The 115,343-nt window shown below is 48.6% G+C and carries 114 protein-coding genes (2 of these 114 cut by a window edge); 40 read left to right on the top strand and 74 right to left on the bottom strand.

Translation table 11 applies throughout. The features are described from left to right. The 3 genes from ACFQZR_RS06775 to ACFQZR_RS06765 all read right to left on the bottom strand — a co-directional run. A protein-coding gene (locus ACFQZR_RS06775; RefSeq protein ID WP_379344183.1) for a carbohydrate ABC transporter permease crosses the window boundary here: on the bottom strand, positions 1 to 308 show its 5' portion. 556 nt of this gene lie to the left of the window's left edge; 308 of the gene's 864 nt are visible here — the first part of the coding sequence; it begins with the start codon at positions 306 to 308; its stop codon lies beyond the left edge, outside the window. A 161-nt stretch (positions 309 to 469) separates the two neighbouring features. Continuing rightward, positions 470 to 1,258, bottom strand: coding sequence for a VOC family protein (locus ACFQZR_RS06770; RefSeq protein ID WP_379344181.1), 789 nt, complete (start codon positions 1,256 to 1,258; stop codon positions 470 to 472). 227 nt (positions 1,259 to 1,485) lie between these two features. Beyond that, positions 1,486 to 2,115: an NAD(P)-dependent oxidoreductase gene (locus ACFQZR_RS06765; protein WP_379344179.1), complete on the bottom strand. Its 630-nt coding sequence runs from the start codon at positions 2,113 to 2,115 to the stop codon at positions 1,486 to 1,488. A gap of 263 nt (positions 2,116 to 2,378) precedes the next feature. Between ACFQZR_RS06765 and ACFQZR_RS06760 the strand changes: the two genes are divergently transcribed. Next, positions 2,379 to 2,792 (top strand): hypothetical protein, encoded by a 414-nt coding sequence (locus tag ACFQZR_RS06760; RefSeq protein WP_379344176.1) that lies wholly within the window; start codon positions 2,379 to 2,381, stop codon positions 2,790 to 2,792. Positions 2,793 to 2,856: 64 nt separating this feature from the next. Here the strand turns inward: ACFQZR_RS06760 and ACFQZR_RS06755 are convergent, their stop codons facing one another. The 7 genes from ACFQZR_RS06755 to ACFQZR_RS06725 form a co-directional block, all read right to left on the bottom strand. Further along, positions 2,857 to 3,357 (bottom strand): DinB family protein, encoded by a 501-nt coding sequence (locus ACFQZR_RS06755; protein ID WP_379344174.1) that lies wholly within the window; start codon positions 3,355 to 3,357, stop codon positions 2,857 to 2,859. Positions 3,358 to 4,053: 696 nt separating this feature from the next. Next, positions 4,054 to 5,001: a helix-turn-helix transcriptional regulator gene (locus tag ACFQZR_RS06750; RefSeq protein ID WP_379344172.1), complete on the bottom strand. Its 948-nt coding sequence runs from the start codon at positions 4,999 to 5,001 to the stop codon at positions 4,054 to 4,056. 90 nt (positions 5,002 to 5,091) lie between these two features. Next, on the bottom strand, positions 5,092 to 6,840 hold the full coding sequence (locus tag ACFQZR_RS06745) for a sensor histidine kinase (protein ID WP_379344170.1): 1,749 nt from the start codon (positions 6,838 to 6,840) through the stop codon (positions 5,092 to 5,094). Continuing rightward, a complete protein-coding gene (locus tag ACFQZR_RS06740; protein ID WP_379344168.1) occupies positions 6,837 to 7,523 on the bottom strand; it encodes a response regulator transcription factor in 687 nt (228 codons plus the stop codon). Before ACFQZR_RS06740 ends, ACFQZR_RS06745 begins: the two co-directional genes overlap by 4 nt. Positions 7,524 to 7,557: 34 nt before the next feature. Then, entirely contained in the window at positions 7,558 to 8,505 is a 948-nt protein-coding gene (locus tag ACFQZR_RS06735) for a 1,4-dihydroxy-2-naphthoate polyprenyltransferase (protein WP_379344166.1), read from the bottom strand. 26 nt (positions 8,506 to 8,531) lie between these two features. Next, positions 8,532 to 9,611 (bottom strand): nitric oxide synthase oxygenase, encoded by a 1,080-nt coding sequence (locus ACFQZR_RS06730; protein ID WP_379344163.1) that lies wholly within the window; start codon positions 9,609 to 9,611, stop codon positions 8,532 to 8,534. A gap of 94 nt (positions 9,612 to 9,705) precedes the next feature. Further along, positions 9,706 to 10,137 (bottom strand): EamA family transporter, encoded by a 432-nt coding sequence (locus ACFQZR_RS06725; protein ID WP_379344161.1) that lies wholly within the window; start codon positions 10,135 to 10,137, stop codon positions 9,706 to 9,708. A 111-nt stretch (positions 10,138 to 10,248) separates the two neighbouring features. Here ACFQZR_RS06725 and ACFQZR_RS06720 point away from each other — a divergent pair, with 111 nt between their 5' ends. The 3 genes from ACFQZR_RS06720 to ACFQZR_RS06710 all read left to right on the top strand — a co-directional run bounded on the left by ACFQZR_RS06720 (position 10,249) and on the right by ACFQZR_RS06710 (position 15,389). Further along, on the top strand, positions 10,249 to 10,380 hold the full coding sequence (locus ACFQZR_RS06720) for a DUF4023 domain-containing protein (RefSeq protein ID WP_314588908.1): 132 nt from the start codon (positions 10,249 to 10,251) through the stop codon (positions 10,378 to 10,380). 341 nt (positions 10,381 to 10,721) lie between these two features. Continuing rightward, complete coding sequence (locus ACFQZR_RS06715; protein ID WP_379344158.1) at positions 10,722 to 12,008, top strand: ammonium transporter; 1,287 nt, start codon at positions 10,722 to 10,724, stop codon at positions 12,006 to 12,008. A gap of 117 nt (positions 12,009 to 12,125) precedes the next feature. Further along, on the top strand, positions 12,126 to 15,389 hold the full coding sequence (locus tag ACFQZR_RS06710) for a DEAD/DEAH box helicase (protein ID WP_379344156.1): 3,264 nt from the start codon (positions 12,126 to 12,128) through the stop codon (positions 15,387 to 15,389). Between the two features lie 87 nt (positions 15,390 to 15,476). On the opposite strand, the gene ACFQZR_RS06705 is transcribed toward ACFQZR_RS06710, so the two are convergent. The 5 genes from ACFQZR_RS06705 to ACFQZR_RS06685 form a co-directional block, all read right to left on the bottom strand. Further along, positions 15,477 to 17,237, bottom strand: coding sequence for a sensor histidine kinase (locus tag ACFQZR_RS06705; protein WP_379344154.1), 1,761 nt, complete (start codon positions 17,235 to 17,237; stop codon positions 15,477 to 15,479). 14 nt (positions 17,238 to 17,251) lie between these two features. Then, entirely contained in the window at positions 17,252 to 18,835 is a 1,584-nt protein-coding gene (locus ACFQZR_RS06700) for a response regulator (RefSeq protein WP_379344152.1), read from the bottom strand. 207 nt (positions 18,836 to 19,042) lie between these two features. After that, a complete protein-coding gene (locus tag ACFQZR_RS06695) occupies positions 19,043 to 20,728 on the bottom strand; it encodes an extracellular solute-binding protein (protein ID WP_379344149.1) in 1,686 nt (561 codons plus the stop codon). A 74-nt stretch (positions 20,729 to 20,802) separates the two neighbouring features. Further along, the gene (locus tag ACFQZR_RS06690) at positions 20,803 to 21,699 is read right to left on the bottom strand and encodes a carbohydrate ABC transporter permease (protein WP_314588896.1); all 897 of its coding nucleotides are present in this window, start codon (positions 21,697 to 21,699) and stop codon (positions 20,803 to 20,805) included. A gap of 31 nt (positions 21,700 to 21,730) precedes the next feature. Beyond that, entirely contained in the window at positions 21,731 to 22,693 is a 963-nt protein-coding gene (locus ACFQZR_RS06685; protein ID WP_379344147.1) for an ABC transporter permease, read from the bottom strand. A 329-nt stretch (positions 22,694 to 23,022) separates the two neighbouring features. Here ACFQZR_RS06685 and ACFQZR_RS06680 point away from each other — a divergent pair, with 329 nt between their 5' ends. Together ACFQZR_RS06680 and ACFQZR_RS06675 are read left to right on the top strand one after the other, a co-directional pair. Next, the gene (locus ACFQZR_RS06680; protein WP_379344918.1) at positions 23,023 to 24,000 is read left to right on the top strand and encodes a ring-cleaving dioxygenase; all 978 of its coding nucleotides are present in this window, start codon (positions 23,023 to 23,025) and stop codon (positions 23,998 to 24,000) included. Positions 24,001 to 24,133: 133 nt separating this feature from the next. Beyond that, on the top strand, positions 24,134 to 24,916 hold the full coding sequence (locus tag ACFQZR_RS06675; protein WP_379344146.1) for a lipase family protein: 783 nt from the start codon (positions 24,134 to 24,136) through the stop codon (positions 24,914 to 24,916). On the opposite strand, the gene ACFQZR_RS06670 is transcribed toward ACFQZR_RS06675, so the two are convergent. Next, the gene (locus ACFQZR_RS06670) at positions 24,913 to 25,221 is read right to left on the bottom strand and encodes an MGMT family protein (RefSeq protein WP_379344145.1); all 309 of its coding nucleotides are present in this window, start codon (positions 25,219 to 25,221) and stop codon (positions 24,913 to 24,915) included. The genes ACFQZR_RS06675 and ACFQZR_RS06670 overlap by 4 nt on opposite strands. 125 nt (positions 25,222 to 25,346) lie before the next feature. On the opposite strand from ACFQZR_RS06670, the gene ACFQZR_RS06665 reads away from it, so the two are divergent. Then, positions 25,347 to 25,796 (top strand): hypothetical protein, encoded by a 450-nt coding sequence (locus ACFQZR_RS06665; RefSeq protein WP_379344143.1) that lies wholly within the window; start codon positions 25,347 to 25,349, stop codon positions 25,794 to 25,796. Positions 25,797 to 25,879: 83 nt separating this feature from the next. Here ACFQZR_RS06665 and ACFQZR_RS06660 read toward each other — a convergent pair whose 3' ends face one another. Beyond that, entirely contained in the window at positions 25,880 to 27,679 is a 1,800-nt protein-coding gene (locus tag ACFQZR_RS06660) for an SgrR family transcriptional regulator (protein WP_379344141.1), read from the bottom strand. Positions 27,680 to 27,804: 125 nt separating this feature from the next. Here ACFQZR_RS06660 and ACFQZR_RS06655 point away from each other — a divergent pair, with 125 nt between their 5' ends. From ACFQZR_RS06655 to ACFQZR_RS06640, 4 genes are read left to right on the top strand one after another with little or no spacing between them, the layout of a single operon-like run. After that, entirely contained in the window at positions 27,805 to 27,993 is a 189-nt protein-coding gene (locus ACFQZR_RS06655) for a hypothetical protein (RefSeq protein WP_379344139.1), read from the top strand. 41 nt (positions 27,994 to 28,034) lie between these two features. Further along, complete coding sequence (locus ACFQZR_RS06650) at positions 28,035 to 28,880, top strand: lipoate--protein ligase family protein (protein WP_379344137.1); 846 nt, start codon at positions 28,035 to 28,037, stop codon at positions 28,878 to 28,880. Between the two features lie 22 nt (positions 28,881 to 28,902). After that, positions 28,903 to 29,532 carry a pentapeptide repeat-containing protein gene (locus ACFQZR_RS06645; RefSeq protein ID WP_379344135.1) on the top strand — a complete coding sequence of 210 codons (630 nt, stop codon included), beginning with the start codon at positions 28,903 to 28,905 and terminating at the stop codon, positions 29,530 to 29,532. Between the two features lie 20 nt (positions 29,533 to 29,552). Next, positions 29,553 to 30,158 (top strand): pentapeptide repeat-containing protein, encoded by a 606-nt coding sequence (locus ACFQZR_RS06640; RefSeq protein ID WP_379344133.1) that lies wholly within the window; start codon positions 29,553 to 29,555, stop codon positions 30,156 to 30,158. A 161-nt stretch (positions 30,159 to 30,319) separates the two neighbouring features. Here the strand turns inward: ACFQZR_RS06640 and ACFQZR_RS06635 are convergent, their stop codons facing one another. The 6 genes from ACFQZR_RS06635 to ACFQZR_RS06610 all read right to left on the bottom strand — a co-directional run bounded on the left by ACFQZR_RS06635 (position 30,320) and on the right by ACFQZR_RS06610 (position 34,524). Then, a complete protein-coding gene (locus ACFQZR_RS06635; RefSeq protein WP_018754496.1) occupies positions 30,320 to 30,628 on the bottom strand; it encodes an antibiotic biosynthesis monooxygenase in 309 nt (102 codons plus the stop codon). Positions 30,629 to 30,730: 102 nt separating this feature from the next. Continuing rightward, complete coding sequence (locus ACFQZR_RS06630) at positions 30,731 to 31,243, bottom strand: hypothetical protein (protein WP_379344130.1); 513 nt, start codon at positions 31,241 to 31,243, stop codon at positions 30,731 to 30,733. 138 nt (positions 31,244 to 31,381) lie between these two features. Continuing rightward, positions 31,382 to 32,614, bottom strand: coding sequence for a CynX/NimT family MFS transporter (locus ACFQZR_RS06625; protein ID WP_379344128.1), 1,233 nt, complete (start codon positions 32,612 to 32,614; stop codon positions 31,382 to 31,384). Positions 32,615 to 32,646: 32 nt separating this feature from the next. After that, positions 32,647 to 33,309 (bottom strand): FadR/GntR family transcriptional regulator, encoded by a 663-nt coding sequence (locus ACFQZR_RS06620; protein ID WP_018754493.1) that lies wholly within the window; start codon positions 33,307 to 33,309, stop codon positions 32,647 to 32,649. A 138-nt stretch (positions 33,310 to 33,447) separates the two neighbouring features. Beyond that, positions 33,448 to 34,263, bottom strand: a complete 816-nt coding sequence (locus tag ACFQZR_RS06615; RefSeq protein WP_379344125.1) for a GNAT family N-acetyltransferase — start codon at positions 34,261 to 34,263, stop codon at positions 33,448 to 33,450. A 33-nt stretch (positions 34,264 to 34,296) separates the two neighbouring features. Continuing rightward, on the bottom strand, positions 34,297 to 34,524 hold the full coding sequence (locus ACFQZR_RS06610) for a hypothetical protein (RefSeq protein WP_379344123.1): 228 nt from the start codon (positions 34,522 to 34,524) through the stop codon (positions 34,297 to 34,299). 222 nt (positions 34,525 to 34,746) lie between these two features. Here ACFQZR_RS06610 and ACFQZR_RS06605 point away from each other — a divergent pair, with 222 nt between their 5' ends. Genes ACFQZR_RS06605 through ACFQZR_RS06595 form a run of 3 tightly spaced genes read left to right on the top strand, consistent with a single transcriptional unit; the run spans position 34,747 to position 38,032 of the window. Then, entirely contained in the window at positions 34,747 to 36,279 is a 1,533-nt protein-coding gene (locus ACFQZR_RS06605) for an MDR family MFS transporter (RefSeq protein ID WP_379344121.1), read from the top strand. A 24-nt stretch (positions 36,280 to 36,303) separates the two neighbouring features. Next, positions 36,304 to 37,263, top strand: coding sequence for a helix-turn-helix transcriptional regulator (locus ACFQZR_RS06600; protein ID WP_379344119.1), 960 nt, complete (start codon positions 36,304 to 36,306; stop codon positions 37,261 to 37,263). A gap of 19 nt (positions 37,264 to 37,282) precedes the next feature. Further along, positions 37,283 to 38,032, top strand: a complete 750-nt coding sequence (locus ACFQZR_RS06595; protein ID WP_379344117.1) for an SDR family NAD(P)-dependent oxidoreductase — start codon at positions 37,283 to 37,285, stop codon at positions 38,030 to 38,032. Between the two features lie 6 nt (positions 38,033 to 38,038). Here ACFQZR_RS06595 and ACFQZR_RS06590 read toward each other — a convergent pair whose 3' ends face one another. Next, positions 38,039 to 38,176 carry an AAC(3) family N-acetyltransferase gene (locus ACFQZR_RS06590; protein ID WP_379344916.1) on the bottom strand — a complete coding sequence of 46 codons (138 nt, stop codon included), beginning with the start codon at positions 38,174 to 38,176 and terminating at the stop codon, positions 38,039 to 38,041. Between the two features lie 235 nt (positions 38,177 to 38,411). On the opposite strand from ACFQZR_RS06590, the gene ACFQZR_RS06585 reads away from it, so the two are divergent. Genes ACFQZR_RS06585 through ACFQZR_RS06575 form a run of 3 tightly spaced genes read left to right on the top strand, consistent with a single transcriptional unit; the run spans position 38,412 to position 41,199 of the window. Further along, positions 38,412 to 39,227, top strand: a complete 816-nt coding sequence (locus ACFQZR_RS06585; protein WP_379344115.1) for a TrmB family transcriptional regulator — start codon at positions 38,412 to 38,414, stop codon at positions 39,225 to 39,227. A 33-nt stretch (positions 39,228 to 39,260) separates the two neighbouring features. Then, complete coding sequence (locus tag ACFQZR_RS06580; protein WP_379344113.1) at positions 39,261 to 40,157, top strand: sulfite exporter TauE/SafE family protein; 897 nt, start codon at positions 39,261 to 39,263, stop codon at positions 40,155 to 40,157. A gap of 49 nt (positions 40,158 to 40,206) precedes the next feature. After that, on the top strand, positions 40,207 to 41,199 hold the full coding sequence (locus ACFQZR_RS06575; RefSeq protein ID WP_379344111.1) for an ornithine cyclodeaminase family protein: 993 nt from the start codon (positions 40,207 to 40,209) through the stop codon (positions 41,197 to 41,199). A 115-nt stretch (positions 41,200 to 41,314) separates the two neighbouring features. Here ACFQZR_RS06575 and ACFQZR_RS06570 read toward each other — a convergent pair whose 3' ends face one another. The 7 genes from ACFQZR_RS06570 to ACFQZR_RS06540 form a co-directional block, all read right to left on the bottom strand. Beyond that, entirely contained in the window at positions 41,315 to 42,133 is an 819-nt protein-coding gene (locus ACFQZR_RS06570) for an AAC(3) family N-acetyltransferase (protein ID WP_379344109.1), read from the bottom strand. A 495-nt stretch (positions 42,134 to 42,628) separates the two neighbouring features. After that, a complete protein-coding gene (locus ACFQZR_RS06565; protein ID WP_379344107.1) occupies positions 42,629 to 43,660 on the bottom strand; it encodes a glycoside hydrolase family 18 protein in 1,032 nt (343 codons plus the stop codon). 4 nt (positions 43,661 to 43,664) lie between these two features. Further along, positions 43,665 to 44,699, bottom strand: a complete 1,035-nt coding sequence (locus tag ACFQZR_RS06560) for a carbohydrate-binding family 9-like protein (protein ID WP_379344105.1) — start codon at positions 44,697 to 44,699, stop codon at positions 43,665 to 43,667. 3 nt (positions 44,700 to 44,702) lie between these two features. Then, the gene (locus tag ACFQZR_RS06555) at positions 44,703 to 46,034 is read right to left on the bottom strand and encodes a glycoside hydrolase family 125 protein (protein ID WP_379344103.1); all 1,332 of its coding nucleotides are present in this window, start codon (positions 46,032 to 46,034) and stop codon (positions 44,703 to 44,705) included. A 28-nt stretch (positions 46,035 to 46,062) separates the two neighbouring features. Next, positions 46,063 to 46,941, bottom strand: coding sequence for a sugar phosphate isomerase/epimerase family protein (locus ACFQZR_RS06550; protein ID WP_379344101.1), 879 nt, complete (start codon positions 46,939 to 46,941; stop codon positions 46,063 to 46,065). Positions 46,942 to 46,980: 39 nt separating this feature from the next. After that, the gene (locus ACFQZR_RS06545) at positions 46,981 to 48,267 is read right to left on the bottom strand and encodes an alpha-L-fucosidase (RefSeq protein WP_379344099.1); all 1,287 of its coding nucleotides are present in this window, start codon (positions 48,265 to 48,267) and stop codon (positions 46,981 to 46,983) included. A 19-nt stretch (positions 48,268 to 48,286) separates the two neighbouring features. After that, positions 48,287 to 49,678: an alpha-L-fucosidase gene (locus ACFQZR_RS06540; protein ID WP_379344097.1), complete on the bottom strand. Its 1,392-nt coding sequence runs from the start codon at positions 49,676 to 49,678 to the stop codon at positions 48,287 to 48,289. A gap of 196 nt (positions 49,679 to 49,874) precedes the next feature. Here ACFQZR_RS06540 and ACFQZR_RS06535 point away from each other — a divergent pair, with 196 nt between their 5' ends. Beyond that, positions 49,875 to 52,151, top strand: coding sequence for a helix-turn-helix domain-containing protein (locus ACFQZR_RS06535; RefSeq protein WP_379344095.1), 2,277 nt, complete (start codon positions 49,875 to 49,877; stop codon positions 52,149 to 52,151). A 75-nt stretch (positions 52,152 to 52,226) separates the two neighbouring features. Here ACFQZR_RS06535 and ACFQZR_RS06530 read toward each other — a convergent pair whose 3' ends face one another. The 6 genes from ACFQZR_RS06530 to ACFQZR_RS06505 form a co-directional block, all read right to left on the bottom strand. Beyond that, entirely contained in the window at positions 52,227 to 53,828 is a 1,602-nt protein-coding gene (locus ACFQZR_RS06530) for an extracellular solute-binding protein (protein WP_379344093.1), read from the bottom strand. A 37-nt stretch (positions 53,829 to 53,865) separates the two neighbouring features. Beyond that, positions 53,866 to 54,774 carry a carbohydrate ABC transporter permease gene (locus tag ACFQZR_RS06525; protein WP_379344914.1) on the bottom strand — a complete coding sequence of 303 codons (909 nt, stop codon included), beginning with the start codon at positions 54,772 to 54,774 and terminating at the stop codon, positions 53,866 to 53,868. Between the two features lie 18 nt (positions 54,775 to 54,792). Then, complete coding sequence (locus ACFQZR_RS06520) at positions 54,793 to 55,755, bottom strand: ABC transporter permease (protein WP_379344091.1); 963 nt, start codon at positions 55,753 to 55,755, stop codon at positions 54,793 to 54,795. A 398-nt stretch (positions 55,756 to 56,153) separates the two neighbouring features. Next, positions 56,154 to 57,197, bottom strand: coding sequence for a YdcF family protein (locus ACFQZR_RS06515; RefSeq protein ID WP_379344089.1), 1,044 nt, complete (start codon positions 57,195 to 57,197; stop codon positions 56,154 to 56,156). 28 nt (positions 57,198 to 57,225) lie between these two features. Next, the gene (locus tag ACFQZR_RS06510; RefSeq protein ID WP_379344087.1) at positions 57,226 to 57,861 is read right to left on the bottom strand and encodes a TVP38/TMEM64 family protein; all 636 of its coding nucleotides are present in this window, start codon (positions 57,859 to 57,861) and stop codon (positions 57,226 to 57,228) included. Positions 57,862 to 57,932: 71 nt separating this feature from the next. Beyond that, a complete protein-coding gene (locus tag ACFQZR_RS06505; RefSeq protein ID WP_379344085.1) occupies positions 57,933 to 58,415 on the bottom strand; it encodes a MarR family winged helix-turn-helix transcriptional regulator in 483 nt (160 codons plus the stop codon). A 132-nt stretch (positions 58,416 to 58,547) separates the two neighbouring features. On the opposite strand from ACFQZR_RS06505, the gene ACFQZR_RS06500 reads away from it, so the two are divergent. From ACFQZR_RS06500 to ACFQZR_RS06485, 4 genes are all read left to right on the top strand, one after another. Next, entirely contained in the window at positions 58,548 to 58,991 is a 444-nt protein-coding gene (locus ACFQZR_RS06500; RefSeq protein ID WP_379344083.1) for an SgcJ/EcaC family oxidoreductase, read from the top strand. A gap of 91 nt (positions 58,992 to 59,082) precedes the next feature. Continuing rightward, entirely contained in the window at positions 59,083 to 59,766 is a 684-nt protein-coding gene (locus tag ACFQZR_RS06495; RefSeq protein ID WP_379344080.1) for a response regulator transcription factor, read from the top strand. After that, entirely contained in the window at positions 59,763 to 60,854 is a 1,092-nt protein-coding gene (locus ACFQZR_RS06490) for a sensor histidine kinase (RefSeq protein WP_379344078.1), read from the top strand. Before ACFQZR_RS06495 ends, ACFQZR_RS06490 begins: the two co-directional genes overlap by 4 nt. 20 nt (positions 60,855 to 60,874) lie before the next feature. Beyond that, positions 60,875 to 61,321: a DinB family protein gene (locus tag ACFQZR_RS06485; RefSeq protein ID WP_379344076.1), complete on the top strand. Its 447-nt coding sequence runs from the start codon at positions 60,875 to 60,877 to the stop codon at positions 61,319 to 61,321. Between the two features lie 70 nt (positions 61,322 to 61,391). On the opposite strand, the gene ACFQZR_RS06480 is transcribed toward ACFQZR_RS06485, so the two are convergent. From ACFQZR_RS06480 to ACFQZR_RS06465, 4 genes are all read right to left on the bottom strand, one after another. Next, positions 61,392 to 61,604, bottom strand: a complete 213-nt coding sequence (locus ACFQZR_RS06480; RefSeq protein ID WP_379344074.1) for a hypothetical protein — start codon at positions 61,602 to 61,604, stop codon at positions 61,392 to 61,394. Between the two features lie 5 nt (positions 61,605 to 61,609). Then, positions 61,610 to 62,317, bottom strand: a complete 708-nt coding sequence (locus tag ACFQZR_RS06475; protein WP_379344072.1) for an ABC transporter permease — start codon at positions 62,315 to 62,317, stop codon at positions 61,610 to 61,612. 96 nt (positions 62,318 to 62,413) lie between these two features. After that, positions 62,414 to 63,061, bottom strand: coding sequence for a TetR/AcrR family transcriptional regulator (locus ACFQZR_RS06470; RefSeq protein WP_379344070.1), 648 nt, complete (start codon positions 63,059 to 63,061; stop codon positions 62,414 to 62,416). A gap of 75 nt (positions 63,062 to 63,136) precedes the next feature. Then, positions 63,137 to 63,412, bottom strand: coding sequence for a zinc ribbon domain-containing protein (locus ACFQZR_RS06465; RefSeq protein WP_379344068.1), 276 nt, complete (start codon positions 63,410 to 63,412; stop codon positions 63,137 to 63,139). A 171-nt stretch (positions 63,413 to 63,583) separates the two neighbouring features. On the opposite strand from ACFQZR_RS06465, the gene ACFQZR_RS06460 reads away from it, so the two are divergent. Beyond that, a complete protein-coding gene (locus ACFQZR_RS06460; RefSeq protein ID WP_379344912.1) occupies positions 63,584 to 63,958 on the top strand; it encodes a VOC family protein in 375 nt (124 codons plus the stop codon). A gap of 287 nt (positions 63,959 to 64,245) precedes the next feature. On the opposite strand, the gene ACFQZR_RS06455 is transcribed toward ACFQZR_RS06460, so the two are convergent. Further along, positions 64,246 to 67,362, bottom strand: coding sequence for an MMPL family transporter (locus ACFQZR_RS06455; protein ID WP_379344066.1), 3,117 nt, complete (start codon positions 67,360 to 67,362; stop codon positions 64,246 to 64,248). Positions 67,363 to 67,427: 65 nt separating this feature from the next. Next, complete coding sequence (locus tag ACFQZR_RS06450) at positions 67,428 to 68,042, bottom strand: TetR/AcrR family transcriptional regulator (protein WP_379344064.1); 615 nt, start codon at positions 68,040 to 68,042, stop codon at positions 67,428 to 67,430. Between the two features lie 165 nt (positions 68,043 to 68,207). Between ACFQZR_RS06450 and ACFQZR_RS06445 the strand changes: the two genes are divergently transcribed. Together ACFQZR_RS06445 and ACFQZR_RS06440 are read left to right on the top strand one after the other, a co-directional pair. Further along, complete coding sequence (locus ACFQZR_RS06445) at positions 68,208 to 68,411, top strand: hypothetical protein (protein WP_379344062.1); 204 nt, start codon at positions 68,208 to 68,210, stop codon at positions 68,409 to 68,411. Positions 68,412 to 68,527: 116 nt separating this feature from the next. Next, positions 68,528 to 69,034 (top strand): vWA domain-containing protein, encoded by a 507-nt coding sequence (locus ACFQZR_RS06440; RefSeq protein WP_018754452.1) that lies wholly within the window; start codon positions 68,528 to 68,530, stop codon positions 69,032 to 69,034. Positions 69,035 to 69,180: 146 nt separating this feature from the next. On the opposite strand, the gene ACFQZR_RS06435 is transcribed toward ACFQZR_RS06440, so the two are convergent. Then, positions 69,181 to 69,600, bottom strand: coding sequence for a VOC family protein (locus tag ACFQZR_RS06435; RefSeq protein ID WP_379344059.1), 420 nt, complete (start codon positions 69,598 to 69,600; stop codon positions 69,181 to 69,183). A 200-nt stretch (positions 69,601 to 69,800) separates the two neighbouring features. Between ACFQZR_RS06435 and ACFQZR_RS06430 the strand changes: the two genes are divergently transcribed. Continuing rightward, a complete protein-coding gene (locus ACFQZR_RS06430; RefSeq protein WP_379344057.1) occupies positions 69,801 to 70,295 on the top strand; it encodes a DinB family protein in 495 nt (164 codons plus the stop codon). Between the two features lie 88 nt (positions 70,296 to 70,383). On the opposite strand, the gene ACFQZR_RS06425 is transcribed toward ACFQZR_RS06430, so the two are convergent. After that, positions 70,384 to 71,643 (bottom strand): MFS transporter, encoded by a 1,260-nt coding sequence (locus ACFQZR_RS06425; RefSeq protein WP_379344055.1) that lies wholly within the window; start codon positions 71,641 to 71,643, stop codon positions 70,384 to 70,386. 249 nt (positions 71,644 to 71,892) lie between these two features. Between ACFQZR_RS06425 and ACFQZR_RS06420 the strand changes: the two genes are divergently transcribed. Further along, positions 71,893 to 72,648, top strand: coding sequence for a GTP cyclohydrolase II (locus tag ACFQZR_RS06420; protein WP_379344053.1), 756 nt, complete (start codon positions 71,893 to 71,895; stop codon positions 72,646 to 72,648). A gap of 157 nt (positions 72,649 to 72,805) precedes the next feature. Continuing rightward, positions 72,806 to 73,324 carry a zinc ribbon domain-containing protein gene (locus tag ACFQZR_RS06415; protein ID WP_379344051.1) on the top strand — a complete coding sequence of 173 codons (519 nt, stop codon included), beginning with the start codon at positions 72,806 to 72,808 and terminating at the stop codon, positions 73,322 to 73,324. A 214-nt stretch (positions 73,325 to 73,538) separates the two neighbouring features. On the opposite strand, the gene ACFQZR_RS06410 is transcribed toward ACFQZR_RS06415, so the two are convergent. Continuing rightward, positions 73,539 to 74,828 (bottom strand): NCS2 family permease, encoded by a 1,290-nt coding sequence (locus ACFQZR_RS06410; RefSeq protein ID WP_379344049.1) that lies wholly within the window; start codon positions 74,826 to 74,828, stop codon positions 73,539 to 73,541. Between the two features lie 128 nt (positions 74,829 to 74,956). Next, a complete protein-coding gene (locus ACFQZR_RS06405) occupies positions 74,957 to 75,094 on the bottom strand; it encodes a hypothetical protein (protein ID WP_379344046.1) in 138 nt (45 codons plus the stop codon). A gap of 36 nt (positions 75,095 to 75,130) precedes the next feature. Between ACFQZR_RS06405 and ACFQZR_RS06400 the strand changes: the two genes are divergently transcribed. Beyond that, positions 75,131 to 75,379: a hypothetical protein gene (locus ACFQZR_RS06400; protein ID WP_379344044.1), complete on the top strand. Its 249-nt coding sequence runs from the start codon at positions 75,131 to 75,133 to the stop codon at positions 75,377 to 75,379. 90 nt (positions 75,380 to 75,469) lie between these two features. Here ACFQZR_RS06400 and ACFQZR_RS06395 read toward each other — a convergent pair whose 3' ends face one another. Continuing rightward, the gene (locus ACFQZR_RS06395; RefSeq protein ID WP_379344042.1) at positions 75,470 to 77,257 is read right to left on the bottom strand and encodes an SgrR family transcriptional regulator; all 1,788 of its coding nucleotides are present in this window, start codon (positions 77,255 to 77,257) and stop codon (positions 75,470 to 75,472) included. 115 nt (positions 77,258 to 77,372) lie between these two features. Between ACFQZR_RS06395 and ACFQZR_RS06390 the strand changes: the two genes are divergently transcribed. Next, positions 77,373 to 78,620 (top strand): MFS transporter, encoded by a 1,248-nt coding sequence (locus ACFQZR_RS06390; protein WP_379344040.1) that lies wholly within the window; start codon positions 77,373 to 77,375, stop codon positions 78,618 to 78,620. A gap of 70 nt (positions 78,621 to 78,690) precedes the next feature. Here the strand turns inward: ACFQZR_RS06390 and ACFQZR_RS06385 are convergent, their stop codons facing one another. The 4 genes from ACFQZR_RS06385 to ACFQZR_RS06370 all read right to left on the bottom strand — a co-directional run bounded on the left by ACFQZR_RS06385 (position 78,691) and on the right by ACFQZR_RS06370 (position 82,672). After that, positions 78,691 to 79,701 carry a phosphotransferase gene (locus ACFQZR_RS06385; RefSeq protein ID WP_379344038.1) on the bottom strand — a complete coding sequence of 337 codons (1,011 nt, stop codon included), beginning with the start codon at positions 79,699 to 79,701 and terminating at the stop codon, positions 78,691 to 78,693. A 209-nt stretch (positions 79,702 to 79,910) separates the two neighbouring features. After that, positions 79,911 to 80,186, bottom strand: coding sequence for a hypothetical protein (locus ACFQZR_RS06380; protein ID WP_379344036.1), 276 nt, complete (start codon positions 80,184 to 80,186; stop codon positions 79,911 to 79,913). Between the two features lie 32 nt (positions 80,187 to 80,218). Beyond that, on the bottom strand, positions 80,219 to 81,286 hold the full coding sequence (locus ACFQZR_RS06375) for a branched-chain amino acid aminotransferase (protein WP_379344034.1): 1,068 nt from the start codon (positions 81,284 to 81,286) through the stop codon (positions 80,219 to 80,221). Between the two features lie 69 nt (positions 81,287 to 81,355). Then, entirely contained in the window at positions 81,356 to 82,672 is a 1,317-nt protein-coding gene (locus ACFQZR_RS06370; RefSeq protein ID WP_379344032.1) for a GHKL domain-containing protein, read from the bottom strand. A gap of 229 nt (positions 82,673 to 82,901) precedes the next feature. Here ACFQZR_RS06370 and ACFQZR_RS06365 point away from each other — a divergent pair, with 229 nt between their 5' ends. Together ACFQZR_RS06365 and dnaN are read left to right on the top strand one after the other, a co-directional pair. Then, positions 82,902 to 83,183 (top strand): ribbon-helix-helix protein, CopG family, encoded by a 282-nt coding sequence (locus tag ACFQZR_RS06365; RefSeq protein ID WP_379344908.1) that lies wholly within the window; start codon positions 82,902 to 82,904, stop codon positions 83,181 to 83,183. Further along, on the top strand, positions 83,173 to 84,318 hold the full coding sequence (dnaN, locus tag ACFQZR_RS06360; RefSeq protein ID WP_379344030.1) for a DNA polymerase III subunit beta: 1,146 nt from the start codon (positions 83,173 to 83,175) through the stop codon (positions 84,316 to 84,318). The genes ACFQZR_RS06365 and dnaN overlap by 11 nt, the downstream gene beginning before the upstream one ends. Positions 84,319 to 84,361: 43 nt before the next feature. Here the strand turns inward: dnaN and ACFQZR_RS06355 are convergent, their stop codons facing one another. The 13 genes from ACFQZR_RS06355 to ACFQZR_RS06295 all read right to left on the bottom strand — a co-directional run bounded on the left by ACFQZR_RS06355 (position 84,362) and on the right by ACFQZR_RS06295 (position 94,821). Then, positions 84,362 to 84,844, bottom strand: a complete 483-nt coding sequence (locus ACFQZR_RS06355; protein WP_379344028.1) for a GyrI-like domain-containing protein — start codon at positions 84,842 to 84,844, stop codon at positions 84,362 to 84,364. A 66-nt stretch (positions 84,845 to 84,910) separates the two neighbouring features. Next, positions 84,911 to 85,843 (bottom strand): helix-turn-helix transcriptional regulator, encoded by a 933-nt coding sequence (locus ACFQZR_RS06350; RefSeq protein WP_379344906.1) that lies wholly within the window; start codon positions 85,841 to 85,843, stop codon positions 84,911 to 84,913. A gap of 29 nt (positions 85,844 to 85,872) precedes the next feature. Beyond that, positions 85,873 to 87,309: an FAD-dependent oxidoreductase gene (locus tag ACFQZR_RS06345; RefSeq protein ID WP_379344026.1), complete on the bottom strand. Its 1,437-nt coding sequence runs from the start codon at positions 87,307 to 87,309 to the stop codon at positions 85,873 to 85,875. A gap of 165 nt (positions 87,310 to 87,474) precedes the next feature. Beyond that, complete coding sequence (locus ACFQZR_RS06340; RefSeq protein ID WP_018754431.1) at positions 87,475 to 88,056, bottom strand: LOG family protein; 582 nt, start codon at positions 88,054 to 88,056, stop codon at positions 87,475 to 87,477. A 6-nt stretch (positions 88,057 to 88,062) separates the two neighbouring features. Beyond that, a complete protein-coding gene (locus ACFQZR_RS06335; protein ID WP_379344023.1) occupies positions 88,063 to 88,392 on the bottom strand; it encodes a MazG nucleotide pyrophosphohydrolase domain-containing protein in 330 nt (109 codons plus the stop codon). Then, positions 88,389 to 89,516, bottom strand: coding sequence for a VanZ family protein (locus ACFQZR_RS06330; protein ID WP_379344021.1), 1,128 nt, complete (start codon positions 89,514 to 89,516; stop codon positions 88,389 to 88,391). The genes ACFQZR_RS06335 and ACFQZR_RS06330 overlap by 4 nt, the downstream gene beginning before the upstream one ends. A gap of 142 nt (positions 89,517 to 89,658) precedes the next feature. Further along, positions 89,659 to 90,477: a Cof-type HAD-IIB family hydrolase gene (locus ACFQZR_RS06325; protein WP_379344019.1), complete on the bottom strand. Its 819-nt coding sequence runs from the start codon at positions 90,475 to 90,477 to the stop codon at positions 89,659 to 89,661. Between the two features lie 108 nt (positions 90,478 to 90,585). Continuing rightward, positions 90,586 to 91,005 carry a DUF1284 domain-containing protein gene (locus tag ACFQZR_RS06320; protein ID WP_379344017.1) on the bottom strand — a complete coding sequence of 140 codons (420 nt, stop codon included), beginning with the start codon at positions 91,003 to 91,005 and terminating at the stop codon, positions 90,586 to 90,588. 208 nt (positions 91,006 to 91,213) lie between these two features. Continuing rightward, the gene (locus tag ACFQZR_RS06315; RefSeq protein ID WP_379344015.1) at positions 91,214 to 92,512 is read right to left on the bottom strand and encodes a glycosyltransferase family 2 protein; all 1,299 of its coding nucleotides are present in this window, start codon (positions 92,510 to 92,512) and stop codon (positions 91,214 to 91,216) included. Then, the gene (locus ACFQZR_RS06310; protein ID WP_379344013.1) at positions 92,502 to 92,657 is read right to left on the bottom strand and encodes a hypothetical protein; all 156 of its coding nucleotides are present in this window, start codon (positions 92,655 to 92,657) and stop codon (positions 92,502 to 92,504) included. Before ACFQZR_RS06310 ends, ACFQZR_RS06315 begins: the two co-directional genes overlap by 11 nt. A gap of 13 nt (positions 92,658 to 92,670) precedes the next feature. Next, positions 92,671 to 93,546: a diguanylate cyclase domain-containing protein gene (locus ACFQZR_RS06305; RefSeq protein ID WP_379344010.1), complete on the bottom strand. Its 876-nt coding sequence runs from the start codon at positions 93,544 to 93,546 to the stop codon at positions 92,671 to 92,673. A 283-nt stretch (positions 93,547 to 93,829) separates the two neighbouring features. After that, complete coding sequence (locus ACFQZR_RS06300; RefSeq protein ID WP_379344904.1) at positions 93,830 to 94,255, bottom strand: GGDEF domain-containing protein; 426 nt, start codon at positions 94,253 to 94,255, stop codon at positions 93,830 to 93,832. After that, the gene (locus ACFQZR_RS06295) at positions 94,240 to 94,821 is read right to left on the bottom strand and encodes a bacterial transcriptional activator domain-containing protein (protein ID WP_379344007.1); all 582 of its coding nucleotides are present in this window, start codon (positions 94,819 to 94,821) and stop codon (positions 94,240 to 94,242) included. The genes ACFQZR_RS06300 and ACFQZR_RS06295 overlap by 16 nt, the downstream gene beginning before the upstream one ends. 155 nt (positions 94,822 to 94,976) lie before the next feature. On the opposite strand from ACFQZR_RS06295, the gene ACFQZR_RS06290 reads away from it, so the two are divergent. The 4 genes from ACFQZR_RS06290 (at position 94,977) to ACFQZR_RS06275 (ending at position 102,298) form a co-directional block, all read left to right on the top strand. Further along, on the top strand, positions 94,977 to 96,044 hold the full coding sequence (locus ACFQZR_RS06290) for a glycoside hydrolase family 15 protein (protein ID WP_379344005.1): 1,068 nt from the start codon (positions 94,977 to 94,979) through the stop codon (positions 96,042 to 96,044). Positions 96,045 to 96,304: 260 nt separating this feature from the next. Then, positions 96,305 to 96,979, top strand: a complete 675-nt coding sequence (locus tag ACFQZR_RS06285; RefSeq protein WP_379344003.1) for a DUF4912 domain-containing protein — start codon at positions 96,305 to 96,307, stop codon at positions 96,977 to 96,979. After that, on the top strand, positions 96,973 to 99,849 hold the full coding sequence (locus tag ACFQZR_RS06280; protein ID WP_379344001.1) for a 1,4-alpha-glucan branching protein domain-containing protein: 2,877 nt from the start codon (positions 96,973 to 96,975) through the stop codon (positions 99,847 to 99,849). The genes ACFQZR_RS06285 and ACFQZR_RS06280 overlap by 7 nt, the downstream gene beginning before the upstream one ends. 1 nt (position 99,850) lies before the next feature. Then, complete coding sequence (locus tag ACFQZR_RS06275) at positions 99,851 to 102,298, top strand: sugar phosphate nucleotidyltransferase (RefSeq protein WP_379343999.1); 2,448 nt, start codon at positions 99,851 to 99,853, stop codon at positions 102,296 to 102,298. Positions 102,299 to 102,499: 201 nt separating this feature from the next. On the opposite strand, the gene rlmN is transcribed toward ACFQZR_RS06275, so the two are convergent. The 3 genes from rlmN to pdxR form a co-directional block, all read right to left on the bottom strand. Continuing rightward, a complete protein-coding gene (rlmN, locus tag ACFQZR_RS06270) occupies positions 102,500 to 103,582 on the bottom strand; it encodes a dual-specificity RNA methyltransferase RlmN (protein WP_379343997.1) in 1,083 nt (360 codons plus the stop codon). 34 nt (positions 103,583 to 103,616) lie between these two features. Beyond that, positions 103,617 to 104,096, bottom strand: a complete 480-nt coding sequence (greA, locus tag ACFQZR_RS06265) for a transcription elongation factor GreA (protein ID WP_379343995.1) — start codon at positions 104,094 to 104,096, stop codon at positions 103,617 to 103,619. A gap of 91 nt (positions 104,097 to 104,187) precedes the next feature. Further along, positions 104,188 to 105,624, bottom strand: a complete 1,437-nt coding sequence (gene pdxR, locus ACFQZR_RS06260; RefSeq protein ID WP_379343993.1) for a MocR-like pyridoxine biosynthesis transcription factor PdxR — start codon at positions 105,622 to 105,624, stop codon at positions 104,188 to 104,190. Positions 105,625 to 105,758: 134 nt separating this feature from the next. On the opposite strand from pdxR, the gene ACFQZR_RS06255 reads away from it, so the two are divergent. From ACFQZR_RS06255 to ACFQZR_RS06240, 4 genes are all read left to right on the top strand, one after another. Further along, positions 105,759 to 106,343: a GNAT family N-acetyltransferase gene (locus ACFQZR_RS06255; protein WP_379343991.1), complete on the top strand. Its 585-nt coding sequence runs from the start codon at positions 105,759 to 105,761 to the stop codon at positions 106,341 to 106,343. 253 nt (positions 106,344 to 106,596) lie between these two features. Continuing rightward, the gene (locus tag ACFQZR_RS06250) at positions 106,597 to 108,357 is read left to right on the top strand and encodes a methyl-accepting chemotaxis protein (RefSeq protein ID WP_379343989.1); all 1,761 of its coding nucleotides are present in this window, start codon (positions 106,597 to 106,599) and stop codon (positions 108,355 to 108,357) included. Between the two features lie 331 nt (positions 108,358 to 108,688). Next, positions 108,689 to 109,972: a histidine--tRNA ligase gene (locus ACFQZR_RS06245; protein WP_379343987.1), complete on the top strand. Its 1,284-nt coding sequence runs from the start codon at positions 108,689 to 108,691 to the stop codon at positions 109,970 to 109,972. An 80-nt stretch (positions 109,973 to 110,052) separates the two neighbouring features. Next, positions 110,053 to 110,529: an SRPBCC family protein gene (locus ACFQZR_RS06240; RefSeq protein ID WP_379343985.1), complete on the top strand. Its 477-nt coding sequence runs from the start codon at positions 110,053 to 110,055 to the stop codon at positions 110,527 to 110,529. 60 nt (positions 110,530 to 110,589) lie between these two features. On the opposite strand, the gene ACFQZR_RS06235 is transcribed toward ACFQZR_RS06240, so the two are convergent. The 6 genes from ACFQZR_RS06235 to ade all read right to left on the bottom strand — a co-directional run. Beyond that, positions 110,590 to 111,963 (bottom strand): erythromycin esterase family protein, encoded by a 1,374-nt coding sequence (locus ACFQZR_RS06235; RefSeq protein ID WP_379343983.1) that lies wholly within the window; start codon positions 111,961 to 111,963, stop codon positions 110,590 to 110,592. Between the two features lie 6 nt (positions 111,964 to 111,969). Further along, on the bottom strand, positions 111,970 to 112,602 hold the full coding sequence (locus ACFQZR_RS06230; RefSeq protein ID WP_379343981.1) for an ABC-2 transporter permease: 633 nt from the start codon (positions 112,600 to 112,602) through the stop codon (positions 111,970 to 111,972). Further along, positions 112,595 to 113,461 carry an ABC transporter ATP-binding protein gene (locus tag ACFQZR_RS06225; RefSeq protein ID WP_379343979.1) on the bottom strand — a complete coding sequence of 289 codons (867 nt, stop codon included), beginning with the start codon at positions 113,459 to 113,461 and terminating at the stop codon, positions 112,595 to 112,597. Before ACFQZR_RS06225 ends, ACFQZR_RS06230 begins: the two co-directional genes overlap by 8 nt. Then, positions 113,458 to 113,841, bottom strand: a complete 384-nt coding sequence (locus tag ACFQZR_RS06220) for a GntR family transcriptional regulator (RefSeq protein WP_018754407.1) — start codon at positions 113,839 to 113,841, stop codon at positions 113,458 to 113,460. Before ACFQZR_RS06220 ends, ACFQZR_RS06225 begins: the two co-directional genes overlap by 4 nt. Positions 113,842 to 113,989: 148 nt before the next feature. Further along, positions 113,990 to 114,964 carry an aldo/keto reductase gene (locus ACFQZR_RS06215; RefSeq protein ID WP_379343976.1) on the bottom strand — a complete coding sequence of 325 codons (975 nt, stop codon included), beginning with the start codon at positions 114,962 to 114,964 and terminating at the stop codon, positions 113,990 to 113,992. A gap of 27 nt (positions 114,965 to 114,991) precedes the next feature. Then, on the bottom strand, positions 114,992 to 115,343 hold the 3' end of the coding sequence (gene ade, locus ACFQZR_RS06210; RefSeq protein WP_379343974.1) for an adenine deaminase. Its footprint extends 1,442 nt past the window's final position; only the last 352 of its 1,794 coding nucleotides appear in the window; its start codon lies beyond the right edge, outside the window — the gene reads right to left on this strand; the stop codon is at positions 114,992 to 114,994.

Here is a 115,343-nt window from a genome sequence, read left to right as displayed (position 1 = left end):
GTTCGCAAGGCATTCCGTATGTACACCTTCTGATTCAGCCACATCGCAATGAGCAAGGATAATGCGACGATGAGCGGAACAGCGATGGCCGTGAACCAGATCGTATTCCCCGCTGCCTTGCGGAAAGAACTGCTCCCGAGCACCGCGCCATACTGTTCCAGCGAAAATCCGCCCGATGACGATTGAAAGGACGTTCCGATACTCTCCACGAATGGGATCAAATAAAAAATTGCAAAGCCCAGTAAACTCGGGACTAGAAAAAACAGCGCGATATAAATCTCTTGACGTGCTCGACGTGTATAACGCATAACTTCTCCTCCGATACGCCTTGAATTGAAGTGTGATTACTCCGTTGGTACAAGAGCTATCCTATCACCCGTATGTGTCACCTATGTGGCAACCCATGATTCACAGAAATTGTGCACAAAAAAAGACGTTTAAGATCCAGGCTAGGACCCTAAACGTCTCTTCATTCATTTCTATGCAAATGCAGGTGTTCCGGGATATCCATGGCGAGTGTCGAAGGAACGAAGCGGAAGATATAATTACATCTCTTGATGATAAGCTCCGATTCCGAACATTCGATGATTTCTTGATCGTCCAGTTGCTCCTTCATTTGTAGGAGACGACCGAAATCCTGTACGCCGAAGGTTACCGTCATTCGGGGTGGTAAAGCAACCATTTGAATTGGAATCCAGCGCCGCTGCGTCGATACGACGACCGCATGCGCCGTCCCGCCAATGACGAAATTGAACCAATCCGACTCATCCCTTACGCGCATCTGCAGCGTTTCTCGCATCCACTGCGTAAGTTCGCGCACATCATCCACAGGCATTCCAATCTCACGCATGTAGAGGATCTGCCAATTCCCGCTCGGCGCAATGGCCTTCTCTTGCACATAATGATGAGCAATGAACTCCAATAGATTCCCATCCCCATCGCGAAAATAGACATTGATCCCCGTCTCAAACGCCTTAACAGCTTCACCATCCGGCCAAGTCAGCAGCGTGATCCCCCTCGCGTGCAATTGATCCACGAGGACATCGAATTGCGAATAAGGAACCTCGAAGGCAAAATGTGCAGGCGATATCGGTTCATGGCTCTCTTCAAAGGTTAACGTCATGTCCGGTGTAGGTTGAAAGGTAATCGCATATTTCGATGAGGATTGGATCGGAAATCCTAACTGATAATGGTAGAACTGCTTCACGCCTTGTATGGATACCGTATTTAAGCTCAGTCCTGCGAAATGTGTAATCATGAGTATCACTTCCCTTGACGTTGATACCCTTATTTTACCAGTCCGGTATTCCTTGAACCTCCGTTAATGGATGGATGTTTACAGAAGCTTCTCTCAGGCTAAAGAAGGAGATGAGGTACAACTTTCGCAGGAGTGTTCCCATTATATTGAAAAAACAGAGGAAGACCGAAGATATCTTGCGATATCCTCGGCCTTCGGGGGTGTAATCTTTTCTATTGTAACCTATTTTAGGATTCCGACACAACGGTAAATCGCTCACCAATATGCTGCGGATGCTCGATCTCGTCGATCACTGCGATCGCATAATCTTCATAGCTGACATAACTCTCACCTTTGCTGTTCACGAGCAGATGATCTTGCCCTTTCACATAAGAACCTGTGCGTTGACCTAATGCGAACAATGCGGATGGACTAATGAATGTCCATTTCAGATCTGTCGTTTCTTTCAGAATATCCAGGTTCTTGCCTTGATTAGACGCTGTTGGGAAATAAATCGCTGGGAAGTCTGGCGTATCCATCACTTTCAAGGTTTTCGCCTCATCCACATACAAGCTGCCCGCGCCGCCAACAACGATAAGACGCGTATTCGAACCTTTCAATGCTGCGATCAACACATTACCGGCATCGACGTGCAAATGTTCTTGTCCCGGCGCCGCACCATATGCATTCACCACAACATCGAACACCTGAAGGTCGCTTGCCGATAAATCGAATACGTCTTTCTCGATGACTGCAGCATTTCCCGCTACCTTCGAGGCATCGCGCACGATCGCTGTTACTTCATGGCCCCGATCCAATGCTTCTTTCATAATCCGGCTTCCCGCTTTACCCGACGCACCTATAATTGCAATTTTCATATGAATAACCTCCTCATGGAATCTAAAATATTTTTATTTCTCAACCTGTAACTATTATAGTTACATCTAAGTATTTTGTCAACACCCCGTGATTTATGATACAATAATTGGAAATTACACCCACGTGAAAAGAGGGCGAATCTTTGGGATTACGACGTAAACACTATCTTTTATTATCCGTTGTGATAGGATTCATTATGCTTGTCACCGTGCTCTCAAGCAAAAGACCTTCTGAGACTCCCATAATCAAAGAAACATCTAATATGACACAATATGTCGAGCTTAAGGCAGCAGATCCTGCTGCAGACTATTTCCCTATCTCAGGTTGGGAGATTACAGAACTCGGCCCAACATCCAAATCAGAGACAAGTAACAAAAACCTTCAGGTTACTGCGATAATCGATCTTGGGGAAGGAAAAACAGCCCAAGCAACAGCCACAGTTCAAATGCAAGAGGTAATGTTCGGCGGATCGATGGGGAGAAAATTCATAAATGTTATTGATCATTCCGAGCAGCTCACTGCAACGACCGCACAGGGTGAGAAACTGATCACAAATTATGTTAAGGGCACCGTACAGATGAGTCAGCGATTGCAAATTTCGTATAATGGCTACTTGGAGAATACCGATTACGAGCGTCAATTTTTCCAGGGTACAGGGTTTATCCAAGCACTTTAAGAGACAGAACATAAAAAGCGCGCCTCCTTACCGTCGTAAGGGGACGCGCTTCTATTTATTCAACTTATACCGGTGCTTCTACGCCCATACTAACCCATTCTTCTTTGGATGGACCGTATACGCCAGGCACTTGTAGACCTGCTTGACGCATTAGGATCGTCAACTGACCCCGGTGATGAATTTCATGCTTCAAGTAAATGTTCAATGTCAGTCCATTTGGCCAAATTTGACCGTACATATTGTTCTTCTCCTGCAAATTGGCATCGGTCCATTGGGATTCCAATGCATGAAGCAATCCAGTCGACACGCTCCGATATGCATCTGCGATGGCAGAAGCCGATGTTGGCAGCTCACTGTTCGCAGCAGGCGCTTCAAACTTAAGACCCATAGAGAGCAGCATCCCCTCATCATTATGGACGAGGTGCCACGCCAGTTGACCTAATGACCGATACCCCGGAGCTACTTCCTGCTTCAAAGACGCATCCGTTAAGGCATCGAGTAACTTCTGTGTGGAAGCTGATTCGAGTCGATACTCCTCCATAAAACTTTGTAACGATTGATACATGCTTCATTACCTCCCATAATTTTCTTCAAGGAACTTCTTCTTGTCTCTACTATAAACCAAGAACACTGACAGATGGTTGTCAGTGTTCTCGGGGTCATCTCAAAATATTCGTGACGCAAGCTTTAATCCCTGCACGACATTTAGAACTCGGACAAATTTGCTTCTTCGCGCCTACTGGGGCTGCAGTTATTTCGACCTCATCGCCAGTCCGCTCATTTAACTGCTTTTTAGCAGTTATTTCGATCCCAGCGCACCTGTTCGGGATATTTAACTGCCTTTTTGCAGTTATTTCGATCTCATCACGCCAGCCCGGGCCATTTAACTTCTTTTTTGCAGTTATTTCGACCTCATCTCGCCAGCCCGGCCCATTTAACTGCTTTTTTGCAGTTATTGTGACCTCATCGCGTCAGCCCGGCCCATTTAACTGCTTTTTAGCAGTTATTTCGATCTCATCGCGTCAGCCCGAACCATTTAACTGCTTTTTTGCAGTTATTTCGATCTAATCACACCTGCTCGAACCATTTAACTGCTTATTTGCAGTTATTTCGACCTCATCGCGCCTGCTCGGCCCATTTAACTGCTTTTTTGCAGTTATTTCGATCTCAGCGCACCTGTTCGGGATATTTAACTACCTTTTAGCAGTTATTTCGGACCGACACGTCACAGCGAGCCCCAATCGATCAATCCATAGGGGCCTCACGGGGCATAGCGTCGCACGAGCACACCCGCCACCTCGCCTAACATCACCTTCACGTCATCTGGCTCAATCACCTCTGCATGGATTCCCCAGCTTAAGATCCATGCGCAAGCTTCTTCGATTTTCCCGACATGAAGTGTGACAAGCAATCCTTCAGGCGTGCTCTTCATTCGTGTCACATCCGGGCTGAGTCTCTCTGCAATCGTATGGTCCATATCGGCAGCGAAGCGCACTTCAACCGCAATCGAACGACCTTTCGTTGCCGGACGTTGATACTCCACATCAAGAGGTCGAGTAAATATTCTTGGTTCAAGCTGCAAATCATAGATGCGATCAATATGAAATTGGCGAATCCCTTGTCGCAGGTGACAATAGCCAACCACACTCCATGCGCCTGCTGCAAAGACCAAGCCATAAGGGTCGATCGATCGAACCGTCTCCAAGCTGCCGTCCGGGTAGGGTGTCTGGCGCTCATAGCGAAGCCGCACCGTCGTCTCCGTCACAATCGCTTGCCTTAGCAGCGTCATGACTCCAAGCGTCTCCTCCTGATGCAGCGGGTGAATGGAAGCCCGTAACAACCCCGCACGCTGGCGATCGGCCTTGCGCTTCACCGCACTAGGAAGAATACTCTCCACCTTACTCCTGACATGTCCGGCGGCTGCTTGGTAATCGCGCCCCAATTGTCCGGCAATCCAATCGATGCCGAGCAACAGCGTCAACGCTTCTTCAACTGTCATACTCACAGGCGGAAGTGTTTCTTGATTCGCAAGCGCATACCCTCGTCCCGGCGCCCCGTAAATTGGTACGCCTGCATGAATTAGCGCATCGACGTCCCGATAGATCGTTCTCGCGCTCGTCCTAAATGTGGCGGCCAAGTCTTTCGCCCGCTGCATGCCGCTCTTATGCAACACCTCAATCAAGGCCAACCGACGTTCTGCTTGATTCATCTGATTCCCTCCTAGGACCGCTGCAGCGCGTGCAGCCAAGCCGCTCACACCGAAGCACTCTATAACATCCTATGAGGGACTCTCTCGTCTCTATGCTTCCGATCGCGGCATGACGGGCAGCATGAACGTGACTTCGACGCCTCCTTCTACATTGCCAATCGAATACATACTGCCATGCATTTCGAGCAGATGCTTCACAATCGATAATCCAATCCCATTCCCGGTGTCGCCACGACTGCCGGATTCATCTGGTCGATAGAAGGCATCCCATATATACGGCAGATGTTCCTCAGCGATCGGGATTCCCGAATTAAAGATCGAGACCTGAACCCACGACGCTATCGAGACCCCATCGAGAGATCCAGGCAACTCACACCCCTCAACAGGGCCGGATACAAGGCGCACCGTAATCTGAATCCGATCTTCAGCATCCGTATAACGGATGGCATTCGTTAACACATTGGTTAGAATTTGCTGTAGACGCTGCGCATCTGAGCGGACAAGCACTTCAACTTCTGTACACAACCATTCCAGTTGAAGCATTCGATCATTCGCGATCTGCTCCAAGGTCCCTACCACGAACCGAATATGCTCCCGAAGCGGTACAGCTGACCACTGCAGACGGAATTTGCCACTCTCGAGCTGGGAGAGATCGAGCAGATCATTCACAAGCCTCGACATCCGTTCCGACTCGTGAATAATTACGGCAGCATATTTATCCCGCTTCACCCCTTGACCTACATTATCACGCAGCGCTTCCGCATAACCCTGTATCAGGCTAATCGGTGTCTTAAGCTCATGCGAGACATTCGCGACGAACCGTTTGCGCATCCGTTCAAGCTGTTTCTCTTTCTCAATATCCAGCTGTAGTTGGTCATTCGCTTCCTGGAGCTCCCCCATCGTGTCGTGCAATTCTGTAGCGAGATAATCGAAGGTCTGTGCAAGTTCGCCAATCTCGTCCTCACGCTTCATATCCGTACGTACGGAGAAATCCAATTTCGCAAGACGCTTCGCTGCATGGTTCAGCTTTACGAGCGGATTCGAGATCATCCGGCTGAACAAGAATGCGAATCCCAGAAGCATAATGACCGCTGCAATATAGAAATAACGATAGAACCCGCCGAGCAGCGCTGCCGCATCCGATACCGGCTCTAACGTAGACACCGTCACCAAGTAACGTTCTTGCCCTTTCTCCGGAGGCAACGGGGCCATCGCAGCCCATACACGCTCTTTATTCGAATCCACACCTATACCTTGATTGAACAGCTGTGCAGTAATCCCTTGATTCATCGGACGCAGCAGCATCTCTGCAAGCTTCTCCTGCAGCAAATCATTGAGACGCATTGCGTCCGGACTGTACCAAGAAACAGCGGCAACCGAACGCATAGGCACAGCCTTTTGAGGATTCTCCGTATCAATGGGCTCAGTAGGGGTCACAGGCACGGCAGGAGTTACCTTCTGCCAAGGATCCGCCATAATGAGTTGAACCTCTATTGGCTCGCCGATCTGCGCTTTTGTCACCGGAGTTGCTTTTAATTCTCGCGTTCCCAAATATACATCAACAAGCTTCCCCTGCTTATGAACAACCCCAGTAAGCGAGTAATGTGCGACATCAAAATCAGCTAACCTATTCATCCATTGCTCATTCTGCGGCTGGTCTTGAAGCTCTTCATACATGCTGCGGAAATCACTCTCTAGTTCCGAACTTCGCACTTTCAAAGAATACGGTTGAAAGAACACAAGCTGAAGAACCATGAACAACGTGACGAACGATAGAAATCCGATCGCCGTCGTCCAATATACTTTTGTCGTTAATCGACCCGAGCTCCATTTTTTCATGTTTGATATTTATACCCGCTTCCCCTCACGGTGACGATCCGCTCCGATTCCGCGCCAAGCTTGCGCCGCAGTCGCTTGATACTCGTATCGACCGCCCTTGCGTCACCGTAATAATCAAACCCCCATATCACATCAAGCAGACGATCCCGCGTCAACACTTGATTCGGATGCTTTGCCAGATAGACGAGGATCTCGAACTCTTTACTCGACAGTGCTACGACTTCACCACCAACTCGTAGCTCCATCGCCGCCTCATCCAGCACGAAATAATCATCTTCCCCCGCCCCTAGCGCCGAGTCTGCCGCTCTGAACCGCTGCAGCAGCACATTAATTTTGGCAGACAACACCTTCGGACTGAACGGCTTCGTCACATAATCATCGACACCGCATTCATACCCCGATATCTTGTCCTCATCCTCCGATTTGGCCGTTAGCATAATGACGATCGCCCTAGAGAACGTCCGCAGCTCTTCACACACCTCGAACCCATTCATCCCCGGCATCATCACATCCAGCACGACCAAATCCACAGCTTGTTCACGCAATATATTCAGGGCATCGCGGCCATTCTTCGCCTGCAGCACCGAATAACCTTCATCACTTAGATAATCCGCCACCAACTCGCGAATCAGCTGTTCGTCATCCACAATGAGAATAACAGGCGACTTGCCCACATCCCCCATAATTCCCCTCCTCATCTATCGTGCTTTTTTATAGCTACGCCATCCATATCGCAATGCCATACACGACAATCCTCGATGCATTCATGATCACGAAGTTCTTCACCGCGAGCACGAACGTGTCTTTCTTCGTCTGAAGCTTCTCGAACTGGTTCACATGGCGATTCACCGGTATCAATGTACCTAACAATAACAGCAAGAGGATCGGATGCACGCCGAGATAGAACAACACAAACACATCCAAATAAGCTGAGTAATAAATCCATCGGAACAATCGCAATGCATTTCTTTTCCCGATATAGACCGGTAAAGTATACCTTCGATTCTCAACATCATCTTCCATGTCGCATATATTGTTCGCCAGCATAATGTTCGCAATCGCGAGTACCGCCGGGATCGACACCCCGAACAGAAGGAGCACCTCAAGAATCTGAATATTCAGATGTGCGATGCCGTGATCAAATGCAAGCTCTACGAGTTCACTTCCAGGAACATGGATATAAGTAGATAAGAAGAGGATGACGAACCCCATGAACAAACCCGAGAACAGCTCCCCAAGAGGCATACGTGAGATCGGAATCGGGCCGAAGGAATAGAGAATCCCCACACAGAAGGATAATCCGCCTATGAAGAAAATAAGCCAACCCGTCTCCGCAACGAGTAGAATCCCCGCACCTACCGCCAAGATGAGCAGTACCGCGATGATCCCGACAACTGTTCGCTCCCGCATTCCGTATTTTACGATCGGATTATGCGTCTCATAGCCGTACCCTTCCGTCTTGATTGCTTTTTTATAATCATAATAGTTATTAATAGCCGTCGTTGCCATATCAAAGCTAAGCAGAGAAACAAGCATCAGCATGAAATGAATCCCATTGAATGCATGAAAACGATATAACGCATAGAACGTCCCCATCAGAAAAGGAATCATGCTGGCCACTTTCGTCTTGATTTCCACAAGCTGTAAGAATCGTCCTAATGTCATTGCTAAACCCCTTGCTGCTGTAGTAACTACTTGCGATGATAGAAGAAATTCGGCTTCACAACCGTATTGCGGTACGGTTTGTGGAAAATATGCGTCGTCGCTGGCGATACCGGCGGAATGAGCCACGTCCAATTCCCTGTCACTGGGCGTTCCGCCTTCGCTTCATTCGCTTCGAATCGCATAAATTGCTGCGCAGCTGTATGATGATCGACAATCGACACCCCTCGCTCGCGAAAAGAGTGAAGCACCGCAACATTAAGCTCCACGAGCGCCTTGTCTCGCCATAACGTTGATTCACTGCTCGTGTCGAGCCCCATAATCTCAGCGACCTTCGGAAGCATATTGTACCGTTCTGTATCCGCGAAATTACGCGCGCCAATCTCCGTTCCCATATAGAAGCCATTGAACGGCGCCGCTGGATAGGATATCCCGCCAATGTCGAGCAGCATGTCCGATACCGCCGGAACGGCGTACCATCGCAGTCCTAAGTCCGAGAATGCAGGCCACTCCGGATGTGTGATAGGCACTTCCAGCACAGCTGACTCCGGCAGCTCGAACCACTTGGGCTCCCGCGACCCAATTTTCACAACGAGGGGCAGGATATCGAAGGCCCCACCTTGGCCCCGCCATCCTAGACTTTCACAAAAGGCCGTAAAAGGAACCGAATGTGGATCGCCGACAATCCCCTCATCGGTGGTATATCCTGCATAGCGAATCAGCTGATGATTCAGAATACGGATCTCTTCCCTCGATTCCGCCGCAGGTCTAAACACCGTGATCGTCGGCCTGATTTTCCCTTCATTCGTCGCGAACAGCAAATGCTGAATCAACGCATCTGCGACCGCTTCCTCCGCGGTTACATGCCGGGCATCCAGCACCGTCAACGTATCCCAGAACAGGCGCCCGATACAGCGATTGCTGTTCCGCCATGCTAATTTGGCTCCATATATTAATTCTTCTTCGGTATGTTCATACGTCCCTCGCTCGGCGATCTCACGCTCAATCTGTAACCAGCGTGCCTTCGCTTCCTCTTCAGATTTCCCCCATTCGTAATAACAGGTTTGTATGAACTGCATTGCTTCTTCATGATTCACAAGACCACTCATGTCGTTAAATCTCCTATCCCATTGTCCGAATATATGAACCCTATTTACTTATTATATAGATATCCCCTTCAAGTTAAAAAAACGCAAAATGACCTCATGGCGCAAAGGCTGTGATTAATACACCGACAGCAATGAGACCTATGCCAATACCGCCCCATAGAGATAACTTCTCCCCTAGAAATAACAAGGCAAACGCAACGGCAAGCACCACGCTGAGCTTGTCGATTGGCGCTACCTTCGAGACATCCCCTTTTTGAATCGCAATGAAGTAGAACATCCATGAGAGCGCACCTGCCACACCACTTAGCACAATGAAGAGCATGGCCTTCTTATTCGCCAGAACGTCGCCGATCTGCGAGATCTTTCCTTGGAATAGAAGCACGCCTAAGAGGAACAACATCATAATGACTGCACGAATCGTCGTCGCAGTATTCGAATCGACCCCTTTCAATCCGATCTTCCCGAAGATGGATACGAGCGCAGCCATCACAGCCGAACCAAGGGCATACACTAACCAACTTCCCATTCGAACACATCCTTTAATTATGTATCTACTATAGCTTACCCGATCTCCCGATGATTTTCTCCAATAATGGTTACATTAACAAGGCAAACTATTGAACAAGGAGGAATTTCTGTGGACAGTACTCGTGATTTTGTAGAGAAAGTGCATGATACACAAGAGAAGGACCGCAAGAACAAGCAGCATAATGGCCAAGGCAGCCAAGAGAACAAATTGCCCGGCAAACAGCACAGCACCAACAAATAACATTGCGTCATGCCATATACGATCTAGGCCGCCATCCTATGGATGGCGGTTTTTCTATAGGTATTTGATCTCTATTCACCTTTTAATGTAATAAAACATAACATGTATTCATTAATATCGTTGAAATGAACCGTATTTTTACATTTATTGGATTATAACGCATTAAAATCAGGTTCGATTTGCACTAATGAGATAATACTTTATATTATGGTGTTAGTTATGTTGACATTTTAATTCATATTCAATAAGATACGAACATAATATCATTTATGCGGAGTGATTGTCCGTCTTTGGGAACAACGTGGGTTGACTACATTATTATAGGAGAGAGGTAATATGACATGGAATTAGGGATTAATGCAGTATGGACCATGTTGAGTGCAATTTTAGTGTTATTCATGCAGAGCGGATTTATTATGCTCGAAGCCGGCTCCACACGAATGAAGAATGCAGGTCACATTGCCGGGAAGACCATCTTCACCATCGGTATCGTCTCTATGGTATTCTGGGCCGTCGGATACGCCTTTGTCTTCGGCTCTCAAGGCAATCCTTTCATCGGATGGGGAGATTACTTCGGATTCAGCAGTATGTCTGTACCGGAGGGCAGTATTGTGGCTCCAACCGTGAACTTTATGTTCCAGCTTGCTTTTGCTACCATCTCGATGTCCGTTGCATTCGGCGGCTTCGCAGAACGCGCCAAGCTATCCGCTTATCTGATCTTCGCGATTGTCTTCTCATCCATCATCTATCCGGTCATTGCGCATTGGATCTGGGGCGGCGGCTGGCTCGCAAAGCATGGCGATCAAGACTTCGCTGGTTCGACCGTCGTGCATCTTACAGGCGCTGTCGCGGCGATGGCTGCGACTATGCTGCTCGGGCCTCGCCTTGGCAAATACAACAAGAACGGCAAACCGAACAATATTATGGGACATAACCAAGTGTTCACAACGCTTGGCGTGATGCTCCTCTGGGTAGGCTGGTTCGGTTTTAATGCAGGCAGTACGATTGCAGCAGGCGATGGAAGCTTCTTTGGATTCATTGCCATCAACACACAGCTCGGCGCTGCGGCAGGTGCTGTAGCTGCACTCTTAATCTCATGGATGGTTACGGGAAAAGCAGATATCTCCGTTATGCTGAACGGCGCACTCGCTGGTCTCGTCGCAATAACCGCTTCCTGTGCGTTCGTCGAATCTTGGGCCGCTATTGTGATCGGCTTGATCGCAGGGATGGTTGTCTTCCTTAGCATGCGTTTGTTCGAGCGTCTTCGGATGGATGATCCGATCTACGCGATGTCAGCGCACGGCATGGCCGGCGTATGGGGCACACTCGCTAATGGTTTCTTCGCTACACCGGAACTGGCTGCCAAGGTCGGCGTTGGTAAAGCCGGATTGTTCTATGGCGGCGGATTCGAGCAATTAGGGGTTCAAGCGCTCGGCGTCATCGTATGTGCAGCATTTACGTTCGTCGTATCTTATCTGGTCCTCTACTTGATGAAAGTAACCATCGGCATTCGCGTGACGGAAGAGGAAGAGACGATCGGTCTCGATCTTAGTGAACACGGCGCGTATGGTTACCCTGAACAAATGAAGGAACTGGCACACACCTCGAGCCAAGGACACTCCGCATAAACAACCTCGTTCGAATTGAAAATACCGACTGCAGCATGCAGTCGGTATTTTCTGTTATGATGGATCTAATTCTGTTCAAATACACCATCATTTCAGATAGAGAAAGGATTTAACGCGATGCAAGTACCGTTGACCCTGAAGCGAATTCGAGCATTATGCGGCGAGTCTGCTTATGAGCGGGGTGAAGCCTACAGCCTAGCTGGTAAAGTGCAGTTCGTTAACAAATATCCGCTAACCCCTTATTATTCGGCCACCGTCCAAAGCAACAGTGCGTATCAGGTGACGGTCGAGATCGAACCAAGCGGGGAAATTGATGCGGAGTGCAGCTGTCTTGCTTTCTACTCCTATGATCACTATTGCAAGCATGTCGCCGCGGTCCTAATTCAAATTCATGATATTCTTCACGGCATTGACTCCGCGCCGGCTGGAACACGGATGCCAAGGGGTTCTGAACCCGAAGCACGCGATCAACAATTCATGCAGAACATGCTGGGATTATTCCGCGACAAGCCAGTTCGATCAAGTGCGACAGGGACATTCCTTGATGGGAGGACACTACTGGAAGTCGAATTCCATTGCCGACTGATCCCTTATGGTGCTCGCAAGTTTATGTTCGGTATCGAGTTAAAAGTAGGCCCTCAACGACTCTATATGGTGCAGCGCATTCGTGAATTCCTCGAACATATCGAGCGTGGGGCATCTTACGAATTCACCAAGCATTTTACCTATGACCCTACCCAGTATCGATTCTCGAAAGAAGATGACGCGGTCCTCCATGAGCTGATTCGCATTCACAATCAAGATAAGCTATATCAAGAGCGTACGCTCATCTCTTCGACTCCAACCAGACCAACCAGCGATAGCAGAACGCTCTTGATCCCTCCTTTCTCGTGGGAGAGGCTGCAATCCCTCTTGCAATTGGCAACTTCCGTTAAGCTAGAGCATGAGGGTAGAACCTACGAAGGAATCAAGCTTTCGAATGAACCGGTTCCGCTCCGATTCTCTTTTGACGAAGGATCGGGTGAAGGCTGCGAACTCGACATTCAAGGATTCGACGAACTTACGGTTTTGGAAGATTACAATGTACTCTTGTATGATGGGAAGCTATTGAAGCTGCAGCCGCTTGAGGCCAGACGCATCGCCGAAATAAGGCACCTCATCGATACCGCTCGTCAGGAGCGGCTTCACATCCCACGCGCGCAAATCGAATCCTTCATGGAGGAAGTGGTTCCCGGCCTTCGGAAGCTCGGCACCGTTCATATCGCACAATCCATATCGGATCGAATCGTCAATACCCCGCTAAAGGCCAAGCTATTCCTTGACCGAGTGAACGATAAGCTGCTCGCAGGCCTCGAATTCCACTATGGAGAGATGATCTTCAATCCGTTGGAAGACCGAAGCCAGCAGCACGGGGACGACCGGATTCTGATCCGTGACGGCGAGAAGGAGCAGCGCATCTTAGCCCTGATGGAGCAGAGCGCCTTCGCCAAGACGGATGCAGGGTATTATATGGAGAATGAGGATTATGAGTATGAATTCCTTTACCGGATCGTGCCTGAGCTTGAGAAGCTCGTGCAGGTCTACGCAACTTCCGCAGTCAAGGTGAGACTCCACCTGCCGAGTGTGCCGCCGCGAATAACGGTAAATGCCGATGAACGGACCGACTGGCTGGAGTTCCAATTCGAACTGGACGGGATTTCCGATGCCGAGATACGCAAGGTCATCCAAGCGCTTGAAGATAAACGGAAATATTATAAAATGCCGAACGGGGCATTCATGCCGCTAGAGGGTGCAGCATTCCAGGAAATAATCTATCTTATCAATGAAGTCGGCATTCGGAAGAGCGAGATTACCGGGACACAGCTTCGCGTTCCAATCGTTCGCGGACTTCACCTGCTGGATACCACGCAGCATAGTTCATCCGTGAAGCTGGGCAAGTCCTTCCGCAAGCTGCTCGAGCACATGCGGAATCCGGACCATCTGGACTTCCCAGTACCGGAATCTCTTGCAACGGTACTGCGGGATTACCAGACTTACGGCTTTCAGTGGATGAAGACACTGGCCCACTACCGCTTCGGCGGTATACTAGCCGACGATATGGGACTTGGCAAGACGATTCAGAGCATCACCTTCCTCGTCTCCGTCTTACCCGAGATTCGAAGGGAGAAGCGGCAAGCGCTAATCATATGTCCCGCGTCACTCGTGTACAACTGGCAGAATGAGCTCAAACGGTTCGCCCCAGAGATCCGAGCCATCATTGCCGATGGCAGCAAATCGGAGCGCAGTGGCATCATTCGTGCCGACGATTCAGAGGTCGACGTGATCATCACCTCCTATCCGCTGCTGCGACGCGATGTCACGCTCTATACGAAGCGCTCATACCATACCCTCATCTTGGATGAGGCTCAGGCATTCAAGAATTATACGACGCAGACGGCGCAAGCCGTGCGAGAGCTGGATGCCCGCTATCGCTTCGCACTCACAGGTACGCCAATCGAGAATACGCTGGAAGAGTTATGGTCCATCTTTAGCGCCGTGTTTCCTGATCTGTTGCCAGGACTCAAAGCCTTCGGGGATCTATCTCGAGACACCATTGCGAAGCGCGTTCGCCCATTCTTGCTGCGACGGTTGAAATCCGATGTGTTGAAAGAGCTGCCTGCGAAGATTGAATCGACGCAAGCATCCGAACTGCTCCCGGAACAGAAGAAGCTGTACGCTTCTTTCTTGGCGGAACTGCAGCAAGAAACATTGAAGCATCTCGCTGAGAAGGACTTCTACAAGACCCGCATTCGGATTCTAGCCGGTCTAACGAGATTGCGCCAAATCTGCTGCCACCCTGCACTGTTCATGGAGGGCTACGAAGGGAGCTCTGCCAAATTCGAGCAGCTCTTCGAGATGATCGAAGAATGTAGGGGTACAGGCAGACGACTGCTCATCTTCTCCCAGTTCACTGAAATGCTCGGGATGATCGGACGAAAGCTGTCCCATCAAGAGATACCGTATTTCTATCTGGATGGCCAGACGCCAGCCGTGGAGCGCGTAGAGCTCTGCCGCCGATTTAATGACGGGGAGCGCGACCTCTTCCTCGCTTCACTGAAGGCAGGAGGTACCGGACTGAATTTGACGGGAGCCGACACCGTTATTCTCTATGACCTCTGGTGGAATCCTGCGGTGGAGCAACAGGCGGCCGACCGCGCGCATCGCATCGGGCAGCGTAAAGTCGTCCAAGTTATTCGCCTCGTTGCCCAAGGCACTGTCGAAGATAAAATGTACGAGCTGCAGCAGCGCAAGATGAACCTCATCGACGAAGTCATTCAACCGGGGCATGAAGGCTTGTCTGCGTTAACCGAGCAAGAGATTCGCGAGATTCTGATGATCTAATCCAGGCGGCACACTAAAAAAGGATGATGCGCAGTGTATTGAACACACTGCGCATCATCCTTTTTTATCATTCGTTGAGGAATCGAATTACGCCTTCCCTCGCTGCGCCGGGATTCGAATCTGCACCGATGTGCCGATCCCAACGCGGCTATAGATCGATACGCCGTAAGGCGATCCATATTGCAGCTTGATCCGCTGATCGACATTGCGAAGTCCGTATCCCGCGTTCATATGCCCTTCAGGACCAAAGAGCTGGTCGATGCGCTCTTGCTTCATCCCGATCCCATCGTCGATAACACGGAATAGAATATCTCCACCGTCCATTTGTCCGACAATCCGCAGATGGATGCGATCCCCGCACCATGCATGCTTCAGGACATTTTCGATGAATGGCTGCAGAATCAGCTTCATGGTCTCGTACGGCCAAATATCAGGATCGATATCGAACATGACCTCCATCCGGTCACCGTATTTGATTTTCTGAATCTCCAGATACGCGTTAGCTTGCTCAATCTCGGACGCCACAGGGATCATCGTCCGTCCTTCATTGAGGGTCAGACGGTAGAACTTCGCAAGCTCAAGTACGGTCTGCTGCACCTTCTCTGTCTCGCCGAACTTCGCCAGCCGGTTAATCGATGACAACGTATTATAGAGAAAATGCGGATTAATCTGTGACTGCAGCATCTCGAGCTCTGCTTCCTTCTTCTGAAGCTGCGTTAGATAGACCTTCTTGATCAGCCCATCAATATTCTCACCCATTTCGTTCAAGGCCGTTGCAATCTGTGAGAACTCATCTCGCCCTCGATAGGACATGCGTTTATGCAGATCTCCTTCGCGGAAGGCGTTCAACACCGATACGAATTTATGAATCCGTACGGAGAAGTACTTCGAGACGAATACGCCGAGGAACGTAAATACTAGCAGACAGACAAGGCATACCCCCATAATGAACATCCGAACTTTTTGAGCATCGCGTTGGATAATCGTCGTCGGAATCTGAGCTACCAGCTTCCATGATATACTACCTAGCGGCTCTTCAATCATCAGATAATGCGTTGCAGGATTCTCTGCTTCAAGCACCTGATTGGGCAAGGCCCCAGATTGATACATCACCCGTTCGTGCTCATCCCGAATCGAGAGTACGGTGCCCTCTCCGATTTTCTCAAAGTCGACGCTTCTAAAAATCTCCGGAATTTGAACGCTCAATCGCATGAAGCCGAACTCTTTGAGTCGTACGGGGTCCAAGCTGTCTACCATACGGCGCAATAGCGATATGCGGTTGAACTCGGCGTCACGTTCGATCTGTCGCCACTCCATTGTCTCCCCATACTTCTCTTCAGGGAACTCCTTGTACCAAGACTTCTCCGTAATCCGATTCAAATGATATAAATTATAAGTACGCCCGAGCAAATCGGGATTCTCTCGCTCATAGGAGCCGTGATAGACCTCCGGAAGCGAATCATTCCCGAGGAATACGGACATGGCGATATTCATCCCCGTCGCATTGACTGCAATATCGAACTTCGGCAGGACCAGCTTCGTTGTCCGTTCATAGCTCTCCCAGCCTTCCCGGAAGCTTCGTAGCTGCGTTGCCAAGGAATAATCGTAATAGAGCATCGAAGAGACACGCTTCACATCTTCGAGCTTGTATTCGATATTATCGCGAATCTGCAGCAATGTGCCTTGAATATTGTTCTCCGTCTGCGTGCGGATGGAATTCTGATACATCGAATTCGATACATATCCAATGACGATGACCGGAATCACGATGAACAACATATAGGTCAGCATGAGCTTGAAGCCGATCGGGAGGTACATCGATTTCTTCCTCTGTGTCTGTACTTGCATGCGACTATCCCCCGTTACCCTTCGCGTTTACGATATTCCATCGGTGTCATCCCGAACGTATCCTTGAATTGTCTACTGAAATAAGGCAGATACCGATAACCCACTTGATCCGCAATCTGATAGATTTTGAGCACCGGGTCCTTCAGCAGCTCGCGCGCCCGGTCCATCCGCATCTGAATGAGAACCTCACTGAAGGTCTTTCCGACCTCTTCCTTGAACAAATGTCCCAAGTAATTCGGGGAGAAGGAGAATTGATACGCAATATCTTTAAGCGTCAGATTTTCATGCAATTGGTCTCTCACCATTTTCAGAATCTCACGAATCAACTTACTGTTCTTCGAACTTGCCTTCTGATGCAGGATTTCGGAGATCTCGAACACTTTGCGTACGAACCAAGAGCGAATTTCCTGCGTCGTTTCGAATTGAAGGAGCACATCCAAGTTGTGCAGCTGCATGCCTAACATCTCGAACAAATCTTCGCCCAGCGTATGCAAATATTGATCCAGCTTCCAGACCATGTACATGGCGAGGTTGTGGACGGTAAACTTCGAGCGCAGCGCATTAACCGAGTAGAACAAATTATCGATTTCATCGTGAATACGAACCAACTCATAGTGCGACATTGCGTTGAACAAGGCATCCAATCGGAATTCCAAGATCCGGGCATCGTCCAGCGCAGGTGCACGACGAACATCGACATAGTCGATGCGTTGTCCCTTGCCGAAGAACATTTTCCCATCAATCGCCTCCAGCGCTTGCTGATAGGAAATATTCAATTGATCCAGACCATGAACGGCTTCGCCAACCCCGACGGTCATCGAACCCGAGAACAACGCCTTGGCGGTGCGATACATATCACTTAGGCATTCGTGTATCCCGCTATCCGGCATCAGAATCGCAAGGCGATATCTGGACAGCTTGCATCCATGCTCCATGCCATGGCGTTTGGCAACTTCGTTCATCTCATAGAGAAACGAGTTCAGCATTTCTTGCTGCGCCGCACCCACATGCTCAACCGGCATCCATGCCAGATCATCGAGCTCCAGCACAACAACATGCAGCGGCCACAGCAGCAGATTTAATCGATAGGAAACCGCGAGCTTCTGCAGCTTCTCCGATTGTCCCCAAGACAACTCCCCTTCGAACAGGCGAATCAGCAGATCATTCTTCGCCATCGGGATCATATCCTGATAGGTTTCCTCCGCATCACGGCGCTGCTTCTCTTCATCCAGCGCTTGCTTCACGCTAGTCAGTGAGGCAATCAACTCGTTATCATCCATCGGCTTCAATACGTAGCTGACTGCCTTTAGGGATAAAGCTTGCTTCACATAATGGAAGTCCTGGTAACCGCTTACGAATAAAATGCGCAAATCACTTTTATATCCGAGTGCACGACGTGCCAGCTCAAGTCCAGACATGTTCGGCATGTTAATATCGGTGACTAATATATCAATGGACTGCTTCTCCATGACTTCGCATGCAGAGAATCCGTTATTTACGGCCCCGACGACTTCCATCCCCAGCTCTGACCAAGGAATAAACTGTTTCATCCCTTCCAAATCAAGCATTTCATCGTCCGCTAGCAATACTTTGTACATGGATGCAGCCCCCTTTGATTGTCCATTCGATCATTAGAGTTCTATGTAAAATACTCTACCAAGTATACCATCTCTTAAAGTTAAAGCGCTTGAATTTAAATATAAGAACAGTTTATTTGTGAAACTTATACATTCTTATCTTTACAAAAAACGAGGGTATACTAATGTGATTAGTATACCCCTCGATTTAGCTCATTTCTGTCATGCTTATTTACTGCCGCTCATTTTCTTCAAGTTCTCTTGCCATTTGTTCGTCTCGAACTCTAGCAGTTTAGGGAACCCAGCTGTGTCGGCATCCGCTGCCGCTTTGTCTAGAATCGCAAGCACTTCTGCATCGCTCTTCGCGAACAATGCTTTCGCTCTGGACTCTATGAAAATATCATTAATCCGTTGCTGTGCGATACCTTCCTCACTCTCAGGCATTGGAGACAAGTTCACGAATTCTGTCGCATCGGATTGCGATTTCCATGTCACTGTGCTTTGCCAGTGTGTTGCCCAACTGCGTTTCTCAAGTGGTAATGTTGCTTCGTATTTCGCTTTTGTCTTATCTAGGAATACAGTGTTACCGTTCCACATCAAGTTCACCGTCTCACCTTGAAGCTTCGCAAGAGCATCTGCATCCGTCACATAAGCGTCTGTAAATTTCGGCGTAAAGCCATCTTCCTCTACACCCTGCCAGTACTTACCTTCGGGTCCCCACATTTGAACCGATTGTCCTGCCGGACCTGTATACCAATCCAAGAATGCGAAGATCGCTTCCGGATCTTTGGCCGCTTTCGTAATAACGGACACGTTCCATCCCAATTGTTTGTACGAACCAGGGAATACTTGATCCGCAGGTACGCCTTCGGCATGAACAGGAGGGATCATAATGTAACCGCCGTTAGGGTCTTTCTTCGCAAGGTCTGGTTGTGCCAGCTGTGCAATATCTGTCGGGCTGGATGTCGCATAGACAGCGACGCGGCCTGTCATCACTTTCTCTTTCTCTTGGTCTTTGGTCTGCGTCATCGCATCTTGCGTAATCAATTTCTCACGGAACAACTTGGATGCATAGACCATCGATTGACGGTACGGCTCATCCTTGAAGATCGAAGACAATTTGCCATCTACCGGAACGGCCATGAGACCTTTCGCGGAGTAGCCTTTGTTGTTCGCTTTGAACGCAGAGTACAGGATATCAAGCCCTTGACCGTCTTTTGCAAGACCTGTCTCGAATGGAATGACATCTGGATACTTCGCTTTCACTTGCTTCAAGTAGTTGTACAGATCCTCTGTTGTCTCGATCTTCGGTGAGCCAAGCTCGGTGTAGATCTTCTTATTCACAACATAACCTGCGTTGCCGTTTGGTTGGCTCGTATACCAGTTCGGGAACTGATACAATTTACCGTCCTCGGAACGCAGCATATTCATACCATTCTCCGCGAACCACGTTTTCAAATTCGGATATTTATCTAGATAATCATCGAACGGCACGAGCATATCAGCTTGACGCAGCTTCTCCACATCTGGACCGCGGTCCATCCAAATCACGTCTGGAAGTTCGTTCGTTGCAATCATTGTGTTCAATTTCTGAGCTGCGCTACCGCCGGATTGAATCGCTTTGATGTCGACTTTTTTATTCTCTTTAATCCATTTGGTTGCTTCATCTTGTCCCCACGTTGGCATCGTATACCAATCATAGTGACCGTAGAAGGTGAATTCGAGCGGCTCTTTGCCGAGCTCATACTTATCGCTTGCTGGTGTTACCTCTTCTGTCTTTGTACCCTCATTCGTCGTAGTACCTGACCCTTCCGCCTGTTTCTTCGTATCGGCGTTGCCGCCACACGCTGCCAGAAGAGATAAGACTAGGAAGGCAGATAACACACACATAATCATTTTTTTCTTGTTCTTCATCTGACTGTTTCCCCTTTCAAAATTGGTTTTATGTCCAAAGCAAATGCTTCAAACGTCTCACGAACATCCCCTTACTACTCTTTCAGGGATCCTACCAATACCCCTTTGACGAAGAACTTCTGTACGAAAGGGTACACCATAATAATCGGCAAAGTTGCCACCATCATCGTCGCCATCGAGAGCGATTTGCTCGTTACACTCTGCATCTTCGACATCTGGCTCTGCGCTGCTGCATCCAAGTTGGACATCTGCTCAGACATAATGTTCGAGTTCAGAATTTGCTTCAGCATCGTCTGAATCGGAAGTAGGTTCTCATTGGTTATGTAGATACTCGGTGTGAACCAGTCGTTCCAATGGTAGATCGCCGTGAACAACGATAATGTTGCGATAACCGGACCGGAGAGCGGCAGTACAATGCGGAAGAACGTCCCCCAGTTGCCGCAGCCGTCAATCTTCGCAGATTCCTCCAACCCTGCCGGAAGCCCATTGAAGAAGGTTCTGAAGATGATCATATTCCATACACTGATAAGTCCCGGGATAATGAATACCCAGAAAGAGTTCATCATACCAAGGCTGCGGATCAATAAGAAAGTAGGAATAAGACCACCGCTGAAGTACATGGTAATGATACAGAGAATCATATAAAACTTGCGGCCCATCAACTCTTTCTTCGATAGACCGAAGGCGAAAATACTCGTCATCAAGATAGATAACACCGTCCCGATAATGGTACGAAGCACCGAGACCCCGAAGCCGTTCAGGAGCCGCTTGTCTTTGAAAACGACTTCATAGTTCTCCAGCGAGAAGCTCCTTGGCCAGAACGTGACGCCACCCATTGCCGTGTCCATTCCTTTGTTAAGGGAGATGACCAGCGCATTCCAGAACGGATAAAACGTAACAAATGTAAGTATAATAAGAAACGCATATATAAAGATGTACATGATTCGATCCGATATTCCAAGTCTATTCATTCTTGACACACCTCCCATGATGTCTTCATTCTTACCACAAGCTATTGCCTGATCGACGCGCAAGATAGTTCGCGATGGTGAGCAACCCTACGCTAATGACTGCCTTGAACAAGCCGACAGCTGTGGCATACGAGTACCGTGAGTTCTGAATCCCGATCCGATACACGTACGTCTCGATGACATCGGATACTTCCCGCAAGACTGGATTGACACCGAGCAGCAAGATATCCTCGAAGCCTGCATTCAGCAGGTTCCCGATCGCTAGAATCATGAAGATAATCACGACAGGCATGATAGAAGGAAGCGTAATTAGATAAATTTGCTTAAATTTGCTGGCGCCATCCATCGACGCTGCTTCGTACATATGCGGATCAATACCCGCGATTGCCGCCATGTACACGATGGACCCGAACCCAATCTCTTTCCAGACGTTCGTCGTCACCAGGATGCTCCAGAACAGCTTCGGAATCGAGAGGAAATTAATCGGTTCATCGACCAGATTTAGATTCTCGAGCAGAATGTTCACACTGCCGTTATCCGTCGACAAGAGGGACATGACGATCCCAGCAACAATAACCCATGACATAAAGTGAGGCAGATACGTAATCGTCTGCACGACACGCTTGAACAGCATGTGTCTGACTTCATTGAGCATGAGCGCCAAGATGATCGGTGCCGGAAATCCAATACACAGCTTCAAGAGACTGATGACGAGCGTATTCCGCATGACGCTTACGAACTCCGGTGAGTTGAAGAACATTTCGAAATGCTTTAACCCTACCCATGGACTGGCGGCGAACCCTTTGAAGATGCTGTAGTCCTGAAATGCCATCAATACGCCGTACATCGGAATATAACTGAAAATAATGATGAGCAGGATCCCCGGTATGACCATCATTTGCAGATCAATCTGCTGCAAAAACCGGCGGAATGGACTGCGCTGCGATGTTCGGACCTCTACACCCGTGTCTAACTCTGGTTGAACTTGCGCCATGTCATGGCCTCCCTCGTCTGAATTCTTCTATGACAGTGCGTTCGATGATGTATCATGCGAACCACTTGACGGCTCTACCGCAGCAACTTCTGAAACAGCTAGCACATTGACGTCTGTCTGTCCTCGTATGCTGTATTTCCATTGTAAAGTTTAAGCGCTTACACTTATAGGTGCTCAATCAACGAAATGTGATACTTTTCCATGAAATTTATGTTTTGTTACGATTCAGTTGACAAGAACAGTAAACAGCGTTATATTGTCTTCAAGTAAAGATATTTGATATAAAGATAAATCACAAAAAAATTAAACATATATTGGAGGACGACATGATGAACGAATTAAAAGGAATACACCACGTAACAGCCATTACGAGCAGCGCAGAGAAGAACTATGATTTTTTCACCAATGTATTAGGGATGCGCCTTGTGAAGAAGACCGTTAACCAAGACGATATCCAGACGTATCATTTATTCTTCGCCGATGACAAAGGCAGCGCAGGAACCGATATGACCTTCTTCGATTTCCCGGGCATTCCAAAAGGGCAGCATGGGACAGATGAAATCTCCAAAACATCGTTCCGCGTGCCAAGCGATGCCGCGTTAGACTATTGGGTGCGTCGATTCGATCGCCTCGGTGTACAGCATACAGGCATCAAGCCGCTTTTCGGCAAGCAGACTCTATCGTTTGTCGACTTCGACGATCAACAGTACCAACTGATCTCCGATGAGCATAATGTCGGCGTGGAATCCGGTACACCTTGGCAGAAAGGCCCGATCCCGCTCGAATATGCCATTACCGGCTTAGGTCCCGTTTTCGTACGCGTCTCGGATGTGGAGTTTCTCAAGGAAGTCCTTACGAAAGTGCTGATGTTTAAGCAGATTGCACAAGAAGACTCACTCTACTTGTTCGAGGTTGGCGAGGGCGGCAATGGGGCGCAAGTGATTGTGGAGCATAACGTAATTCTACCGCGGGCGCAGCAAGGGTATGGTACCGTTCATCATGCAGCCTTCCGTGTCGAGGATCGTTCGGTATTGAAGGAGTGGATTGGTCGTCTGGACAGCTATAAATTCCCGAATTCCGGCTATGTTGACCGCTTCTTTTTCGAGTCATTGTATGCGAGAGTTGCACCGCAAATCTTATTCGAATTCGCTACAGATGGACCTGGTTTTATGGGGGATGAGCCGTATGAGACGCTGGGTGAGAAGCTGTCGCTCCCACCATTCCTCGAATCCAAACGTGAACAGATTGAGAAGATGGTTCGTCCGATTAATACGGTTCGGAGCACGATTGAATATGTGAAGGAATAATAGAGATCGCTAACGTATACGCCAAAGACCTTTCTAAGGTTTTTGGCGTTTTTGGATGAAGCACAAATCCATGGAAAAATAGGCACCTCACACGCCCACATCTAATATAGTGTAGGGAGAGGTGGGGATAACGATGAGTGCGAATGGGTTTCAGGTGCGAATGGCTATTTTTCTAGCGGCTGTCTGTGAACAGACCTACAACCAATATAATGACCCGAATGGCCAATTCGTCGTCCCCTACGGCTACCAAACCACGGCGGAAATCTCGGCCAAGTCCTTCCGCGGCGAATGGGAGCGCTTCGGCTTTGTGCTCGAATCCGAATCCGATCTCATTATCGCTTTTCGCGGAACCGTCTCGACTTCGGATTGGATCTCCGACGCTATCGCGGTGCAGACCCCTTTCAAATTCGTTAACAACGCCGGGCTTACGCACAAAGGATTCACAGATATCTACACTTCTGCGCGCACGCAAATTCTAGAGCTCTTGGGCAAGCTCCCTGCGGGCAAAACCGTGTACATTACCGGGCATAGCCTGGGAGGCGCACTCGCCACCTTCTGCGCGATCGATGTCGCCTCGAATACGCCGTTCACGACCCCTTGGGTCTATACGTTCGGATCGCCGCGCGTTGGGGACCCCGCTTTCTCCAAAGCTTTTATCCGCCTAGTGAAGAACAGCTACCGCGTCAACAATCTGGTCGATGCCGTCACCCATATCCCGCCGTTTATCTATAAACTCCCGAAGCGAAAAAAGACGATTTTCTATACGCATGTCCGCCATTCCGTGTCGATGCTGTTCCAGAACGGGTCACCGGGCAATAATCACATTATCGGCAGTTATTTTGAAGCCCTCACCAAAGAAGACCCGCTCTACGCGCGTCAGCTCTGCACGGACAATCCCGGCTTCTGTCCAGTTTAAGTCTCATCCCATTGGTATCGTTCAAGATCCACACAGCCTGCCGTGTCGAAATGCACACCTTCTCCTTCTAATAATGACTGCTGCACAGAACGGGAAATATCGTCTTGCAGCGCAATTTCTCCGCTCTTGTTCACAACGCGATGCCAAGGCAGATCATACTTCCCGCTTAAGGTATGCAGCACGCGCACGACTTGTCTTGCGGCTCGCGGACTCCCTGCTGCACTGGCGACTTGTCCATAGGTCATCACTTTGCCCTCAGGAATTGAGCGCAGGATGCCGATAACAGATATAGTAAAAGGTTGCATGTCTCTCCTCCTCGATGATTCGGGAATTGTATCGTGCAAAATGCGTGGAATCCTCCCCATTATATCCTTTTACTTATCTCTACAGGCATACTAGTAGTAATTCATGAAGCAATTGAGGTGAGGGAATGTCATTGAACGTAGATAATTGCAAACGTTGCGGGAATATTTTTCAGAAATATTTTTCAGAATTTTGCCCGGAATGTTATGCATTTATTCGATCCGAGCTTGAGCGAAGCAATACCTACCTAAAGGACAATCGGAACGTCAGCCTCCATGAGCTTAGTGAAGCCGTCGAAGTGCCGGTTAGCAAGCTGATTAAATATATTAATGAAGGCAAGCTGTTTTCGCTCGATCATCCGAACTTGAGATATAACTGCTACTTCTGCGAGCATCAAATCCACCGCGGATATCTATGCAAAGAATGTGCTCTACAATTCAAGCTGGAAGTCAAGCATCTATTCCTCGAGGACGGCTATGAATATGATGAACAGACGAACCAAGTCCGTAATGTCAGCAAACAGCCTGATTGGAACGGCAGAGATAAGTTCACGGTAGGCAAAATAAAAAAGCTGTAGATCAATACATACAGCAAGATAAAAGAGGCTACCCGCTGATGCGGATAGTCTCTTTGGGTTAGGATGCGGTTGTTCGCTGCTCCCTATGTCGAAGCGACCCAGACATCCTTAAAATTCACCCACCCTAGCGAATTTAATCCAACACCACGCACGCTTGGATGGGAATGGGTACCCATTTTATTATGCAATAAGAACAGAATAAAGCCATCATCCCGTGCACGCCGCTCTATAGCAGATAGACGAGCACGTCGCTCCGTCTCATCCGGCGTAGACAATACTTGCTCAATGCGTTCCCGTACCCAAGGATGGAATTCAGGCAGCATAAATTCTTTGATAGAGCCCCCGTCTTGCTCATACATCTCAAGAAGGCAGACTTCATCCTCCGCAAGCACGATACAGCTCAAGATGCCGTCAGCCATATGCATCACCTCCGGTTCACGTATGGACTGCCACGTGGCAATTTCAATACGCACCTCGATCCCGTATGCCGCGCAATGCTGCTGGATCCAATGCACTTCCTTCTCATGACCCTCATGCGTCATGAGTGTGATCGGCGTACCATCATATCCCGCCTCAGCCAACAATACCTGAGCATAATCAGGGTCGTACGGATCCCCCTCATGCGGTGTCTGCTCACTCGGGTAGAATCCGTAGGCAGGATACACCCAGTTATCTCCCAGCTCCTCGAGCATCCGCTGCCTATCGATAATGGCATTCATCGCGCGACGGAACGCAATGGACCGCTGCGGCCCTTGCTTGCGCATGTTCCATACCACTAGACTGCAACCGCGAGGCAGCAATTCCACCTTCGTCCATGCATCGTTGGGTTCCTGATGGAGCGAATCCTGACCGTAGAGCAGTTTCTGCCACTTGTTCGACTTCGTACGCGGAGCAGCTTCCTTCGGCACATAGGCCAACATCACGCCGTCCAAATGCGGACGGCCTTGGAAATAGCTCGTATGCGCTTCTAGGACAAATTGGTTCTCGCTCCATTCCTTCAACCGAAACGGCCCTGTCCCGATGGGTAAAGACCAGAATTCCTCTTCCGTCAACCCTCCGAAGTCGTGCGGTACAATGGACAAAGAAGCTGAGCAGAGGATACGCAGGAACAACCAATGCGGCCTAGTGAGATGAATCCGCACCACATAAGGCCCTATCGCTTCAGCTCGGTCTAGTGTACGCAGCATCCAGCTCTGGATTTTATTACGCTGCGACAGCCTCGTCATCGAGAAGACCACATCTTCGGCCGTTAACTCGCGCCCGTTGTGGAATAGAATCCCTTTGCGCAAATAAAACGTCCAAATACTTGCATCCTCATTATGTTCCCAAGCGTGTGCGATGGAGGGCATGTATTGCTTATATTCCTCGCTGTAATAGACGAGCTGGTCGAACAACTGACGAATCATATGACTATCGAAAGCGTAGACGAGTTCAGCCGGGTCGAGCGTCTGGATCTGATAATAGCTCGGTATTCGCAAAATGTCTGCTTGCGGCTTGCCCGCCCATGATTCCGTCTTATAGCCAAATTGGCTGTCGAGCCAATCGACGAATTTACTGAGCACTTGTGTCCCCTCACTATACGTATGCAGCATATCAAAAGCTTGTTTATATTCGCCCAGCTCCGCACGCTCTTGCGACAATTGCAGTAGTAGACTGTCTTTGTCTACTTGGAAGGTTAGCCGTGACAAGTTCCCGCGTCCTCTTCCCGCTTGCCAAGTAACCCAGCCCTCATCTTCAAGCCTTCGGATAATCAACTTCACATTGCGAACCGTGCAGTAGAGCACCTCGGCCAATTGCTCGAGCGAGACTTCCACGCCAGTGCCTTTCCCGATCGGCATCGCATATTTATCGTATAATACCGCGTATCTCTCTAAGGGCAGCATAGGTACCTCCTTTCCCCTATTTGGAAAATATGATGTTAAAAGAGGAAATATTTTGATAAAACTATACTCTTTTTCTCCCCTGTTGGCGAGAGCATAATGAACTCATGTAAAGGGGGAATTTGGAAATGACACTGTCAGATATATATGTCAAAGAACAGCTGGATGAATTTATGAGATCCGAATTAGCACAGAAGGATCGACGTGGAATTCTCAGACACCAAGCGAACTTGGCTTCCACAAGAAGATCTTGGTGGTTACGAATCGCACAATCGTTGCAGAATGTTGTACATTTGTTCCATAATAGAACTAACTAACCGAACGTATGATTCGATGTTCAAAAGGAGCTCCCTCTGCCATGACGATCAACCCGCTAGACGGACTACGCAACATGCTGCTGCTGGATCGAACGAATGACTTGAATGAACCGAACGTGCTGTATCCTTTCGCGCTGGATGAGATCTTATGCCGACAGACCGGACGCGGCGGCCCTGCCATCTGCCATCTGTGGCGCCATCCGAACGCCTTCGTGCTAGGTCTGCGAGACAGCCGATTGCCGCAGGTGGCGGATGCTTGGGCTTGGCTTGAAGATCAAGGCCGCTCGACTGCGGTACGCAATACGGGCGGTGCAGCCGTGCCGCTCGATCTAGGTGTCATCAATATTTCGCTGATTTTGCCAAAGACCGCAGCAACGGAACGCCACTTCCATAACGATTTCGAACAAATGTATGCTCTGATCCGTGAAGCTCTTCAAGCAACTGGTGCACTTGTAGAAAAAGGGGAAATCCAAGGTGCCTTCTGCCCAGGCGATTTCGACCTTAGTATCGATGGGCGTAAGTTCTGCGGCATTGCGCAGCGCCGACAGTCGCATGCTTACATCGTACAGGCATTCGTCATTGCGGAAGGAAGTGGACAAGCGCGTACACAGCTGACACGCGGATTCTACGATCGTGCCACGGTCGGCGGCGACTCTGCACAGCTGGATTTCCCACTCGTGGAAGCATCGAGTACAGCTAGTCTTCAAGAGCTGACCACCATTGGCGCAGATGCGTCACGCGTGTTCACCGATGCGGTGAAGCAAGTCATTCGCAGCCTTCAGACGACAGAAGGCATGCAGATGGCTTCTTCTACGTTATCCCTTCCTTCCCCGGATGTCGTGCATGCGATGGCAAAGACTCTGAGCGAACGTTACGGTATTCACTAAAGATCGGAGGTACGTAAGAAAGATGAAGATCGATGCACCGAAAATCCCAGCAGAACTCCCAGAACTACCCCCGATATTCACCTTGTGTTCGAAGGACGAATATCATCTTGGGGCACTATCCGACCTCACCATAGAAGAGCAGGATGCGAGCAAGGTTTCGTTCGAGAAAGTTCACTTCAAGAACGTTACGATCACAACGTCAACGCTGACCATGATGGAGATAACGGACGTAATTTTTGAATCCTGTGACCTCTCCAACATCAATCTGACCGATGCCTTCATTCATCGGACCTTGTTCATGAATTGCAAGCTGATGGGGACGGACTTCACCGGAACCCGCTTCCAGAATGTGAGATTCCAGCGCTGCATTGGCGATTACGCGAATTTCCGGCAAGCGAAGTTCAAGCAGGTTGTGTTCGAGGAGAGTTCCTTCAAGCAGGCTGACTACTGGCAATCCACCATGCTCAAAACTGCATTCGACGAATGCCACATCGATCAAGCCGTATTTTCCGGCACCAAGCTGGATAGGGTTGATCTAAGCAGCTGTGAATTCAGCAGTTTGGCCGTGGAAATTGAGGATTTGAGAGGATGTATCATCGCACCGAAGCATGCTTCCTCTTTTGCCGGACTCTTAGGACTTGTCATTAAATAAACAACATAAGGAGGGATTCCATGTATCAGTATGTCGACGAACATTTTCAAGAAGTCATCTTTAGCGGTCGGGATTTACGGTTCGGCGAACTGATTCGCTGCACATTCGAACGCTGTAAGTTCCAGGGCACCTCCTTGGAGGAATTCACCACGACCGGTTGCCGATTCATCGAATGCAACTTTCACGGCGCGCAGCTCAATGGTTCAATCCACACCGACACGGCTTTTGAGAACTGCAATTTCAATGAGGCGAACCTCTTCGTCGCCAAATTTACGAACTGCAAGCTGGTCGGGTCCGACTTCTCCAAGACCCAGATGGACGGAATCACGCTAGAGAAAGGCGACTGGTCCTATACCAATCTTCGATACACCCGACTCGCCAAGCAAGACTTGCGTGACATTCGATTTGTCGAGACGGACTTCTACGGCGCGAACTTGGAGAAAGCAAATCTTCGAGGCTGTGACCTGACCCGCGCACATCTGGCCAAAACCAATCTGCAGGGAACCGATCTTCGTGGCGCCGTAATGGATGGTGTTGATTTCAAGTCCATGGAGGTCAAGGGGGCGCGCATGGATTTTACCCAGGCTGCACAATTTCTACGTGCCTACGGCGCCAAGGTGGATTAAGGCGTTGCAGCGTCATACCTCCATCGACAAGCATAAACGACTTCGTCGTCCTTGTACGGACGGGAAGCGTTCAAGCGAGAAATATAAGAACAGTTTATTTGTGAAACTTATAAATTCTTATATTTTTAAAAAAAGGAGACCGCAATCGGTCCCCTCCTCTGTTATGCATTGTGACTAACAACCATCTGGTATTTATTCAGCGAAGCACCGAGCATGTATTCCTTACTATCCCCAGCACCGCGGTGAGATTCACGGAATGCCTCGCTGGATGTCCAGTTCTTGAACGCCTCTTCATTCTCCCACACGGTGCAGACCTTCAGTTCTTCTTCCCCTTCTTGTCCGGCACCGAGCCATGCTTCCATCCGTACAAAACCAGGCATCGCCTGTACACCTTTCGCTTGTGCGAATCGCTCTGCGATTTTACTGCCGAATCCTTCTTTGATCCGAATCGTATTCGTTACAACTAACATCTCTCTCGCCTCCGCAGTGAATGATTAGAGCTTATCGGCTGGCCCGATAGGTCCTTGAACCAGGATTTCCCTATCCATTCCATTATAACGAATGATCTAGCCTTAGAACAAATTGAAGAACCACTCGAACAAATCCCCGATAATCGGAATCAGACCGAACCCATGCGCACCAATCGCCACGATTCCAAAAGCCCATTCACCGATACTGACGACCCCCAGTGCTTTCTCGGCAATCGCAACCGCACCTAATGCCCATTCTCCGATCGCGACGGCGCCAACGGATATGCCGGAAGAAATCGCCACGGCGCCAGCCGCGAGCGAGCCACTCATTGCAACGGCTCCTAGTGCCAGCCAAATCCCGAGTGCAACAGCACCGAAGGACAGAATGCCAAAGCTAATTGCACCGCACGCGATTAGACCCACGGCAATGTCGCCAATCGCAATCAGGCCGATCGCAACCTTAGGACGCGGAGCAAATCCACTCCGGTGCTGATTCGCATTACTTCGGATACTAATCACTGGAAATTGCGGCGAAGGCCATTGGTAATCTATCTCTTGAAGGCCCCCGAACCGCCTCGTCACAAACGCCATCAAAGGATGCATCCATTGCATCATCTACTCATCCCACCTATTCTATCTCATAATCCGTCTTCAGTATTACTATTGTACAATCTTTTCTTAGGATTAGAATCAGACTGTAAAAGGAAAAAACCTCGGTCTAGAGACGGAGGTTTTTCATACCCTGTTATGATATCACGATGTCTTCTGCGGACGAACAGCTGTATCTGCCGTGCTGGATTGCGGCGCTGCCACAACATAGGCGTTCTGGCCCGCTCCGAAGCCAAGCACTGCGAATATCGCCACCATGACGAAAAGCGTGATATACGTGACTGTCCAGCTCTGGGTAAGATCATGGAGCAAGCCGAACAGCATCGGACCAATCGCAGCAATAAAATACCCTACGGACTGGGCCATGCCAGACATTTCTGCCGATTCCTGAACGGTACGTGTACGCAGTGCGAAGAACATGACCGCTAGGCTGAAGCCAGCTCCGCCGGCAATCCCGATCAGACTCGTACCTACGACACTGAGGATCAAGCCCCCCATAAGCAGTAATACGTATCCGATACCAAATCCCGCAGCTACGAGAAATGCAATAATCCGTTGGCTCTTCAATCGTGCTGCAATGATTGGCGTCAAGAAGGACGCCGGGAGACTCACGAGCTGCAGTAAGAACATCATCCAACCCGCAGATTCCGTACTCATCCCTTGGGCATGTAGAATTTCAGGGAGCCACGTAATATTCACGTAGAAGAAGAACGATTGGACCCCCATGAACAAGGTCACGTACCACGCAAGTCCTGAGCGCCACAGATTAATACGGGGGCCCTTGGCATGGTGGCTGCCTTGCTGCGGAACCTGCCGATGACGAAGCTGCGGCAACCAGGCGATCAACGCTATGACTGTAAGAACACCCCATATGGCTAGTGCTCCTCGCCATCCGAGGTTAGCGCCTTCCGCGAGCGGAATTGCAAGACCTGAAGCGATCGCTGCCCATAAATTCATAAAGGAAGAGTATATTCCCGTCATAAGCCCTACCTTTTTAGGAAAGTCTCGCTTAATCATCGTAGGGACGAGCACATTCCCGACAGCAATCGCAAGTCCCAATAAGGCCGTTCCGAGGAATAAGGAGAAAGCCGACGGCAAAGAACGAACGATAACGCCAATCATCAATACGAACAGACTGACGACTAATGTCAGTTCTATCCCTAACCGTCTTGCAATTGCTGGGACGAGTGGGGATAGAACGGCAAAGGCAATTAAGGTCAGCGTCGTGAGCAATCCGATAACCGTGCCGGATAGTCCCGTGTCCTCTCGAATCAATCCTACAACAGGACCGAGCCCTGTAATCGGTGCTCGCAGATTTGCAGCAACCAATAGAATACATACAAATAATAAGGTCAAATTTCTTGTGCGTGAACTCATATGAATACTCCTATCTCTGTATATCGAACGGTCTAAATGACACTTTCCGAAATTCGAAGTAAATGACGAAGGGTCGTAACAGCCGCTTCGGCATCCTGGTTAATAATGTGGTGAATCAACTGGGTGTGGACCTGTACATGCTGCTCTTCAATCTCCTCCTGTGTTGACTGATGAATCGTCGCCATCACAGCATCCGTCATATGTTCGTAGAGATCAATGAGAATGGTGTTATGCGTTGCAAGAACGATGGCTTTATGCAGTTCCATATCGACATCAATATAGTGCGACTTCCCTCTCGAATCCAAGTAATTCGCGAGACATTGCTTCAGATAGACGACGTCTTCCTCCGTCCGTCGTTCTGCTGCCAATCGTGCAGCTTCTTGTTCAAGGGCATACCGAACCTCAATAATTTCGATTAAATCGGCTTTCTTGAACCGTCGATTCAGCGCTGCACCTAGATCGCTCTTCGAGCATACATAGGTCCCATCTCCTTGCCGTGCCTCCAGCAATCCCGCGTGAATCAACGCTTTGACCGCTTCACGTACCGTATTGCGACTAACACCGAGCTGTTCTACCAGTTCCGGTTCGGCAGGAATTCGCTGCCCTACAGGCCACGCTCCAGATTGAATCAATTGATCCAACTGCGCTGCGATCTGTTCGGTTAATGTGACACGAGTGGCTTTCTGTAATTTCAATCGAATACCTCCAAACATAGGATGATTGGTTCTATGTTCAAAATTAACACAAATTTAAACCTTTGACAATGAAAAGAAACGCCCCCCGTCCATCATCGGATGGAAGAAAGGCGTTTAGCCAAGACAAGTTCACTCTTTCTATTCCCTTATAAAATCGATCTCCTGAATCCTCCCGCTCACTCGGAATCCAATATGCTGATAGACTCGGTTTGAATCCGGATTCGCCCCGTCCGCGTACAAAATCGGGGTACGTCCTTCCTCCAAAATAATGCGGCACACCTGTGCGACGAGCGCACTCGCATACCCTTTCTTTCGGTGCGCCAGTGGCGTGCAGACGGCATTAATTCGCGCATGCCGCGGTGTGCGACTCGCAATATTGGCCATAGAAACAGGTATACCGTCTACCATCCAGACATACAGATTGCCCGAACGAATGAGATGATCCGCTTCTTGCATGCGAGAAGCAAGTTCAACCGTCTCCCCGTAGGCATCGTAAGCGAACTCTACGAGAAAACGTGCAACATCCATTAAGTCCCGTACCGTTGCCTCTTGAATCGCTCCTGCTACTCCCTCAGGCAGGATGGGAACCTCGCATTGATACGCTTGCAGCTCCATCCGAGGCTGAAAAGTTATCGCATGCTTGGCAGCATATAGCCTTGCAAACAAATGGACGACATCCGGATCTCCCGCAAAGCCCGGAACCCGCTGTTCCCCTAATCGATCACATAGTTCCCGCAGTCGCTCTTCCCGATCCCGGCCTTGAACCTGCGCACTCATCCAGATCCATCCTCGATAGCCTGGCGTCTGTGCATACATGACTTGCCCATCCTGCGACTTGTAACAGATCGCATCTTCCCCGCTAACAATGGTATGTATCAAGGTATACTGCACTTCATCCTGGATAAAAGGAATCGATCGCAGCACCTCATCCTGTGGACCCCATGTTTCGTACATCTTCAATCGACCCCCGATATATGATGTGATCTCTTACAGAAACTCATTACCGCCTTGATCTCCACGATTGAGATCATCGCGTCTGGTGCGTCTCTTCTCCGCAATCTGCAAATCAAGCAATTCAATCCCCCGTTTGGCCAATCGAATGAGTAGAATGAGCAAATAGATCCCTAACCCAAGCAACCCCACATTAACAAGAAACATCAAGATGGGAATGATCCCGAAAATAACACCACCCGCAGCAGATCCACTCGTCATCATGCTATGACCTCCACCTTTCCTATTCTGGATTGCTTAACATTGTACTTGGAAAATTAGGATATGACTACCTAAAATGTGGAATTAGAGAAATAACTTGCGTAGATCCAGAAAGAATTAAAAAAATTTGTTCAGAAACCCTGACAGACAGATGTCAACAATAGTTGGGTATGATGGGTTCAAATACGGTTCACCCGTTACCATAACCGAAAGGATTGAAATTGTATGAATACGAAGCGCAACAAAGTAGGGGTTATTATAGCAGGGCTGCTGCTCGCGATCCTGATGGCCTCGATGGATAACACCATCGTCGCCACCGCCATGGGAACGATTGTCGGCGAGATGGGCGGACTCGACAAATTCGTCTGGGTCACAACCGCTTATATGGTCGCTGAGATGGCAGGCATGCCCATCTTCGGTAAGCTCTCCGATATGTATGGACGCAAACGATTCTTCATCTTCGGGATTATCGTCTTTATGATCGGTTCCGCCTTATGCGGAACCGCTGAATCGATCACACAGCTAAGTCTGTACCGTGCTGTTCAAGGGATTGGCGCAGGCGCGATGGTATCCATCGCATTCACGATCATGTTCGATATTGTTCCACCAGAGAATCGAGGCAAAATGACAGGCATGTTCGGCGCTCTATTCGGCTTATCGAGTGTCGTCGCTCCGATGCTGGGCGGATTTATTACGGATCACTTGCATTGGGAATGGATTTTCTACATTAATCTGCCGCTTGGTCTCGTTGCGTTCCTCTTGGTCTTGATCTTCTACAAAGAATCCACAGTACATGCCAAGCAAAGCATCGATTTTCTCGGGGCGTTACTCTTAATTGGGGCTGTCATCTGCCTCATGCTTGGGTTAGAGCTCGGCGGCAAAGAGTACGCATGGGGCTCCCCACAAATCCTTGGCTTATTCGCAGGGTTCGTTGTTTTTACCGTATTGCTTGTATTCGTCGAGAAAAGAGCTGTTGAACCCATCATCTCTTTTCGCATGTTCCAGAATCGTCTCTATACAACCAGCAATATGATCGCGATATTCAGCGGTGCTGCGTACATGTCTGCAGCCATGTTCATTCCCATATACATTCAAGGTGTACTTGGAGGAACAGCATCCAACTCCGGACTCGTGCTGCTCCCGATGATGATCGGTTCAGTCGTTACGGCGACCATTGGTGGATTCCTAATGGCCAAATTACCTTATCGGACCATCTTAATTCCGCCGCTCTTCATCCTCATTGCGGGGTTAGCTCTACTAACAGGACTGACGATGGATTCACCACGCGTTCTCATTACGACCTATATGGTTCTCGTCGGCCTTGGCGTCGGGACATCCTTCTCGGTACTAAGTAGTTCAGCCATCCACTCGTTCCCAGCCACACAACGCGGCGCAGCGAGTTCAACACTGAACTTCAACCGCTCACTTGGTATGACGCTTGGGATTACGATATTCGGTATCATCCAGAATCATCTGCTCACGAGCAAGCTGACCCAAACGTTTGCGAGCAAAGGAGCAACACAGATGCCTGCAGATTTTAACTACAATGACCCTTACGTCCTGCTAAATCCAGCACTCAGCAAGTCCATCGATGGGAATACGCTAAGCACCATCAAGTTGGGATTAACGGATTCAATCATCTCAACCTTCACGTGGAGCCTCGTTCCCGCCGTCCTTGCGCTGATCGCAGCCTTCTTCATGAGTAGAGAGAAGCTGGATCCATCCCCGGAGGAAGACGGATACGCGACTACACATTAATTCTGTACAAATGGAGGAAAAGACATGAAGCTCGAGCGACTGATGGCCATTACGATTCTGCTGCTCAATCGAAAACGGGTTCAAGCCCAAGAATTGGCTGATCGAATGGAGGTATCGCTGCGTACAATTTACCGCGATTTGGAATCGCTCAATCTCGCAGGAATCCCTATCATATCGTATACAGGCGCAGAAGGCGGTTATGAGATCATGGATAGCTTCCGCTTGGATCGGCAGATGCTGTCCTTGGATGAGCTCATTGCTCTGTCTACCGCGATCCGCGGTCTTCAATCAACACAGGCGGTTCACCATTCCCACATGGACCGCCTGCTCGATAAAGTCGGCGCACTGGTCTCGCAAGCGGAACAAGGGCGCCTAACTGAGCGGGACCAACTCATCGTCGATTTCACGCCTTGGCGGAAGAGTGAGGTGGAACGTGCCAAATACGAAGCATTGCAGCAGGCTATCCGTGAGACCAAACTGATTCAGTTCGGCTATACCGATGGTCAAGGAGAAGAAACGCAGCGTTGCGTTGAACCGATTGGTCTCGTGCTCAAGCGGTACACCTGGTATCTTCATGGCTATTGCCTGACCCGGGAGGATTACCGGACATTCCGGCTCTCTCGCATTCATCATCTTCAAATCCGTCCCGACACGTATGACCGAAGAGATGTAGCGCTTGCGAAGCTTAATGAACGGATGGATGCGCAGCTGCGGGCGGATCGCCATGAACAGACTTGTCACCTTGTCCTGGAATTCTCTGGTGACGCCAAGGTAGCGGCTGTGGATCATTTCGATGAGCAGGACATTGAACGCCTTCCCTCAGGATCACTGCTTGTGCGCACCACTGTTCCGCGTCAGAAATGGCTGATCGGCTTCTTGCTCCACTTCAAGACGGATGTCATTGTGCGCGAACCTGCTGATTTGGCTGTGGAAGTGAAGAAAGCCGCGCTCGAAATCGCGGCGATGTATTCATCATTCAAATGACGGAAGGAAGGGAATCAACATGATGCTTCAAGGGAAAGTAGCCATCGTAACCGGAGGTTCGCGAGGTATTGGACGCGCAGCATCCTTGCTGCTCGCTGAACGGGGGGCGAAGGTCGTCGTCAATTATGAATCAAACGTCGCGGCTGCTGAAGAAGTGGTAGCCGCAATTCGTACCGTCGGCGGGGAAGCCATTGCTATTCAAGCGGATGTTCGCGAGGCAGATCAAGTCTTGAAGCTTGTCGCCGCCGCGAAGCAATCCTTTGGCCGTATTGATATTCTGGTCAGCAACGCCAGTATGGCTTTTGAAGCCAAAGCGTTTGCCGAGCTATCCTGGGAGTCATTCGCTGCTAAATTCCATAGTGAATTACAGGCGGCATTCGTGACGACCCAAGCCGTCATTCCTTATATGATGGAGCAGAAGTTCGGACGGATCATTTATATATCCAGCACACTGGGCAAAGACCCCTCGCCCTGCATGATTTCACATGGAACGGCAAAAGGTGCTCTCGATACGTTCTCTACCTACATTGCCCAAGAATTCGGACCCTATGGCATCTCAGCTAATGTCGTTGCACCCGGCCTTGTAAACACAGAGGCTACGGCGTTTTTGTCAGCGCAAGAGAAGAACGTGATCAGCGGATTTACGCCGCTAGGGCGCGTAGCCGATCCGGAAGATGTCGCGAGCGTTATCGCATTCCTGGCCAGCGATGATGCTTGCTTCTTGACAGGGACCTATACCCCTGTGACCGGTGGATTGTCGATGGAATGATAGCAATTAAGCGTATAGATACCACGGGTAAATCCCCGGATCAAAGGCTGGCATATGAGCGTAGATCCCCTCTGTCCATGCCTTTGGCACAAGGGGATTCTCCCACGCCGCAGGTCCCGAGATTTGGCCGCTATGCGCAGGCATGATTAGCAGTAAATCCAACTTGCGTAGGTTACACGTTACCCCTACCTACGTAAGTGAACACAACATTCCTTTCTATTTTATGTCTAACTCGTGAATTTGTTTGTGAAAATATGTACAAAGTCGTCTGAATGCTATATAGTAGTTCTTGAGGGTAGCTACTATCAATTGCAAGTCATCAATAATCATGTGAATTAAATCACAAATACAGTTGTATTTTGAAAAGGAGGGGGCTCGCTTGGAGAGAGTCATTCAGTTGCTAAAATTGTTCCACTTCACGGAGTCTGAAACGAAGGTGTATATTGCCCTATTGAAAAATGGCGCGGGTACGGGATACGAGATTAGCAAATGGTCCTCCGTCCCCCGCTCCAAGGTGTACAACACGTTAGAAATACTTATGGAGAAGGGCTGCGCTGTCGTATCCAAGCAGACCAATCCGGTAAATTACAGTGCCGTTCCCATCGAGGAGTTGATCAACAACATCAGAACTAACGTCGAAGAGGATCTGGCCGAAGTTCAGAAAGAGCTGACAAGCTATAACCAGACGATGGATCTGGAGACATTATGGTACATACGCGGGTATAGCAATATTTTCAATAAATGCCGGCATTTGCTGGAGGAAGCGAAATCAGACGTTTACATCCAAGTGTGGAGAGAAGATTTACCTTATATTCTCGAAGAGCTGCAGGCTGTGGAGAAAAGACTTGCGCAGACTGTCATCATTCTGTACAGCACAGACCATGATTATGATGTACCGCTTCATTATTACTACAGACATGGATTTGAAGAGGCGAAGCTCGAAGAGAGCGGCGGCAGATGGATTAACCTTGTTATTGATTCCAAAGAAGTACTCTTTGGACACATTCAGAATGATAAGAATGCCGAAGTGATCTGGACTCAAAGTCTCCCGATGGTATTCCTGACCAAGGAAAACATTAGCCACGATGCTTACTGCCTCAAGCTAATTGATGCCCTCGATGAAGATGCGAGAAAGCAGTTCGGCAAGGAGTTACAAGGAATACGAAGTATATTCAAACCCCATGACAATATATAACTCTCATAACAATAAGAAAGAAGGCCGAACCTTATGTCAGTAACAGCTATCATAATAACGCTAATCGTCATCATTAATGTGATTTTTGCTTTTCGCTTCGTCTTTGACGTCATCAAGCATAAGGAAGAAATCCGGAAAGAGCCCGGAAACGGTTTTATGCTGGCAATCTCGTCGACTGTTATTTTCTTCTTCTCGACCTTTGGTGTCTCGGACTTTGCGATTTCGTCGATATTGTATCGAAAAACAAAGCTAGTAACGGACAAGAAGCTGCCAGGAACTTTAAATACGCAGTGCGTGATTCCCGTCGCTGTCATGGCGCTGGCCTTCATTTCAGTAATTAATGTAGATATACTCACATTGGCAGTGTGTATCATCGCTCAAATTATCGGGGCATATATTGGACCACGATTTGTCGTGAAATTATCGCCGACTGTGATCCGCAGATTTATCGGAGCTGGGCTGGTCATCGCTACCTTCTTCATCCTAGCAGGTAAATTCGGCCTCATCCCTTCGGGCGGAACAGCGACCGGCTTAACTGGTTCGAAGCTCGTTATCGCGGCGGTTTGTCTATTCATCTATGGAGCGCTTAACAATATTGGCATCGGCTCGTATGCTCTAACGATGGTAACCGTATACGCCTTGGGTCTGAATCCTGCTATTGCATTTCCAATCATGATGGGTGCGGCTACCTTCTCGGTGCCGATCGGCAGCATGCAGTTCATTAAATATGGTGAATACGGCCGCAAAATTACGCTGTTCACTTCGACCTTTGGTGTGATTGGGGTGCTGGTAGCTGTATACCTTGTCAAAGGCCTAGACGTATCGATGCTCCAATGGATCGTTGCCGCAATACTTCTTTATAGCGGCGCAAGCATGCTTATTGCCGAGTTCAGAAAAAAAGAGGAACATCTGCAGGAAGCGACGGCTTAAAAAGCGGCTTACTGTCAAATATCAAAATACTTACTACGAGGTGCTTACCATGCTGATGATATCCAAAGAACATACAAAACAGATATTTACGATGAAGGAAGCGATTGAAGCTGCCAAACTGGCGCTGAACATGTATTCTGCAGGTAGCTGCAATGTACCGCTCCGCGTTAATATTGATATGCCGAAACAGCAAGGACAGAGCCTCTTCATGCCGGCCTTCGTGGAACCGCTGGAGGCTGCAGGGATTAAAATCGTATCGGTGTTTCCTAACAATATTGAACTCGGTAAATCTTCGGTTCCGGCTCAAATGATTGTACTCGACGGTAAGACTGGCGAAGTCTGCGCCATCATAGACGGAACATATTTAACACAGCTGAGAACGGGCGCCGTGCAAGGTGCGGCAACCGACCTGCTCGCCCGTAAGGATGCAAAAACCGCGGTGCTCATTGGTACAGGCGGACAAGCCGGTACGCAATTGGAGGCCATGCTGAATGTACGAGAACTGGAGGAGGTTCGCGTATATGACGTAAATATCGACCGGGCACGCGCTTTTACAGATCAGATGCGGAATCAATTTGCAGACACTTTCCATACCCGGATCGTAGTTGCTGAGGATCTGAACGCAGCGCTTTCGAACGCAGACATTGTTACGGCAGTAACGACATCGCCGCGTCCGGTATTTGACGGCACATGCATAAAGGCAGGCGCTCACATTAACGGCGTTGGCGCCTATACACCACAAATGCAGGAGCTCCCTGAGGAAATTGTTAAGCGCGCGGATACGATCGTTTTCGATACGATTGAAGGGGTTTTGGCTGAGGCAGGAGATATAATCATCCCGTTGGAGAAAGGAATCATAAGCCGGCAGGATATCGCGGGTGAATTAGGACAAGTACTGCTTGGCCAGATAAAGGGCCGTGAACGCGAGGAAGACATCACGCTCTTCAAAACCGTAGGCACTGCAGTGCTAGATGTAGTAACCGCACAGATGATTTACCGTAAAGCGCTGGAGATGGGTGTAGGGATTGAAGTTACGATCTAATTGCACAATAGCGAGAATTTGATTACAGGGACAAACCCTTAACAACGAAGAGATCATGCAGACAAATCCCCTATGATGCTGGAGGGCAAAATCATAGGGGATTTCAATGTCAAATCTAACTCTCCGAGAATCGATGCTTCGAGAGCCACTCGAATGCGAACGCCACAGCCGGATTTGCCGACAACAGCTTGCAATCCGCGTTCGCAACCTTCCCATTCGCGACTTCACCGTCTGCAGCTTCATAATCCGCACCGAGCTGCGCAAAGTCATCCGAATCATAGTCATAATCTTCGAACCACTTCCATACGCGCTGTCCTTCCTCCATGATCGCTGCGCCCATCTCCTTCCTTGGCATGGCTGGATGCAGCGCCTCCGCCAAGTGAAGTGTCGTGCAGGAGTCGAAGCCGACACCGAGAAGAAGAATTTTAGCGTTATACGCCACGAGCTTACCGAGCGGTGAAGCCGTTCCGAACTGCGGCGTCAATGGATGATCCTCGGTGATTCCCTTAGCTAGCGGCCCTCGCGCCGAGAAAGAAACTTGCGGATGATTCGAGCGCAGTGTGCCCGGTATCGTCCGGAATAGTTCGGCAATGGCCCCCATCCCGAGAGTCGGCGTGATTCCTGGGTCAAAGGCTGGCATATGAGCGTAGATCTCCTCTATCCATCCCTTTGGCACAGGAGGATTCTCCCACGCCGCAGGATCCGAGATTTGACCGCTATGCGCAGGCATGATTAGCGTTCCTGACGGCCCGAGCACCTCCTGCAGCGCAAGAATAACGGCATGTGCGCCCCCACAAACCCAACCCATGCTGGACAATGAGGAATGAACCAGTAAGACATCTCCTTCCTGTACGCCGAGGCGAATCAAATCTTGTGATAATGATGCAACCGTCACGGGGGACGGTGTAGATTCAATAATTGATAATTCACTCATGATAATTCCTCCACATTGCAGGCCTACTCTCTTCTGCCAGCCTAAGCGGCATAAGGATAGGCGCAAACTATACTAACTATTCTACCTTAACCCAAGCATGTTCCATAGTGTATAAAACGGACGTGCCAATGAACTCCCACTTTGTCCTATGTTGGATTCTATACAGGATAGAAAGCCGGTATCGGCTATGTAGCCAACCTATGTTGGAATTTCGCAGCATAGATCGCCAGAATCGACGCATTAGGGCCCATTGCCCCTCAAAAAAGTGGATGGAATCCAACATAGCGCACGTAATTCGTCATTCCGAGCCAAAGTTAATGCAAATATCCATCATAACCCTACTGATGGGCCTCAGGGCTGGCAAAGGGGTGGACGGGAGCAAGCGTGTATCCACACACAAAAACCTTGCCACGTTCGCGTGAGGCAAGCTATTCAGCTCCCTATACGCGAACATGACAAGGTTATATCACTCACTAGCTACTTTTCCAATTCTACTTACTTCATACCCTCATGGATGGCATGCAGCAGACGATGCGTTTCATCGCAGCCGTACTCCCAGAACATCATGCCACCCAAGTTGTTGTTCTTCACATACTTGCACTTGTGCGCAATGGACTCCTCGTCTTCATAGGAGATGAATGTGTTGCCATTGAACAAGTACGGCGCACATGCTTCTTCATCCCAGTAACGCTTGAAGCCATTTTTGTCGATATATTCTGCAGCCAGCGCCGTGAAGTCCGGTCCATAACCGCCTGTCGTACCAGCCATTTGATGCAGACCGTTATTCCGAGCCGGAACCTGTTTCCATAGACGGGAATAGAACGCCGCGCCGACAACGATTTTCTCACGCGGAACGCCTGCCTTAATGAACATGTTCACCGAAGCTTCCGTACTGATCCGGAACAGATCGCCTGTTGGTGTATACAGATTTGTATGGTGGCCCGTCAATACTTGGAATCCACCGCGCATATCGTAAGTCATCAATTGCACGAAATCGAGGTACTGCTGCACCTGATCCATCTCCGTACCATCGATATAATACTGATCTGCTCCTGCGGCAATAGATAACAAGTAATGGCGTCCATCCTGCGCACCCTTGCGGTCAATTGCCTCACGCATTTCTTTCAATAATAGTGTAAAGTTCGTCTTATCTTCTGGGCTGGAATGAATCTCCGCCTCGCCGTAGCAAGGATATTCCCAGTCCAGGTCAATGCCGTCGAGCGGCAAATCCGTTAAGAGCTGAACCGCCGACTCCGCCATCTTTTGTCTGCCCGCTTCCGTCGAAGCGGCTTCCGAGAAGCCGCCCGCACTCCATCCGCCAACGGATAGAATAATGTTCAGCGATGGATGCTCCTGCTTAATCTTCCGCAGTACATCCGCATTTTTCAATTGTTCGATCGTAATGGCATCATTCCGCACATGTCCAAATGCGACATTCAAGTGCGTCAATTTATTCAAGTCTTCCTTCGTCATCTCCGGAAGCTTCGCATCCGCGGCGTAGCCTGCTACAATGTATTGCTGTTCCATACGTTTATTTTCCTCCATTCTCTCTCCAGAGCTTCCCATCTTCACGGATGTAGAACGTTGCGCTTCCATCCGATGAAGACGCAGAAATCTGGAACATTCGGCTTGTAAGCTCAATCGTCGGTTGAATACGCCATGCATCCTCACCCATGAGTAGCTTCACATCGGCTGTAAAGGCGCCATGGCTCTCGTAATAATTGCGCTCTCGGTAATACAATCTCCGCAGCTCCCACTTGATATGCTCATCCTGCGGAATCTCGAACGTTGCTGGGCCATCCTCATCCGTGAAGACGACATAACCCCACAGCTCCGGATAGTGCATATTGATAAGCCCCATCGGTGACCATACCCAGTTATCTTCCGGATAGGATTTGCCCGTCTCCGGGTTGATCACTTTACGATATTCGCCGTCCACAACCTCGGTACGCCATTCCACGCGAGAGAAGTTCACGCGCCAGAATTCACCCGTGAGCGGTCCGCGGCCTTCAGGCGCACATTCGCGCAAGCTCTTCCATGGAATTGCAACTTCAACGCTCCATCTCCGGTTCTCCGCAGCTGGATTGTTCAATTCGCCGTCAATGTATACCGCGGTCTTCAGTCCGTTAATATCCCAACCATTCACCGCCGGGCCACCATCGCGATATGGCTTGACGAGCAGGAGATCCCACACCGTATTCAGCGCGTTGATCTCGAATTCATAATATTGATGCGTATCGCCGTCTGGATCAATGAAGATCTCGAAGTCATTATCGTAGAAAATGACCGAATCCCGCTCCGTCAATGTCGCCCAAATCTGATCTTCTACCATATCCGCTGCAAAATAGAAATATTCATCATCCCACAGCATCTTCACGCGCGTCTGCTTCCACGGTCTTGGACGAAGATCGCCTTCGATATCGACAAAATCATCGGTCCAGTCCGCTGCCGCCCAGAACGGCTTGTCGACACGACCGTCCAAGACGAGCGGCCCCGCCGCACGTCTGCACATATAATGTTTCGGATCGTAGGTAATATTCGGCTCTGGTACTCCGCTATAATTCATTGGTTATTCCCTCCCATCCAGAAGGCCTTCTTGCATCGCCTGATACACGAGCTGCGAGAATAAGCTGTTCGACCATGCGAACCACTTGCGTGTGAAAATCGTCGGGTCATCCGAATGGAAACCTTCATGCATGTAGCCTGTATCTGCATCGGTCGCTTCAAGCATCGTGATCATCTCGAGCTTCTCTTCCTTCGTCGTTGCCGTAATACCCTGCATGGAGAGCGCCATATGCCAGATATAGCCGTCCGGTGTATGCGGGCTGCCGATCCCTTTGGCCGCTTTGCCTTCGAAGTAGAACGGGTTCTCTTTGGATAATGCAAATCTTCTTGTATTCTGGTAAATCGGATCATCTGCACCCACATACCCAAGGTAAGGGATCGACATCAAGCCAGGCGTACCCGCATCATCCATCAGGCAATGGTTGCCAAAGCCGTCTGTCTCATAGGCATAGATCGGTCCAAACTCTGGATGACGGTAGATACCGTACAACTGAATCCCGTGATCGATGTCCTTTTCCAGGTCTTTCAGTTCTTTCAAGAAGTCCATATCACGGAATACCCACTCCGCGAATTCTTGCATATGGCGAAGTGCAACAACCGCGAACATGTTGCCTGGAATGTTGTAGTGGAAATCGCACGCATCATCGCTGGAGCGGAAGCCCGACCATACCATGCCTGTATAGTTCACTGGCATGCCTAATCCGTTATTTCGCAAGGAATCCTCAGGAATGCCGTTATCCCGCGTGAAGCGGTAAGGAGACAATTCAAAATGGCGCTGCTCAGTCTTGAACAGGTCATAAATCTTACGCATCGCCGACTTGAAGCCTGCATCGAAGATGTCTGTCAGTTCCGTCTCTTTCCAGTACATATAAGCAAGACGCATGGAGAAGCAAAGGGAGTCGATCTCGAACTTGCGCTCCCACACCCAAGGAGACATTTCCGTGATGTCTGCCTTGTTCCAGTGCCAGTCATTTGCCGACTCATTGAACGCATTCGCATACGGATCGATGTGAATGTACTGGATGTGTCGCTTGATCAAACCGCTCAAGATGCGCTGCAAATCCGCATCTTCCTTCGCGAACGGCACATAGTGGATCACTTGCTCCACAGAGTCACGAAGCCATGAAGCAGGAATGTCACCCGTGATAATAAATGTCGTACCGTCATCCATCAATTTCGTTGTTGTCTCGAGTGTATTCGGGAAGCAGTTCTTGAATAATTGCAAGAGTTTCGGACGATGCGCAAGCTTCACTTCCGCTTCATCCAGCACGTTCTGGATCGATTTCGGCAGCGGCAGCTGCGGCATCGGAATTTTCGGTAATCGGAATTGTTCCATCTCTTTTTAACTCCTTTATTCAGCTTGCTTACAGGGTGCATTCATCCCACAAGCGGCGTAAATTGTCCATTGCAATACGGGAGGCTGATTTACATTCTTCCATCCCTTCAAATTCAATCGTAATATACCCGTCGTAGCCGGATTCCTTAATCAGCTTGACAATTTTACGGATCTCGATATCTCCATGTCCAACAATTGCTCCGCGCAAATAGTTCCCATGCGCCGTCAAGAACCAATCGCCATCACCCGGGTGCTGATCATACGGACGGAAATAAAAGTCCTTGAAATGCACAAGCGATGCGTAAGGCAGGTTCTTCTTGACGCCGATAATCGGATGCTCGTCAACGCACATGAAATTGCCAATATCCAGCGTCGTTTTGAAATTCGGACGGTCTACCGCGTGCAAGACACGCTGTACCCGGTCGCTGGCCTGTACACTGAAGCCGTGATTCTCAATCGTCGTCGTAATGCCGTACTGTGCTGCGTAATCAGCAATGAGCTGACTGCCCTTCACCATCAGATGCAGATTCTTCTCGAACCACGCAATGGTCATCTTCTCTTGCGGAATTGTAAATGCGGTCACATCATGACGCATATGCTTCATGCCAAGTCGGTGTACAAGATCGACGTGTTGCTTAACCCGGGCAATCTCCTCGTCGAACAGTGCATCCGTCTCTTGCACGAAGTTCGCCGGCATCGAATAGTTGGATAGATCAATGCCGACTTCCTTCGCTTTTTCCCGAACCGCATCCGCCAGCTCCGGGTTATCTACCAGCGTATAACCGTATGGAACAATCTCCATATGCTCGCCACCGTTATCCGCAATCCACTGGATCGCATCCAGAATTGTCATTTCCCCAGACTTTAACGCACTCAGCAAACTATAAGAACTTAATCCGATTTTCATGGCTCTTCCTCCTTAGGAATGGTAGACACGATCGATCAATTAATTGTGTGTTACAACCGCACCGGAACCGCCGTACATCTCTAATTCTTCATCGAATTCGAGCTTCAACACAGTCACCTGCTCATGGCAATCCTCTGCCGTCATCTTGATCCATGTCGTCCCTGGAATATTGAACCAAGGTACACCGCCGTGGATTTCATGCTCAAGCTCCTTGCCGGAGTGCAGCACTGTAATCTTACGGATCGGATTGCAAAGGCCTTTCAAGCAGATATTCTCCTTCGGATCATCGTAGACGAAGAGATAGAGCGACTTCTTATCCTTGGAAATCGTGCTACCGCCCAAATAGTAACGTGTCATAATGCCCTCATCCGTACCGAACACCGCTTCTTCGTGCGTACGAATCCAATCACCCAGGCCAAGTAGAATTGCTTCTTGGCGCGGATCAACGGTTCCATCTTCCATTGGCCCGATATCCAGGAGCATATTGCCGCCTAGTGTAATGCAATCGCAGAACATCCGAATGATCTGGTTCAGCGATTTGTAATTATCATCCGCATGCTGATAACCCCATGAGCTGTTAATGGTCGTACAGAACTCCCACGGACCTACAGGACGCGTAATCGGAATCCCTTGCTCAGGTGTCTTATAATCCCCATGCCCTTGGAGACGCGAGTTAATGATCAAATCCTTGTTGAAGGATTGCAGGTAGTCCTTGAACGCCGGCAAATTCCATTGTTCCGCACTGCGCTCCCAGTCGCCGTCGAACCAGAGCAGATCAACTTTACCGTAGTTCGTGAGCAATTCACGCAATTGGTTATTGTTGAACTCCAGGAACTTCTGCCATTTCTCCTCATCCTGAATGCCGTCAACCGGACCGGAATGTTTATTCACTTTGCTCAAATCCTCAGGCACTTCACCGCCTGCGAACACACTTGGGTAGTCCGGGTGAGACCAGTCAATCAAGGAATAGTACATGCCTAGGCGTATGCCTTTCTTCGTGATCGCTTCCGCATACTCCTTAATCAGGTCGCGCTTCGCAGGCGTCTTCTTCACCACGTTCAAGTCGCTGTACTGCGTGTCCCAGAGTGCAACACCATCATGGTGCTTCGTCGTTAACACCGCGTATTTCGCGCCTGACTTCTCGAACAGATCCGCCCACTTCTCCGCATCGAATTTCGACGCCGTGAACCCGTCTAGCTGCTTCATGTATTGTTCATGCGTAATACGCCCATTGTAGAATGACCATGATTCAGACACACCATCTACCGCATAAATCCCATAATGAATAAAAATTCCAAGCTTCGCATCCTCAAACCACTTCTGCATTTCTCCTAACCCCTCTCAACTATTGAATTCGGAATACATGTGCAATCGGTGCCTTATCTTGCTGCTCCGCCTTCGGCATACGAACGGAAATGCCCTTCTCGGTACGGCGGTATTCCAGATTGTCCGGCCCGCCGACAAGATCAACGCGTGCAATCGATTCGAGCTGAATCGGCAGGTGCAGCTCTTCTGCAACTTTCTCTTGCTCATCTTTGTATAGATAGAACGCATACATCGTGTCGCCCTTTTGCGTGAACTGGTAGCTGCCTACCGAATAAGGTGCGCACGTGCGTGTGCCGTAAATCGCTTCACCATGGACCTTGAGCCAATCTCCCATACCCTTGATGCGAGAGATCGCTGTCTTCGACAATCGACCATCCGGCTGTGGTGCCACGTTAAGCGCCAAGTTGCCGCCCTTCGCTACAATCTCCACGAGCAAATGAATCAACTGACGAACCGGCTTGTAGTTATCTTCATAACGGAAGGAGAACGCGCTTCCCATCGTTATGCAGCTCTCCCACGGCACATTCAGCGGACGTTCAGGAAGCGTCTGCTCCGGCGTAATCAAATTCTCGTATGGTCCGCCTACCGTGCGGTCAGCTGATAGTAACCAAGGCTGGATTTCACGCGCACGTTCGACCACTTCACCGAGACGGATATCTTGTCCGCTCCGTTCACAGACCCAACCGGCATCCAACCAGAGCATATCAATCCGGCCGTAACGCGTCATGAGTTCCATAATCTGTTCATGCGTAAATTGAACGAATGCTTCCCAGAGTTCCGGATAATCCTTCGGATCGTAGGAAGGACCGCGCGTCGTAAAATCGCTTCGCTCCATGCCTGGCGCCCAATACGTCGGCGTATTCCAATCCGCCTTCGAGAAGTATGCCGAAATGGCTAGCCCTTTCTCACGGAACGCATCAAACAAATGCTTACAGATATCCGCATATTTGTGCGTATTGAACGGACAGCTTGGATCGGTAATGCTGTAATCCGTCGTCTCTGTATCCCACATGCAGAAGCCATCATGGTGTTTCGTCGTAAAGTTCAAATATTTGAAGCCGTTGTCTGCAGCGAGTTCAGCCCAGAGCTCGGGTTGGAAGCGAATAGGGTTAAACGTCTTGTTCAGCGCAAAATACTGCTCCTTCAGCTCCTCGTCCGTCACATCCCAGTCAATCTCGTTACGGGACCATTCTTTGTCCTTGTCGATCAACGCCCAGGATTCAACGACACCTAGCTGCGAATAGGGACCCCAGTGCATCATGAGTCCGAGCTTCTGATCTTTGAACCATTCCAGACGCTCCAGCAGCAGTGGATCGGTAGGCTTCACCCACTCCTCTTCGCTGCTGTAGTTGTGAACTCCTTGCTCAACAATTTGTTCCTGTTCGTGATTTTCTACCTGCTGATCACTCATACGATACGAACCCTCCGTGTTGGCGATGACCTCGCCTCATTTTCTAATGAATATCAGAATTTATTCCCCACCCTATCTCAAAACCTAAAATTTTTGGTATCATAGAATAGAATGAAGATTGGTTCACCTTCCATCCCTGTACTTCGATGGCTACCAATCAGCTTCGTAGGACGCAACTAGAGGAGGCCACCAAGGCATGCAACGGAATTATTTTAAATCGAAGTTATTCTTGAAGTTTATTGGATCCTATCTACTTATTCTCCTCATTCCTCTACTTTTTGCAACCGTATTCATATATCGTAATGCCGTAAATAATCTTCAATCGGAGATTGAGCAATCACACCTCAACCAATTAACCCAGACGAAGACAGTTATCGACGGAAGGATCAAAGAGCTCAGCGAAATTGCTTCGCGAATTTCTTATGATCAGCGACTGACACCATTTCGTGTCCACGACCCTTATGACAGCTTGGAAGCGATATCGGCACTGAATAACTATAAAGCTACCAGTTCGATTGTCTCGGAAGTTTTCTTATATTATCATAACGATGATCGAATCTACTCTTCGCAAGGAATGTCCACGCTCGATGTGTTCGCAGATCGTTATGGCTTCACGAACTGGTCGCACAAGGATCTTATGGAAGAGCTGAATACAGCGAGATTCCCATTGATGCATCCCGCGGATACGGTAAACCGGAATACCTACTTGCAGGAGTCTATGCTAGCCTATTCCGTTCCGATTACACCGAATAGTACAAATCCGCATGGAAGCGTGCTCTACTTGATTCGTGAATCGGAGTTCGCCAGTCTGATTAGCTCCGTACTCGGCAATTATCAAGGATTGACTTACATTTATGACAACAATGGTCAAGTTCTAACACATTACGGAACGGGAGAGAAACTCTCCGACCAAGATACCAGAACACTATTCAAGCTGAAGCCTGGCATTCATGATCATAAGATTAACGGCCAGTCTCATTCGATCGTATCGGTCAAATCAGACAAAAATGGCTGGACTTACGTAACGCTCATGGCCAGCGACCAATTTTTCAGCAGCATTATCGATGTTCGCAGCTTCATTATCTTGTTATTCTTCATCACCCTGAGCATTGGCGCTGCGATGGCCTATGTCCTTGCGAGAAGACAATATCATCCAATCTCCGAACTCGTCAACCTGGCAAGTGCCAAATCAGGATCGGCTCGTTCGACGGATAATGAACTGGATCAAATTCGCAACACATTGCAGGATTTCAGCTCACGTGTTGACTTGCAAGAACCCTATGCACGCAACCATGTCTTATCCACGATCCTGAAATATGGAAGTGCGCGAAGCATAACCCCGGATATTCTGGAAGCCTTCGACCTTAGACTGGATCTGCCGAACCACTTCGTGATCGTATTCGCATGGGAAATGCCCGAAGATGAACTCAGCGAAATTCAAGATCGCCAAGCGATGATCGAACTGCTCACTCGCATTGAGTTCCCGCAGCTGCAAGCGCATGCTTATGGCGTAGAGCTGCCTCAATTGGATCAGATTGCGCTCATGGTCAGCTTCGACCACAATAACGCTCTTGGAAGTGAACAGCATGTCCGCTACATTGTCGAAGCGGTACGCAGCCATATGCTCGAGATGTTCGATGAGATTCCCGCGATTGGTGTAGGAACCTGCTACGCCAGTGCGGATCAACTGAACCAATCCTTTATCGAAGCATGCTCCGTCGTAGAACTTCATACGGGACAAGGTGCTGTAACGTACTTCGAGAAGTTGTCCGGGACGCCTGATCATACCTTCTTAATTCCAAATGCCGTCCTGCTGAAGCTCTCGCAGAGTCTGAAGCAGGGTAGCTATGATGTCGCAGAACAAATTATTAGTACAGCAATCCGTGATCTTCTTACATCAGAGCATTCAGCCCTGCTCACTCGCTGCATTTGCTATGATATTCTGAATACCATGCTGAAGACAGCGTCCGAACTTGGCATTCACAATGTCATGCAGGAGGTTGCCTCCAATATGATGTCGAATTCCTTGGATGATCTGGAGCGTCATTTCCATGTGCTCGCCGCGAAGATTTGTTCAGCCATCGAACAGCATCATCAGAAGGAAGAGCACTCGCTCATGGATCAGATTGTCGGTTATATTGATGAACATTATATGGACCATTCACTTAGTCTCGAATCGGTATCCTACGAATATACGATTTCTCCTTCACACTTGAGTCGTTCCTTCAAGGAGAAGGTAGGCATTAACTTCATCCAATATATCTGGCAGAAGCGGATGGAAGAAGTACAGCACCAATTAATAACAACCAATGATCCGTTAAAAGATATCATCATGCGTGTCGGATACCTCGACACACCGAACTTCATTCGCAAGTTCAAGAAGGAGACTGGCTATACGCCAGGTCAATACCGCAAGCTCTATGCCGATCCGACACAGGTGAATGACGAATTATCTCCCGATGAACTTTCATAGCAGATAGACCAACACCCGGTATGCCTTACAGCATAACCGGGATTTGTTGGTTTAAGGCTATATAGGGATTCGATCTTAGCGGTCGTGAGCGGCTTGATACAGCTCAACGATGCGGTCGCTGCCCATTTTCTTCAATTGTGCTACATATTTATCCCAGTTCGAGAGCGGTTCTTGACCTGTTACGAATTTCGCTTCCATCTGGATCACATAGGTGTTAAGATCCGACAATAATGCCGTTGCTTCCGATTGCTCCGCATCTGTCAAGTAGACGTTCGGGAACGGAGATCTAGCAATTGGAACAAGCTTCTCTTGGTTCTCTTTGTCGATCCAATCATCGAACGAGCTTCTTAGACCTTTGGTAACTTCGCTCATGTTAATACCTGGAGTCAAGATACCGTAGTTCGGCGTGATTGTACCTTTGTATTCTTCACGGTCGCCTCCGCCTGGTACTGGAAGCCATTCTTTTTCTTTCGCATCTTTGTTCTTGAATTTCCACAAGAGGTTCTCAGGACCTTGGTTGAACAATGTAGAACCTTCATAGCTATATAGGTAATCTACCCAACGCATTGTAGCTTCTGGATTCGGGTTGCTGCTCGTAATCGCGAATGTACCGCGGGCCGAGATACCTGGATGCTTACCGTATACTGGGGAACCAGGGATTTCACTGCTTACTGGCGTCATTAGCGGGTTATCTTCGCTAGGCTCGCCGCCAAGAGTGAAGTACGGGAAGTAATCACTGAACAATGCCACTTGGTTGTTCTTACCTTTTGCTTTCTTCTGTTCATCGGTTTGCGAGAACGTCTCATGATCTAATAGATTTTCTTTCCACAATTTATTCAAGAATGTGAGATAGCCTTTGTAGCCTTCTTCTTGCGGTGTGTAGTGTACTTTGCCGTCTTTATCTGCATAGTAGGCTTCACCGTAAATACCCCAGAATCCGAGGAAGTACATCCGTAGATCGTCAAGTTTTACCGAGGCAAGAGGCACTTCATCTGGCTTGCCGTTGCCGTTCGCATCTTCGTCTTTAACACGTTTCAAGTATGTGTACAGCTCATCTGTCGTCTTAGGCAATTCGGTCATGCCGAGTTTTTTCAAGAACTTGCCGTTATACCACATCGGTCCGCGATACCATACAGCAGACAAGTCGATATACGGAAGCGCATACATATGACCATCCGGTGTCGTGAAAGACTTGCGGATATCTGGATGCTCATCAAAAACCTTCTTCAAATTTGGCGCATAGCCGCCATCAATATAAGGATCGAGCGGGATGAGAACGCCTTGTGTTCCATACGTTACTTGTTCCGCAGGCTTCAAATCCGCCGCGAAGAAAACATCCGGTAAGTTACCACTCGCGAATACGAGGTTTTTCTTCGTCTCGTAGCTATCAACCGGCGCAAGCTGATACTCCATCTTAATGCCTGTCAATTTCTCCATCTCTTGCAAAACAGGCATCTTGTTCCAATCGGCCTGTCCAGCATCTTGCGACATCATCTTAAGTGTAAGCGGTTGGCTTACGATTGGAAACCCCTCTTTCTTCACATCTTTAGCCGCTTCAGTAGTGTTTCCACCCTCTGCTGCTTTCTCTCCTTCTTTGGAGGAACCGCATGCTGCTAACAAGGATGTTGCGAGTGTGAGGCATAGTAACACGGAAGATGCTTTACGAAGTTTCATCATGTTCATACTCTCCCCTTTTCATATATGGATCAATGAATCAGCCCTTAACGGAACCGATCATAACACCCTGAACAAAATAACGCTGTAAGAACGGATAAACCGCGATAATCGGTAAGGTAGCAACAATAATGACGGAATATTTCATCAATGCCGCAACCTCTGCCTTATTATTCAGTGCAGATGCCGTTGCCATATCCATCGCCCCGCCGCCTTGTGCCGCCATTTCTTGTAGTACGAGAATTTGACGTAATACGAGCTGAAGCGGATATTTGGCCGCGTCATTGAGATAAATCATCGCCGAGAAGTAACTGTTCCAGTGACCTACACCATAGAATAAAGCCATAACTGCGATAATCGGTGTCGATAATGGCAGAATAATTTTAACGAACATCCGCATATTCGTACATCCATCGATCTGAGCCGCTTCTTGCAGTTCCTTCGGAATCGAAGATTGGAAGAAGGTTCGCGATACGATAATATTCCAGATGGATGCTGCCGATGGGATGATAAGCGCCCACATCGAATTGATCATCCCTAGTTCTTTGATGAGCAAATAACTTGGTACCAAGCCACCGCCGAAGAACATTGTCACCATGAACATCCCCATGAAGAAGTTGCGTCCTACGAAGTCTTTGCGGCTGAGTGCATATGCAGCTGGCAAGGTGACCGCTAAGTTAACCAATGTCCCGATAGCCGTATACAGAATGGTATTCCCATAGCCTGTCCAAATCGCTGAATTCTCAAATACTCGCTTATATCCTTCAAAGGTTATGCCTTTCGGTAACAGCCACATCTCACCGGACCCGACATACTTCGGATCACTAATCGAGGCACTAAGCATATAGACGACAGGATAGAACACAATAAGAAACGCTAGGAATACATAAATATAGTTGCAAATTAGAAATACTTTGTCCCGTCTAGTTTCTTTAACACCGGAAACCATCAGTCTCACCCCTCTTTTCTACCACAAGCTGTTCTCACTGCTGCGACGTACGATTTGGTTGACGGTAATTAATAGAATAGCGTTAATTACGGAGTTGAACAAACCGACTGCTGTCGAGAAACTGTACTGCGCATCCACAAGACCTGATTTGTAGACGAATGTCGAAATGACATTGGACGCTTCCATATTGAGTGGATTTTGCAGCAATAGGATTTTCTCGAATCCTACCCCGAGCAGACTGCCGATATTCAGAATGAGTAGAATCGTTATCGTCGGCACAATGGTTGGAATGTTAATGTGACGAACACGTTGGAAGCGCGATGCGCCATCGATAATCGCTGCTTCATGCTGCGTTGGATCAACGCCTGAGAGCGCTGCCAAATAAATGATCGTTCCCCAACCTGCACTCTGCCAGACACCGGATAACACATACATCGTCTTAAACCATTTAGGATCGGTTAAGAATTGCGGTGCATCGAAGCCTAGCCATGTAATAACGTGTGTAATCAGCCCTGTCGAAGGCGACAAGAACGTAATGATCATCCCTGCCATAACGACGACGGAGATAAAGTGCGGCGCATACGTGACCGTCTGAGCCATCTTCTTGAAGAAGCCGTTCTTTATTTCATTGAATGCCAGTGCCAGGATGATCGGGATCGGGAAGCCGACCACAAGCTCATACAAGCTGATGCTAAGTGTGTTCCATAACAAGTCCCAGAAATAGTAGGAGTCAAAGAATCGAGTGAAGTGATCGAACCCGACCCACGGGCTTCCGAGAATCCCTTTTGTCGGAATAAAGTTTTTAAATGCGATCTGTATGCCGTACATCGGACCATAATGGAAGATCAGGAAATACAAAAACGCTGGTGCAATGAATACGTAAAGTTCCCAGTTCTGAGCAATGCGCTTCCACAATTTTTTGTCTTTCGACTTTAATGTTGGAAGTGTGTTACTCGTTAAGGCCCCATTGGTATTCTGCATGGTGTCACCCCTTCCTGATAAATGTAGTTGTCGTTAGCATCGTCATCCATGCTTGGAATCGAACCTTGCTAGCGCTTACATCAAACATACCGGGGATCAGAAAGACCGTAAATATGTCATTTTGGACGATACCTGCGAACGCTTACAGTATACGTTTTCATCATTTTCACAGGATCGTTTCCACATAGTGACAATATGTCGTTTTTGCTCAAAAACCGCGCCGTTACGCCATCCGCAATTTTGACCAATCGCAAAAACAGCGTAAAATCAGTCTTTTACGATGCACTGTGTAAGCGATAACAAGAATGACATGCAGCACTTAACCTTCGCCACAACAAAAAAAGACGAGCAGCGTGCTTTCGTCGCACGACTACTCATCCTCTTTGGTCATCCTTCGTCTAACCTTTACCAAAGTAATATTGGAGGCCTACGCCTATCATGGATAATCCCAATACAATCCCTACGACAATGCCATGGCGCTTGCGATTCATCACAACAACAGCTATATATTCACGAATCATCGCGTTCGGCCAATAATAGAGCGCAGTCTTCGCCCCAATCCCTTGGCTGGATAACCCCGCTTGGCGAGCATACATTCCGGCACGGAACAGATGGAAACTGTTCGTTGAGAAAATGCTGTTATAGCTGCTTCCTTTTAGATCGTCCATGATCTTCTTGGAGAACAACATATTCTCATACGTATTCCTGGATTGATTCTCCTGAACCGTATGCTCTATCGGTATTCCTTTGTCCACTGCGTAAGCTTGCATCGCTTCGGCTTCCGACAGATTCTCATCCGAGCCTTTGCCACCCGATAAAATGATGGTTGGCGGTGTTCTGACTGCTTCCTGCTTGCGATAAAATTCAATCGCTTTAAGAATGCGATTCGCGAGCAATGGCGGAACCTGATTACGAATCAAACCGCTCCCTAGAACGATAATAAAATCTTGATCCAATCTCGGTTTATTGAACTGATACAGGAAATAGGCCGATAGGAAACTGAATAAATTCACCAGGAAGTAGAGGAAAATGAACATAACCCCGGGATACAAGATTTGAATCTCCTTCGGTAGATAGCGGATCGGCTGGATGATCGTAAGAATGATAAACAGTAAAATACCAATGCCCAAGAGCAACGTGAGATAATTCGAAAACTTCCGGCCTTCTTTGCGAATCAGGATTCTTGCATTAATGAATAACACGATGACCAGAGCGTACACGCCAAAAGTCAGCATGATCACGATCAGGACGATCGGGATAATTGCGAGAATCTTGAGAAATGTCTGATCGGACGCAAAGGCTGCAATAATGCTCGCGACTCCCGTCGAGCAGATGAAAATATTAAACAAAAAACCATTCACCGTTCTCCTCGGATCTCTTAGATAGAACCACAGGAACAGAACGAATGAAAGAACTGGAACAAACCACAAGTAAAAACCCATGCTGCGTTAGAACACCTCTTCTATACAATCATTTCATCGAATCCAACGACACCGTTGTCGTATCGATCGCTTCATCTGCACGCGCGAATCGCTTCTCAATCCGCTTGCTTACCCATAAGGATGCCACAATGAAGAGAACGACATACAACAGCTCTATCGGACGCTCCATAAATCTCTTCAGATCATAACCAATATAAGAGACCATGAAGACCATAATTGCTTTACCCATGCCGCAAGCCAAGAGGAACGAGCGAAACGGCATGCGTGCCGCCGCGGCGGCAACGGTGACGGCGACGAACGGTCCAACAGGCAAAATGCCTAGCAGGAACACATAGCTAAATGCATTCTGCCGCGCCCAGCGCATCCCTCGCTGAACCTTCGGCTTCGACGTCCAGCGTTTCGCGAATCTGGAGCCGGATATTTTGGCTACGATTAGGTAGGTGACAGCACAGCCACTCACAAGTCCAATCCACGAATATAAGAATCCGAGCCAGAACCCATAGACAGCCGCATTTCCCCCTACCAGGACAATCGTCGGCAGTGGCGGTATGAAAGACTTCATAAAGGTTAAGAAGATTCCGGGAAACGGCCCAAGCGAGCGATACTTCTCAAGCAGCTCCACCCAGTTTCCGTCAGATATATAGGATAGAATATCAGCAATCATCTCTTACGATGCACCTACTTCTTGATTTCATTCCTCCTATTATAGCACCGAACAGAGATCCGTAGATATAATTAATCCTTGCCATGAATACGCTCTATTTCGTCCATCGACATCTGGTTCGAAGCTTGCAAGAAATCGAGGATCACTTGGAGCTCCTGCTCGGAATAGCGGGACAACAATTTCAATGTGTTGTCCTGTATGGAACGGAAGCGTTCGCCAATCCGTGCAACCTGCTCCGGGACGGCCCGCACAATGACTTTGCGGCGATCGTTCGGATCCTTCTCTCTCCTTGCAAATCCCGCCTTCTCCAATCGGTCGATGATACTCGTTACTGCCCCTGTGGTAAGACCCGTCAATTCTGCAAGCTGTCCCGCAGTGACGCCTTCCCCCTCGCCTTGACTGAGGAACATGAGACATTTATGATCGGTTGCATTTAATCCGTACTCATCCGCAATCGCTTGATGGAATAGGACGGCACGTGCGCTGTTCTCGCGTATTTGTTCGATTAACGCCCTGTAAATCTGGGGCATATTGGGCTTATGTTCCGTTGACATGGCTGAACACTCCTGTTATGATGAACAATATCTTAATCAATTAAGACATTTAATTCAACTTAATAAGTTAATGAATGAATTATGTTAAATTTCATTCAGTATACCACAGGATCATGATAAGGAGAGAAGCCAATGAACAGTCAATTGGAGGATCGAATGGCGATTCAAGACCTATTCAACCGTTTGGCACAAGCTTGGGATGCAGGTGACGGGGCGGCCTATGGACAATGCTTCTCAGAGGATGCGGACTATGTGACGTTTAGCGGTGAGCATCTTAAAGGACGACAAGACATTCATACCGTACACCAAAAGCTATGGGATGGCGTACTTCGCGGCTCCAAGTTGATAAATCAGGACACAGATATGTCATTACGATTCATAACACCGGAGCTGGCGATCGCTCATGCAACCGGAGTCGTGCAACTGCGATTCCACAAAAAACCGCCGAAAGCCCGTCAATCCATCAATACCAATGTGCTGGTCAAAATCGATGGTGAATGGAAGGTGGCTGCTTTTCACAATTGCCGAATCAAGCGGCCGAACTGGATTCAGCGCTGGATGATGCGTTCGAAATAACATTTCGCCCTGCTTCATTTCGTATTTCGTTTAAATGTTGTTTAAATAGATCGTGTATACTGCTTATATAGTTGGGTAGGAGGTTGTATACATGACTAACATTATGATCGTCGATGACGATGCACATATTCGTGAGCTAGTCTGCCTGTTCTTGCGGCAGGAGGGATTTCAGACCTGTGAAGCAACAAATGGCCTTGAAGCGCTTGACCTGATTGAACGTACGAAAGTCGATATGATGATTCTCGATATTATGATGCCGAAGATGGATGGCTGGGAGTTGTGCCGCGAACTGCGGAGACACTACGATTTACCGCTCCTCATGTTGACGGCCAAGGGGGAGACCACGCAGAAATTAAAGGGTTTCGAGCTGGGAACAGACGATTATCTCGTCAAGCCCTTCGATCCCTTAGAGCTTGTCGCAAGGGTGAAGGTGCTGTTAAAGCGATACCAGATTACGGCTTCCCGCGTGGTCACCTTGGGCAAAATGCAGCTCAACCACAATACGCTTGAGGTGACAAATGGCCTCGGGGAGGCCACCACACTGCCGCCCAAAGAATTCGAGCTGCTCTTCAAGCTTGGGAGTTACCCGGAGAAGACATTCACAAGGGAACAGCTGATCCAAGACATTTGGGGCTATGACTTTGAAGGGAATGAACGGACGCTCGATGTGCATATGAATCGTCTGCGGGATCGCTTCCCGCAAGCTGCCTATGGATTCCGCATTCGCACAGTACGCGGCATTGGGTATCGTCTCGAGATTGAGGCCGAGTCATGATCAAGCGCATTCGAGAGCAGTTGTGGTTCCGCATCCTGCAAGCTTGTATCACGATTCTATTCTTCTTCGTCGGCAGTGGCGCGGCCGCTTATGGACTCTATTACTGGCTGCGTGGAACGAATATTACGCTGCCATCATCGCCTTTTTGGGGCTTTATCCTCATTCAAGTGGCTGCCCTTATCATTATGGCCATGATCGCTACCCCGCTCGCCTTCTATGCAAAACGCAAGTCCGAGAAGACCTTTAATCTCGTCATCACAGCCTTGCAGCGTATTGCCAAGGGCGATTTCTCAGCCTATATCAACCCGCAAGACCGAGTGGACGATGAATTCGGACAGCTCATCACGAACATTAATGACATGGCCGTCCAATTGAATGAGCTGGAGAACATGCGCCAAGAGTTCATTTCCAATGTCTCGCATGAGATTCAATCCCCGCTAACCTCCATTCGCGGCTTTGCGCGAGCCTTACAGCGAACGGACTTGGAACCGGACATGCGTACACATTATTTAGATATCATCGAGACGGAGAGTGTGAGGCTATCGAGGCTGAGCGAGAACTTATTGAAGCTGACCTCGCTAGAGTCGAAGCACCACCCTTTTGATCCGAAGCCGTATCGGCTTGATCTGCAGCTGAAAGCGACGATCCTCGCCTGCGAACCGCAATGGCAGGAGAAGCAGATCGAGATCGAAGCGGAAATGCCTGAGTGCATGGTCATCGCGGATGAAGAGATGCTGAGCCAGGTATGGATCAATCTGATTCATAATAGCATCAAGTTCACACCCTCAAATGGACTCATCACTGTACGAGTGGATAGCGACGATCCCCGTCACGGCCCTGCTCGCATACACATTACAGACACGGGGATTGGGATTGATTCAAAGGCACAGAAGCATATTTTCGAGCGATTCTACAAAGCAGATACCTCACGGAACCGGGACATTGGCGGCAACGGCCTTGGCCTGTCCATTGTCAAACGCATCGTGGATATGCATGGTGGGAGCATTACGGTGAAGAGTGCACTCGGTGAAGGAACAACATTTACAGTCACCCTTCTAGCGCCTGAAGAACAAGCACCGCAAAAATAACAAAAAACAGAGGGAAAAACATGAAAGCAACAATAGACAGATTACATCATTGGATTACCGAAGTCCCTGTTAAAATCGGGACGTTGTCTGAACTCGAATCTTCCATACGACCACAACCTCACAAATGGTCCAAAAAAGAAATCCTCGGTCATCTGTGCGACTCTGCTCTGACGAATATGCAGCGTTTTGTACGTGCACAATATGAGCCTCAGCCTTACGTCGTGCTTAAATATGCGCAGAACCAATGGGTGGAGCACATGAATTATCAGAATCAGCCTGTGAGACAGATCTTGAACCTATGGATTGCTCTGAATACACAAGCGCTAAGTGTCATTACCACCATTCCTGAGGACAGGTTAATGTATACCTGCGATATCGGTGAAGGGCAGATCGTCACGTTGGAATGGTTGATTAAAGATTACGTAGAGCATTTGGAGCATCATCTGGAGCAAATATTTGGGTCATAACCTCCCTAGCCCCATAAAACAAAAGAAATGCCCTAAATACGGCATTTCTTTTCAGCTTCATAACCAGACCTCACATTTGTACCAAACCACTTACAATCGCTAGAACGCCGAAGCCAATGCATACCATTCCAACGGTCTGCAAGTTCTTTGTTGAAGACCTTCTCACCGTAAAAGTGATTCCTAATAGAATGATGATGACACCTACAATAATACTAAACCAAAGAAGTTGTGGAGCAAAATTGTCAAGCGTACGATCGATAAATCCTTCAATTTTTTGTTCCATTTGTGTTAGACCTCCATATAGCTAATTTTTTTCATTACAGTGTTTGTAAATAGGATTCCGACGATGATTGTTATGGCCATAAACACAAGAGCAGGAACAGTAGATGTTAAGCTCCCAGCTACGATATTACATAATAAAGAACAAAGTAAAACCGCAGAAATGATCGCTGTAGGCGTCGATTTACGAATAAATCCGATTCCCATTGCAATGACACCTAACCCCGCAGCCGAAACAGCCATCATTGCAGTCGTCTTAATCACTTTCGTAATGACTTCAAATGTAATCCTTTCACCAACTAGCGGTGAGATCGCTTCGCTTATACCGAAAATAGCAAAGATGATGAGGTTGCTAAGAACCATGGCGATGATTGTAAACAAAGAAACAACCATAACTTTAGAAATGAAAATTTTCCCCCTTTTTATCGGATACGAAAAGAGAAGGATGACCCGCTGTCCCGTATATTCCTCAATAACAAATCGAGAATACATCACAGCGGACATCACGCAAAAAACGGTCATATTCAGAACGCTGAATAACGGAATCATATGGTTAAATCCAGCAAACAACCGCATATCTGCATCACTGGGATCCAATTGCGGCGCATAAGCAAATAGATAGAGCATCCCTAACATGACCAGTGTAATGACGAGCGTAGAAAGGATATATATACGAATGGTGATTCCTTTCAGTTCAAGCTTCATTAAATCCATCATTCTTCATCCCTCCACGCATAATTGCTTTTCCTTCGCATTTTACATACATTTATATGTATGTATTTTATCAAAAAAAACAAACTATCTTACGACAGTCTATTTTAAATTACACATTTCTTTGTGGAACTGTTCGAGCGCCGCTAGGATTTGATCATCCATAAGGGGTAAGCCTATACCCTGGAATAATTCCCGCAGGTGTCTTACCTTTTGCATATATTCCTCTGTATCCACCGCGAAAATAATAGGACTTAGCCAAATGTTCGTCAGCAGCATAAGCGTCTCAGCCGTCTGCTTGGGATACTCGATAGAAAGTGATCCATCCTTCATACCTTCTTCAATAAAAGCAAGGATATCCGGAGCTCCTGTATTGATACAGTCCATTAATTGATTAGCAATCAGCTTCGGACTTCTCAAAATTGATGGGATCGACTTCATCGCATCGATTTGACCTTGATTCGTAAAGGACAATAAAAAAGCACTTTTTAATTTTTCTAAACCATTTAAACCTGTCATATCCTTTGTTTGTTCAAAAGGATTATTTTCTAAAGCCAATCGGTCGAGAACGGCGTCGATAATATCTGCTTTTGATTTGAAATGATGATAAAATGCACCTCTCGTCAAATCCCCTAGATCATCAACGATATCTTGAATGGTGGTCTGTTCCCACCCTCTTTCGAGGAAAAGCTTCGTCGCCGTGTCCAATATACGCTGTTCAGTTATTTCTGGATATTTATTACGTGGCAATACATCACCTCTCTTACATACATTCATATGTATGTATCTTATTGCTTTATTTCCTGTGTGTCAATAGAAGGTACTTTATTGCGGCCTGCTCCCTTTCCACCGCTCCAATTGATGCAAGTTGCGCGTAAACAGCTTGCCAATAAACCTTGGAAAATGGAATTCTTTCATCTTGCCAATCACCCGTTCACGCATCTCATCTAGCGTAATATTCGGCAGCGTAAATGCGCCATTTTCATAACAATGACTGCAATACATCGTACTCTTCGTGCCGTCTGCTTCCGTTCCGCCGCCACGCTCGTCACTAGACATCGGCATCCCGCAGCTCTGACAGTTTTTGTAGACGGTACTCATTCTGTCACCTCGTTCCTTCCTTGCATTGTTCTCGATCTTGCTCAAAGTATACTTCCCAGCTCGTCTAACCACAATCGAATTTTACAATTTGACATACAACCAAAAGGTTTCATATAATAACATAAGTGAAACTGAATGGTTTCTTAAATACGAAGGAGGAGTCCTCTTATGATTACAAACGCAAGCCCATTTCTCGTCGTCGAAGATGTCGAAGCATCCATACAATATTACCAAAGCCTATTCGGCGGTGAGGTGAAAATCCTCAATGAACATCAAGGTATTCTAAGACACGCAGAGCTCCACATTGGAAACAGCCTGCTGCATTTCTCTAGTACGTATGGCGGTCATGTACCAAAAGGCCACAACATCAAAGTCATTCTGAACATCGATAGTGAAGCGGATATGCGTTGCATTTACGATAAATTAGTAGCAGATAACGGACAAGCTACGGTAGAGCTGCAGGATACTTTCTTCGGAGCATTGCACGGCGAAGTCACAGATCACATCAACGGCATCAACTGGGTTATGAACCATTTCCGCCAATAGTGTGTACAAATGGCTAACGAATCCAGCAACGCTTATTCGTGTCGAATGAGTCGGTTTAAAATCGTAACGAACTCCATAATCGCTATTCAGCATAATAGGGAGCAAATTCACTCCAAAAAGTCACAATAGCGCTGCTCAGATTCGTTAGCCCACTCAACACGATCTGTTAAAATCAAAAAAGCCATGGGATGACTCATCCGATGGGATAGCCCTCTGACCGAAAAAAGTCTCCAAAACCACTTCACCCGTGGCTCTGGAGACTTTTTCATTCCTACCTAGAATAATACTCAAGACTCGAACGAGTTCTGATACGCTTGCTCCTTCTCCCGCACACCCTTGCGCTTAAACGCATCTGGAAGGACCATCAGCGCTGGCAGCAGCATTGGCAGCAAGATGAAGCATAGGACAAGCAAGCCTACAATGACCGCTGTCGCTAGCTCAATAAGCAGAACAAGTCCAGATGGCATTAGTGTCGCAAAGGTTCCGCCTAAGATGATCATAGCGGAGATGACCACGCCGCCGATATTTTTGGCTGCATGCACGATGGCATCTCTCGGTGCCATGGAACCATATTCCTTGTAACGCATCATGAGGAAGATACTGTAGTCGACGCCAACCGCGACGATAATAATGAAGGAGAAGAATGGCACGAAGGACGATACCCCATCCGCCTTCAGAATATATTCCGTCATGAAGTTCGATGCCGACATTGCGACATAATAGGACGCGACAAGCGAGAGAATGATATAAATCGCCGGCCAGAATTGACGGATCACAAGCAGCAATACGAGAAATACCCCCACAATAACGATGATTGCGGTACTATTGAAAGAATCCACCTGTGCATTGTTTATATCATACGTCGAGGAGCTTGGTCCTGCTGCACCGAACTGTGCATTGGCGAGCACCGTTCCTTTCAACGTACTCGCAACGGCGTCATTGATTTTCTCAATCGTACCCAGCGCCGCTTGGGAATACGGGTCATTATCAAGCACAACGAGCAATTTCGTAATTTTACGATCCTTCGACATGAAGTTATCCACCGCTTTGCCGAAATCTTCGTTCGTGAGCGCTTCTCGCGGTATGAAGAACGTCTTCGCACTGTTCAGCTCCGTCATGAAATCGCCCGTCTTGCCAAGTCCTTCCGAAATATCCCCAAGACCGTTGCCGCTCTTCCCGAGACCGTCCTTCAATTGGGACATGCCGTCGGATAAGCTGGCAAGCCCTACGCCCAGCTTCTTCTGTCCATCTTGAATTTTCGCAAGCCCATCATTGAGTTTCTTCATATTCGCTGTAATCTGACGATTGCCGGCAGCTCCTTTATGCAAGCCGCTCGCGAGCGCTGAAGCGCCTGACTCAAGTTCATCCATCCCCGATGCCATCTGTGTCTGTGCCGCCGCAACTTGCTGGAGTCCTGCGGAAGCTTTGGCGAAGGAAGTATTCAGCTGCCCATAATTCTTGTTCAGTTCCTGCATTCCGCCGACCATCTGAGCAACGCCGGATTCGAGGGACGCCCCTGTCTGCTTCAACTTCGCATAGTCTTGGTCTTCACTCACCTGGCTATACTTCGCACCCAGTCCACCGATCAACCCGTTCATGCCAGCAAGTCCTTGCTGGATGCCAGGAAGCTTCGCTTCAAGCTGTGTATATCCATCAGCTAGAGAACCGTATCCTTGCTGTAATTGCGAGATCCCTTGGCTCAGTTCCGTTGTCGAGCTCGAGACAGATTTCATCCCTGTCTTCAGCTGGGAAATCCCCTTCTTCAATTGATCTGCACCATTTGCGCCCTGATCGATCCCTGCAGCGACTTGATTCATTGCTCCCGTGATCTGGTTATAACCGTTGTAGATTTCACCTGTTCCGGATGCCAACTTCGTGACATCGGAGAAATCTGGGCTCACCAGTTTCTCGTTCATCTGGTGAATCCCGTCTTGAATTTTGTCAACGCCATCCTTGGTTGCCGAAATCCCTTCCGCAACCGATTCCGACTGTGAACTAATATAGAATTCATCAATCGGTTTGGACTGCGGCTGCGTTACACTCGCAACCTTCTTCACACCTTCAATCCCTTTGATTTTATCCGTTAATTTATCGATCACAGCAAGGTTATCGTTATTATCTAATGCCTGATCACTCTTCACGACAACGGTCGTCGGCAGCGCTTGACCCCGGCTGAAATTCTCCGCTACAATATTGAACCCCTGAGTAGAAGGGTAACCATTACCTAGCTCCTTCAGTTGGTCGAAGGATAGCTTCTGTCCGCTCGTTAAGAGAACGGGAATCATCAACGCTATAATGATTACTGTCGTAATGATGGGATGCCGTACGGACATACCCGTGAGCTTCGCCCAGAACTTGCTCTCTTTATGTCCATCCTTATTCTTCGAAGGCCAGAACAGCTTCACCCCAAACGTCTTCATGAAGAACGGCGTCAATGTCATAATCTCAAGGACCAACACAGCCGTCCCAATCGCGACCACATTCGCCGATTTATAGATCCCGAAGCTCGAGAAGCTAAGTCCGGCAAAAGCAATGAACACGGTCAGAATACTATAGAAGATCGTCTTCCCTGCCGTCTGGTAGGAGATGATAATCGCTTCGTTCGTCGAACGTCCATGTGCCAGCTCTTCCTTGAACCGATTGAACAATAGGATGTTATAGTCCGTGCCAATCCCGAACAAGATCATGATGAGCAGCATCTGCGTAATGCTCGTCACTGGGAAGTTCAGCTTATCAATGACTTGTGATGCGATCCCCATGGAGACTAAGTAGGAGATGCCCACGAGCAAGAGCGAAATAAATGGAATCAATACCGATCGGAACATGGCGATCAAGACGAGAAGAATGAAAGCCACTGTTAGAATCGCACTCTTCTCCACGCCGGATTCCGACGCTTTGATATAGTCCTCTTGAATGAAATCCTCGCCTGTCAAATAGTAAGGGACATCCATCCCCTTCAACACATGACCGAATTCATTCTTAATATCCTCGATCTCTCGCCCTTTGCGATCTAGTTCGAAGCTCACCATGAGCGTCGTCTGATTGTCCGAGATCAAGGATGATTTCGCATCTGGCATGGAGAACGGATCTAGAATATTCTCAAGTCCCAACTCGGACTTCTTTGCCGTTAAATCAGCAACGCCCTGCTCAACCTGCTTCATCTCGGCATCGGTCATCTTCTGATCCGTATGGAAGACGATAATATTGCTCCGCGATGTACCGCCACCACTCATTTCTTTAAGCAGCGCACCCGCGACTTTCGACGGGCTGTCATCGGTGAGCGGATCTTGCCCTCTCTGCCGTAGAATCGCATTGACATCCGGCTGGAACGCCACGAGCAGTGCCGTCACAACAAGCCATGCTGCTAGAATTCCCCAGCGCCACTTAATAATTTTGTTCATCATCTCTCTCCACACTCCCTATCCATTAAAAGGTTAATGAACGCCTGTTCATTTTTAGAACAAAAAAATTACTGGCTGAGTCTCTGGCAAATCCCAGCCGAGTAAATGTGCAACAATTCATTTGCCAACCTTTGAACAGTAGTCCCGTCCTCATGATCGCGCAAAATCATACATATCCCTTCAACAAGGGTAGATGAAATCATGCGAATCGTGTCTTTCAATTCCACTAGGGATGGTCCTGACAAATCTCGTGCCGCTAAGAAGAACTTCTCGATAATCTGGATGACAAATTCGATCAAATCCTGCTTCACATGCTCATACTTCGATCCCGCACTTAAATTCAGCATAATCCGGAACTCTGCGCTGGACTCCTTAATCAGCTCCAGCAGCGTATTCTGGACCATAGTGATATAACTAAGCGGATCTGTATTTTCATTCGTACAGGTCTGCTCAATATTCAGCTGAATCTCCGCGAGGTATTGAAGGAACTGCTCATGTGTAGGATGCAGCATCTCGTGCAGAAGGTCTTCCTTGCTCTTGAAATATCGATAAATATTCCCCGGCGTGATGCTTGCCGTATTCGCAATCTGACGCATCGACGCATTCTTATAACCATGCCCCAGAAATTCGGACAAGGCTGCACGGAGTATACTGTTTTTGACGTCATCTTTTAAATACTGCATTAGTAAACACCCGTTCACTTTCGTCTCGAATGAGTTTATTATAGCTAGTGATTTTTGTCATTTCAACCCCTTATTTCTTGAACATTCTATGAACATTCCCTTGTCGACAGCACCTAACCCCTGTTAAAATAAGGTAAATATCACATTGAAGAGGAGTATGATTCCATGAATAAAAAAGCGAAGCTTATCCTCAGCACCATTGCAATCGCCTTAGAGTGGGGCGCTTGCGTAGCCATGTTCGGATTTTCCTTCCAGACCGTGCTCTACGGCATCCTATTTAGTATCGTTACCGTACTTGGCATCCTGTCCATTGAATCATCAATCGATACCGCCATTCAGATGGATAAGTACAAGAATCCTCAGCATTAACGAACCTAGACTTTGGTCTAGTGTTCCTTCGCTCCCCAGTCTGAGGACAATACGAGACCCCCATGCTAAGATGAGAATTAACGACATGTACGAAATTGATAAGGAGCGAACGAAAAATGAACCGAAATTGGCTAATGGGCGGCATTCTGATTGTTCTCGGGATTCTGCTCGTAACAAGCGGCGGAGAATCTTGGGGTACGGGCACGATATTCAAATATTTCTGGCCTACCATGTTCATCATCCCGATTGGCGTATTCCTGCATTGGCTGTATTTCTCCGTAACAGATCGCCGAGGGGTTGGATTATTAATCCCGGGCGGGATTCTAATGACCGTAGGGATTGTATGTCAGATCTCCATGCTGTTCGACAGCTGGGGCATCATGTGGCCAGGATTTATTCTCGCGCCTGCCGTCGGATTGTTCGAATTCTATTGGATGGGCAGCCGGAACAAATATCTGCTCATTCCGATCAATATTCTACTCGCACTATCTTTGATCTTCTTCGTGGTCTTCACGATCGGTTCCATTCTGAGCAAGCTATCCACAGGCCAACCGATCCTAGCAATGCTGCTCATCCTCGGTGGTGCAGCGCTTCTCTTCTTCCGCAAAAGATCCTATGTGTAAGTGAAGCACCGTATAACAAAGGGATGCCCCCCGTTAACCTGTAAAGGTTATTTACTGAGGAGCATCCCTTTTGATTGGCACGCACAAAAAAGAGGTACCCGCTGCGCGCGAGACACCTCTCCCTAGTTCTATATCTTCTTAAGCTACTATTCTTTACACTCTTCGCCGTTAAGCTGCCACTGGATACCAAACTTGTCCTTCACCATGCCATAGAGCGGGCTCCAGAACGTCTTCTGCAGTTCCATGATCACCTGTCCACCATCTGCGAGTGCATGATAGATCGACTTCAATCGTTCCATATCATTGGATACGATCGCAATACTCAGTTGATCTCCATATGTAAATGGCTGTCCAGGGAAAGTATCTGAGAACATGATCGTATGGCCGTCAATCTCTATCGCAGCATGCATCACACGATTTTTAGCCTCATCAGGGATCGGGTGGTCTTCATTTGGCATATCGCCAAAACGCATGATTCCTTTGACTTTCGCTTGCAGTGCCTTCTCATAGAATGCAACGGCATCTGCACATTGACCATCCAAATTGATATAAGGTGCAATATTCATACTACTCCTCATCCTCTTTTCGCAGCATTGTATAGGTCGGACAAGCCGTCCCATCTCAATTATTATATCCTGATTTCCCATTGCCGATAAGAGGGCTGAACAATTTTTACAAGTCATTTAAATTCTAACCACGTTCAGGAAATATTCCCGTATACTAAAAGGATAGAACTGGAACTTATTTAGAGAGACGAGGGATCACCTTGAAAACATTATTCGAATACAATTGGCAGGTTCGGGACGATTGGTTCCGCTGGTGTGAAGATGTTCCACTGGATGAGCTGTTGAAAGTTCGGACCGGTGGCGTAGGAGGTATTCTACATACACTCTTCCATATCATCGATGTCGAGTGGAGCTGGATTCGCGCCATGCAAGGGAGACCAGATTTCCAAGAAAGCTTCGATGGCTATCAGAGCATTGCACGTGTACGTGAGTTGGAAGCCGCATTCCGCCCAGAGGTGATCGAATTCGTAAGCGAATGGAACGAGCAGATGGAGAATCGGATTTTCCAAGACACACGGCCGGATGGAAGCATCCTGACAGATACCTGGGGTGAAATCACGCGCCATATTATCGCACATGAGATCCATCATATGGGCCAATTATCCGTATGGGCAAGAGAAATCGGGAAGAAACCTATCTCCGCCAATCTGATTGGCCGTGGATTGGTCAATAAGCCTGCGATCCACAAGCCATGATCGTCCCATCCCACAGAAAAAGGAGTGGCGGTAATCCCACTCCTTTCATTAATCCACTTCGATGCCTGTACCATACTTGCCACAATCCTCACCGAGTAACTTCTCTCCGTGGCATCTTCTCTCTCTGCCCCGCCATTGAACGGAGATATCCCCGCATACATAACCAGCATACGAAGGGGGCACTGCCCACGACAAGAAGCAGAATGTTCAAGACGAGCGGATCTTGACTGACAGACACCGTCACAATAAATAGAAGCATGCTCACGATACGCCCCGCACTCAGCCCCAACTCGCGAAGCACAATATACTCCTCCCGCTGCCGCACACTCTCCTCATTCTGTCCAATCAAGTCGAAGACCGCCGAGGTCATGGGGACCGTGTAGAGCGGAATAAAGAGTGAAGTCCCAATCCCGAAGATCAACATCGTCATATAGCTCAAACCGAAGAAGAACGGTAGAATCACCACGATCAGCGCCACGGTACCCAGGAGCATGGCTGGGCTCCGCCAAGACGGCTTAACCCATTTGCCCACGAAATAGAAACTGATGAAAGCAATCGCCGATGTAATCAATGTGAAGTTACCGAGCTTCATCTCACTCCCTGTCTGGATGTACACGAGCAGACCTATCATAACTCCGAATACAGATTCACGGAATCCTTGTGCCGCCAGTGCTCCGAGAATAGATCGCCACGGTGTCCCCTTCGTCTGCAGAATACGAACAGGCAGCCTCCATTCATAGACTCCCTCCGTTCTCCGCTGACGCAGCCAGAAGCTAACGACAACCCCGGCGATGAAGATACCGAGTGAGATCATGAACACCATGCGATAACCACGCTCTGCGTTCATATGCGAAATCAGAAGTCCCGAGCACCAAGGTGCAACCATCCCCGCAATCGCACCGAATATCCCCATCCAACCATTGAATCGATCCCGTGTATCGGGTTCTGACACCTCGAAATAAATCACATTAAACACAAGCCAGAATAGCCCGGTAGCAAGCCCTTGCACAAGCCCTAACAGCCAAATATAGTGAACGGCAGACGTCCCGAGAAGCAAGACAATCGCATAGAAACCCGCGGAGAGGGCAATCCCTATTCGAAAACATAATAATGTATAGCCTTTCTTCACCACATACCCTACAATCCAGAATGTCAGCGCCATACACAAATGGGTCAAGAGCGTAAACCAGCCAATCGCCGCAAAATTATGACTTGCTTTCCAAAGGTATACACCGAGGAAGGTTCCCGATAGACTGCTCGCAATCACGAACAATGCGTGCACCGCAAGCAGCAGCCATGACTGGCTTGTAAGCCGTTCGGCTCGGTCCGCCCAATGCGCCTTCTGCATCTGCAATCCCCCTACATCTGTACTTCATTTGAACACCACTCGCATTAACGTACCCCAATTGGCATTAAAAGAACCACAATTCACCTATTTGCTCACTGTGACTTATATCACTATACTAAGAAGTAGCAAAGTAGAGTCGCCGCACAAAATCATCCAACGTTAAATCCATTGACTCAACTTGGTTTTAATAATATACTTACTTACATTAAGTAACCAATATGTAAGATTGAAAGTTAGGAGCGACGCGATATGACAATATCCAAAAAAATCACAGATGTGTTGAAGCATAAAGTCCGTTATATACAAGATACCAACCAGTCCCTCTATTTGGCCGGCCCAATCAAGCTGCCGGTGAATCTACATGGGGAGACGCATATTTTTCAGTGGTATTGCTGGGTGCCTAGCGATGCACTGCCGAATACGACCCCGGGACAAGAGCTTCCGATTGAAGCCTTGGTAGCTCGGTTATCGCAAGCTTCACTTGCAGAGATGCAGCAATCCAGCGTACTCGTCTACGGCGATTTCGAACATGCGGATGATGCCATTATCCGATTCCACAGCATCTGCCATACAGGCGATATCTTCGGAAGTAAACGATGCGACTGCGGCTTCCAGCTCCGTCAATCGATGCAGATGATCGTGAAGCAAGGCGCTGGTGCGCTATTCTATCTTGCGAATCATGAAGGACGCGGCATTGGACTCTTCAGCAAAGCCCTAGCTTACTTGCTACAGGAAGAAGGGCTCGATACGGTTGAAGCGAACCTACAGCTTGGATTCTCCGATGACTCACGAAATTATGAAGAAGCGATTCTCGTGCTTCAATCCTTGCGTTCCAACCCGGTTACACTCATTACGAACAACCCAAGAAAGCTGCAGGCTTTGCAGCAGTCTGGCGCGAACCTATCTGGACGCGTTCCTCTCTGGGGTGATGTGTCCGAATTCAATGAGCGGTACCTTGAGACCAAGGTCGCTCGATCAGGCCATCTCCGGACTGGCTCCGAATAATGAAGTCTACGCTAAAGACTGTCATTCACCACGAAGCTCCTCGGTGAACGGCAGTCTTTTTTAGTGTAGCCAGCTCGTCCTTCTATTGCCCTGACTACTGCTGCATGGGATAATAAGGGAAATGCACGACCTGTATGTATTTAGAGGAGGAATAGCCATGAGCATATTCGATAAAATGAAATCCGGTCTGAACCAAGTGAAAGATAAAGCGCAGCAAACAGTAGAGTACACGAAGCTGTACACCCAGATTGCGTCCAAACGCAAAGATATTCAGGAGCACTATGAGCAGCTCGGTGAACTCGTGTACCGTGCATCCGGGATGAGTACCGTCACATCCACTTCAATGGATGACGCTGAAGGGCGTATGAAGGGGCTATGCCGTGAAATTTCCGAATTAGAAATCCAAATTGTAGCGTTAGAACAAGAACTCGCACGTGTCAAAGGAGAAAAACTCTGTTCCTGTGGGGAAGCCGCTCCTTACGAGGCAAAATTCTGCAGTCATTGCGGCAACTCGTTTAAAGAAGAAATTTATGTGGCTGAAGTGCCGATTGCCGTTACACCCTCCTCGGAAGAAAGAACGGATCACGTGCACAGCAAGTCCGTGGATTCTGAGCCTGTAGACGCAGATGCACCGGAGCAGCCTGCCCCGGATCGCGATCAAGAGCGCCAAGAATAACGAATAACTAGGCACTAGCCTACGTACACCCATGATCGTCTTCGAACACTTGCAGCGGAGGAAATGCGAAAAGAAACAACACAAGCGGGATAACGAATAAAGCACACCATGACTTAATCGTTCCGGTGTGCTTTTTCTTTTAACTCCAAGCTGCTGCGAACGCAGCAAAGCCGCCCTCTGACGAAGGCGGCTCTACCATCTACTTCTTATTCCATTAACCTGCAGTATGAAGCACAAAATTCATAACAAACAGCATTGCGATCACGTAGGATACGATACCAACACTCTTCCATTTGCCTGTTGCGATCTTTAGGAGTGGATACGCGATGAAGCCGAATGCCATTCCATCCACGATACTCGAGGTGAGTGGAATCGCTGCAATCGTCAGAAACGCTGGGAACCAATCCGTCATATCGTCGAATTTGATCTCCCGAATGCCCTGGATCATTAGCCCGCCGATAATCATCAATACCGGCGCAATCGCGGAGCTCGGAATCATCTTGATAAGCGGAATGACCGCCATCGAGCTAAGGAACAGAACCCCTGTCGTAATGGAGGTTAATCCTGTTCTCCCGCCAGCCGAAATCCCCGCTGCTGACTCCACCGAAGAAATCGTCGGACTCGTACCGAGCAGACCAGCACTCACGGCAGATACCGCACTAGCTTGGAACGTACGCTTGAACTTGTCAGGACGCTTGATCATTTCCATCTGACCATGAATCAAGCCGACATTCTCGAACAAGACGACCAAGATGAGCGAGAATACTGCGACCCAGAAGACGATTGAACCGATGCTGTCGAAGGACATTGCACCGATGAACGAACCATAATCCGCAAGGGATAGGGCCGTTTCACCTCCAGAACCTGTATTCAGTCCGCCGAACAACGCTGCAAGCGCTGTGCCAAGTGCGATACCGATCAACAGATTCCCCCGGACATTACGCACGAACAAGAAGAGCGTAATCCCAAGTGAGGCCAGCGTCAGAAGTACGTGCGGGTCGGAAAAACTTCCTAGCGCCAAGAGCGTGCTCTTACCAGAGACGATCAAGCCGCCTTTTTCCATCCCAATGAACGTGAGCAAGAACCCGATCCCAACCGTAATCGCATGTTTCAGCGAATTCGGGATCGCCTTGGCAATCAAATCCGTCAAAGACGTGAATGAAATGGCCGTAACCACCAAGCCCGAAATAAAGACGGCGGCCAACGCTTCCTGCCAGGGCAACCCCATACCTTGTACAATCGTGTACGTGAATAATGCATTCACACCCATACCGGGTACAAGCACATTCGGGGTATTTGCCCAGAAACCGACCATGAGACATCCTATAAACGATGTAAATACTGTCGCCGCAACGCCCATTTCAAAAGGAATCCCCGCATCCGCGAGAATCGACGCATTGACGACAATAATATAGACTACTGTAAAAAATGAGACGATCCCCGCCATGATCTCTTGGGTTACGTTCGTACCGTGTTCCTGTAGACGAAACCATTTTTGAATCATTTGGTGAACCTTCTTCTTCGTAAAACCCCTCGCCCGCCCAAAATGTGTATAGATCTCACATCTCGCTGTACATTGTAACAAGAACATCTCGAGCACACAATGTAATAATTTAACAAAGTGTCAGGCTTTTAGAATGACTGCTGGCTGAGAAGACGCGTCTCTTCTTCGATCTGACGGATATCACAGGCAAAAGGAATAAACGGCTGTAGCAAATTCGCAGAGCGAATTACACCGCGAATCTCAGCAAGAATGGTATAATTCTTCATAACAATGTGATTATTGCAAAAAAGGAAGTGTTCCCTTTGAATAACCTGATCATCTTGATCTTATTGGCATTCGTTGTATTCATCATCGTCATCATTGCCAAACGTGGATCACAAAGACCGAGTGAAGGCAGTGAATATTCGAGCTCCCATTTCTATGCGGACTCTAGCAGTACGAACTTCGATCATAACCATGATAGCTCCCCAAATGATAGTGGCAGTTCACTGGGCCATAGCGGCGGGGATAGCGGCAGTAGCCGAGATAGCGGCGGAAGCAGTGCAGATTAAATACAAAGAACGCCCACCCCATGAGGGGTAAGGCGCTCTGATATTGCTGTTGTTGGGCGTTTCTAGGAGCTTGCCGATGGCAAACTCCTCTCATTTTCTCCGAACCCAGACATGCCGATAATCTACTTTCCCCCAAGCATTGAGCGATATCCCACCAAGCGATGGATGATGACTCGCCGTCTGCACATTATGATAGAGGAACAACAATTGAAGCTGATGCTTCAACGCTTTTTCAATTTCATGAAGCATCATCATTCTCTTATCTAAATTCTCCTCCAGGAGACACTGCGCAATCCCATGATTCACAATCAGAGCACCAGCGGGACTCAGATGATTGCCAATAAAACTCGTATCCAAGGTGTACATCTCCATCAACGTAATGTCCGACTGCTCCCCCAGCACCTCTCCCGCAAAGACCATATCTGCGGCAGCCAGCTTATCTTGGTTTGCTAAATCCCGGATGGGCACAACCACCACCTCGACTTGAATACCAATCCGGTTGCACGCTTCCTGAATCCACGCCGCACAATGCTCATTGCTTACCATCTCATACGTATATAACATTATTCGCTCGCCTTGATAGCTCGAAGACCGGACAAGCTCCTTCGCGTACGACAGATGATATTCCGAGTGGAAGGACGGATTCCCTTGGTCCCGAATAAACCCTTCAGCCGGATACATGCGATGACCGCCCAGGTCAGCAATCATCTGCTCCCGATCCAATCCAACATGAATCGCTTGGCGCAGCTGAACATCCTGCAGCACCCCTTCCTTGGCTAGATTAAATGTGAGATAACTGCTTCCTTTCTCCAATTGTTGAAGAAACGGCTGGTCTCCCGCTGTAGGCTGAGCCTCATTATACAGCAGCTGCGCATCCTGCTCCTTCACTTGTAGGAGCAAATCCCGCTCATAATTCGGCCATACCCACATTTCAATCCGATCCAAATGCGGGCACCCTTCGAAATAGCTCTCATACGATTCTAGCACCATCTTCGATGCATTGTTCTCTACCATACGAAAAGGGCCTGTCCCCACTGGCATAGCCGCGAGGTCCCCGGCACCCTGTTCGTCATATCGATCTTCCGGAACAATCGAATACCGCTCTGTACAAATAAAACGATCGAAAATCGTATTTGGCGTATTCAAAAGAAACTCGATGCAATAGTCGCTGATAACCGTAATCTTCTGAATCATCGCTGGAATCCATTCCACTGGTGCCTCCGTCTGAATCCGGTGAAACGTATAAGCAACATCGCGAGCCGTCATCCGCTTCCCATGATGGAATCGAACCCCTTTGCGCAGATAGAAGGTCCATCGTATCTTCGCCGCATCGCATTCCCAAGCGTGTGCGAGCTCCGGAACGATTCGCTGCTCTTTACTTGAATAAGACACGAGCGTGTTGAAAATCTGCCTCATCCAGTGTGCCTCTGTACGACGAATCACATGAGCAGGATCGAGGTCGAGCACCGGACGGTAAAAAGGAAACCGCAGCACATCCTTCGCATCCGAATCCTGCCGAACTCCGAATTGTGTCGAGATCCATGCGGTCACCTCATCTTTGAGATCCTGATTATCGTGCGAATCCAGCGTGCGCCACGCCTCTTGGATATGTTCGTTCAGCACGAGTGACTTGATTCTCTCCAACAGCACTTTACGGTAGGAGGTGTGGAAAATAAGACGGGACAAGTTGCCGCGCCCACGTCCTGCATGCCATTCCACGTACCCCTGCTCCTCCATCCGACGCAGCACCAATTGTGCATTACGGCGCGTGCAATCCCATAAACCCGTTAGATCATCCATCGATAGCGACACGGCTTGCCCATCAGGAATTGCAGCATAATGCTCACGCAATTTCACGAAATACACTTCAACTTCCATCCGTTCTTCCCTCCAAAAAGGCGAAATGGTATGCATACCATTTTCGCTTTTTCTTCTTCTTTTCCAAAAGTATAATGGGGTTCATTCCCACAGTAAAGAGGAGGATGCAAGAGCGATGCAGCGTACGAGTGCAACAACTCAAATAGCCCTACCAACAAAATTATCGATCTGGATGCACCCGAACTTCCTAGTTCTGTTCATCTCGGGGGCCATGATCACCTTCGGTAATAAAATCTATGAGCTGGCACTGCCTCTCATTCTCTATCAATGGACTTCATCCTCGGTAGCGATGTCGACGATGCGCGGCATTGAATTTCTGCCGAATCTCTTACTCGCCATGTTCATCGGTGTCCTCGTCGACCGTGTCCGCAAGAAACAGTGGTCCTTATGGGCTGTGCTGTTCCAAGTGATCATCCTGTTCTTACTCTACTTCCTATCGATTCGCAGTGAGCCTTCGATGGTGATCTTCTATATCGGTGGATTCCTGCTCATGACATGCAATTATGCCGTGGGTAATGCCCGTGTTGGTATGGTCAAACACACCTTGCCGAATGAAATGCTGACCTCCGCGAATGCTTCATTCAATTTCATTACGACGCTCATCGGCATTATGGGACCTGCGTTAACCGGACTGGTGCTCATGCTGCCACGGCTGCAGGATAGTCTCTTTCTAACGGGACTCTTATTTATGATCGGGTTCATCACCCTCTTATTCCTTCGATCGGAAGAGATCATCACACCACCGAAGCAGCAAGGGTTCTGGCGAGAACTCCATGCGGGCTGGGTCGAATTGCGTAGCAATCGTCTGCTATGGCTCATCACGTTGACCGTCATCTTCTTGAACTCTACATCTGGCATGGTCGATACGACAATCATCTTCTTCGCGAAGGATACCCTCAAACTTGCGAATTTCGAGCTCGGACTTGTCCTCTCAGCTGCGGGAGCCGGCGGACTCATTGGAAGCTTCTTGCTAAAGCCGCTGCGGAGGCGATTCGAAGCTGGGGTCATCGTGACCTTGACTACCCTATTCGTCGGGTTTACGTATGGAATGCTCTATGCAGCACATTCGGCAATTTGGCTTGCAGCAGCACTCTTCTTCAACGGGCTCTTCGAGACGATCAGCACAGTTAGTATATGGACCTTCCGTCAAGAGACGACCCCGCATCACCTCATTGGGCGGATCAGCGGGATTACGGGATCGCTCTTCAAGCTAGGCATGCCGTTCGCCATATTCGCTGCCGGATGGATTTCCGAACTCGCGAACCCGGCTGTCGTATTCGGAATTGCGATGCTCGGGAATTTGGTCATTTTCTTATGCTGCCGATTTAGTTCATTATGGGTCAAGAGAACTTCGAGTCGATAACAGAACGGATGCAGCCCGAAGAGGCTCATGTACTGTTGCATGGCCTCTCAACGTTCATTTTATAGATTTTCTAGATCCAAGATGAGAGATCCTGTACACCTGACTGCGACTCCTGTCTTGCCCAAGCATCCATCCATTGAATGACTTCCAGCCGCTTCGCCCAAGAGTTTTTCAAGCCTTTGAACAAATCTGCATACTTACCACCAGCTATGATTCTGTCACTAGCAATCCAAGCTTCGCGCGGCAATCGGAATAAAGCAGCTATAATCAAGCGTTCCTGTAATGTTAATGGATTCATCTTCTGATAGCCCTGCAGGAAGGCAGAGATGTGTGGGATCGAGAAGTCCATGATATTGTTAAGCGTCTTTGCAACTTCATAATACGCCGAACCTCGTACCGTAAATTCCCAATCAATCAAATACACTTCATCGGATCCTACAATCACGTTCGGCTTCGTTACATCCCCATGAATAAGCGATATGTTGCGAAGCGCCCTCCTCACATCTGGCTGGCGTAATAGACGCCATGCCTCCTCTGCCAGCACACGACACCGATCTCCTTCATCTCTGAACCATTTGCCAATGCCGTTCGATTTCTTCTTAAGGACTGGCAATCGACGGATGAACATCTTATTCTGCAGCTTGAAGCGATTACATTCTCGAAACGGTAAGGAAGATGATGGGGAGACAAACTGTTTTGTGAGATGATGCAATCTCCCCAGCACTTCACCCAGTCTTTCATACTCTTGCTCAATCCTATCTAACTGATTACCTTCGATCCATTCGGAAACATAGTACAACTTCCCCTTATAGCTTACCCAGTACTTTCCTCTCCTTGTGGTGTACCATAGGGGCATATGGTGAAAATCATTTTCCCGCAGCCATAACAAGCGGGAATGTACGTGTGCCAGCCTAGTTTTCAATCCTTTGAAAGGTTTCAAGAAGACCGTTCCATTCGAAGTCACAACATGATAACCAGCCGAGCTATTGTATAACGAGCGGCAAGAATGAACGGAATGCACATGTAGACCATACTTCAGCATGATGGAGCTTATTTCCCGTTTCGTCGTTGATCGAACCATGAATTAACCTTCTTCCCACTCTGATGATTGGGTGCGATCCTGTATAGAACTGCTTAGTTAAGTTTATGTCACCCGATCCTTGATGGATAAGATAATGAAGCAAATTGGGTCATCGATGAGGCTGCTCCTACAACAACAAAGCCAGTCGAACCTCTGGTTAAAGAGATTGACTGGCTCTGATTCTTTCACTTGGGTTCTACATGTAATGACTAGTCCTCGTACCCCGCGAGACCTTTGTCCATCAAGTAATCCATCTCAAGGTCCAAGATTGTCTCGACTTGAAGTTCGTTCAATTTCACATCGGGACGGCTCACCACATAATCAACGAGGTCGTCGCTATCAATGTCTACCTCGCCGCGTGCATTAGGCTTGGCGCTATTAATAAATTTCTGCGCGTGCTTCAGCACAACGTCGACCCATTTCGGATCGACTTTGGACTTGCTCGCAATGTATTGAATCAATTCTTGCTCATTTACTTTGCTCATGGTGTATTCATTCTCCTTCAAGCCATTCATTCCTACAACTGTACAGTCCAGCCGAACGGATCCTCGAGCTCGCCCTTCTGAATACCTGTCAACGCATCATAGATCTTCTTCGATAGCTCACCTGTCGCACCATCGCCGATGACAAGCTTCTCCCCATTCCAATGCAAGGAACCGATCGGGGAAATAACCGCCGCCGTGCCTGTCCCGAATGCTTCGATGAGGGAGCCGTTCTGATGCGCTTCAACCAATTCATCAATTGAAATCCGGCGCTCTTCCACCGTTACATTCCAGTGGTTCAAGAGCTGAAGAACTGTGTCACGTGTAATCCCCTCAAGAATACTGCCGTTAATCGCTGGCGTGATGACTTTGTCACCGATACGGAAGAACACATTCATGCTGCCCACTTCTTCAATGTACTTGCGATGAACGCCGTCAAGCCATAGCACTTGAGAATAACCAAGCGCTGTTGCGCCTTCTTGTGCTTTGAGCCCCGCTGCGTAGTTCCCTGCCGTCTTCGCATTTCCGACGCCGCCTGCTACCGCACGGACATATTCCGATTCCACATGAATGCTGACAGGGTTAATACCCTCTGCATAATACGAGCCTACTGGCGAGAGGATGATCATGAATTTGTATTGACGAGACGGCGCTACGCCAAGCGATCCTTCCGTCGAGATAATGAACGGACGAATGTAGAGTGAAGTTCCTTCCGCATGAGGAATCCAATCTTGATCCACTTCAATCAGCGACTTAAGCGCCTGAAGCGCAAGCTCCTCATCCAGTGCAGGAATGCTGAGGCGATCATTCGATTTGTTCAGACGTTTGAAATTGCTGGTTGGACGGAACAACAGAATTCTTCCATCCTTCGTGCGGTAAGCCTTCAATCCCTCGAACACGGTCTGTCCATAATGGAACACCTTCGATGCCGGATCGAGTGTGATCGGTTGATATGGAACGACGCGCGGATCATACCATCCTTTGGCCGCATCATAATCCATTATAAACATATGGTCCGTAAAATATTTACCGAATCCGAGCTGATCGTCTTGCGGTCTTGCCTTCGGCGAGGTTGTGCGCTCGATCTTGATTGCGTCTAACATCTTCTTTCATCCCTTTGCTGTAGATTCATTTATTTGTATGATACCAAGAATTCCGATAGATTGAAAATACTAGATCTTAATTTGGATCAATACCTGGCCTTCTTCATACGTAAAATGAATACTTCCCTTGTACTTATCCACGGTATTTAGGACGATCAACAGGCCGTTCCCGCGTAAATCTTGCGCATTCTCCTTGGTGGTATAGCCGTATTGAAAGAAATTCTTCTGCTCACCTGCCGTCAGCTCTGCCGGGTTCTGTACAGCAAATACATATTTCTCCCCATCATTGCGGCAAGTCACATGAATTAGCTTCGGCTGCTCTCCCTCATACAATTCCAAGGCTTCAATCGCATTATCCAATAAATTCGAAAAAATCTTAACGAGATCCATCGATTCAACTAAGCGGTATTCATCTTGATCCGCATCGAATTCCATATGAATGCCGCGCGATTTTGCAAGCTCCCATTTGCTCTGGAACAATACCATCAGAATTGGATTCTTGATCCGTACCGTCCAATCCAGTACTTTCGTATCAATGCTTAGATTTCGCAAGTAAGACTGTGCCTGATCTACATAATTCATCTGGAGCAGTCCGCTAATGACCTGAAAGTGGTTCAACAAATCATGCCTGCTAGACTTAATTGTGCCGATCACTTTGCCAAGCTCCGAAATGTAGAGCTGTTCTGATTCTTGCAGACTTCGGCGAAGACGCAATCGGTACCACTTATTCAGCATAAAGATGGCCGTGAGTAACGTTAGCGCAAATAAGACGTCGATCCCGAAAATAAATGGATTTCCACGCATCACTTCGTTACTCGCATATTCTAAATCCCGAGCGTCAATATCAATGCCAATCACACCAAGGAGCGAACCATCTTGATCATGTAAGGGAACGCCAACCGATAGGTACGATTCTTCCATGCCGTCGTTGTCTACTGTCATAATGCCCGTATAGTAGGACTTCCCTCGCTTCGCTTGGTTAACCTGTGATGGAGGCACCGTACAAGGCGCACCCACAGGCAGATCAACAGCATCAGGCGGATGGGAAGAGATCAGCACCTTCGATACCTCACTCTCATCCAGCGTTAATATATAGACATACCTCGCATGAATACGCTGGCGGTATTCTTCGAGATAGGCTTTGATTTCCATGCGATCCTCTTCCCTGTAGCTCTTACGGTACTCGTCGACATGCGTACGGTCGATTCCATTCTTAATATCTTCAGCAATCGCAAGATACTGTTTGGCAAGCGCCACTTCAGACGATTTATTCGTAGCGAAGTATGAGAGATAGAGTCTAGCGCTAATCAGCGCGCCGACGACCACACAAGAGACAATGACGAAATATAGCAACCTTTTTTTGAGGTAGACCTTGCTGCTTTTCATGCTTTCAACCCTTTACAAATTCGACATGCTTCTTCAAATTTTACAAGCCTCGTCCAAGCCTGTAAACCGCTAGCGGCTAAAGATTAGCTTAAGATGCGGGCTTGAATTCCCTGATCTCCACATGCAATTCCATTTCATTGCAGACATTTCCATTTTTATGTGCTATATTGGATGTACAATTGCTATTGAATTAAGTTACCTTATTCATAATACAGACGAAGATAGGATGGTGGATTCTTTGCCAAGGCAGCAGGTCAAAGTAGGCGTACCTCGTGAAGAAGGTCAATTGCACATCACTTTCGGGAAAGGCGGAGCGAGAGAAGGTGCGGGGCGTAAAGGGATTGGTCTAACGAAGAAAATATCGCTGACCTTGCCCGAACAGGTCTGGGACGACCTTGAGGCCGCATGCCAGTCGAAGCAAATTTCCCGTTCCGAGCTGATCCGGCAGATCATCTTGGCTCATGATCCAGCCGCTCCAGCCAGACAGGAAGAGGCTTCGCATGAAGGTTAGAACGACGCGCGATCACTTGCTTCATGCCCTTGGACAAGTAATAAGAACGGTATCACCGACGTCGCCCATGCCTATCCTATCGGGGATATTACTGACCGCACACCATCAGGGTCTACGCCTCCGTGTTAGTGACTCGAAGATTACGATTCAAGTTGAACTACCGCTGCATGAAGCAAATCTCCAGATCGAGCAAGTCGGCAGTATCGTTGTGCCTGCGAAGTATTTGTTCGAAATCGTACGCAAGCTGCCCCTAGGCGCTGTCATGCTCGAACTCACAGGTCCTCTCCTGCTTACCGTGCGCTCCGAACGAGCGATATACCGATTATCCGGGATGGAAGCCAATGAATTTCCAGAAGTGCCTGATTTCCATAGCGATCAGACCATCCGATTGTCTTCAATCCAACTTCAGAAGATCATTCAGCAAGTGGCCTTCGCTGTCTCTCCTTCTGAACAAAGGCCCGTACTCACAGGGGTGTCCCTAGCGTGGGATCATCACCATGCAGACCAGATTCGACTGCTGGCCACAGACGGGGTACGCTTCGCTTCACTCCTCACGAACATAGAGAGAATCAATGCCGCTCCGCCACACGCGATCATCATACCGGGGCGCAGCCTAACGGAATTATCCCGTATCCTTCCGGATGATGAGACATCCGTAGACATCCAGATCGACAATCGCCAAGTGTTATTTGGTACGCGTCAGCTTGCCTTCTACTCGGCTTTGATTGAGGGAACCTACCCGTCCATCGATCCTGACGCTTTTGCCGTTCATACCACACACCTTGTCTTGCACACGGAAGATTTACTTCAAGCGCTTGAGCGTGTCTCCATTCTGGCAGGGGATGGTCATATCGTCCGATTAGAGACGTTAGATACAAGGCTGACATTGTTCTCTAGCACGGAGCAAATCGGCGATGTGAACGAGCAATGGGAGGCTGTGCGGAAACTGGGGGAAGACATTCGTATTGCATTCAACAGTAAATATATGCGGGATATTCTCCGAACGATGGCATGCAAGGACGTATCCCTGAAATTCCAAGGGAAGTGGAGCCCCATTCGGATTGAGCCTTTAGAAGAGGATGAGACATCCACGGCGACCTACATCCTAACCCCAGTACGAACGCATGAAGCATGACAACGAAGGGATGCCCACAAACATAGGGCATCCCTTCGTTTCCTTAATGAACAGCGATATAAATCTCGACAACCGCAAGATTCGGATCGAATTGCGCGGTTCGATACAGCTCGAAATCACCGGTATAGGTCCGTGTGATCTCTGAAGTCTGGAAGAATGCCCAGATTTCCTGCCACGCTGCGGGTACGACTTCATGGAAAGGACCCGGCTGGGTCGTGAATATCATATACTTGGCAGCAGGAACATGCGCTTCACATAGTCCCTCAGGCAGCATAGCGCCGTCGCCCTTCTCATGTCCAAGCAGCAACGTATACGCACCTGACGCATCACTCTCATAGTCGGTATATAACGCGTACAGCAGCTCAGAGTTGTTCGATTGGACCTGTGATAGGATTGACGATTGGAAGTAGGTCTCCCACAGTTTCGGAATGAGCCCGTCCGGTCCTGCTTCCGCTGCATTCGTCGTTCGTGCGCTAATCCCGATCAGATCGAAGGCTGGGCGCTGGAATTCAATACGTTGGTTCATAACAATTTCCTCATTTCCATCAGTTAATATCTTTATTGTACCTAGGAAAATTGGACAGCTATCTGTCTAGTTATCATATTGTGCAATAATTTGCCTTGCCCGGCGGACAACTTCTTCCGCTACAGAAGGCGGCTGCTCGACGCGAACAAGATGGCCGAAGCTCAGCAGCATGCCGTAGAACCATTCATCATCGCTGAAATACCCTTCCACCCGCACAGAACCGTCTGTGCCGATCAGCACTTGTCCGGGGTCGAACGTCTCTTCCACCCGATAGCGTACCTGCGGGGAGAAGCTTAGCGTGATGGTCTTCTCTTCTTCCCGGCTCCACGTAGACTCCCAAGCATATCCTTCCATGGATGGTGCCTCCCGACGGTCGAATGCTTGCGATTGAAGCATGAGGTCATAAATGCGAGATAATCGGAAGACGCGGAACTCCCCGCGCAGCTGACAATACGCTTGCAGATACCATACATTGCCCTTGAGAATCAGCGCTGCAGGCTCAGCATTCCTTTCACTCTCTTCCCCATGCATGTTCATATAGCGGAAGGCGACAACCCGGCTCTCCTCAATAGCTTGACGAATGACATTCACTTTGTGACGCGTATGAGGCCCCTGCCCCCATGGATTTAGATCTACGATCAATGGATCTTGATATCCGGCAGATTGCGACCGATCCGTCGGACCGATCATGGAGCTAACCTTCTCTAACAGATGATCATACGTATTGTCGTCAAGGGCTTGATTCACCCCTCGCACGGCACGAATAATGGAATTGATCTCACTCAGCGTAAGAAATTGGCGAGAGATAGTGAACTGCTCCATAATCTCGAAGCCGCCGGAAGTGCCTTGATGCGCCGCAATCGGAATCCCTGCTTGGCATAACGTATCCATATCACGATAGATCGTCTTGGTCGACACTTCGAACCGTTCAGCCAACTCCTTGGCGCTGATACGTCCTCGATTCAGCAGGAGCACCGTCATCGCGAGCAATCGATCCATTTTCACCGGATATTCCTCCCTTGCTGTCTTTACTTCTGAAGTTTAATACGGAAATCCTTCTCCAGATATTGATGGATTCGCTTGAAATCGGCTTCCGTCAGCGCCTTTAGACGCTTCTGCTTCGATTCCTTGCCCAGGATAATGCCAATCGTCTGTGCAGCAAGTGCGGTATTCGGGACAATTCGTGCACTGCCGTAAGCTTTGATCGTAGCGCCGATATTTTTGCCGACGACTAGGACGTTCTCATACGCAGCCAGCTCGAAGGACCGCAGCGGCAGACCGTAGCGATCCGGGGTTCCAACATTAATGCCTTTCGGCATCGCCTTCGTGCCCTGCAGATCCATCCCATAGCCGCCGATACTAACATTATCCCAGAACATCCGGCTGCTCGTTAAATCGTTCTCGTGCAGCACATATTCGGTCTCGAAGCGATTATAATCTCGAATATAGAGGTAATCCGGGAAGCCATTCAACTCGGCCTTCGCGAACCCCGGAACGTTCTTCTGCAAGAACTTCAGGATATGCGGCGCTTCGGCCTTCGCCTTTGTCACTGCCGATTCCACCGATTTCGGATTCGCAGGATCCACATCAAAAATCAACAGCGAGTTAATCAGAACGTAGCCATCCTTCTGATAGGTAATATTCAACCCACGCAAGAGTAGCTGCGAGTCCTGCGGTTTGTATTTACTCGTGACATTGCTGAATCCCGTCCCGAATTTCCAATCAACATATGTATTAGGGCCATACTTAGCTTGTAGATTTGTTAACGGATAGTCTTTCAGGATGTCCGCGTGCAGCTTTCTCCAATTCACATTTTTGAACTTCAACATGAACGTCGCTGCCATATAATCTGGCTTTTTGCCTTTGTAGATCTGCTCCATGCCTGGAATCCGCTTTAGATCCAATTTGCCTGTTAAGGCGTTATGGTCCGTATTTTCCACCCAATAATTCGATTGAACGGTATAGGTCTTCCCGTCTTTCGCTCTATACGTTAACGATTGAATGGACTTCTCTTGCTTATTATAAGGAGAGGGCACGATATCAAGCGACTCTATCGTAATTCCGCTGCGAATTGGGATTTCTCTAAGCAGCTTCTCATAATAACGTGTAATCTCCTCTACCGTCCGGATCGTACCTGCCTTATAGCCGGCATATAGATTTTTCAATTCCCCTTGGACAAGACTCCGCTTCTTCTTATCATTCGGCTCGTCAAGCACCATCATTTGCCCTTGCACGAGCTCACCGCCCGGTTTATTGCGCGGGTCCAGAATCAGTACGTTCAGTCCAAGACTCCGTGCAGATTTGGCTAAAAGAACCCCTTGAATTTCACTGCCAACGACCACCACATCGTACCGATTGGATGCCGTTCCTGCAGCATAGGTGTAAGTAGGAATGAATAACTGAACCATGAGTGCAACGAACGTTAGAACCACCAACATTCTAGTACCTTTCCAAGTCGACTTCATACTTCCTGAACCTCTCCTCTTCAGAATATACAAATAGCATTTCAACCAACCTGTTAATCATCTCATGATCAGGTAGAATAATCCAGAATTTTGTATGCATTAACAGCATTTGGTGATCATAACGAACAAAAATCCATCCCTGTTCAGGATGGACTCTCGCTGTTGCTATGATTTCAACTCGCTCCACTTGTTCGTCTGCACAGGCGGCGTGTAGCTTACCATTTGACGAAGGAGATCTTGCGGTTCTGCCTCGACTAGGACAAGTCCCAGGTTCGATCTCTGCATGAATCCGGCTTCCACCGTCCGCTCGAGCATATCTGCCATCGGTTGGTAGAACCCATTAACATTCAGCACACCGACAGGCTTCTTGTGAATGCCGAGCTGTGACCAGCTGAGCACCTCGAACAACTCTTCATACGTGCCAAGCCCACCCGGTAAAGCAATATATCCGTCTGCCAGTTCTGACATGAGCGCCTTCCGTTCATGCATGCCATCAACCTCATGCAGCTCGGTTAAGTTCGGATGCACCATTTCCCCGCGAAAAAGATTCCGCGGCATGACGCCCACCGCACGGCCGCCAGCAGCCAATACGGTATCTGCCACCCGTCCCATGAGGCCAATTTTGGAGCCGCCATAGATAAGCTCGATGTTATTCGATGCGAGTAATTGACCTAGTTCTTCTGCCTTTTGCTCATATTCGGGGCTTGTTCCAACATTCGATCCTGCAAAAACACAAATTTTTCTCATCGATTCTCACACTCCGCTCTGATATCTCTTCGTTAATTTGCTCTTGTGGACTTCTAGAATATGTTCAATCGACACATCATACATGTTCGCGAGAATAATCACATTACCTAGAACATCTCCTAGTTCCTCGACCAGTTCTTCCCGCAATCGATCCAACGGCTGCTCCACTTCATCGGGCCGATCTCTGCCGATTTCGATCGCACGAATCGCTCTCGCCGTCTCACCAACTTCCTCTATTAGAAAGCCTACGCGCTCAAAAGGACCGTAATTTGACCATCCGCGGTCCTGATAAAATTGCTGAATCCATGCCTGTGTGTTTGCACGCTTCTCACTCACGATTCCTTCACCTCGTCCTCTTGGTTGCCAAGTTTCGTTGGATATATGGAAATCACATGCTTCGTGCCGCTCTTCCTCTCATAGAACAACTCTCGATTCCGATTGAATAAGCACCGGAGGCAGTGGATCCCGAACCATATATTCATGATAAACAACCCAAAACCGTATAACATACCGAAGATATTCGGCATGTCCTGTACATGAAAGATAAACAGCACATTTAGCCCGCCGATTAGAACATACAGCAGTCCGTATCGAATCACGAGCTCCTTCAGCCCTATGCGATCTCCTTTTCCTTTCAAATGAATTCGCACGATCCACTTACCTAAGGTCCGGCCATTCGTCACATACGGCAGCACAATGAAATACAGAGCAACGACAATCACATAAGAAATAGAGAGTCCAGCCACCGCCAGAAACGCAGAGATCGGGAAGACGATGCACCAATCGAACAAGAAAGCAATGCCCCGGCGCGTATATGACACACGTTTGGCCGTTAAATCTACGCCCGCATCCAATCGATCCATACGCGGCAGCAGCTTCGATACCCACTCCGCTAGGACAAACCCGACCATACCTCCAAACGTGTTCGCCATCAAATCATCCACATCGAACAGCCGATACGGATAATCATAGATGCCATAGATGCCCGACACTTGCGTAATTTCGAAGAAAAACGATAACCCGAAGGACATCACAAGACATTTCACCCATCCCGCGCGGAAATAGTAACGCAGGAACATCCCGAACGGTACGAGGAGCAGCACATTGAACAGCACTTGGAGAAACGCTCGTTCTTTCAATAGATGCACATAAGTAGAAGGACTCCCTAGCTTCGCAGAGGTTTCCCTCGCAATATCCTCCACGAAATTGAACGGAATCGTCTGGAAATAGGTTGCTGCCTTCGGAGGCAAATTATGAATAGATGCCGGCAGCGGTAGAATAATCAAATAGAAGGCATTCATTAAGTAGAGAAGAAGTAAATAAAGGACCAAAGCTCTAAACTTATGAATATAGCCATGCCTACGGTATTGCACAATTAAGAACGGCAACGTGAACAATAATGCCGCGATCGGAAACGTTATGAACGCATAAGAGATTGGAAATACGTACGCATCAAGCATGCATTCACCTGCCTTTCATGAAATAATCGTATCTGGAAAACACATTTTCCAATTATACCATATTCGTCTTCGTACCCGAACCAAAAAACGCGCATTTCCCACCTTCGCGGAAATACGCGTCATCCAATTCCTAACCAATCGATTAGGCGTGCTGAGGGGTCAATACGAACTTCTCTACCACCTTCGCGACGCCATCATTCATGTTCGTATCGGTCACATAATCGGCAAGTGCCTTAATATCATCAGGCGCATTCCCCATCGCGACGCCGAGGCCTGCGAACTCAATCATCGCAACATCATTGTAGCTGTCGCCCATCGCAATCACTTCGGTTTGCGCAATGCCAAGCTTCTGAATGAGGTGATGCAGGCTTGTCCCTTTATCCACACCCACTTCAGTGAATTCGAGGAAAAACGGCTTTGAGCGCATCACGTTCAGCTTGCCCGCATACTGCTGCTTCAGCTTCTTCTCCACCTCGATGAGCCGTTCTGGCGCAGCAACCATGAGCGATTTCACAACCGGTACATCAACCGTCTGCACGAAGCTATCCACTTCGCGAATATTCATACCTGTTAAACCCGTTTCAACCTCTGTATACTCGTTCTTCCATTCCGTGATAATCTGGTCGCCAAGATAAGTTAAGATCGACACGTTCTCCTCTTGACTCTTCGCATACAACTCATGGACGGTGTCCACAGACAAGGTGCTGCTGAATAGTTCCTCGCCGGTCTTGCAGTTGATAATCTTCGCACCGTTGAAAGATAGAATGAAGCTGCCGAACTTCTCAAGCTCCAGCTCCTTCGCGATCCCGACCATGCCATACGTCGGGCGACCTGAAGCAAGTACCACCTTCACACCCTCTGCCTGTGCACGCATTAACGCTTCCTTCGTCCGAGGCGAGATCGTCTGATCGTCACGAAGCAAGGTATCGTCTAAATCCAGTACAATCATTTTATAATCCATATTTTGCAACATCCTTTATCGTCTAGTTGAAATTCGCTATCTCTACTATATCATCTCTACCAGCGATCGCGGTACGTGCTTTTTGAACCCTCGAATGGATGATCATCCCTACGGCAGCTCCCGAAGCTCCCTGCTGCGGCGAATATGAGCAATCCCTTCCTGACATACGCCAAGCGGATGCCAAATGCAATCCGAGCAAATCTGGTTAATATCTTCCGGCATGACGTTTCTCGCAACAGCCTCACAAATATCCGCCCAGCTTGCACTTTCTCCAATCTTCATCAAGACCCGTTCTAGAATCTCTTGATCTTTGTGGTACACCGTGCGGTTGTGACAATGCGAAGGCTGATCCGAAGGGAACGCGGCACAGATCACATCCGGCCCCGAGACAATCTCAATCATCGTCTCCGGCTTCATGCGCAAAGTCTCATAGATTTCGGTCATGTTCGCGCAGAACCCCTCCGAATAGCCTTTTCCCCGGTATCCAAGCAGGCAGAATAGATGGTGTCCTCTCAGTTGAATACGCAATGCCTCACCTCATCCCATATGTTAACCAAATTGTATCACCGAAGTTGACGATTAGTAACCCCTTTACCAGCCAAACCAGCTCGTATTGAAAACGGATAGCCCCCAAACAGTTCTATTCTGCATGTGACGCATAGGCTGGAATTACCTCGTTCATAGATGCACCAATGAACGAAAAAAAACAGACCCCGTAAGGTCTGCCTGATCTTCTTCAATCAAACCGCTGTGTCTTATACCACTTGTTCTGTCGACCACTGATGCGGTCCACAACCATGGAATAGAACGCTTTGAGGGAAATGACTAAGAACAACTGTGCATACGTAAAATACGATACACAGGACAAAATAAAATTACGTGTGTTGCTCTGTCCAATATCCGACGCCAATGCCAGATTGATCTGGAGCACATAAATGTAATACATGAGCGCCCACGCGATAACCAAATAGATATACACGTCACTCGTGAATTGAAACGGTGAGACGACCGCCGGATTGAACAACCCGATGATCTGATACACGATATTCACTACGAAAATAATATCCGATATGATCAGTGCGATCATGAACCAGAAATAGCTCGCTGCATAATAGAGCACGTGCAGTTTAATCCGCCAGCTCGACGTATTGAATAGATGATGCAGATTATCCATGACGACGCGATAGTTCCCCTTCGCCCAGCGCTCACGCTGCCGCATATAGACACTGAGCTGCTCCGGCTCCTGCTGGTAGGCTTCTGCTTTAGGCGCCAGCGCAATCAGCTGGCCTCGGGTTAGAATTTCGAAGGATACCGCCGTATCCTCCGTAATCGCATCTTCGTCCCATCCGCCGATCTCTCGCATCAGCGCGCTCCGAACGATGAAGTTCGTGCCAGGAATCGTCCCAAGCTTGAACAGCTCCCATAGCCCCGTATGATGAACCCGTTGGATCGTAACCAGCTCTAAATTAATACAGCTCGACAGAAAATTATGATTCCGATTCCGCGCTTTATTCCGGCCAAATACAGCGCCATACTTCTCAGGTTCCTCCATTGCCTTCTGCACTAAGAAAAACAGTGCATTGCGCTCCGGCGCGGCATCCGCATCATAGATACAAATCCATTCCCCGGTCGCTTGCTTGAGCGCATCATTGAGTGCACCGGATTTGCCGCCCGTACCAACCCGCTCCATAATCTGTAGATTACGGTCTTGATACGCCGGTCTCGATTTCAATCGCTGTAAACGTCCTGCCGTATCATCCGTACAATTATCTGCAATGACAATGATCTGAACCTTCTCCTGCGGATAATTCAAACCCAGTATATGCTCCACCGTGGTTGCAATAACAATCTCCTCATTATGCGCCGGCACCATGACGGTCACGGTTGGGAAATGATCCATATCCGCCGGAATGGCGTTCGGATTCCGATGTTCCCTACGGATAAATCGTATCGCTCCGTACATCATGACGACCGATTCAAATACCGCAATCCAGATACTGACGATGGCGAATAACAAGAAGCCTTCAACAATCATCCCATTTCCTCCGATCGAAATCCCGAATCACCCTTGCCCGGAATCGGAGGGTTACGATCGTCAATCCCAGGACAGCCACAGCAAAAAAAACTGTCACAACCATACATACAATGATGAACCAATGCGTACCCATCGCGGTCTGCATTCCGTAACCTCCTCTAAATATATTCCCCGACAAGATCCGTCTCCGTCCGCCGCACCAACATTGCAATGACATCATCAACCTGCTGATACTTCGCGAGATCCGCTTGATTAAAGGACATCGCACCTGCGCGAACAATGAGCGTCAGTGTCTGTCCTTTCTTGTCCACGAGCGGAATAGCCGTAATCGCCTGCTTGATGCGATCTGTGACGCGGTAGAAATGGTCTTGGTCGGTCATCGGACACAGAATGACAAACTGGCCGTCACCGATGCTGAATTTGTAATCCTCGTAGCGGATCTGCTGTTGAATCGTCTGCGATATGTTGAGAAGCAACTGCCCATATCCTTCCGACCCCAGAGATTCCAATACCAGTGGACGGAACTCGATCTGGAACAAGGCCATAGAGAAGCTGTACTGCTTCGCATAGCGATTCGCTAGACTCGACTGCTTCACAAGCGTACTCGCGAAACTTGCCTTATTCTCCAGCTCCGTATATAAATCGATCTGCGGATTCACATCCTTCAGCGCGTCAAGTCTCTCCATCATTCGCTTCGAGCGGATGAACTTGGTTCGGATGAGCGAAGCAAGCGCCGTATTCGCTGGAATCCATACCAGTGATGAGATGGTTAGTAGATTTATAGGCGCAACTGTAGCGATCCATACAAAATAACTCACCATAAAAATGAAAATACACACAACAGATACACCTGCAGGCAGGCAAAAGCCAATCAAATAGGCGACCACCGCTGCTAGACACAATACGAGCTCCAGCATGGTGAACGATTGATCCCAATAGACCTTCATACAAATAAACAAATCTTGTACCAGGATTAACCCGATGAATAGAGCAAAACCCCAATCCAAGCGATTTATTTGCGAGCTTTTCTTCATAGGATACCTCCTTCCCTCTTCGTACCATCGATACCAAAGAAAATCTATGAAAATTTCCACAAAACAATCGCTACATTATATCAAAAATTAACAAAAATAACATGCAAACCCTTACTGGTAAATGTTGAAATTTTTCTGAAATTTTCATAGATGATCAGCAGTTGACGCATATACGGATAGAAAAGTTGTAATGCTATATTAGCTGGGAACGACAAAAAAGCCCGCACTCTGCTCGGTCGAGTAGAGTGGGGCTTCATGGCATCACAAAAAGAGCGCGTGTTCTTCAGCGTACTGCGGTGTTCCGCCTTCCTTGCTTCACACGTCTCTTCGCATGCATCATCTCTTGATCGGCGGAATAGATGAGATCATCGAGTCGCGTACTCTGCTGCGGGTACCATGCACGTCCAATCGAGACGGTAAGGGATACCGCGGTTAATGCAGGGATGGATTCAAAACGCCCCACCATTTCTTGATGGGTGTCTTCGAGCTCAGCTTCACTGTCACATAACGTAAGGACCAGGAACTCATCCCCGCCGAAGCGGACGACATGGGTCTGACGAGAATTCACCTCCATTAGCGCTTCCACAGTCTTCCGCAGCATGACATCGCCTACGGCGTGACCATAATGATCGTTAATCAGCTTAAAATCATTAATATCGATAAAAAATACAGCGACCGCTTGCCCAGTTCGTCTTACCTTCTGCTGCAGTCGATCGAACAGAAGATAGGCGGTTCTTCGCCGGTACGCAGTTGTGAGCGAATCCCGTTAAAATGCTGCTCATACCAGGTATGCAGCGCCTCGCTTGGCCCAACGCCCAATTCCTGCTGCAAGGTGAACGTAAGCCGCTCATACTGGCGCTTCACTTCCCCTAAATTGCCATGCATCACGTGAATCTTCATCATTCCAAAATAAATATCCTCCACATAAGGATATAGTTCCTGCAGCTGTTGGAGCAGCAGCATCGCCTCCGTATACTGCCCTAACTGCATGTGGCAATCGACCACCTGCTTCGCATGGACGAACCACATCATACTTAGCCGCTCCCGCTCGCTCTCGGCCCAGATGTACCGATGGTCGCCCAGATAGTCACCGCGATACAGATCCAGTAATGCATGATGCTGATGCAGCGTCTCCGGTGCGACAGGCGGGGCCGAGCGAATCCCTTGCTCCCAGACATCGACGTCGATAAGCACACTCCCTTGCTCCAATCGATACCCCTCATCTTGATATTTGACCTGAATATCCAGCCCCAATTGCTTGATCACTACCCTCATACCTTCGATGCTCCCTTTCAATCCCAAGACAGGCTATCCCAGTTATTTCTATTTATATCCATTATACATGGACGATTACAAGTTTAATAGAAACAGAAATCGGGCAAACTGCTTAATAGAAATCATCCTATCGAACATTCAAGGAGGAGTTAAATATGTTATCTGAGAGCTATAAGATCCTGGATCAATTACGTCTACCCCACGGTTTATATGTCGCCAGTCCGTCGAAGGATTATCAATATGTCTGGATTCGCGATTGCGTCTATATGTCGTTACCCTACTTAACGAAGCCGAATCGAATCTATGAGACAACCTACTATCGGCTGCTAGATTTATTCCGCACGTATGAATGGAAGCTGCATATTCTCTCGAAGCACAAGCCTACGTATGAATGGGAGTACCTACACGCCCGTTACTCTGCGCAGGATGTCCTTGAAATTCATGATCAGAACTGGGGCCACGTACAGCATGATATGATCGGAGCCTTCCTCTTCGGAATCGGCTCTGGGCTCGCACAAGGCAAGCGGATGTTCCGTGATGCCCAAGATCTGGAGATCGTTCAGCGTTTAGTCGAGTATCTAGGCCACATCGAATATTGGCATGACCCGGATAACGGCATGTGGGAAGAATCCCGGGAAGTGCATGCATCCTCTATCGGAGCTTGCGTAGCCGGACTTAAAGCCGTCGAGCCTTACGTCCTTGTACCGGAATCCTTGGTCGACAAGGGACTTCATGCCCTGCTCACCCTCTTTCCCCATGAAAGTAAGGAGAAATCAACCGACTTGGCGCAGCTCAGCCTTGTGTACCCTTATAAGCTATTTACCGGCATGCTCGGGGATATTATCGTGCAGCGTGCAGAGCAGCACTTACTGCGAGACCGCGGTCTGATCCGCTACGAGGGAGATAGCTACTACAGCACCCTCGAACATCACCATGGCAGGCATCATCCCCGTGAATTCTATCGCGGGACAGAAGCGGAATGGACATTCGGGTTGCCATGGCTCGCCCTATGCCATATAACACTCGGCCGTCTGGATGAAGCGAATCACTACATTCACAAGACGGAACGCATCATGACGAAGCCGGGAGTTCTGCCCGAGCTATATTATGCCGGGACAGCGGCGGCGAATCCGAATACCCCGCTCGGGTGGAGCAGCGCCATGTATATTTTGGCCAAAGAAGCAATGTCGGCCGAGACGAACCTGCTCAGCAACCTGGCCTGAACATTTCTAAGCCAGCCTTATTTCAATAAAGCGCTTACGAGATTTGCTCTTCTCGAAGGCGCTTTTTATTTTGTCAAAATGTGCAATGAACCTCGAAAATTCTACAAAAGGTCCTGAAATCCTCACTCATACTTCGGCAAACTTATCACGGCATATCCTATACACTAATCTATGAAAAGAACAAGGAAGCCTGTGAGTGACTTTCTTCTCATTTTCAAATAAGGAATTGGAGGGCAAGTTCATTGGATATTGAAAACATAATGCGATTACTAGAAGCAGGACGAACGCGTAAAGAAATTGCAGAACAGCTCGGCGTATCCTATGGCAAACTGAACTATCATTTGGCGAAGGAGCGCAATAAGACATCGCAGCAAGTTGCTGCAGCAGTACATAACGTCATGCCATGTCCGCCCGAGATTGACGAAGCTCATTTGCAAGCGAATGATGAGATCTTCGATCACATCACAATCATGCCAAGAGATCCTTCATCACTCTACGTCTATTGGGATATCACGAGTCAGCGGAAGCAGATGACAGAAGAACATTTCCATACTGGATTTCATAACCTGCCCAAATTCCTGCGTGTGTATGATATTACGTGTCTGGATTTCAACGGCGAGCACTGGAACCGTTCGACAGACATTGCGCTTCATGCAGATAGCGACAATTGGTTCGTTATGGGGATGGAAGCGAACTGCACTTATATTGTAGATTACGGAACAACAACCCTCGATGGGAGATTTGTAACACTCCTACGTTCGAATACAGTAACACTTCCGCCTCAAGACGAGAGCTCTTGGACGGAATATCACGCCGTGACGCTGGAGCTAGCGAAGCCAGCCCCAGCCCCCGAATGGCACAACGCATTTACAGGCTATTCCCTGTCTGCGCCATCAACCAATACAACGGAGGAAGGAGTGAACAAGGCATGGTAAAAGGTTATTTGTCCCTTGTCCTACATGCGCATCTGCCCTTTGTGCACCATCCCGAGAGTGAAGATTACATTGAAGAGCGTTGGCTGTTCGAAGCTATGACCGAGACCTACCTTCCGCAGCTTGACGTATTCGAAGGACTGTTACGCGACGGGGTCGATTTCCGCATCACGATGTCGTTAACTCCGACGCTGCTATCGATGTTAGCCAGCCCATTACTCCAAGAGCGATACCTCAGCTATCTCAACAATTTGATTGAACTCGCGACATGCGAGTGCGAACGGACCGAAGGCGACGAATCCTTCCATCCCCTTGCCGTCCAGTACCTCGAACAATTTGAGCACATCAAAGACCTATTCGTAACGACTTACCAAGGCAGAATCATTGATGGTTTCCGCAAATTTCAAGACGCAGGGAACCTGGAGCTCATTACATCCGCTGCAACACATGCCTTCTTGCCTTATGTGAAAACCGAGCAAGCGATTCGTTCGCAGATCGAAAATGCGATCTCGGTACATACCGCCCTCCTTGGACGGAGTCCACGAGGGATCTGGCTGCCCGAATGTGGCATGAAGGAAGGCTTAGACCGCATTCTGAAAGACTACGGCATCGACTTCTTCTTCACCGATACGCACAGCCTGAATCATGCGAGCCCGAAGCCGCGGCGCGGTGTCTATGGCCCGGTCGTGACCCCGCATGGCGTGGCGGCTTTTGCCAGAGATCAAGAGACTTCCAAGCAAGTATGGAGCTCACTTGAGGGTTATCCTGGCGATTATGATTACCGCGAATATTACCGGGATATTGGGTATGACCTAAACTATGAATATATTAAGCCTTACCTACATAAGACGGGCGTTCGTCTGCATACCGGCATCAAATACTACCGCATCACAGGGCAAGACGGGCATAAAGAGCCCTACCGCCCCTCTTGGGCAGAAGCGAAAGCATCCAATCATGCAGGCAATTTCTTCTTTAATCGGGAGAGGCAAGTGGAACATCTCGCTGCGCACATGGATCGCAAACCGATCATAATCGCTTCCTATGATGCGGAGTTGTTCGGCCATTGGTGGTATGAAGGCCCTCGCTTTATCGACCAATTGTGCCGTAAAGCACATGATAACGGGCAGATCATTCAGATGATCACGCCTGCCGAATATTTGCACGAATATCACGAGAATGAACAGTGTCAGCTGGCCTTCTCCAGTTGGGGGCGCGCTGGATATGGAGAAGTATGGCTCGGGCAGGACAATGCTTGGATCTATCGCCACCTTCACCGGATGGAAGAACAGATGATCGAACTCGCAGATCGCTTCCCGAATCCAACGGATCTCGAGCAGCGTGCACTAAATCAAGCCGCGAAGCAATTGATGCTCGCTGAGAGCAGCGACTGGGCGTTCATTATGGATAACAAAACGATGGTGCCTTATGCGGTCAAGCGGACGCAGAATCATATGAATCGATTCCAGAAGCTCTACCGTGCACTCCGCAGCGGAATGATCGATGAAGCTTGGCTGCAAGAAGCGGAACACCGGGACAACATCTTCCCTGCGCTCGATTACCGGATCTACTGCTCATATCCTGCAGCTACAGCTGAACTGCATGACGTAGTCCAGCAAGCTCGAAATGGGCTCAAAATATTAATGCTCTCCTGGGAATTCCCACCGATGACCGTCGGCGGATTATCACGGCATGTGTATGATCTCACCCGCAGCCTGACGAAGCAGGGCATGGAAGTCCATGTCATTACCTCGCATGTCAACGGGTACCCGGCTTACGAAGTGAATCAAGGCGTTCATGTGCATCGCGTCAGAACGTATCAGGCCCATGACCTTAGCTTCATGGAATGGGTGTTCCAACTGAACCTTGCCATGACGGATTACTGCAAGTCATTAATTGCCCATTACGGTCCATTCGATCTGATCCATGCGCATGACTGGCTGGTCTGTCAGGCCGCCACAGCGCTGAAGCATCAATTCCATCTGCCGCTCGTTGCCACCATTCATGCGACAGAGCATGGACGTAATCAAGGAATCTATAGTGAACTTCAACATGCTATACATCATCTTGAATGGAAGCTGACTTATGAAGCATGGCGGGTCATTGGGTGCAGCCGTTATATGGAAGAAGAGCTCATTCGACTCTTCCAATTACCTGCCGACAAGCTGGACACCATTGCCAATGGCGTCGATTCGCAGCTCCTTCAACCGGTAGAGGTCGAGGCATCCATTCGAACGCAATTCGCACGGCCCGATGAGCACATCGTGTACTTCGTAGGTAGACTCGTTCGCGAGAAGGGCGTGCATATTCTGCTAGACAGCATCCCTACGATTCTAGCGAGCTGCCCGAATACGAAATTCGTCATCAGCGGTAAAGGGCCCGTCATGGAGGAGCTCCAGGCTCAAGCGAGACAAATGAACGTGGACCACCACGTCCTCTTCACTGGATTCGTTGATGATACGACGCGAAATCAATTGTTCCAAATGGCTTCTATCGCTGTATTTCCAAGTCTATATGAACCTTTCGGCATTGTCGCACTCGAAGCGATGGCTGCCGGAACACCTGTCATTGTCTCTGGAACGGGAGGCCTTCAGGAGATGGTCAACTATGGAGAGGATGGCTATACCGTCCTTCCTGGCGATGTTCCATCGCTTGCTTCGCATGTGATCCAAATGCTGCAGAACCCAGATTTGGCGAGAAGCATGGCACAGCAAGCTGTCTATAAATTAGCTACTGCGTATAACTGGGATCATATTGCTCAGCAGACGATCCATACGTACCACCGCACGCTGCATCGTGAGTTCGACCATCTCGCGTACCAAGAAGTCGCAGCGACCGAACATTTGAATAACGGGATGAAGAACAGGGGGAATTAAGATGAAAGCAGTTATTATGGCAGGAGGCAAAGGGACGCGTCTGCGCCCGCTGACCAGTAATACACCTAAACCGATGGTACCTTTATTAGACCGTCCTGTGATGGAATATACCATAGAACTGCTTAAGCAGCATGGGATTACCGAGATTGCTGTAACCGTACAGTATCTCCCTGAAATGATTCGTTCTTACTTCGGAGACGGCTCTGATTTTGGCGTTCAGCTGCACTATTTTGAAGAAGATAGCCCATTAGGTACGGCAGGCAGCGTTAAGAATGCGGAAGAATTCCTCGACGAGACCTTCATCGTCATCAGCGGGGATGCTCTGACCGACTTCGACTTAACACAAGCGATCGAATACCACCGCCATAAAGGATCCATCGGAACGCTCATTCTGACTCATGTCGACAGCCCGCTCGAATTCGGCGTTGTCATGACCGATGATGACGGCCAGATCATTCGATTCCTTGAGAAGCCGAGCTGGGGCGAAGTCTTCAGCGATACGGTCAATACAGGTATCTATATTCTAGAGACCGACGTGTTCTCATACTTCGATCGTGGGCAAGTGTTCGACTTCAGTCAAGACCTCTTCCCGCTGCTTATGGCTCAAGATCAGCCGCTATATGCTTACGTAGCAGACGGATATTGGTCAGATATCGGCAACCTGACGCAATATCGGGAGACGCAATTCGATATGCTGGATCGTAAAGTGAACATCGCGATGCCAGGCACGGAAATTGCACCGGGCATCTGGACGGGCGAACATGTAAAAATCGACCAAGACGTCATTCTGCAGTCCCCTTGCTTCATCGGCTCCGATTGCATTCTGGAGCCTCATGTTACGCTTGAACCTTACTCAATTATCGGCGAGGGCTCTATTCTAGGCCGCAATACGTCTCTAGAGCGCGCTGTCCTATGGCGGAATAATCTAGTTGCGCTGGGCGCAGAAGTCAAAGGCGCCACGCTATGTCAGAATGTGATTGTACAATCAGGGGCTATCGTCCACGAAGAAGCTATTGTCGGAGACGGATGCCAGATTGGGACGAAGAGCATCGTCCAACCAGGCGTTAAAATCTTCCCGAATAAAATCATCGATCATCATACGACCGTCAAACATTCCTTCATTCGGGGTGATCGCTTATCCAAAAATCTCTTCGGTCAATCGGGCGTGAACGGCACATGTAATGTCGATCTGACGACCAACTTCGCGAATCGACTTGCCTTAGCTTACGGAACGACAATCCCTGCAGGGGAGGCGGTGGGCGTCAGCCATGATTCTTCACCATTTGCCGCCTTGATTGCTAATGTGTTCCTATCCGGCCTGCATGCTTCGGGGATTCATACGTATCATTTCGGTTCGATGACATCATCCTTATCGCGGCACGCCGTCCATCATTCCGATTGCGCGGGCGGCATTCATATCCGAGCACTTACCGAAGGTAGCGACACTCAATTCGTCATCGAATTCCTCGATGATGCCGGCCTCCCGCTTCGCAAGAATGCGGAACGGAAAATCGAAAACGCCTATGTCCAAGAGGACAGCCGTCTCATTCATCCGAGTAAGGTCGGGCGCGCAAGAACCGCGCCCAACGTTCGCCTTCAATATCGCGAACATCTCCTCTCGCTCGTCGGAAACCGTTCGATTGAATCCCAAGGCTATACCGTCGTGCTGGAATATGATTACCGGAATTTGCAGCAAATTATCCCGGAATTGCTCGAGATTCTCGGCTGCAAAGTCATTCAACTCAACCGGGTTACATCTTCCCCAGACGAACTCGCGAGCTGGGTGACATCGAGCAAGGCGGATTTCGGTATCCGATTAGATGCCAATGGGCAGCAGATCGATGTCGTTACCGACCAAGGTGAAGTGATCTCTGAATCCATGCTGTCGATCCTACAGATTATGATTCAGTTGAACCATAGCGATCATCCAGAGCTCCACGTCCCCGTCAACATCTCGCACAGCGCTGAGATCCTCGCGGCGCAGATGGGTCGGTTGGTCATTCGCACCAAAGCGGATTCGCGCTCAATCATGGAAGGTTGCCAGAACCAAGGCTTCCACATCTACAGCGACGGACTCTATACGCTGGTGCATCTCATGCAGCTGATGGCTGACAAAAATTTGCGTCTATCTCAGCTCGTGGATTCCATCCCCGACTTCACCCTCTTGAAGGAGAAAGTCGAATGCCCGTGGGCGGACAAAGGCAAAGTTATGCGATTCCTAATGGAAGAGACCAAAGGCAAGCAAGTCGAGTTGATCGACGGGATTAAGATCTTCCACGATGAAGGCTGGACCTTGATTCTACCGGACAGCGAAGAACCAATGTTCCAAGTGTTCGCGAATGCTGGTAACCATCAGACCGCGAAGAAGCTTGCCATGACATACGCTCAGAAAATTCATGATTATCGTCAGCGTGTCTTATCGAGACCGATTTCGGTAGCCATCCAATGAGAAAAACCTCTATCGAGGCACTAACAAAGATGAGCGACCGCGTTTAAAGGTTGTTTTTATCGCCAAATAGAATTTTGCGTTACGATATATCGAAACTCCTATAAATTCTATTGTGGTGAGAAAAAGAGCACCATCCTCCTCCCTAAGGTGAAGATGGTGCTCTGTTCTGTTATTTCCCAGGGAATGGGGTCGTTGCTGCGCCTAACCCGCTTCTGTGTGATCTTTATTGATCTGCTTGCTCCGCAGCTGCCCACAAGCCGCATCTATATCCGATCCGTGTTCCAGACGTACGCTGACGCTGATCCCGTTCTTCTTCATCACATCGAAGAATGCCCGTACAGACTCCTGCTCACTCCGCTGGTACTGGCTATGCTCGTCTACCGGGTTATACGGAATCAAATTCACATTGGCCAGCTTCTTCAGACGCGGGCGGGCTTGAATGAGCTCTGCAAGTTCGACAGCCTGCTCTAGGCCGTCATTCACATCCTTCAACAGGATGTATTCTAGCGTAATTCGACGGTTCGTCTTCTCCAGGTAATATTCAATCGCCTGCATTAACCGCTCAATCGGTATCGCCTTATTGATCTTCATAATCCGTGTCCGCAGCTCATTATTCGGTGCATGCAGCGATATCGCCAGGTTCACCTGAAGGTCGGAATCTGCGAATTCTTCAATTTTGTTCGCCAGACCGCTGGTAGATACCGTGATATGTCTTGGGCCAATCGCAAGTCCTTTCGCATCCTTGACCACATTGATGAAATCGGACATATTCGTGAAGTTATCGAACGGTTCGCCAATCCCCATGACCACGATATGCGTAACACGATCTCCCTGCCCTTGCGCATCCAGATGATGCTGAACCTTCATAATCTGCCCGACAATCTCACCGCTCGTGAGATCCCGGCTCTTCGCCAGCAGCCCGCTCGCACAGAAGCTGCAGCCGATGTTGCAGCCGACTTGCGTCGTAACACAGACGGATAATCCGAACTTATGTCGCATCAGGACCGTCTCAATCAAGTTGCCGTCTTCCAGTCTGAACAGGAACTTAATGGTTCCGTCCGTGGATTCCTGCTTCAAATATTCCGTTAAAGTCTCGATGGCGAAATTCTCGGACAATAGCGATATGCAATCCGAATGCACATCTTCCATCGCGGCAAAATCCGTAACCCGTTTCCGATATAACCAGTCCCAGACTTGCAGGGCTCTTGATTTCTTATGTCCACGCTCCGACAGCCATACAGCCAATTGATCGCGTGTTAATCCATAAATGGATGCTTTATTCATGCCTTTATCCTCTTTCCTATCTAGGGGTCCACCATTAGACCCTTTTAATCTCAAGCACTTCATAGCAGATGACACCCATCGGCGCCTCAACCTTAACGACATCGCCCACCTTCGTCCCGAGAAGCGCCTTCCCTAACGGACTTTCGTAGGAAATCTTATTATCAAGAACATCTGCTTCTTCGGCACCGACAATCTTATATTCCACTTGCTCCGCAAACTCACGGTCATGAAGAACAACCGTCGAACCGATATTCACCTGGGAATGATCCAGGTTGCTCGAATCCACCACACGTGCCCGCTTCAATTTGCCTTCGAGGACCAAGATTCGCGTTTCCATGAACGCCTGATCGTTTTTGGCGGAGTGATATTCGCTGTTCTCCTTCAAATCCCCATAACTGATCGCGAGTTTAATCCGAGCCGCGAGCTCTTTACGCTTCACATATTTAAGATCATCCAATTCGGCTTGTAATTGTTCTAAACCCTCGGGGGTCAAAATCACTTCTTCGTTCGCCATCTCAACAACTCCTAATGCATTATGATTACAATTCTACCTTATATGTGTGAAATATGCGAAATTGAAGTGAAACTTTCTGCTGGATCTCCTCTTAACCTTGTTCTTGGAACCATACGTCATATAACCGCTTGATCCCGGGTTCGATCCGTTCCAACTCAATCCCAGCGAAACCGATGAAAAACTCTCGATAGGGATATGACGACGGTTCTATCCAGGTATGGGCAGCCGAAGCGACACGAACCCCTGCTTCTCTAGCGCGCAAGACTAGCTCATGTTCCGTTAGCGGATGATCGATACGCAGCAAAATGTGGAAGCCCGCATCCTTCCCGATAATAATCGCCCTCTCCCCAAACACCTCTTGGATCGATTGGATGAGGAGATCATGCTTTTGCCCATATCGTTTGCGCATTTTGCGGATATGCTTCTCCAGATGCCCTCGCTCCATAAACGCTTGTAAGGTGCATTGATGAATGCGAGAGGCCGATTGTTCGAGCAGCATCTTATACTCAACCTGCTGATAGACTGTTATCAAGTCAGGAGGAAGTACCATGTAATGGATGCAAAAAGCCGGAGCTAGCACCTGTGAGAATCCACCCAAATAGATCACACGATTCCCGCCCTGTAAGCCCTGTAAGGATGGAATCACCCGACCATGATACCGGAATTCTCCATCATAGTCATCTTCAATAATATATCCCTGTACACGTTCTGCCCATTCGAGCAGCTGAAGCCGCTTCGCGATCGGCATCACGATCCCTCTCGGATATTGATGGGAAGGTGATACACAGACCGCCTGAACTTGTCGCGCATAGACTTCTTCCACCTGTATGCCGTTATCTTGAAGTGGAATCGGACACACCTGCAGCCCTTGCTGTCTAAATGTCTCCGCATGCAGAAGATAGCCCGGATTCTCAACCCCGATATGCTGTAACCGTCCCTTCAAGAGATGGCATATCAACGATAACAGATGATGCTGGCTTGAACCAATAACCACCTGCTCCGGTGTGCATTCACACCCGCGGAATTGACGAAGATAATTACTTATCTGCACGCGAAGGCCGTATTCGCCTTGCGGATCGCCATAGAACAGCAGGTCCTGATTGCTCTGCCGGAGCACTTGATTCGATAGCCGGCGCCATAATTCAAAGGGAAATATCGTGTGATCATTCTTCGATAGATGAAAGTCATACTGGTATTCTCGATTATCTCTCGCCGGCACAATTCGGGGAATAGACGATACAACGAATAATGCTCGCCCCGACTCGCTACCTCCAGCTTGCCGGTAAGGATCCGGGAGCTTCTGAACATAATACCCTCGCTTAGGCTGGCTATCCAAGAACCCTTCAGCGACAAGCTGACTGTACGCCAATTCAACCGTTGTCGCACTAACTCCGAGCGTCCCGGCTAAGGAGCGAATCGAAGGCATCCGCATGTGCTCCGTCAGCTCCCCTTCGGTAATTGCCGTCTTCACCTGCTCATATAATTGCGCATACTGGGGAGCTTTCGCATCGGGGTCCAGCTTTGACATTAAGACCTTACGCATCTTGCACCCCTATCTGTCCTTTAGAATTATTCAAATCTGTATATTCTCAAGTATACAGATTTGCGATACGGTATGTACATCACAACATGATCAAGCACGATCAAGTCAGGAGGCATCTCATGAGTCATAACGCCAAAACGGATCGTCCTGTACGATTCCTGGAAGGCACGAAGGTCTATTTACGCCCGGTGAACAGCGCGGATACAGAAGCTTATTATCAACTGCTGCACGATGCGGACATGCTTCGTCTAACCGGAACGCAGCATTATTTCACGAGAGAACAAATCGAGCGTTACATCGATAGCAAGTCACAGGATTCATCCAGCATTCTCCTACTCATCGCGGATGCTGCAACGGACGAGGTTATCGGCGATATTGCGCTGCAGGACATCTCCGATACCAATCGCAGCGCCAATCTACGGATCGCGATCAGTGCAGCGCGTCATCAAGGACGAGGCTATGGAACCGAAGCGATCCAGCTTCTCCTCGACTACGGCTTCGGCATTCGGAATTTACATCGAATCGAGCTAAACGTCTACGCTTATAATGAGCGGGCGCAGCATGTATATCGCAAATTAGGGTTTCAGCAGGAAGGCATTCAGCGAGACGCCCTATTCTACAATCACGAGTATCACGATGCGATCTTGATGAGCATGCTGGAGCACGAGTATCGTGCACGGTATTTGACCCACACCACTTCATAACCGAAACCTCGGGAATCATGCAGAAAACAGGACGGTATCGTCCTGTTTTTTCGTGCTGAATATCATTATTTTCCACGCCTTCCACTTTGTTGATCCGCCTCTCCATTTGCATATAACTTTTATATAAAATCCTTAAACTTCGATGCGAATAATGACGATAAATAAATAAATAAATAATCACAATCACAAATATTTATTTAGCTTCACCTGTAATGATGTCTTGTACTTCTTAGAATGTATTGGGGGGCTTATCGTGAAAAAGAAAAGTTGGGTCAACAGAAAAAGTTTAATTTTCAAATCTAGTGTTATTCTTGCTGTGTTATTCTTCCTGCTCGAGAGTATTCTTACGATCACGTCATGGTTGCAATTACGCAGTCAGCAGACGGACGAAATTCTCAACATGGGATGGACGCTGCAAAATGTGATTGCTCAGAATACTGGGGAGATTGAGAAAGCAAAAAAATTAGTTGGCACGAACGAATTCACGCAAGATCCAGGCATTCAAAGTCTCCAGCGGCAGCTCAACAGCATGAATCAGAATGAAATCATTTCGAACAGCTATATTTACTTGCCTGAAGTTGCCTCCAACGGGGATAACAAGAAAGTTACCATTCTCCTTGCTAACCAAGCGATGTACGATATGGACACCAAACCGGGAGACAAGTATGAAGCCACAGGCGCATTTGCCAAAGCATTTGATCAGATGGAGCAAGACGGCTACGCCATGTCTGAAGTATACAAGGATAAATATGGCGAATGGATCAGTATCATCAGCCCCATTACCGATAAGAATGGAAAGAAGCTTGCCATATTCGGCATCGACATTAAATACTCTCTCCTGAAAGAACAACAGAGCGCCATGCTCATCAAGACGGTCTCGATTGCGCTTTCCGTCGTATTCTCGTTCATCGTCTTAGTCATTTTCTTGGTACGTATCACGCTGCGTCCTATTCGGAAGTTGTCCGAGCTCAGTATGCGCGTCGCAGAGGGGGACCTTACGGTTACTATTCCGGTCCATAACCAAGACGAAGTCGGAATTCTATCGGCCAACTTCAATGCGATGATTCACAATATCCGTCAGCTTATTCAGAACGTACAGACCACGGCGGACAATGTTACCTCTTCGTCCAAGGTGCTAACCATGAGTGCAGAACAGACCTCCAGAGCGACCGAAGAGATTGCCGGCTCTATCCAAGAGGTTGCATCAGGATCTGAGACACAGAGGCAATCCGCAATGGAGAGCCAGATTGCGATGGAGGAAATGGCATCGGGCATTCAGCGGATCGCAGAGTCCTCTTCACGGTTGTCCGATTATGCACGCGAAGTAAGCGGAAATGCGGAGCATGGGAATGTGATTATCCGCCAATCCGTTCATGACATGCAAGAAATTCACCAATCTGTATCGAATACAGTGGGAATTCTGGCTACTTTACAACAACAATCCCAAGAGATTGAACACATTCTATCCACCATTACGAACATTGCGGGCCAGACCAACCTCTTAGCGCTGAACGCTTCTATTGAGGCGGCGAGAGTCGGGGAACACGGCAAAGGATTCGCTGTCGTCGCGTTAGAGGTTCGTAAGCTTGCGGATTTATCGCATAACTCTTCACAGCAAATATCGGAATTATTAAACGATATTGCAGCGAACATTCATCAGGCATCAACTGCGATGAACACCAGCATGGATCAAGTCGAGCATGGGGCACGTGCGGTGCATACCGCAGGCGAGACCTTTGGCGGTATCGTCGGTGCACTACAGAGCGTCAACGAGCAGGTGCATGAAGTCTCCGCAGCCGCAGAACAAATGTCAGCAAGCAGTGAGCAGGTTGCCGCATCCCTCGATGAGCTTGCTCGAATCGGCCAGAATGCTTCGCAGAATTCACAGAGCGTAGCAGCTTCTTCCGAAGAACAGATGGCCATGATGCAAGAGATCTCAAGCTCCGCATCGACTTTGCGGGATATGGTGATTGAGCTCGATCAGGAAGTGAAGAAGTTTAAACTGAACGAGTAACCGTTCAGAGGAGAACGAGGAGGACGCACATGAAGTGCGTTCTCCTCTTTTTGGTGTATAGAGGGAACCGGTTCGATGAAATCAGCCCTTGAATGTCCGCAGCGAATCCTCTATAATCGTTCTAAATCACGTTCTGAAGGAGATCATCACAATGGATACTATCCAATGGAATAATCAACTTCATCATTACAAACAGCGTTAGCACACCTGATCGACATTCAGGGTGGGCTAACGCTTCTCGCGTTGGCCCACCTGCGGCATATTGAGGCGCGCAGGACCTATGGGTCCGGCGCGTTTTTTGTTTTACCTACAAAAGAGAGGGATGACGGCCATGCAAAATGTAAAAGGAACCTATGATTTCTGGGGACAAGAACAAGCACTTCGGCAAAACATTCAAGCCACACTTCAGGACGTGTTTGAACTGTATGATTTCGAAGGAACGAATACGACCATTCTGAATGAGCTCGAACTGCTGACATCGAAATATGCAGGTGGGGATGAGATCATCAAGGAAATGTATCAGCTCACAGACCAAGGGGAGCGGCGGCTTGGACTTCGATATGATTTGACCATTCCTTTTGCGAAGCTGATCGCCATGAATCCAGGGTTTAGCTTGCCGATCAAACGATATGAAATGGGCAAAGTCTTCCGCGATGGCCCGGTGAAACGCGGTCGACTGCGCGAGTTTCAACAGTGTGACGTGGATGTAGTAGGCATACAGGGGCCCGAAGCGGAAGCAGAACTGATGCAGCTTGCGATTGAAGCATTTCGTAGATTAGAAATCCCCGTTACGGTGAAATGGAATAATCGCCGTTTTCTTGGGGAACTATTGGAATCCATAGGCGTGCCCTCCCAGGAGATGCTCTCGGTTATGCTGACGCTCGATAAAATCGAGAAAATCGGACCGACGGGAATTCAAGAAGAGTTGAACACCAAGGGACTAAGCAAGCAGGTTACAGATGCAATCCTTGAATTCGCTGCGAAAAAGGACTGGACCTTTGAGGACGTATGTTCGAAGTACGACGGACTTCAAGGACTCCCTGGTGCTATGGAGGTTCGCGCTCTACAAGTACTCATCCAATCGCTCGGACTATCACAAGCATGCCCATTCGACCCGTTCCTGTCGCGGGGGCTATCATTCTACACCGGCACCGTCTATGAAATCTTCGATGCTTCCCTGTCATATCCCTCCAGCTTAGGTGCTGGAGGCCGATACGATGCGATCATTGGACAGCTCATTGGTCGAAATGACATCGACTATCCCACGGTTGGGCTTTCGTTTGGGATGGAATCCATTATGGAGATGCTTAAGAACCGTGCGAACCCCTTGCCGGTTGCCTCCGTCCTCGTCATCCCCATTGGAGACACAGCTTCCGAAGCACTAAGCATCGCGGCCGAGCTTCGAGCGAACGGCATTCGCACACGGACGGATTTTACGAAGCGCAAATTGAAGAAATCTCTAGCGTCGGCCTCATCGCAAGGGATTCGATACGTCATCTTGATCGGTGAAGATGAAGCCCGCGCCCGGAAAGTGTGCCTGAAAGACATGAACGAGATGACCGAATCCGTGGTCACGGCGGAAGAAGCTCTCTACTGCATCGAACATAGCCTATAATCGCGTCTTTTCTGTATGGCATGATCGCCTTAACGTAGTATACAATCAGTCTTAGGAATCGAATGAAGGAGGAATGAGACATGCTAGCGAACATAACGCCAAATGGAGAAGGTTGCATTGCAGAATTCCGCCGCATATTGAAGCACCCCATCAAGGAAGTATGGGCTTACCTGACCGACAACGAGAAGCTGCAGCAATGGTTCTCGGAGTTACGAGTAGAAGCACTTCGCGAGGGCGGACGGATCCTATTCGACATGCAGAATGGTACATTCGAGGAGATGACGATTACCTCATTCGAGCATAACGCTGTACTTGCGTTTACGTGGGGGGAAGATGCCGTAAGTTTCGAATTACATCCAGCACAGGAAGGCACATTGCTCGTGATGAAGGAGACGATCCATCGGATTACGCCGCATACGCCGAGAGACCTCGCCGGATGGCATGTCTGTCTCGACGTCATTGCATCCCTGCTGGATGGACGAGACTTCGGGTCACGCGAGAAAGTGTGGAAGCCACTGTATGAACAATATAAAGAAGCTATGGATGCGCTGAAGTAGAACATCGCGTAACATGACATATGAAAGCCCCGACTTCGTGACGAAGCGGGGCTCCTTGTATTATTTCTTCGGTAAATAGACAGATGGTGTCGTCTTCTCGATGAATAAAATCCCATCATACTGCTCGCTCGGCACGAACGGCTCTTCGATCATGCCCCAATATAGGCCGGTATGCATACTATTCTTCCATTCCTTGTTGTCTGCCGAAGTTAGATCGAAGAATGCGTACGGTTTACCCGCACCTTTCAAGATCGTCTCCAAGCTGTTCGGACCCATCTTCGCGTTCACTGGCATAGTAGACCCATCATTCCCTCCTGTTGCCCCTCCGTACATGAATAGACCGATCGTGTACGATTGCTGTTTCAAGCGCGACGGCATCAGTTCTCCCATGTTCGGCACCGAACCGCCTTCGTACAAGTGAAGCTGAACCGGCGAAGCCATCACGGAATTGTTCTTCCGGAGATGATAGTTATGGCCCCATACGATGACTTTCTGATCCTTGTAGACATGGTCCACCAGCCATGTTAACGTGTTCGCCATCATCTCATCACGCAGGTAAGCGACATTCTCGCGCAGGCTCGTCGAGACCACATAATTCTCCACCGTAAGATTGTTAAAAGCCACTTGCGCCTTAAGTACATTCTGAATCATATAGATGCGATCCGAGATGACACGTTCCATAATCGGCAGAATCGTCTTATCGTTCGGGAAATCCTTCTGCAGTTCCGCTTCGTGCGCCGACATAAACTTCTGGATTTTCGTATAGCCATCCAGCACATATGCGTAGTCTTTATCCCAATCCTTTTGATCCCAATCCATGTTGAAATAGATATCGGTTAACTTGTTCTCCAGCTTCTTCGCTTCTTCCGCAAATGCTTTGTCGATTGGTGCGAACCATGTTTCCATGAACCGGCCAAATGCGCCATTCGGCTGCATATCAAATCCTGTCAGGATCAGAGGCTGCTTCGTCGTCGATTGCTGCTTGATATAATCGTACAACGGCATTAATTCCTGCGCATGCCATACCGGATAGATCGATTTGCGCAGCGTTTCTTCGGCTGTTAGTTTCGAGATCCCTGCATATGTACCGCTCGCGTCCCCTAACCCCGATTCGAAGGCTAGGACGTTAAAGCCCATTTCTTTATGTAAAAATTGCACGATTCTCGCTTTCGACTTATTGAACTCCGCCGCACCGTGCGAGCTCTCGCCAAGCATGACGATTCGTTTATCGCCAATCGCTTTCTTAAGGAATTTCAGGTCTTCGAACTTGTCATCCGTCTTAAATTCAATCGTCTGAATGGTATTCGCCTTCACAGGTAGCGGCTTCGCAGCTGGAGCTGCAGATGCCGAACTGAGCACGGAAGTCAGACCAATCGATGTAACCATGGCGCAAATCGCCGTAAATTTCATGATGTTTGCAAATGATGTTTTCATTGTGATTTATAAATCCTTTCTGTTGAACAAGTATTTGGCTAAGAAGTAAGAAGCAATGAATAGAAGCACGACACCTAATCCGATAAGCGCTACGCTCGCATTGTTGATTGAACCGACATTCTGTTTATGCATCAGGTACGTCCCGATATTCATGAACGGCGTTAACCCAATGAGTATAATCATGAAGGCCATGTTGATGATCGCCATGCCCTTTTTGCTAAGCCAGTAAAACAGAGGCAAGTAGATGGATACGAGCACCAAAGATATCCCGATCGAAGCCAGGAATTGTCCCATCGAATAAGCGGGCATGCCCAGACTTGGTTTCACGTAACGTACAATGGTGTAGAAAATATAGCAAGCAATCGCTGCAACTCCCGTATACAGAAGCGCTGTGGCATACTTCGACTTAACCATTTGCGCCCGGTTCATTGGCATCGTAATGAGAAACGCATGATTATCGTTCTTCACATCCGCACCCGTGCTCATCATCAACGTAGTGAAAGCCGTATAGACAGCGACCAGGAAGTAAGCTGACATGGTATTGGATATGAGAACAATACTGAAAATCACGAAATATAAAGGAATGAGTCCAAGCGAGCTCCTCATGACGATGAAATCTTTACGAATCAGGTTAAGCATAGATAGGACCTCCTTTAGCGGTATAATACATGATGTCTTCTAGTGAAGGCGTCTCAAGCACGGCATAGCTGCCGAACAGCTCCTGGGCTTGCTTGCGATCGTCGACGAGTCCTTCGAACCCCACCGATGTCTCGCGAAGGCCGATGAATCTCGCCCGAATATCTGCATCGAGCAGGTCTTGGCCGCCTTTGACGATCGCATAACGGTCCAATACATCGTCTTTCACATCGTTGAACACAAGCTTGCCGCGGTTAACGAAGGCTATGTAATCGGCAATCCGATCCAAATCGGTCGTAATATGCGTCGAGAATAGAATCGTATTCCGCTCATCCTGCATAATGTCAGCGAGCAGATCCAATAGCTCCCTGCGGAATACGGGATCAAGTCCCGAGGTAGGCTCATCCATAATGAGCAGCTCAGCCTCATGCGATAAGGCAATCGCTAGGGCGAACTTTATCTTCATCCCTTTGGACAACTCTTTGATCTTCTTCGTCGGCGACAACTCAAACTGCTCCATATAGCGGTTGAATTTCGTTTCATTCCATTTCGTATAGAAAGGCGCGATCACTTTCTTCATATCCTTCAAAGATAAATGCTCATAATAGAAACAATCATCGGAGACAATCCCTACGCGTTGCTTAATCGCAATCTCCTCGCTTGGCATCTCAGCGCCGAGCATGCGGATACTTCCCGCCGACGGACGGACGATGCCGAGCATCATCTTGATCAGCGTGCTCTTCCCTGCGCCGTTCGGTCCGATCAGCCCGGTGATATAACCTTTCTTGATATCAAGCGATATATTGTCAACGGAAAATTGGGAATAGGACTTGCTTAAGTTACGTACTTCTATGGCATTCATGATGGCTGTTCCTCCTCGAACAATAACTTCAGATGGTTGATAACGTCTTCCTCACTCATATTCAAATCACGACTCTCACGAATCACTTCAATCATTTTCTCTTCCAACAGCTTCATGCGCTGTTCCCGGATAAACTCCATATTGGCGCCCGAGACGAATGAGCCTTTGCCGACCACTGAGTCGATCAGTTTCTCCTTCTCGAGCTCCTCGTACACACGCTTTGTCGTAATCACACTCACTTGCAAATCCTTGGCTAGCTGGCGGATGGACGGGAGACTATCTCCGGCCTTCATCTCGCCGCTCAATATACTATGTCGAATCTGATTCACAATCTGGATGTAAATCGGATCTTCAGATGCGTGAGATATGATGATGTTCATTATCTACCTCCGATAATTGATGTGTGTTTATTAAGTAAATAGTGTATATATATACTATATACAATATTCGCAAAATGTCAACACTTGGATACAAAAAAATCCCCATCTCTTGGAAGATGGGGATTCGGAGCGATCAACTCGCAGCTTATTAAGATAGTCGATATAAGGCAAAAGGCTTGCCATCACGGAAAGGTTCGCTAATCTCCTGAAGGGATTGCGCGAGCTCAGGCGTAAGCTGGACTTCTAGACTTTGCAAGTTATCCTCCAGCTGCTCCGGCTTTGTCGCACCTACAATAACAGTTGAGACAACAGATTGATCCATCAGCCATGCAAGCGCTAGCGCGCTAGGCGTATAGCCTCGATCTGCAGCCAGTTTGCTTACTTGTTGCCCTAGTGTAATCGTCCGCTCATTCAGGAATCGGTTGAAGTTAGGATCCGTCTCTGCTCTAGACCCTTGCGGCGCTTGCTCGGCTGCAAGGTACTTACCGCTTAGAATACCGCCAGCCAGCGGGAAGTAAGGAATCAATCCAACGCCTTGATCGATACACATCGGGATAAGCTCCTGCTCTGGCGTACGATCAGCCAGCGAATAACTCGTCTGACTGGACACATATCGCACGAATCCGTTATTGTCGCTAATGCCTAGCGCCTTCATGAATTCCCAAGCCGCATAATTGGAAGCGCCGATATAGCGCACTTTTCCGGACCGTACCATATCATCCAGCGTGCGCAGCGTCTCTTCGATCGGTGTGTTCGGGTCGAACGTATGGATCTGGTACAAGTCAATATAATCCGTCTTCAGACGCCGAAGACTCTGCTCCAGCTCCTGCTGCAGATGATACCGCGATGAGCCGCGCGAATGCGGGCCCGTCCCGGTCGGGAGCCCGGCCTTCGTCGCTAGCACAACGTGCTGCCGCTTCCCTACGAGAGCTTCACCGATAATGCGCTCGGATTCCGTGCCAGCGTAGATATTGGCTGTATCGATGAAGTTGATCCCGCGATCGATCGCATGATGAATAATCCGAATAGAAGTATCCTCATCCGCGCGTTTGCCGAAGGCATTGGTTCCGAGACCTAATAATGATACTTCGAGTCCGCTTTTTCCGAGTCGACGATATTTCATACGTCTCCACTCCTCTACGTTCGAATATTATCCGATTTCTACATCAATCAGCTTGAATTGGGTAACATCGGCAAGACCGCGATTCGTGATTCGAATCTCTGGAATCACAGGCAGCGCGATCAGGGAGAATGTCATGAATGGCGCGTTCAACGGGCATCCGATTTTTTTCCACGCCTCATCGAGCTGAGTCACTTCTTGCACAACCTCTTGCAAGGATTTCTCCGACATGAGCCCTGCGATCGCAAGTGGCACTTGCGCAAGTACTTTACCGTCTCGAACGACAATCGTTCCTCCGCCGATGCGAACCAGCTCATTCGCTGCAAAAGCCATATCTTCCTCGCTCACGCCCATCACAATAAGATTGTGGCTGTCATGTGCG

Origin of the sequence: Paenibacillus sp. GCM10027629, assembly GCF_042676425.1 — a bacterium.
Classification (GTDB): Bacteria; Bacillota; Bacilli; order Paenibacillales; family Paenibacillaceae; genus Paenibacillus_K; species Paenibacillus_K terrigena.
The sequence above is the reverse complement of the archived record's forward strand: the minus strand, read 5'-3'. Positions and strand labels throughout refer to the sequence as shown.

Coding starts and splice junctions, on each gene's coding strand:
- ACFQZR_RS06385 (WP_379344038.1), bottom strand. CDS start 79,701: ATGGTTCGATCAACGACGAAACGGGAAATAAGCTCCATCATGCTGAAG.
- ACFQZR_RS06750 (WP_379344172.1), bottom strand. CDS start 5,001: ATGAATCAAGCAGAACGTCGGTTGGCCTTGATTGAGGTGTTGCATAAG.
- ACFQZR_RS06715 (WP_379344158.1), top strand. CDS start 10,722: ATGGAATTAGGGATTAATGCAGTATGGACCATGTTGAGTGCAATTTTA.
- ACFQZR_RS06445 (WP_379344062.1), top strand. CDS start 68,208: ATGAATAAAAAAGCGAAGCTTATCCTCAGCACCATTGCAATCGCCTTA.
- ACFQZR_RS06700 (WP_379344152.1), bottom strand. CDS start 18,835: ATGTACAAAGTATTGCTAGCGGACGATGAAATGCTTGATTTGGAAGGG.
- ACFQZR_RS06505 (WP_379344085.1), bottom strand. CDS start 58,415: ATGTCAACGGAACATAAGCCCAATATGCCCCAGATTTACAGGGCGTTA.
- ACFQZR_RS06340 (WP_018754431.1), bottom strand. CDS start 88,056: ATGAGAAAAATTTGTGTTTTTGCAGGATCGAATGTTGGAACAAGCCCC.
- ACFQZR_RS06425 (WP_379344055.1), bottom strand. CDS start 71,643: ATGCAGAAGGCGCATTGGGCGGACCGAGCCGAACGGCTTACAAGCCAG.
- ACFQZR_RS06515 (WP_379344089.1), bottom strand. CDS start 57,197: ATGGGTTTTTACTTGTGGTTTGTTCCAGTTCTTTCATTCGTTCTGTTC.
- ACFQZR_RS06405 (WP_379344046.1), bottom strand. CDS start 75,094: ATGAAGAATTATACCATTCTTGCTGAGATTCGCGGTGTAATTCGCTCT.
- ACFQZR_RS06595 (WP_379344117.1), top strand. CDS start 37,283: ATGATGCTTCAAGGGAAAGTAGCCATCGTAACCGGAGGTTCGCGAGGT.
- greA (WP_379343995.1), bottom strand. CDS start 104,096: ATGGCGAACGAAGAAGTGATTTTGACCCCCGAGGGTTTAGAACAATTA.
- ACFQZR_RS06280 (WP_379344001.1), top strand. CDS start 96,973: ATGGTAAAAGGTTATTTGTCCCTTGTCCTACATGCGCATCTGCCCTTT.
- ACFQZR_RS06625 (WP_379344128.1), bottom strand. CDS start 32,614: ATGAGTTCACGCACAAGAAATTTGACCTTATTATTTGTATGTATTCTA.
- ACFQZR_RS06685 (WP_379344147.1), bottom strand. CDS start 22,693: ATGGCGCAAGTTCAACCAGAGTTAGACACGGGTGTAGAGGTCCGAACA.
- rlmN (WP_379343997.1), bottom strand. CDS start 103,582: ATGAATAAAGCATCCATTTATGGATTAACACGCGATCAATTGGCTGTA.
- ACFQZR_RS06285 (WP_379344003.1), top strand. CDS start 96,305: ATGCGATTACTAGAAGCAGGACGAACGCGTAAAGAAATTGCAGAACAG.
- ACFQZR_RS06255 (WP_379343991.1), top strand. CDS start 105,759: ATGAGTCATAACGCCAAAACGGATCGTCCTGTACGATTCCTGGAAGGC.
- ACFQZR_RS06295 (WP_379344007.1), bottom strand. CDS start 94,821: ATGAGGGTAGTGATCAAGCAATTGGGGCTGGATATTCAGGTCAAATAT.
- ACFQZR_RS06770 (WP_379344181.1), bottom strand. CDS start 1,258: ATGATTACACATTTCGCAGGACTGAGCTTAAATACGGTATCCATACAA.
- ACFQZR_RS06570 (WP_379344109.1), bottom strand. CDS start 42,133: ATGAGTGAATTATCAATTATTGAATCTACACCGTCCCCCGTGACGGTT.
- ACFQZR_RS06550 (WP_379344101.1), bottom strand. CDS start 46,941: ATGAAAATCGGATTAAGTTCTTATAGTTTGCTGAGTGCGTTAAAGTCT.
- ACFQZR_RS06330 (WP_379344021.1), bottom strand. CDS start 89,516: ATGCTTGATGCGTACGTATTTCCAATCTCTTATGCGTTCATAACGTTT.
- ACFQZR_RS06495 (WP_379344080.1), top strand. CDS start 59,083: ATGACTAACATTATGATCGTCGATGACGATGCACATATTCGTGAGCTA.
- ACFQZR_RS06345 (WP_379344026.1), bottom strand. CDS start 87,309: ATGAAGTCGACTTGGAAAGGTACTAGAATGTTGGTGGTTCTAACGTTC.
- ACFQZR_RS06435 (WP_379344059.1), bottom strand. CDS start 69,600: ATGAATATTGCACCTTATATCAATTTGGATGGTCAATGTGCAGATGCC.
- ACFQZR_RS06535 (WP_379344095.1), top strand. CDS start 49,875: ATGCAACGGAATTATTTTAAATCGAAGTTATTCTTGAAGTTTATTGGA.
- ACFQZR_RS06730 (WP_379344163.1), bottom strand. CDS start 9,611: ATGAGTGGTCTTGTGAATCATGAAGAAGCAATGCAGTTCATACAAACC.
- ACFQZR_RS06555 (WP_379344103.1), bottom strand. CDS start 46,034: ATGGAACAATTCCGATTACCGAAAATTCCGATGCCGCAGCTGCCGCTG.
- ACFQZR_RS06225 (WP_379343979.1), bottom strand. CDS start 113,461: ATGAATGCCATAGAAGTACGTAACTTAAGCAAGTCCTATTCCCAATTT.
- ACFQZR_RS06655 (WP_379344139.1), top strand. CDS start 27,805: ATGACACTGTCAGATATATATGTCAAAGAACAGCTGGATGAATTTATG.
- ACFQZR_RS06510 (WP_379344087.1), bottom strand. CDS start 57,861: ATGATTGCTGATATTCTATCCTATATATCTGACGGAAACTGGGTGGAG.
- ACFQZR_RS06325 (WP_379344019.1), bottom strand. CDS start 90,477: ATGGATTATAAAATGATTGTACTGGATTTAGACGATACCTTGCTTCGT.
- ACFQZR_RS06480 (WP_379344074.1), bottom strand. CDS start 61,604: ATGGAACAAAAAATTGAAGGATTTATCGATCGTACGCTTGACAATTTT.
- ACFQZR_RS06490 (WP_379344078.1), top strand. CDS start 59,763: ATGATCAAGCGCATTCGAGAGCAGTTGTGGTTCCGCATCCTGCAAGCT.
- ACFQZR_RS06660 (WP_379344141.1), bottom strand. CDS start 27,679: ATGCTGCCCTTAGAGAGATACGCGGTATTATACGATAAATATGCGATG.
- ACFQZR_RS06245 (WP_379343987.1), top strand. CDS start 108,689: ATGCAAAATGTAAAAGGAACCTATGATTTCTGGGGACAAGAACAAGCA.
- ACFQZR_RS06420 (WP_379344053.1), top strand. CDS start 71,893: ATGACAATATCCAAAAAAATCACAGATGTGTTGAAGCATAAAGTCCGT.
- ACFQZR_RS06695 (WP_379344149.1), bottom strand. CDS start 20,728: ATGAAGAACAAGAAAAAAATGATTATGTGTGTGTTATCTGCCTTCCTA.
- ACFQZR_RS06560 (WP_379344105.1), bottom strand. CDS start 44,699: ATGAATTATAGCGGAGTACCAGAGCCGAATATTACCTACGATCCGAAA.
- ACFQZR_RS06415 (WP_379344051.1), top strand. CDS start 72,806: ATGAGCATATTCGATAAAATGAAATCCGGTCTGAACCAAGTGAAAGAT.
- ACFQZR_RS06355 (WP_379344028.1), bottom strand. CDS start 84,844: ATGAACCAACGTATTGAATTCCAGCGCCCAGCCTTCGATCTGATCGGG.
- ACFQZR_RS06650 (WP_379344137.1), top strand. CDS start 28,035: ATGACGATCAACCCGCTAGACGGACTACGCAACATGCTGCTGCTGGAT.
- ACFQZR_RS06290 (WP_379344005.1), top strand. CDS start 94,977: ATGTTATCTGAGAGCTATAAGATCCTGGATCAATTACGTCTACCCCAC.
- ACFQZR_RS06670 (WP_379344145.1), bottom strand. CDS start 25,221: ATGCAACCTTTTACTATATCTGTTATCGGCATCCTGCGCTCAATTCCT.
- ACFQZR_RS06370 (WP_379344032.1), bottom strand. CDS start 82,672: ATGAAAAGCAGCAAGGTCTACCTCAAAAAAAGGTTGCTATATTTCGTC.
- ACFQZR_RS06305 (WP_379344010.1), bottom strand. CDS start 93,546: ATGAAGAAAAGCTCGCAAATAAATCGCTTGGATTGGGGTTTTGCTCTA.
- ACFQZR_RS06675 (WP_379344146.1), top strand. CDS start 24,134: ATGAGTGCGAATGGGTTTCAGGTGCGAATGGCTATTTTTCTAGCGGCT.
- ACFQZR_RS06690 (WP_314588896.1), bottom strand. CDS start 21,699: ATGAATAGACTTGGAATATCGGATCGAATCATGTACATCTTTATATAT.
- ACFQZR_RS06465 (WP_379344068.1), bottom strand. CDS start 63,412: ATGAGTACCGTCTACAAAAACTGTCAGAGCTGCGGGATGCCGATGTCT.
- ACFQZR_RS06665 (WP_379344143.1), top strand. CDS start 25,347: ATGTCATTGAACGTAGATAATTGCAAACGTTGCGGGAATATTTTTCAG.
- ACFQZR_RS06475 (WP_379344072.1), bottom strand. CDS start 62,317: ATGATGGATTTAATGAAGCTTGAACTGAAAGGAATCACCATTCGTATA.
- ACFQZR_RS06485 (WP_379344076.1), top strand. CDS start 60,875: ATGAAAGCAACAATAGACAGATTACATCATTGGATTACCGAAGTCCCT.
- ACFQZR_RS06645 (WP_379344135.1), top strand. CDS start 28,903: ATGAAGATCGATGCACCGAAAATCCCAGCAGAACTCCCAGAACTACCC.
- ACFQZR_RS06530 (WP_379344093.1), bottom strand. CDS start 53,828: ATGATGAAACTTCGTAAAGCATCTTCCGTGTTACTATGCCTCACACTC.
- ACFQZR_RS06455 (WP_379344066.1), bottom strand. CDS start 67,362: ATGATGAACAAAATTATTAAGTGGCGCTGGGGAATTCTAGCAGCATGG.
- ACFQZR_RS06765 (WP_379344179.1), bottom strand. CDS start 2,115: ATGAAAATTGCAATTATAGGTGCGTCGGGTAAAGCGGGAAGCCGGATT.
- ACFQZR_RS06315 (WP_379344015.1), bottom strand. CDS start 92,512: ATGATTGTTGAAGGCTTCTTGTTATTCGCCATCGTCAGTATCTGGATT.
- ACFQZR_RS06615 (WP_379344125.1), bottom strand. CDS start 34,263: ATGTACGAAACATGGGGTCCACAGGATGAGGTGCTGCGATCGATTCCT.
- ACFQZR_RS06630 (WP_379344130.1), bottom strand. CDS start 31,243: ATGATGCAATGGATGCATCCTTTGATGGCGTTTGTGACGAGGCGGTTC.
- pdxR (WP_379343993.1), bottom strand. CDS start 105,624: ATGTCAAAGCTGGACCCCGATGCGAAAGCTCCCCAGTATGCGCAATTA.
- ACFQZR_RS06525 (WP_379344914.1), bottom strand. CDS start 54,774: ATGGTTTCCGGTGTTAAAGAAACTAGACGGGACAAAGTATTTCTAATT.
- ACFQZR_RS06610 (WP_379344123.1), bottom strand. CDS start 34,524: ATGATGACGAGTGGATCTGCTGCGGGTGGTGTTATTTTCGGGATCATT.
- ACFQZR_RS06450 (WP_379344064.1), bottom strand. CDS start 68,042: ATGCAGTATTTAAAAGATGACGTCAAAAACAGTATACTCCGTGCAGCC.
- ACFQZR_RS06740 (WP_379344168.1), bottom strand. CDS start 7,523: ATGGGGGATGTGGGCAAGTCGCCTGTTATTCTCATTGTGGATGACGAA.
- ACFQZR_RS06350 (WP_379344906.1), bottom strand. CDS start 85,843: ATGGATCGATTGCTCGCGATGACGGTGCTCCTGCTGAATCGAGGACGT.
- ACFQZR_RS06240 (WP_379343985.1), top strand. CDS start 110,053: ATGCTAGCGAACATAACGCCAAATGGAGAAGGTTGCATTGCAGAATTC.
- ACFQZR_RS06745 (WP_379344170.1), bottom strand. CDS start 6,840: ATGAAAAAATGGAGCTCGGGTCGATTAACGACAAAAGTATATTGGACG.
- ACFQZR_RS06540 (WP_379344097.1), bottom strand. CDS start 49,678: ATGAGTGATCAGCAGGTAGAAAATCACGAACAGGAACAAATTGTTGAG.
- ACFQZR_RS06605 (WP_379344121.1), top strand. CDS start 34,747: ATGAATACGAAGCGCAACAAAGTAGGGGTTATTATAGCAGGGCTGCTG.
- ACFQZR_RS06275 (WP_379343999.1), top strand. CDS start 99,851: ATGAAAGCAGTTATTATGGCAGGAGGCAAAGGGACGCGTCTGCGCCCG.
- ACFQZR_RS06310 (WP_379344013.1), bottom strand. CDS start 92,657: ATGCAGACCGCGATGGGTACGCATTGGTTCATCATTGTATGTATGGTT.
- dnaN (WP_379344030.1), top strand. CDS start 83,173: ATGAAGGTTAGAACGACGCGCGATCACTTGCTTCATGCCCTTGGACAA.
- ACFQZR_RS06390 (WP_379344040.1), top strand. CDS start 77,373: ATGCAGCGTACGAGTGCAACAACTCAAATAGCCCTACCAACAAAATTA.
- ACFQZR_RS06635 (WP_018754496.1), bottom strand. CDS start 30,628: ATGTTAGTTGTAACGAATACGATTCGGATCAAAGAAGGATTCGGCAGT.
- ACFQZR_RS06545 (WP_379344099.1), bottom strand. CDS start 48,267: ATGCAGAAGTGGTTTGAGGATGCGAAGCTTGGAATTTTTATTCATTAT.
- ACFQZR_RS06580 (WP_379344113.1), top strand. CDS start 39,261: ATGTCAGTAACAGCTATCATAATAACGCTAATCGTCATCATTAATGTG.
- ACFQZR_RS06375 (WP_379344034.1), bottom strand. CDS start 81,286: ATGTTAGACGCAATCAAGATCGAGCGCACAACCTCGCCGAAGGCAAGA.
- ACFQZR_RS06705 (WP_379344154.1), bottom strand. CDS start 17,237: ATGCAAGTACAGACACAGAGGAAGAAATCGATGTACCTCCCGATCGGC.
- ACFQZR_RS06725 (WP_379344161.1), bottom strand. CDS start 10,137: ATGGGAAGTTGGTTAGTGTATGCCCTTGGTTCGGCTGTGATGGCTGCG.
- ACFQZR_RS06410 (WP_379344049.1), bottom strand. CDS start 74,828: ATGATTCAAAAATGGTTTCGTCTACAGGAACACGGTACGAACGTAACC.
- ACFQZR_RS06230 (WP_379343981.1), bottom strand. CDS start 112,602: ATGCTTAACCTGATTCGTAAAGATTTCATCGTCATGAGGAGCTCGCTT.
- ACFQZR_RS06565 (WP_379344107.1), bottom strand. CDS start 43,660: ATGGAACAGCAATACATTGTAGCAGGCTACGCCGCGGATGCGAAGCTT.
- ACFQZR_RS06680 (WP_379344918.1), top strand. CDS start 23,023: ATGAACGAATTAAAAGGAATACACCACGTAACAGCCATTACGAGCAGC.
- ACFQZR_RS06520 (WP_379344091.1), bottom strand. CDS start 55,755: ATGCAGAATACCAATGGGGCCTTAACGAGTAACACACTTCCAACATTA.
- ACFQZR_RS06440 (WP_018754452.1), top strand. CDS start 68,528: ATGAACCGAAATTGGCTAATGGGCGGCATTCTGATTGTTCTCGGGATT.
- ACFQZR_RS06760 (WP_379344176.1), top strand. CDS start 2,379: ATGACACAATATGTCGAGCTTAAGGCAGCAGATCCTGCTGCAGACTAT.
- ACFQZR_RS06500 (WP_379344083.1), top strand. CDS start 58,548: ATGAACAGTCAATTGGAGGATCGAATGGCGATTCAAGACCTATTCAAC.
- ACFQZR_RS06380 (WP_379344036.1), bottom strand. CDS start 80,186: ATGAGCAAAGTAAATGAGCAAGAATTGATTCAATACATTGCGAGCAAG.
- ACFQZR_RS06640 (WP_379344133.1), top strand. CDS start 29,553: ATGTATCAGTATGTCGACGAACATTTTCAAGAAGTCATCTTTAGCGGT.
- ACFQZR_RS06710 (WP_379344156.1), top strand. CDS start 12,126: ATGCAAGTACCGTTGACCCTGAAGCGAATTCGAGCATTATGCGGCGAG.
- ACFQZR_RS06575 (WP_379344111.1), top strand. CDS start 40,207: ATGCTGATGATATCCAAAGAACATACAAAACAGATATTTACGATGAAG.
- ACFQZR_RS06735 (WP_379344166.1), bottom strand. CDS start 8,505: ATGACATTAGGACGATTCTTACAGCTTGTGGAAATCAAGACGAAAGTG.
- ACFQZR_RS06755 (WP_379344174.1), bottom strand. CDS start 3,357: ATGTATCAATCGTTACAAAGTTTTATGGAGGAGTATCGACTCGAATCA.
- ACFQZR_RS06235 (WP_379343983.1), bottom strand. CDS start 111,963: ATGAAAACATCATTTGCAAACATCATGAAATTTACGGCGATTTGCGCC.
- ACFQZR_RS06600 (WP_379344119.1), top strand. CDS start 36,304: ATGAAGCTCGAGCGACTGATGGCCATTACGATTCTGCTGCTCAATCGA.
- ACFQZR_RS06395 (WP_379344042.1), bottom strand. CDS start 77,257: ATGGAAGTTGAAGTGTATTTCGTGAAATTGCGTGAGCATTATGCTGCA.
- ACFQZR_RS06215 (WP_379343976.1), bottom strand. CDS start 114,964: ATGAAATATCGTCGACTCGGAAAAAGCGGACTCGAAGTATCATTATTA.
- ACFQZR_RS06220 (WP_018754407.1), bottom strand. CDS start 113,841: ATGAACATCATCATATCTCACGCATCTGAAGATCCGATTTACATCCAG.
- ACFQZR_RS06590 (WP_379344916.1), bottom strand. CDS start 38,176: ATGCCTGCGCATAGCGGCCAAATCTCGGGACCTGCGGCGTGGGAGAAT.